General features: G+C 71.5%; 109 protein-coding genes and 1 tRNA gene (2 of these 110 only partly in view). 66 read left to right on the top strand and 44 right to left on the bottom strand.

Annotation, left to right across the window (positions count from 1 at the left end; all coding sequences use genetic code 11):
• Positions 1-1297: the 3' portion of an NAD-dependent succinate-semialdehyde dehydrogenase gene (locus BJ959_RS01900; protein WP_153980970.1), read on the top strand. 74 nt of this gene lie to the left of the window's left edge; the window shows 1297 of its 1371 coding nt (coding positions 75-1371); its start codon lies beyond the left edge, outside the window; it ends in the stop codon at positions 1295-1297.
• Positions 1298-1301: 4 nt separating this feature from the next.
• The gene (locus BJ959_RS01895) at positions 1302-1667 is read left to right on the top strand and encodes a cupin domain-containing protein (RefSeq protein WP_153980971.1); all 366 of its coding nucleotides are present in this window, start codon (positions 1302-1304) and stop codon (positions 1665-1667) included.
• 45 nt (positions 1668-1712) lie between these two features.
• Here the strand turns inward: BJ959_RS01895 and BJ959_RS01890 are convergent, their stop codons facing one another.
• Genes BJ959_RS01890 through BJ959_RS01880 form a run of 3 tightly spaced genes read right to left on the bottom strand, consistent with a single transcriptional unit; the run spans position 1713 to position 4707 of the window.
• Positions 1713-3068, bottom strand: a complete 1356-nt coding sequence (locus tag BJ959_RS01890) for an FAD-binding oxidoreductase (protein WP_153980972.1) — start codon at positions 3066-3068, stop codon at positions 1713-1715.
• Positions 3065-4030: a nucleoside hydrolase gene (locus BJ959_RS01885; protein ID WP_153980973.1), complete on the bottom strand. Its 966-nt coding sequence runs from the start codon at positions 4028-4030 to the stop codon at positions 3065-3067. Before BJ959_RS01885 ends, BJ959_RS01890 begins: the two co-directional genes overlap by 4 nt.
• Positions 4027-4707: a hypothetical protein gene (locus tag BJ959_RS01880; RefSeq protein ID WP_153980974.1), complete on the bottom strand. Its 681-nt coding sequence runs from the start codon at positions 4705-4707 to the stop codon at positions 4027-4029. The genes BJ959_RS01885 and BJ959_RS01880 overlap by 4 nt, the downstream gene beginning before the upstream one ends.
• Before the next feature lie 80 nt (positions 4708-4787).
• On the opposite strand from BJ959_RS01880, the gene BJ959_RS01875 reads away from it, so the two are divergent.
• Positions 4788-5744: an L-lactate dehydrogenase gene (locus tag BJ959_RS01875; protein ID WP_153980975.1), complete on the top strand. Its 957-nt coding sequence runs from the start codon at positions 4788-4790 to the stop codon at positions 5742-5744.
• A gap of 45 nt (positions 5745-5789) precedes the next feature.
• Here BJ959_RS01875 and BJ959_RS01870 read toward each other — a convergent pair whose 3' ends face one another.
• A complete protein-coding gene (locus BJ959_RS01870) occupies positions 5790-6176 on the bottom strand; it encodes an RNA-binding S4 domain-containing protein (RefSeq protein ID WP_153980976.1) in 387 nt (128 codons plus the stop codon).
• Between the two features lie 42 nt (positions 6177-6218).
• On the opposite strand from BJ959_RS01870, the gene BJ959_RS01865 reads away from it, so the two are divergent.
• Positions 6219-6992, top strand: a complete 774-nt coding sequence (locus BJ959_RS01865; protein ID WP_153980977.1) for an SDR family NAD(P)-dependent oxidoreductase — start codon at positions 6219-6221, stop codon at positions 6990-6992.
• Positions 6993-7010: 18 nt separating this feature from the next.
• Here the strand turns inward: BJ959_RS01865 and BJ959_RS01860 are convergent, their stop codons facing one another.
• Both BJ959_RS01860 and BJ959_RS01855 read right to left on the bottom strand, forming a co-directional pair.
• Positions 7011-7463, bottom strand: a complete 453-nt coding sequence (locus tag BJ959_RS01860) for a hypothetical protein (RefSeq protein ID WP_153980978.1) — start codon at positions 7461-7463, stop codon at positions 7011-7013.
• 14 nt (positions 7464-7477) lie between these two features.
• Entirely contained in the window at positions 7478-8311 is an 834-nt protein-coding gene (locus BJ959_RS01855; RefSeq protein ID WP_153980979.1) for a DUF1295 domain-containing protein, read from the bottom strand.
• A gap of 104 nt (positions 8312-8415) precedes the next feature.
• Here BJ959_RS01855 and BJ959_RS01850 point away from each other — a divergent pair, with 104 nt between their 5' ends.
• From BJ959_RS01850 to BJ959_RS01835, 4 genes are all read left to right on the top strand, one after another.
• On the top strand, positions 8416-9030 hold the full coding sequence (locus tag BJ959_RS01850) for a CDP-alcohol phosphatidyltransferase family protein (RefSeq protein ID WP_341799824.1): 615 nt from the start codon (positions 8416-8418) through the stop codon (positions 9028-9030).
• Positions 9023-9490, top strand: coding sequence for an FHA domain-containing protein (locus tag BJ959_RS01845; protein WP_153980980.1), 468 nt, complete (start codon positions 9023-9025; stop codon positions 9488-9490). The genes BJ959_RS01850 and BJ959_RS01845 overlap by 8 nt, the downstream gene beginning before the upstream one ends.
• Positions 9490-10194, top strand: coding sequence for a transcriptional regulator FtsR (gene ftsR / locus BJ959_RS01840; protein ID WP_153980981.1), 705 nt, complete (start codon positions 9490-9492; stop codon positions 10192-10194). Before BJ959_RS01845 ends, ftsR begins: the two co-directional genes overlap by 1 nt.
• Before the next feature lie 117 nt (positions 10195-10311).
• Positions 10312-10857 carry a MerR family transcriptional regulator gene (locus BJ959_RS01835; protein ID WP_153980982.1) on the top strand — a complete coding sequence of 182 codons (546 nt, stop codon included), beginning with the start codon at positions 10312-10314 and terminating at the stop codon, positions 10855-10857.
• Positions 10858-10993: 136 nt separating this feature from the next.
• Here BJ959_RS01835 and BJ959_RS01830 read toward each other — a convergent pair whose 3' ends face one another.
• Entirely contained in the window at positions 10994-11797 is an 804-nt protein-coding gene (locus tag BJ959_RS01830; RefSeq protein WP_153980983.1) for an AAA family ATPase, read from the bottom strand.
• A gap of 113 nt (positions 11798-11910) precedes the next feature.
• Between BJ959_RS01830 and BJ959_RS01825 the strand changes: the two genes are divergently transcribed.
• From BJ959_RS01825 to def, 3 genes are all read left to right on the top strand, one after another.
• Complete coding sequence (locus tag BJ959_RS01825; RefSeq protein ID WP_153980984.1) at positions 11911-15315, top strand: pyruvate carboxylase; 3405 nt, start codon at positions 11911-11913, stop codon at positions 15313-15315.
• 79 nt (positions 15316-15394) lie between these two features.
• Complete coding sequence (locus BJ959_RS01820; RefSeq protein ID WP_153980985.1) at positions 15395-16720, top strand: nucleotide-binding protein; 1326 nt, start codon at positions 15395-15397, stop codon at positions 16718-16720.
• A gap of 7 nt (positions 16721-16727) precedes the next feature.
• Entirely contained in the window at positions 16728-17228 is a 501-nt protein-coding gene (gene def / locus BJ959_RS01815; RefSeq protein WP_153980986.1) for a peptide deformylase, read from the top strand.
• 71 nt (positions 17229-17299) lie between these two features.
• On the opposite strand, the gene BJ959_RS01810 is transcribed toward def, so the two are convergent.
• Positions 17300-19123, bottom strand: coding sequence for an AMP-binding protein (locus tag BJ959_RS01810; protein ID WP_153980987.1), 1824 nt, complete (start codon positions 19121-19123; stop codon positions 17300-17302).
• 99 nt (positions 19124-19222) lie between these two features.
• Here BJ959_RS01810 and BJ959_RS01805 point away from each other — a divergent pair, with 99 nt between their 5' ends.
• The 3 genes from BJ959_RS01805 (at position 19223) to BJ959_RS01795 (ending at position 22381) form a co-directional block, all read left to right on the top strand.
• A complete protein-coding gene (locus BJ959_RS01805) occupies positions 19223-20176 on the top strand; it encodes an ROK family glucokinase (RefSeq protein WP_153980988.1) in 954 nt (317 codons plus the stop codon).
• A 76-nt stretch (positions 20177-20252) separates the two neighbouring features.
• A complete protein-coding gene (locus tag BJ959_RS01800) occupies positions 20253-20942 on the top strand; it encodes a 1-acyl-sn-glycerol-3-phosphate acyltransferase (RefSeq protein WP_153980989.1) in 690 nt (229 codons plus the stop codon).
• 68 nt (positions 20943-21010) lie between these two features.
• Complete coding sequence (locus BJ959_RS01795) at positions 21011-22381, top strand: class II 3-deoxy-7-phosphoheptulonate synthase (protein ID WP_153980990.1); 1371 nt, start codon at positions 21011-21013, stop codon at positions 22379-22381.
• A 39-nt stretch (positions 22382-22420) separates the two neighbouring features.
• Here the strand turns inward: BJ959_RS01795 and pknB are convergent, their stop codons facing one another.
• Both pknB and BJ959_RS01785 read right to left on the bottom strand, forming a co-directional pair.
• Positions 22421-24349 carry a Stk1 family PASTA domain-containing Ser/Thr kinase gene (gene pknB, locus BJ959_RS01790; RefSeq protein ID WP_153980991.1) on the bottom strand — a complete coding sequence of 643 codons (1929 nt, stop codon included), beginning with the start codon at positions 24347-24349 and terminating at the stop codon, positions 22421-22423.
• A gap of 62 nt (positions 24350-24411) precedes the next feature.
• Positions 24412-25851, bottom strand: a complete 1440-nt coding sequence (locus BJ959_RS01785) for a LysM peptidoglycan-binding domain-containing protein (RefSeq protein ID WP_243738785.1) — start codon at positions 25849-25851, stop codon at positions 24412-24414.
• Between the two features lie 169 nt (positions 25852-26020).
• Between BJ959_RS01785 and BJ959_RS01780 the strand changes: the two genes are divergently transcribed.
• A complete protein-coding gene (locus BJ959_RS01780) occupies positions 26021-26359 on the top strand; it encodes an Rv2175c family DNA-binding protein (RefSeq protein WP_341799827.1) in 339 nt (112 codons plus the stop codon).
• Here the strand turns inward: BJ959_RS01780 and BJ959_RS01775 are convergent.
• Entirely contained in the window at positions 26356-27477 is a 1122-nt protein-coding gene (locus BJ959_RS01775) for a polyprenyl synthetase family protein (protein WP_153980993.1), read from the bottom strand. The two genes, BJ959_RS01780 and BJ959_RS01775, sit on opposite strands and share 4 nt — an antisense overlap.
• 78 nt (positions 27478-27555) lie before the next feature.
• Between BJ959_RS01775 and BJ959_RS01770 the strand changes: the two genes are divergently transcribed.
• The 20 genes from BJ959_RS01770 to dnaE all read left to right on the top strand — a co-directional run bounded on the left by BJ959_RS01770 (position 27556) and on the right by dnaE (position 50190).
• Positions 27556-27930: an SCO2097 family morphological protein gene (locus tag BJ959_RS01770; protein WP_153980994.1), complete on the top strand. Its 375-nt coding sequence runs from the start codon at positions 27556-27558 to the stop codon at positions 27928-27930.
• 321 nt (positions 27931-28251) lie between these two features.
• A complete protein-coding gene (mraZ, locus tag BJ959_RS01765; RefSeq protein WP_153980995.1) occupies positions 28252-28683 on the top strand; it encodes a division/cell wall cluster transcriptional repressor MraZ in 432 nt (143 codons plus the stop codon).
• Between the two features lie 104 nt (positions 28684-28787).
• Positions 28788-29741 carry a 16S rRNA (cytosine(1402)-N(4))-methyltransferase RsmH gene (gene rsmH, locus BJ959_RS01760; protein ID WP_153980996.1) on the top strand — a complete coding sequence of 318 codons (954 nt, stop codon included), beginning with the start codon at positions 28788-28790 and terminating at the stop codon, positions 29739-29741.
• A complete protein-coding gene (ftsL, locus tag BJ959_RS01755; RefSeq protein WP_153980997.1) occupies positions 29738-30355 on the top strand; it encodes a cell division protein FtsL in 618 nt (205 codons plus the stop codon). Before rsmH ends, ftsL begins: the two co-directional genes overlap by 4 nt.
• Positions 30356-30377: 22 nt before the next feature.
• The gene (locus BJ959_RS01750) at positions 30378-32153 is read left to right on the top strand and encodes a peptidoglycan D,D-transpeptidase FtsI family protein (RefSeq protein WP_153980998.1); all 1776 of its coding nucleotides are present in this window, start codon (positions 30378-30380) and stop codon (positions 32151-32153) included.
• A gap of 36 nt (positions 32154-32189) precedes the next feature.
• Positions 32190-33725, top strand: a complete 1536-nt coding sequence (locus BJ959_RS01745; protein ID WP_153980999.1) for a UDP-N-acetylmuramyl-tripeptide synthetase — start codon at positions 32190-32192, stop codon at positions 33723-33725.
• Positions 33722-34381: a glutamate ligase domain-containing protein gene (locus BJ959_RS01740; RefSeq protein ID WP_153981000.1), complete on the top strand. Its 660-nt coding sequence runs from the start codon at positions 33722-33724 to the stop codon at positions 34379-34381. Before BJ959_RS01745 ends, BJ959_RS01740 begins: the two co-directional genes overlap by 4 nt.
• A complete protein-coding gene (mraY, locus tag BJ959_RS01735; protein ID WP_153981001.1) occupies positions 34378-35475 on the top strand; it encodes a phospho-N-acetylmuramoyl-pentapeptide-transferase in 1098 nt (365 codons plus the stop codon). Before BJ959_RS01740 ends, mraY begins: the two co-directional genes overlap by 4 nt.
• Positions 35475-37001, top strand: a complete 1527-nt coding sequence (gene murD / locus BJ959_RS01730) for a UDP-N-acetylmuramoyl-L-alanine--D-glutamate ligase (protein ID WP_424960735.1) — start codon at positions 35475-35477, stop codon at positions 36999-37001. Before mraY ends, murD begins: the two co-directional genes overlap by 1 nt.
• Entirely contained in the window at positions 36961-38235 is a 1275-nt protein-coding gene (ftsW, locus tag BJ959_RS01725) for a putative lipid II flippase FtsW (RefSeq protein ID WP_207948961.1), read from the top strand. Before murD ends, ftsW begins: the two co-directional genes overlap by 41 nt.
• Positions 38232-39314, top strand: a complete 1083-nt coding sequence (locus BJ959_RS01720; RefSeq protein ID WP_153981004.1) for a UDP-N-acetylglucosamine--N-acetylmuramyl-(pentapeptide) pyrophosphoryl-undecaprenol N-acetylglucosamine transferase — start codon at positions 38232-38234, stop codon at positions 39312-39314. The genes ftsW and BJ959_RS01720 overlap by 4 nt, the downstream gene beginning before the upstream one ends.
• Positions 39315-39325: 11 nt before the next feature.
• Complete coding sequence (murC, locus tag BJ959_RS01715; RefSeq protein WP_153981005.1) at positions 39326-40789, top strand: UDP-N-acetylmuramate--L-alanine ligase; 1464 nt, start codon at positions 39326-39328, stop codon at positions 40787-40789.
• Between the two features lie 311 nt (positions 40790-41100).
• The gene (locus BJ959_RS01710) at positions 41101-41811 is read left to right on the top strand and encodes a cell division protein FtsQ/DivIB (RefSeq protein ID WP_207948962.1); all 711 of its coding nucleotides are present in this window, start codon (positions 41101-41103) and stop codon (positions 41809-41811) included.
• A 134-nt stretch (positions 41812-41945) separates the two neighbouring features.
• A complete protein-coding gene (gene ftsZ, locus BJ959_RS01705) occupies positions 41946-43106 on the top strand; it encodes a cell division protein FtsZ (protein WP_153981007.1) in 1161 nt (386 codons plus the stop codon).
• Positions 43107-43118: 12 nt separating this feature from the next.
• Positions 43119-43799, top strand: a complete 681-nt coding sequence (locus BJ959_RS01700) for a YggS family pyridoxal phosphate-dependent enzyme (RefSeq protein ID WP_153981008.1) — start codon at positions 43119-43121, stop codon at positions 43797-43799.
• 32 nt (positions 43800-43831) lie between these two features.
• Positions 43832-44287 carry a cell division protein SepF gene (locus BJ959_RS01695; RefSeq protein WP_153981009.1) on the top strand — a complete coding sequence of 152 codons (456 nt, stop codon included), beginning with the start codon at positions 43832-43834 and terminating at the stop codon, positions 44285-44287.
• A 63-nt stretch (positions 44288-44350) separates the two neighbouring features.
• Positions 44351-44647 carry a YggT family protein gene (locus BJ959_RS01690; RefSeq protein WP_341799829.1) on the top strand — a complete coding sequence of 99 codons (297 nt, stop codon included), beginning with the start codon at positions 44351-44353 and terminating at the stop codon, positions 44645-44647.
• A 145-nt stretch (positions 44648-44792) separates the two neighbouring features.
• Entirely contained in the window at positions 44793-45656 is an 864-nt protein-coding gene (locus tag BJ959_RS12770) for a DivIVA domain-containing protein (protein WP_153981234.1), read from the top strand.
• 40 nt (positions 45657-45696) lie between these two features.
• Positions 45697-46620, top strand: coding sequence for an RluA family pseudouridine synthase (locus BJ959_RS01680; RefSeq protein WP_153981010.1), 924 nt, complete (start codon positions 45697-45699; stop codon positions 46618-46620).
• 108 nt (positions 46621-46728) lie between these two features.
• Complete coding sequence (dnaE, locus tag BJ959_RS01675; RefSeq protein WP_153981235.1) at positions 46729-50190, top strand: DNA polymerase III subunit alpha; 3462 nt, start codon at positions 46729-46731, stop codon at positions 50188-50190.
• A gap of 23 nt (positions 50191-50213) precedes the next feature.
• Here dnaE and BJ959_RS01670 read toward each other — a convergent pair whose 3' ends face one another.
• On the bottom strand, positions 50214-50714 hold the full coding sequence (locus BJ959_RS01670; protein ID WP_153981011.1) for a flavin reductase family protein: 501 nt from the start codon (positions 50712-50714) through the stop codon (positions 50214-50216).
• A 68-nt stretch (positions 50715-50782) separates the two neighbouring features.
• Here BJ959_RS01670 and hisD point away from each other — a divergent pair, with 68 nt between their 5' ends.
• The 3 genes from hisD to BJ959_RS01655 are packed head-to-tail and all read left to right on the top strand — an operon-like array spanning position 50783 to position 53667.
• Positions 50783-52087, top strand: coding sequence for a histidinol dehydrogenase (hisD, locus tag BJ959_RS01665; RefSeq protein WP_153981012.1), 1305 nt, complete (start codon positions 50783-50785; stop codon positions 52085-52087).
• 12 nt (positions 52088-52099) lie between these two features.
• Positions 52100-52612 carry a transcriptional regulator NrdR gene (gene nrdR, locus BJ959_RS01660; RefSeq protein ID WP_153981013.1) on the top strand — a complete coding sequence of 171 codons (513 nt, stop codon included), beginning with the start codon at positions 52100-52102 and terminating at the stop codon, positions 52610-52612.
• An 8-nt stretch (positions 52613-52620) separates the two neighbouring features.
• Positions 52621-53667, top strand: a complete 1047-nt coding sequence (locus BJ959_RS01655; RefSeq protein ID WP_153981236.1) for a quinone-dependent dihydroorotate dehydrogenase — start codon at positions 52621-52623, stop codon at positions 53665-53667.
• Between the two features lie 64 nt (positions 53668-53731).
• Here BJ959_RS01655 and BJ959_RS01650 read toward each other — a convergent pair whose 3' ends face one another.
• Positions 53732-54343: a DUF3043 domain-containing protein gene (locus tag BJ959_RS01650; protein WP_183321821.1), complete on the bottom strand. Its 612-nt coding sequence runs from the start codon at positions 54341-54343 to the stop codon at positions 53732-53734.
• A 45-nt stretch (positions 54344-54388) separates the two neighbouring features.
• On the opposite strand from BJ959_RS01650, the gene BJ959_RS01645 reads away from it, so the two are divergent.
• The 7 genes from BJ959_RS01645 to BJ959_RS01615 all read left to right on the top strand — a co-directional run bounded on the left by BJ959_RS01645 (position 54389) and on the right by BJ959_RS01615 (position 60410).
• Positions 54389-55810: a dipeptidase gene (locus tag BJ959_RS01645; protein WP_153981014.1), complete on the top strand. Its 1422-nt coding sequence runs from the start codon at positions 54389-54391 to the stop codon at positions 55808-55810.
• Positions 55811-55874: 64 nt separating this feature from the next.
• Positions 55875-56240, top strand: coding sequence for an iron-sulfur cluster insertion protein ErpA (erpA, locus tag BJ959_RS01640; protein WP_153981015.1), 366 nt, complete (start codon positions 55875-55877; stop codon positions 56238-56240).
• A 158-nt stretch (positions 56241-56398) separates the two neighbouring features.
• A complete protein-coding gene (gene ctaC, locus BJ959_RS01635; RefSeq protein ID WP_153981016.1) occupies positions 56399-57262 on the top strand; it encodes an aa3-type cytochrome oxidase subunit II in 864 nt (287 codons plus the stop codon).
• A gap of 7 nt (positions 57263-57269) precedes the next feature.
• A complete protein-coding gene (gene ctaD / locus BJ959_RS01630; protein WP_153981017.1) occupies positions 57270-58985 on the top strand; it encodes an aa3-type cytochrome oxidase subunit I in 1716 nt (571 codons plus the stop codon).
• 8 nt (positions 58986-58993) lie between these two features.
• Positions 58994-59410: an aa3-type cytochrome oxidase subunit IV gene (ctaF, locus tag BJ959_RS01625; protein ID WP_153981018.1), complete on the top strand. Its 417-nt coding sequence runs from the start codon at positions 58994-58996 to the stop codon at positions 59408-59410.
• Positions 59411-59412: 2 nt separating this feature from the next.
• Positions 59413-59841 (top strand): GNAT family N-acetyltransferase, encoded by a 429-nt coding sequence (locus BJ959_RS01620; RefSeq protein WP_153981019.1) that lies wholly within the window; start codon positions 59413-59415, stop codon positions 59839-59841.
• An 8-nt stretch (positions 59842-59849) separates the two neighbouring features.
• The gene (locus BJ959_RS01615; protein WP_153981020.1) at positions 59850-60410 is read left to right on the top strand and encodes a GNAT family N-acetyltransferase; all 561 of its coding nucleotides are present in this window, start codon (positions 59850-59852) and stop codon (positions 60408-60410) included.
• 157 nt (positions 60411-60567) lie between these two features.
• Here BJ959_RS01615 and qcrB read toward each other — a convergent pair whose 3' ends face one another.
• The 4 genes from qcrB to ctaE are packed head-to-tail and all read right to left on the bottom strand — an operon-like array spanning position 60568 to position 64750.
• Complete coding sequence (gene qcrB / locus BJ959_RS01610; RefSeq protein ID WP_153981238.1) at positions 60568-62133, bottom strand: cytochrome bc1 complex cytochrome b subunit; 1566 nt, start codon at positions 62131-62133, stop codon at positions 60568-60570.
• A gap of 53 nt (positions 62134-62186) precedes the next feature.
• Positions 62187-63266, bottom strand: a complete 1080-nt coding sequence (gene qcrA / locus BJ959_RS01605) for a cytochrome bc1 complex Rieske iron-sulfur subunit (RefSeq protein WP_153981021.1) — start codon at positions 63264-63266, stop codon at positions 62187-62189.
• A gap of 30 nt (positions 63267-63296) precedes the next feature.
• Positions 63297-64094, bottom strand: a complete 798-nt coding sequence (gene qcrC, locus BJ959_RS01600) for a cytochrome bc1 complex diheme cytochrome c subunit (RefSeq protein WP_153981022.1) — start codon at positions 64092-64094, stop codon at positions 63297-63299.
• A 26-nt stretch (positions 64095-64120) separates the two neighbouring features.
• Complete coding sequence (gene ctaE, locus BJ959_RS01595; RefSeq protein ID WP_341799831.1) at positions 64121-64750, bottom strand: aa3-type cytochrome oxidase subunit III; 630 nt, start codon at positions 64748-64750, stop codon at positions 64121-64123.
• A 78-nt stretch (positions 64751-64828) separates the two neighbouring features.
• Here ctaE and trpD point away from each other — a divergent pair, with 78 nt between their 5' ends.
• Positions 64829-65893 (top strand): anthranilate phosphoribosyltransferase, encoded by a 1065-nt coding sequence (gene trpD / locus BJ959_RS01590; RefSeq protein WP_153981024.1) that lies wholly within the window; start codon positions 64829-64831, stop codon positions 65891-65893.
• On the opposite strand, the gene BJ959_RS01585 is transcribed toward trpD, so the two are convergent.
• Complete coding sequence (locus BJ959_RS01585) at positions 65881-66402, bottom strand: Lrp/AsnC family transcriptional regulator (protein ID WP_153981025.1); 522 nt, start codon at positions 66400-66402, stop codon at positions 65881-65883. The two genes, trpD and BJ959_RS01585, sit on opposite strands and share 13 nt — an antisense overlap.
• A 95-nt stretch (positions 66403-66497) precedes the next feature.
• Between BJ959_RS01585 and BJ959_RS01580 the strand changes: the two genes are divergently transcribed.
• Positions 66498-67676, top strand: a complete 1179-nt coding sequence (locus BJ959_RS01580; protein WP_153981026.1) for a trans-sulfuration enzyme family protein — start codon at positions 66498-66500, stop codon at positions 67674-67676.
• Positions 67677-67722: 46 nt separating this feature from the next.
• Here the strand turns inward: BJ959_RS01580 and BJ959_RS01575 are convergent, their stop codons facing one another.
• From BJ959_RS01575 to BJ959_RS01545, 6 genes are all read right to left on the bottom strand, one after another.
• The gene (locus BJ959_RS01575) at positions 67723-68100 is read right to left on the bottom strand and encodes a YchJ family metal-binding protein (protein ID WP_183321819.1); all 378 of its coding nucleotides are present in this window, start codon (positions 68098-68100) and stop codon (positions 67723-67725) included.
• Positions 68101-68107: 7 nt separating this feature from the next.
• Positions 68108-68479 (bottom strand): DUF2200 domain-containing protein, encoded by a 372-nt coding sequence (locus BJ959_RS01570; protein ID WP_183321818.1) that lies wholly within the window; start codon positions 68477-68479, stop codon positions 68108-68110.
• A 381-nt stretch (positions 68480-68860) separates the two neighbouring features.
• Positions 68861-69364 (bottom strand): DUF2087 domain-containing protein, encoded by a 504-nt coding sequence (locus BJ959_RS01560; RefSeq protein WP_165878967.1) that lies wholly within the window; start codon positions 69362-69364, stop codon positions 68861-68863.
• A 154-nt stretch (positions 69365-69518) separates the two neighbouring features.
• Positions 69519-69752, bottom strand: coding sequence for a PLDc N-terminal domain-containing protein (locus tag BJ959_RS01555; RefSeq protein WP_153981029.1), 234 nt, complete (start codon positions 69750-69752; stop codon positions 69519-69521).
• 12 nt (positions 69753-69764) lie between these two features.
• Complete coding sequence (locus tag BJ959_RS01550) at positions 69765-70223, bottom strand: NUDIX domain-containing protein (RefSeq protein ID WP_153981030.1); 459 nt, start codon at positions 70221-70223, stop codon at positions 69765-69767.
• Between the two features lie 18 nt (positions 70224-70241).
• Positions 70242-71024 carry an SDR family oxidoreductase gene (locus tag BJ959_RS01545; protein WP_153981031.1) on the bottom strand — a complete coding sequence of 261 codons (783 nt, stop codon included), beginning with the start codon at positions 71022-71024 and terminating at the stop codon, positions 70242-70244.
• 97 nt (positions 71025-71121) lie between these two features.
• On the opposite strand from BJ959_RS01545, the gene BJ959_RS01540 reads away from it, so the two are divergent.
• The 5 genes from BJ959_RS01540 (at position 71122) to BJ959_RS01520 (ending at position 74778) form a co-directional block, all read left to right on the top strand.
• A complete protein-coding gene (locus tag BJ959_RS01540; protein WP_153981032.1) occupies positions 71122-71604 on the top strand; it encodes an NfeD family protein in 483 nt (160 codons plus the stop codon).
• Positions 71601-72563 carry an SPFH domain-containing protein gene (locus tag BJ959_RS01535; RefSeq protein WP_153981033.1) on the top strand — a complete coding sequence of 321 codons (963 nt, stop codon included), beginning with the start codon at positions 71601-71603 and terminating at the stop codon, positions 72561-72563. The genes BJ959_RS01540 and BJ959_RS01535 overlap by 4 nt, the downstream gene beginning before the upstream one ends.
• Positions 72564-73331, top strand: a complete 768-nt coding sequence (locus BJ959_RS01530; RefSeq protein ID WP_153981034.1) for a glycerophosphodiester phosphodiesterase family protein — start codon at positions 72564-72566, stop codon at positions 73329-73331.
• A 130-nt stretch (positions 73332-73461) separates the two neighbouring features.
• Positions 73462-73830, top strand: coding sequence for an RNA polymerase-binding protein RbpA (locus BJ959_RS01525; RefSeq protein ID WP_153981035.1), 369 nt, complete (start codon positions 73462-73464; stop codon positions 73828-73830).
• A gap of 78 nt (positions 73831-73908) precedes the next feature.
• The gene (locus BJ959_RS01520; protein WP_153981036.1) at positions 73909-74778 is read left to right on the top strand and encodes an alanyl-tRNA editing protein; all 870 of its coding nucleotides are present in this window, start codon (positions 73909-73911) and stop codon (positions 74776-74778) included.
• A gap of 49 nt (positions 74779-74827) precedes the next feature.
• Here the strand turns inward: BJ959_RS01520 and BJ959_RS01515 are convergent, their stop codons facing one another.
• From BJ959_RS01515 to BJ959_RS01470, 10 genes are all read right to left on the bottom strand, one after another.
• Entirely contained in the window at positions 74828-75586 is a 759-nt protein-coding gene (locus BJ959_RS01515) for a glycosyltransferase (protein ID WP_153981037.1), read from the bottom strand.
• The gene (gene lnt / locus BJ959_RS01510) at positions 75583-77178 is read right to left on the bottom strand and encodes an apolipoprotein N-acyltransferase (protein ID WP_153981038.1); all 1596 of its coding nucleotides are present in this window, start codon (positions 77176-77178) and stop codon (positions 75583-75585) included. The genes BJ959_RS01515 and lnt overlap by 4 nt, the downstream gene beginning before the upstream one ends.
• 37 nt (positions 77179-77215) lie before the next feature.
• Complete coding sequence (locus BJ959_RS01505; RefSeq protein ID WP_153981039.1) at positions 77216-79672, bottom strand: DEAD/DEAH box helicase; 2457 nt, start codon at positions 79670-79672, stop codon at positions 77216-77218.
• Positions 79665-80471, bottom strand: a complete 807-nt coding sequence (gene tatC / locus BJ959_RS01500; protein WP_341799832.1) for a twin-arginine translocase subunit TatC — start codon at positions 80469-80471, stop codon at positions 79665-79667. The genes BJ959_RS01505 and tatC overlap by 8 nt, the downstream gene beginning before the upstream one ends.
• 3 nt (positions 80472-80474) lie before the next feature.
• Positions 80475-80696, bottom strand: coding sequence for a twin-arginine translocase TatA/TatE family subunit (locus BJ959_RS01495; RefSeq protein WP_153981040.1), 222 nt, complete (start codon positions 80694-80696; stop codon positions 80475-80477).
• Between the two features lie 91 nt (positions 80697-80787).
• The gene (locus BJ959_RS01490; protein WP_153981041.1) at positions 80788-81765 is read right to left on the bottom strand and encodes a helix-turn-helix transcriptional regulator; all 978 of its coding nucleotides are present in this window, start codon (positions 81763-81765) and stop codon (positions 80788-80790) included.
• On the bottom strand, positions 81758-82765 hold the full coding sequence (locus BJ959_RS01485) for a WYL domain-containing protein (RefSeq protein WP_153981042.1): 1008 nt from the start codon (positions 82763-82765) through the stop codon (positions 81758-81760). Before BJ959_RS01485 ends, BJ959_RS01490 begins: the two co-directional genes overlap by 8 nt.
• A gap of 6 nt (positions 82766-82771) precedes the next feature.
• A complete protein-coding gene (locus BJ959_RS12920; RefSeq protein WP_165878968.1) occupies positions 82772-83767 on the bottom strand; it encodes an FKBP-type peptidyl-prolyl cis-trans isomerase in 996 nt (331 codons plus the stop codon).
• Between the two features lie 5 nt (positions 83768-83772).
• Complete coding sequence (locus tag BJ959_RS01475) at positions 83773-84759, bottom strand: tRNA (adenine-N1)-methyltransferase (RefSeq protein WP_153981044.1); 987 nt, start codon at positions 84757-84759, stop codon at positions 83773-83775.
• A complete protein-coding gene (locus tag BJ959_RS01470) occupies positions 84756-85442 on the bottom strand; it encodes an HAD-IA family hydrolase (protein ID WP_153981045.1) in 687 nt (228 codons plus the stop codon). The genes BJ959_RS01475 and BJ959_RS01470 overlap by 4 nt, the downstream gene beginning before the upstream one ends.
• A 75-nt stretch (positions 85443-85517) precedes the next feature.
• On the opposite strand from BJ959_RS01470, the gene BJ959_RS01465 reads away from it, so the two are divergent.
• Positions 85518-86462, top strand: coding sequence for a PAC2 family protein (locus BJ959_RS01465; protein WP_153981046.1), 945 nt, complete (start codon positions 85518-85520; stop codon positions 86460-86462).
• 294 nt (positions 86463-86756) lie between these two features.
• On the opposite strand, the gene BJ959_RS01460 is transcribed toward BJ959_RS01465, so the two are convergent.
• The 3 genes from BJ959_RS01460 to BJ959_RS01450 all read right to left on the bottom strand — a co-directional run bounded on the left by BJ959_RS01460 (position 86757) and on the right by BJ959_RS01450 (position 89521).
• Positions 86757-87026, bottom strand: a complete 270-nt coding sequence (locus BJ959_RS01460; RefSeq protein ID WP_153981047.1) for a DUF6199 family natural product biosynthesis protein — start codon at positions 87024-87026, stop codon at positions 86757-86759.
• Positions 87027-87277: 251 nt separating this feature from the next.
• Positions 87278-88144, bottom strand: a complete 867-nt coding sequence (locus BJ959_RS01455) for an undecaprenyl-diphosphate phosphatase (protein WP_153981048.1) — start codon at positions 88142-88144, stop codon at positions 87278-87280.
• Between the two features lie 27 nt (positions 88145-88171).
• Positions 88172-89521: a M20/M25/M40 family metallo-hydrolase gene (locus BJ959_RS01450; protein ID WP_153981049.1), complete on the bottom strand. Its 1350-nt coding sequence runs from the start codon at positions 89519-89521 to the stop codon at positions 88172-88174.
• Between the two features lie 90 nt (positions 89522-89611).
• On the opposite strand from BJ959_RS01450, the gene BJ959_RS01445 reads away from it, so the two are divergent.
• A tRNA-Leu gene (locus BJ959_RS01445) sits at positions 89612-89696 on the top strand.
• A gap of 144 nt (positions 89697-89840) precedes the next feature.
• Positions 89841-91532, top strand: coding sequence for a hypothetical protein (locus BJ959_RS01440; protein ID WP_153981050.1), 1692 nt, complete (start codon positions 89841-89843; stop codon positions 91530-91532).
• On the opposite strand, the gene BJ959_RS01435 is transcribed toward BJ959_RS01440, so the two are convergent.
• Positions 91450-91824 carry a DUF2834 domain-containing protein gene (locus BJ959_RS01435; protein ID WP_153981051.1) on the bottom strand — a complete coding sequence of 125 codons (375 nt, stop codon included), beginning with the start codon at positions 91822-91824 and terminating at the stop codon, positions 91450-91452. The genes BJ959_RS01440 and BJ959_RS01435 overlap by 83 nt on opposite strands.
• Between BJ959_RS01435 and BJ959_RS01430 the strand changes: the two genes are divergently transcribed.
• From BJ959_RS01430 to BJ959_RS01400, 7 genes are all read left to right on the top strand, one after another.
• Positions 91813-93108 (top strand): folylpolyglutamate synthase/dihydrofolate synthase family protein, encoded by a 1296-nt coding sequence (locus BJ959_RS01430; protein WP_153981052.1) that lies wholly within the window; start codon positions 91813-91815, stop codon positions 93106-93108. The genes BJ959_RS01435 and BJ959_RS01430 overlap by 12 nt on opposite strands.
• Before the next feature lies 1 nt (position 93109).
• Positions 93110-93931 carry a hypothetical protein gene (locus BJ959_RS01425; RefSeq protein WP_153981053.1) on the top strand — a complete coding sequence of 274 codons (822 nt, stop codon included), beginning with the start codon at positions 93110-93112 and terminating at the stop codon, positions 93929-93931.
• 50 nt (positions 93932-93981) lie between these two features.
• Entirely contained in the window at positions 93982-94581 is a 600-nt protein-coding gene (locus BJ959_RS01420) for an RNA polymerase sigma factor (RefSeq protein ID WP_153981054.1), read from the top strand.
• Positions 94571-95395, top strand: coding sequence for a hypothetical protein (locus tag BJ959_RS01415; protein ID WP_153981055.1), 825 nt, complete (start codon positions 94571-94573; stop codon positions 95393-95395). The genes BJ959_RS01420 and BJ959_RS01415 overlap by 11 nt, the downstream gene beginning before the upstream one ends.
• A gap of 178 nt (positions 95396-95573) precedes the next feature.
• Positions 95574-96422 carry a hypothetical protein gene (locus tag BJ959_RS01410; protein ID WP_183321817.1) on the top strand — a complete coding sequence of 283 codons (849 nt, stop codon included), beginning with the start codon at positions 95574-95576 and terminating at the stop codon, positions 96420-96422.
• Positions 96422-98008, top strand: a complete 1587-nt coding sequence (locus BJ959_RS01405) for a DNA polymerase Y family protein (RefSeq protein WP_153981056.1) — start codon at positions 96422-96424, stop codon at positions 98006-98008. Before BJ959_RS01410 ends, BJ959_RS01405 begins: the two co-directional genes overlap by 1 nt.
• Before the next feature lie 42 nt (positions 98009-98050).
• On the top strand, positions 98051-101617 hold the full coding sequence (locus BJ959_RS01400) for an error-prone DNA polymerase (protein ID WP_153981057.1): 3567 nt from the start codon (positions 98051-98053) through the stop codon (positions 101615-101617).
• A gap of 88 nt (positions 101618-101705) precedes the next feature.
• Here BJ959_RS01400 and BJ959_RS01395 read toward each other — a convergent pair whose 3' ends face one another.
• The 4 genes from BJ959_RS01395 to BJ959_RS01380 all read right to left on the bottom strand — a co-directional run bounded on the left by BJ959_RS01395 (position 101706) and on the right by BJ959_RS01380 (position 106311).
• Positions 101706-102776 (bottom strand): alanine racemase, encoded by a 1071-nt coding sequence (locus BJ959_RS01395; protein ID WP_341799834.1) that lies wholly within the window; start codon positions 102774-102776, stop codon positions 101706-101708.
• A 111-nt stretch (positions 102777-102887) separates the two neighbouring features.
• The gene (locus BJ959_RS01390) at positions 102888-104666 is read right to left on the bottom strand and encodes a DEAD/DEAH box helicase (RefSeq protein WP_341799835.1); all 1779 of its coding nucleotides are present in this window, start codon (positions 104664-104666) and stop codon (positions 102888-102890) included.
• 65 nt (positions 104667-104731) lie between these two features.
• Positions 104732-105976, bottom strand: a complete 1245-nt coding sequence (locus BJ959_RS01385; RefSeq protein ID WP_153981058.1) for a DNA polymerase IV — start codon at positions 105974-105976, stop codon at positions 104732-104734.
• 77 nt (positions 105977-106053) lie between these two features.
• Positions 106054-106311, bottom strand: a complete 258-nt coding sequence (locus BJ959_RS01380; RefSeq protein WP_153981059.1) for a GlsB/YeaQ/YmgE family stress response membrane protein — start codon at positions 106309-106311, stop codon at positions 106054-106056.
• 170 nt (positions 106312-106481) lie between these two features.
• On the opposite strand from BJ959_RS01380, the gene BJ959_RS01375 reads away from it, so the two are divergent.
• Positions 106482-107243, top strand: coding sequence for an SGNH/GDSL hydrolase family protein (locus tag BJ959_RS01375; RefSeq protein WP_153981060.1), 762 nt, complete (start codon positions 106482-106484; stop codon positions 107241-107243).
• An 18-nt stretch (positions 107244-107261) separates the two neighbouring features.
• Here BJ959_RS01375 and BJ959_RS01370 read toward each other — a convergent pair whose 3' ends face one another.
• Positions 107262-108527, bottom strand: coding sequence for a D-alanyl-D-alanine carboxypeptidase family protein (locus BJ959_RS01370; protein WP_165878969.1), 1266 nt, complete (start codon positions 108525-108527; stop codon positions 107262-107264).
• Entirely contained in the window at positions 108524-109546 is a 1023-nt protein-coding gene (locus BJ959_RS01365) for a substrate-binding domain-containing protein (protein WP_153981062.1), read from the bottom strand. Before BJ959_RS01365 ends, BJ959_RS01370 begins: the two co-directional genes overlap by 4 nt.
• Positions 109547-109725: 179 nt before the next feature.
• On the opposite strand from BJ959_RS01365, the gene BJ959_RS01360 reads away from it, so the two are divergent.
• The 3 genes in view from BJ959_RS01360 to BJ959_RS01350 are tightly spaced (each overlapping or abutting the next) and all read left to right on the top strand, a layout consistent with a single transcriptional unit that may run on beyond the window.
• Positions 109726-111765 (top strand): beta-galactosidase, encoded by a 2040-nt coding sequence (locus BJ959_RS01360; RefSeq protein WP_341799836.1) that lies wholly within the window; start codon positions 109726-109728, stop codon positions 111763-111765.
• On the top strand, positions 111755-112651 hold the full coding sequence (locus tag BJ959_RS01355) for a carbohydrate ABC transporter permease (protein WP_153981064.1): 897 nt from the start codon (positions 111755-111757) through the stop codon (positions 112649-112651). Before BJ959_RS01360 ends, BJ959_RS01355 begins: the two co-directional genes overlap by 11 nt.
• A protein-coding gene (locus BJ959_RS01350) for a carbohydrate ABC transporter permease (RefSeq protein WP_165878970.1) crosses the window boundary here: on the top strand, positions 112648-113174 show its 5' portion. It continues 385 nt past the right edge of the window; 527 of the gene's 912 nt are visible here — the first part of the coding sequence; it begins with the start codon at positions 112648-112650; its stop codon lies beyond the right edge, outside the window. Before BJ959_RS01355 ends, BJ959_RS01350 begins: the two co-directional genes overlap by 4 nt.

Raw genomic sequence — 113174 nt, 5'->3', positions numbered from 1 at the left:
GGTCGCCAGCGCGATCGAGGGCGCCTACAACGCCTACCGCGGCTGGTCGCGCTCGACCACGGTCGAGGAGCGCGCCGCTCTCATCACGAAGGTCGCCGAGCTGCACCGCGAGCGCCGCCAGCACCTCGCCGAGATCATCGTTCGCGAGATGGGCAAGCCGATCGAGGCCGCCCTCGGCGAGGTCGACTTCTCGGCCGACATCTACCAGTACTACGCCGACAACGGTCCGGCCCTGCTGAAGGACGAGCCGATCGCGCTCGCGGAGGGCAGCGAGGGCTCGGCGTTCATCCGCAAGAGCCCGATGGGCGTTCTGCTCGGCATCATGCCCTGGAACTTCCCGTACTACCAGGTCGCCCGCTTCGCTGGCCCGAACCTGATCCTCGGCAACACGATCCTGCTCAAGCACGCCGCGCAGTGCCCCGAGTCGGCCGAGGCGATCCACCAGATCTTCGCCGACGCCGGGTTCCCGGTCGGCGCCTACACGAACCTGTTCGCCACGACCGACCAGGTCTCGACGATCATCGCTGACCCGCGGGTCATGGGCGTGTCGCTCACCGGCTCGGAGCGTGCCGGTGCGGCCGTCGCCGAGCAGGCCGGTCGCCACCTGAAGAAGGTCGTGCTCGAGCTCGGCGGAAGCGACCCCTTCATCGTGCTCAGCACCGACGACCTCGACGCGACCGTGCAGATGGCCGTCGATGCCCGCCTCGACAACAGCGGCCAGTCGTGCAACGGCGCCAAGCGCTTCATCGTCATCGACTCGCTGTACGACGCCTTCCTGGAGAAGTTCGCCGCGTCGATGTCGGCGGCCGCGCCGAGCGACCCGATGGTCGAGGGCGCCGTCTACGGCCCGCTCTCGTCGGCCAGCGCGGCCGAGGGCCTCGAGGACCAGGTCAAGCGCGCCGTCGCCGGCGGTGCCGAGATCGTCACCGGAGGCACCCGCGAGGGCACCTTCTTCTCGGCCACCGTGCTGGCCAACGTGAAGCCCGGCAACTCGGCCTACTACGAGGAGTTCTTCGGCCCCGTCGCGCAGGTGTTCAAGGTGCACAACGAGGACGAGGCCGTCGAGCTCGCCAACGACACCCCGTTCGGCCTCGGTTCGTACCTCTTCACAACCGACGAGGAGCAGGCCGCGCGCGTCGCCGACAAGATCGAGGCCGGCATGGTCTACATCAACTGCGTGCTCGCAGACAGCCCCGAGCTGCCCTTCGGCGGCATCAAGCGCTCCGGCTCGGGCCGCGAGCTCGGCACGCTGGGCATCGACGAGTTCGTCAACAAGAAGATGATCCGCATCGCCTAGTCCCATGCCCACCACGGTTCTGCTGCGCAACGCTCCCGAGCACGCCATCGCGGCGTTCGCACCGAAGCCGACAACGCTCACTCCCGGCCAGTCCGAGGGCGTCACCGACGTCTGGGCTGCGCCGGGGGTGAGCCCCGGGCCCGTCGAGGCGGGCATCTGGGAGGCCACCGCGGGGTCGTTCACCGCCACCCGCGACGGCTATCACGAGATCTGCTATCTGGTCAGCGGCCGGGTCACCCTGGTCGAGGACGGCGAGGATCCTCTCGAGCTGCAGGCCGGCGACCTCTTCGTCACCCCCGCCGGCTGGCGCGGCGTGTGGCATGTCCACGAGCCGCTGCGCAAGGTGTTCGTCATCATCCCCACGGCCTGAGCCGCGGGCCCGAGTCGCACGACGCAGCGGCCGGGCCGTTCCCGCTCAGATCGCTCGCCCCGGGCTGAGGATGCCCCGCGGGTCGAAGGCCTCCTTGATGCGCCGCTGCAGTGCCACCTGCTCGTCCCCGAGCTCGGCGGCCAGCCAGCGGCGCTTGAGCGTGCCGACGCCGTGCTCGCCGGTCAGCGTGCCGCCGAGCGCGAGCGCGGCCTCGAACACCTCGCCCGCGGCCTGCCACACCACGTCGGGCACCTCATCACCGGCGTAGACCAGGTTCGGGTGCAGGTTGCCGTCGCCCGCGTGGGCGACCGTCGGGATCGGCATGGAGTACCGTTCGCCGATCGCGCGGATCGCGGCGAACATCTCCGCCAGCCGCGAGCGCGGCACGGCGACGTCCTCGATGAGCACGGGCCCGAGCGCCTCCATGGCCGGATGCATCGCCCGGCGCACGGCGAGCAGCCGCTCGCCCTCCTCCGGGTCGGTGGTCATCGCCGCGTCGCCGCCGTGCGCGGCGATGATCGCGAGGGCGTCCGCGGCCTCCTGCTCGGCGGCCGCTCCGTCGGTCTGCACGAGCAGGTGGGCGCTGCCGGGGGCGCGGTCGGGCATCCCGAGATGCCGCAGGATCGCTGCGAGCGCGACCGGATCGATGATCTCCATGACGGCGGGGCGGATGCGGGCCGCCGTGATCGCCGCCGCCGCGGCCGCGGCCTCCTCCACGCTGGGGAACGTCACCCCGATGGTCGCCACGACGCCGGCGGGAACGGGCGTCAGTGCGAGGGTGGCGCCGACGATGATGCCGAGCGTCCCTTCCGAGCCGATGAGCAGCGCGGTCAGGTCGAGGCCCGTCACTCCCTTGACGGTGCGGTGCCCGGTGCTCAGCAGCGTGCCGTCGGCGAGCACCACGTCGAGCGCGCGCACCGCCTCGCGGGTGACGCCGTACTTCGCGCACAGCAGGCCGCCCGCGTTGGTGGCGATGTTGCCGCCGACGGTCGAGATCTCCCGGCTGGCCGGGTCGGGCGCCCAGCGAAGGCCGCGCGGGGCGAGCTCGCGGTTGAGGGCGCCGTTGAGAACGCCCGGTTCGACGACGGCAAGCTGGTCGGCCTCGTCGATCGACAGGATGCGCGTCATCGCCGCTGTCGAGATCACGAGCTCGCCGGCTCCGGCCATCGCGCCGCCCGACAGCCCGGTGCCTGCGCCGCGCGGCACGACCGGCACGCGGAGCTCGTGCGCGATGCGGAGCGCGGCCTGCACGTGCTCGACGGTGCGCGCCGCGACGAGCGCGAGCGGGGGAGCGGCGGTGCGCTGGCCGGACTTGTCCGAGCGCAGCGCCTCGAGCGCCGCCGGGTCGGTGACGACGGCATCGCCGAGCGCTGCCCGCAGCAGGGCGACGACGTCGGTCATGCGCCGAGGAGCGCCTCGAGGAAGAGGCGGCGGTACGGCTCGGGGTCGGCGTCGAGCACGACGGTCGCCGGCGGCACCGCGCGCGCTGCGCTGATGTCGGCACCCTCCATCGTGCGGAGGTCGACGACGGTCTGGCCGCGCGTCGCGCCGGGGGCGAGGGCCACCTCGACCGGGGCGACGCGCGTCACGAGCGGCGACGAGTCGATCGCGGCGCACACCGCACCCGCATCGCCGATCGCGACCCGGTCGTCGGCGACCCGTTCCTCGGTGGCATCGATGCCGATCAGGTGGGTCAGCAGTGCGCCTGCGAGCCGCGGAGCGGGGTCGTGGGCGGCGCTCAGCGCCTCGACGTCGGCGTGCGTCACGCTTACCCGGTAGAACGGCTCGAGGCCGTACATCAGCACGTCGAGCCCCTCGCCGAGCACGATCGCCGCGGCCTCCGGGTCGTGCCAGACGTTGAACTCGGCCGCCGCGGTGGCATTGCCGGTGCCGACCGCGCCGCCCATCATGACGACGCGGGCGATGCGGTCGCGCACCTCCGGGTGGGTGCGGAGCAGCAGGGCGATGTTCGTGAGCGGCGCCAGGCTGATGAGCGTGATCGGCTCCGCGCTCGCGGTCAGCGTGCGACGCAGCAGCTCGACGGCGTGCACCGCTTCGGGCGTGCGGGCGGACGCCGCCAGACCCAGGTCGGCCAGGCCGTCGGCGCCGTGGATGGCGGCCGCGTGCTGGGGCGCCTCGAGCAGGGGGCGGTGCGCCCCGGCGGCGACCGGGATCGGGGCGGCGCCGGCCGCATCCAGAACCTTCAGCGTGTTCTGCACGACCTGGGCGAGCGGGGCGTTGCCGCCTGTGCAGGTGACGGCCCGCAGGTCGAGCGCGGGATGCCGCGCCGCCAGCAGCAGGGCGAGAGCATCGTCGACGCCCGTGTCGACATCGAGAATCACGGGCTGGGGGGTGGTCGTCATGGACGTTCGACTCCGGGGTTGCGGGTGCGGTCGGTGAGCCAGAACAGCCCGCCGATCATGAGCAGGGTGGCGCCGATCAGCAGACCGGTCGTCGGCGAGGTCTCGACAGAGCGGGCGACCGCGCCGGGCGGCACCGGCGGGCCCGCGAGGCCGACGCGCAGAGCGCCGAGCGCGACCCCGAATCCCACCACGACGAAACCGAGGGCGACTCCGACCAGGGTGACGCCTGCGTCGGTGCCGTTCGCGAGGCGGCGCACCCGCGCACGGGTGAACAGGATGCTCGCGCCGACCACCACGACGAACCCGAGCGTGAACGGCTCCAGCAGGGCCGCGACCGGCGGCTGGGCCAGCGCCGTCGTCCGCAGCGCGAGCGACACGGCCACGGCGACGACCGCCGCCAGTATCACCCAGCGAAAGCGCTGATCGATCGACTGCCAGCGCAGCATCGACAGCAGCACTGCGGCGGCGGCGAACCACAGCACGGGCGCGATGTCGACCAGCAACAGCACGAGCTCGCCCGGCCGCGAGATGACCGCGTCACCGATGCCGAGCTGGTAGGCCAGCGCCATCAGCGCCGTGCTGACGAGCGCGCTGAGCAGCAGCACGCGGGCTACCGAGCCCGACCGCGTGGGCATGCCGCCGACCGGCACGACCGGGGGTGGGGCGTCATCGCTCATGTGCTGATGCTAGGTCACCCGCGCCGTGCGGCGGCGGGGCGCCTGGCGGTTCGGCCCGCTCCTGCACCAGACTTCTGCTCATGACCGTTATTGAGAACTCCCGCCTCGCCATCATCGGCGCCGGCGCCGTCGGCTCGTCGCTCGCCTACGCTGCACTCATCCGCGGCTCCGCCCGCGAGGTAGTGCTGTACGACATCGACGCGCCGCGTGCCGAGGCGGAGGTTCTCGACCTCGCCCACGGCACCCCCTTCACCGGGTCGAGCACCATCACCGGCGGCGCCGACCTCGACCTGGTGGCGGGCTCGAACGTCGTCGTCATCACCGCCGGGGCGAAGCAGCACCCGGGGCAGAGCCGCCTCGATCTCGCCGGGGTCAACGTGGGCATCCTGCGCACGCTCATGCCCCAGCTGGTCGAGCGCGCCCCCAACGCGGTCTACGTGCTCGTGACGAACCCGTGCGACGTGCTCGCCGTCGCCGCGCAGCGCTTCAGCGGCCTGCCGAGCGGACGGGTGTTCTCGAGCGGCACGGTGCTCGACAGCTCCCGGTTGCGATGGCGCCTGGCCGAGCGCCTCGGAGTGTCGGCCACGAGCATCCACGCGATGATCGTCGGCGAGCACGGCGACAGCGAGTTCCCGCTCTGGTCGCAGAGTCGAATCGGGCCGATCCCGATCCGCGAGTGGATCGACGACGCGGGGCAGACCCTGAGCGTCGAGGAGCTCGACCGGATCGCCTACGAAGTGAAGACCGCGGCGTACAAGGTCATCGAGGGCAAGGGCGCGACCAACTACGCGATCGGCCTCTCGGGGGCGCGCATCGTCGAGGCAGTGCTGCGCGATGAGGGAGCGGTGTTGCCGGTCAGCTCGGTGCTCGACGACTACCACGGTGTCAGCGGCGTCGCCCTGTCGGTGCCGAGCGTCGTCGACGCGGGCGGTGTCTCCCGGGTGATCGACGTGCCGTTCTCGGCCGAGGAGGAGCGCGCATTGCACGCCTCGGCGGAGACGATCCGCGCCTCGCTCGCCGCGCTCGACCTGGCGTAGCCCCGGCCCCGGTTCCGCGCCGCGGATGCCCGCCGCGCGCCCGGCTCAGTCGAGCTCGTCCGGCACCCCGTCGCGGCCGCGCAGCCGCTCGATGAGCCGCCGATCGCGCTTGGTCGGCCTCCCGGCCCCGCGCTCGCGCAGCACCGCGGCCGGGCGCTCCTCCCTCGGCGGGGGAGGCGGCGTCAGGTCGTCGTAGTTCGCCGCGGCGAGCGGGGCGCTCGTGCGCTTCGTGATGATGCCGGTGACGATGACGAGCCGCTCGCCCCCGGCGGTGAGAGCCCGCACGTGGTCGCCGACCCGCACCACCTGCGCCGGCTTCGCCGAGGCGCCGTTGACCTTCACGTGCCCGGCTTTGCACGCGGCGGTCGCCGCAGACCGGGTCGGGTAGAGCCGGATCGCCCATGTCCAGGCATCGACCCGCGCGCTCGTCATGGCTCCAGGGTACGAGGCGCGCGACGGGGCTACCGTGGAGCCATGTCCATCGCCCTCATCACCGGCGCAACCGCCGGCATCGGAGCCGAGTTCGCCCGCCAGCTCGCCGCGCGCGGCGACGACCTCGTGATCGTCGCGCGCGACGCCGAGCGGCTCGCGCGCACCGCCGCCGAGCTCCAGCACGCGCACGGCGTGCACGTCGAGGCGCTGTCGGCCGACCTGCTGACCGAGGAGGGGGTCGCCGCCGTCGAGCACCGCCTCGCCGACGAGCACCGCCCGGTCGACCTGCTCATCAACAACGCCGGCTACGGCATCCGGGGCGACGTGCTCACGACGACCCTCGAGGACGAGCTCCACCACCTCGACATCCACGTGACGGTGCCGCTGCGGCTGGCCCACACGGCCCTGCGCGGCATGGTCGCGCGCGGTCGCGGCCGCGTCGTCATGATCTCGAGCGTCGCCGCGTACACCCCGCTCGGCACCTACTCGGCCGCCAAGGCCTGGGGCGTCTCCTTCGCCCGCGGTGCGAGCCTCGTCACCCGCTCGCGCGGGGTGACGGTCACGGCGGTGTGCCCCGGCTTCACCCGCACCGAGTTCCATGACCGGATGCGGGTCTCCACCCGCGGCATCCCCGGGTTCCTCTGGCTCGACGCGCCCCGGCTCGTGCGGCTCGCGCTGCGCGGCATCGACCGCGGCCGCGCCGTCGTCGTGCCCACCCTGCGCTACCGCCTGGTCGTGGGGCTCAGCGGCCTCGTGCCGGATCGCCTGCTCGGGCGGTTCTCGTTCGCCTCGGCATCCCGCCCCGACCAGGCCTGATCGTCAGGCGCTGAATCCTCAGGCGCTGACGGTCTCGCGCAGCGTCGACTTCCACTGCACGAGGCCGCGCACAACCGCGCTCGGGTCGTCGGCGAGACGCTCCATGGCCTCCGCGGGCACGAAGTAGTTGACCGCGACGAAGCCGCGCACCCGCTCGTCGACATCGTCGGCGAGGCGGGCGAGGATGTCGCAGGGCACGTTCTCGTTCTTCGCGATGCAGGCGCGCACACCCGGATCGGGGTCGCGCGACAGCTTCTCGTAGACCTCCACCGGGGCGTGGTATGACAGCGCCGCGCTCTCGCGGATCTTCGGGTTCGGGTCCTCCGCCAGGCGGCGGATGCGCTCGATCTTCGAGCTCGTCACCGCGGGGGAGAGGAACTGGGCGACGGCCTCCGACGAGCCGATCATGCTGGGCGCGCTCTCGGCAAGCTGGCGGCGCTGCGCGGGAGTGTTGAACCGGATGCAGGACATGCGCAGGATGCTAATCAGGCCGCGGGCGCGTCCGCCGCTGCGGCGCGGGGCTCACGGGGAATCCACGGGAACAGCATCGAGGTGCGCCGCTGGTAGTCGGCGTACTCGGGGTACTTGCTGAGAGTGATCGACTCGGTGAACACGGTCGAGCCGATGAACAGCGCGGTCAGCAGCACGGGCCCGACGATCGTCCAGTGCAGGGCGGCGCCGAGGGCGGCCGCGCCCATCGCGTAGAGCACCCACCACTGGGCCTGCTCGAAGAAGAAGTTGGGGTGCCGGCTGTACTTCCACAGCCCGGTCGCCAGGAACCGCTGCTCGGGCGTGCCGCCCGCCGCGATCGTCGCGGCCTTGGCGCGGTGGAAGTCCCACTGCTGCTGGTCGGCCACGAACTCGCCGACGAGGAAGGAGAGGAACACGGCGGCGAGCGCGAGATCGAGCGGACCGACCGGCGTCGCCTGGTTCTGGTAGGCCACGAGCGCCGGCAGGGCGATGAGCAGCAGCAGGGCGTTCTGGAACAGCACGATGAACAGCACGTTGAACACCTGGAACTGCGCGGGGCTCATCCGGGCGCGGAGGATCGGCCAGCGGTAGTCCTCGACCCCGCGGTAGCCGCCCTTGCGCGCGAAGTTGAAGGTGAGCCGCGCGCCCCACAGCAGCACCAGCACGGTCATGATCAGCAGCCGGGGGTCGGTGAACCCGGTCGCGGCCCAGAAGGCGGCCACGTACACGATCGGCACGATCGACCAGATGCGGTCGACCCACGAATGGTCGCCGGTGACGAGCGAGGCGATCCAGGTGAAGAGGCTGACCCCAGCGGCGATGCCGACCACGATGACGACGATGTCCATAGCGACGTAGCGTACGCCGGATGCCCACTGGCGGTCGTGCTCCGCCTCACTAGACTGGGCGCGTGTCGGAGCCCGAGAGAGCCTCAGTCCCTCCGGGGCCCCCCGTGAGCGATCGCATCCTCACGGTGCCGAACGCGCTCAGCGCCCTGCGCATCCTCCTTGTGCCGGTCTTCCTGGTGCTCGTGCTCATCGGCGAGGACGTCGCGGCGCTCATCGTGATCGTGGTGTCGAGCGTCAGCGACTTCCTCGATGGCATCATCGCCCGCCGGTTCGGGCAGATCACGCGGCTCGGCCAGCTGCTCGACCCGGCCGCTGATCGCCTGTTCATCTTCGCCGCCGTGATCGCGCTCGCCGTGCGCGAGGTCGTGCCGTGGTGGATCGTAGCCGTCATCGTCGGCCGCGACGTGCTGCTCGCTGGGCTCGGCATCGTGCTCGCGCGGCACGGCTACGGCCCGCTGCCGGTGCACCACCTGGGCAAGGTCGCCACCTTCGCCCTGTTCTACGCGCTCCCACTCCTCGTGCTCGGCCAGGCCTTCCCGATGCTGCAGCCCTACAGCGATCCCCTCGGCTGGGCGTTCACGCTGTGGGGGGCCTTTCTGTACTGGTGGGCGGGCATCCTGTACGTCCGTCAGACGCGGGCCGTGACCGCGCGAGCGAGGGAGGAGGCCCCGGCGGCATCGGATACGCTGGGCGTCCAGAGGAGGTCGATGGATGACTGACAGCACGCCCGGCACGAGCGACGGCGCCTACCGCCCGCACGAGACGACGGCCCACTTCGGGCCGGAGTTCGCGGCGCAGCTGGCCGCCCTCGAGGCCGGTGTGAGCCCCGAGGAGCAGGAGGTCATCGCCGCCCTGCCGTCCGGTTCCGCGCTGCTGATCGTCCGTCGCGGCCCGAACGCCGGTGCCCGCTTCCTGCTCGACGCCGACGTGACCGTCGCGGGCCGTCATCCGGAGGCCGACATCTTCCTCGACGACGTGACTGTCTCGCGCAAGCACGCCGCCTTCCTGCGGCAGGGGCGGCAGTTCTCCGTCCGCGACCTCGGGTCGCTCAACGGCACGTTCATGGCGGGTGATCGGATCGAGGACACCGTCGTGCTCACCGACGGGTGCGAGGTGCAGGTCGGCAAGTACCACCTCACCTTCTACGCCTCCCGCATCGACCTCGCGCCGGGCGCCTGATGGCGGCGCGGTCATCGGCCGCGGCGGCGCGACCGGTCCCGGCCGTCGGGCTCCTCAGCATCGGGCAGGTGCTGGCCAAGCTGAGTCCGGAGTTCCCCGAGCTGACGCCCTCGAAGCTGCGGTTCCTCGAGGAGCAGCAGCTGGTCTCCCCGACGCGCACGGAGGCGGGCTACCGCAAGTTCTCGGCGGGCGATGTCGAGCGGCTCCGCATCATCCTCACGCTGCAGCGCGAGCACTCGCTGCGGCTCAAGGTCATCAAGCACTACCTCGATGAGCTCGAGGCGGGGCGCACCCCGGCGCTGCTCGCCGATGCCCCGCTCGCCGCCTCCATGCTTGCCACCGACCGCCGCTACACCCGTGCCGAGCTGGTCCGCGAGGCGGGTGCGACCCCGGCCCTGCTGACCGACGCGATCAGCGCCTCGCTCATCGCCGCGGGCGAGACCTTCGGCGACGACGCCCTGCAGGTGCTGCGGGCCCTCGTGGAGCTGCAGCGATCCGGCATCGAGCCGCGCCACCTGCGCGGATTCCGGGCGGCCGCCGAGCGTGAGCTCGGCCTCATCGAGAGCGCCCTGATCCCGGTGGCGCGCCGCAACGATCCGTCGAGCCGTGCGAAGGCCGCCGAGCTCGCGCGCGAGATCGCGGGACAGCTCGAGATCGTGCGGTCGAGCCTGATCCGTTCGGCACTCGGCAGGCTACAGTCGTAGTCGGGCCCGACACGCCGACGTGTTCGAGCGGATGTCTCCTGTCGACGCGGGACGGCTCGCTACTCTGAACGGCGTGGCACCAACTGTCACGTTAACGATGAAGGTTAGGTAGGGGTCATGACCGACGCTGAGCAGCGCGACGAGCGCTACGACCTCGGGCTCCTCTTCACCGACGGTCTGCCCGAGCTCGACGACCAGGCGGGCTACCGCGGGGCCGTCGCCGCACGCGCCGCCGGTATCTCCTACCGCCAGCTCGACTACTGGGCGCGCACCGAGCTCGTCGAGCCCACCGTCCGCGGGGCGGCCGGTTCCGGCACCCAGCGCCTCTACGGCTTCCGCGACATCCTCGTGCTCAAGCTCGTCAAGCGCCTGCTCGACACCGGCATCTCTCTCCAGCAGATCCGCACCGCCGTGAACCAGCTGCGCGAAGCCGGGGTCAACGACCTCGCCCAGACCACGCTCATGAGCGACGGCGCCAGCGTGTACCTGTGCACCAGTGACGATGAGGTCATCGACCTCGTCAGCCGTGGTCAGGGCGTCTTCGGCATCGCCGTCGGCAAGGTCCTCCGCGAGGTGGAGAGCTCGCTCGTCGAGCTCGACTCGACGCCGGCTGCCGACCCGGCTGACGAGCTCGCAGCGCGCCGCGCCTCGCGCGCCTCGTAGCCGGTCGCTACGCGCCCTTCTCGACGCAGGCCTACTGGCCCGCGCTGCGCCTGATGGTACGCAGGCCTACTGGCCCGCGCTGCGCCTGATGGTACGCAGGCCTACTGGCCCGCGCTGCGCCTGATCGTACGCAGGCCTACTGGCCCGCGTACTCGCCCATGCGGGCGGCGCGCATGACGCGCTCGAGCAGCTGATCGAAGTTGCGCGCCATCTCCTGCGCGCTGTCGCCGGGCCACACGTGCAGCGGCTTTGCCGCGCCCTGCGCCTGCTGCAGCGAGGTGCGCTCGGGCAGCTGGGGCGAGAGCACGAGCGGGCCGAACATGTCGCGCAGCTCCTTGATGCGGAACTGGTGCTCGAGCGACTGCACGCGGGCCCGGTTCACGATGATGCCGAGGGGCTGGAGGCGGGGGGAGAGGCCGCGGCGGATCTCCTCGATCGCCCGCAGAGCCCGGTCGGCGGCGGCGACGGAGAAGAGTCCCGGCTCGGTGACGACCACGACGCGGTCACTCGCCGCCCAGGCCGTACGGGTGAGGGCGTTGAGCGAGGGAGCGCAGTCGACGAGGACGAGGTCGTAGTCGGCCTCGACGTGAGCGAGCGCCTCCTCGAGTTTCCAGATCTCGCGGATGCTCGGGTGCGGGCCGTCGAAATTGATGGCGCTCGGGCTCCCGATCAGCACGTCCACCGTGCCCGGTCGCCCGCGGGTCCAGCCGCTCGAGGTGATCGCCTGACGCACCGTGCGCTCTTTCGGACCGGCGAGAACGTCGGCGATCGTGAGGTGCCCGGCGACCTGCACGTCCATCCCCGTCGAGGCATCCGACTGGGGGTCGAGGTCGACCACGAGGGTCCGAAGACCGCGCGAGAACGCGGCCGACGCCAGACCCAGCGTGACCGTCGTCTTGCCCACGCCCCCCTTGAGAGAGCTGATGCTCAGTACGTGCACGAGTACCGACCTTACCTTCACTAGGGTGGAGAAGCGCGCACGCGCACCGACCTCGGCCCGCCACCACCGGAGCCCTGTCGACCCCCACCCGGGCCGATTTCCGAGAGGACACGATGTTTCGGAAGATCCTTGTCGCCAACCGCGGAGAGATTGCGATCCGCGCCTTCCGCGCCGCCTACGAGCTGGGCGCGAAGACCGTCGCGGTGTTCCCCCATGAGGACCGCAACTCGATGCATCGGCTGAAGGCCGACGAGGCCTATCAGATCGGCGAGCCCGGGCATCCGGTGCGCGCGTACCTCGATGTCGACGAGATCATCCGCGTCGCGAAGCTCTCGGGCGCCGACGCGATCTACCCCGGCTACGGCTTCCTGAGCGAGAACCCCGACCTCGCCCAGGCCGCCGCCGACGCGGGCATCGCGTTCATCGGCCCGCCGCGCGCGGTGCTCGAGATGGCGGGCAACAAGGTCACCGCGAAAGAGCGCGCGATCGCGGCGGGGGTTCCCGTGCTGGCCTCGAGCCCGGCGACCACCGACATCGAGGTGCTCCTCGCCGCCGCCGACGAGATCGGCTTCCCTGTCTTCGCGAAGGCCGTGGCGGGCGGTGGCGGTCGCGGCATGCGCCGGGTCGAGCGACGGGAGGACCTCCGCGCCGCGCTCGAGGCTGCGATGCGCGAGGCCGACAGCGCGTTCGGCGACCCCACGATGTTCGTCGAGCAGGCCGTCGTGCGCCCGCGCCACATCGAGGTGCAGATCCTCGCCGACGCCACGGGCGAGACCGTGCACCTGTTCGAGCGCGACTGCTCCGTGCAGCGCCGCCACCAGAAGGTGGTCGAGATCGCGCCCGCGCCGAACCTCGACGACAGCATCCGCCAGGCGATGTACCGGGATGCGGTGGCCTTCGCCCGCTCGATCGGCTACGTCAACGCGGGCACTGTCGAGTTCCTTCTCGACACCGCGGGGGAGCGGGCCGGCAAGCACGTGTTCATCGAGATGAACCCGCGCATCCAGGTCGAGCACACCGTGACCGAGGAGGTCACCGACGTCGACCTCGTGCAGTCGCAGATGCGCATCGCCTACGGGCAGACGCTCGCCGAACTGGGCCTGCGGCAGGAGCAGCTGCACCTGCGCGGTGCCGCCCTGCAGTGCCGTATCACGACCGAGGACCCGGCCGCGGGATTCCGCCCCGACACCGGCAAGATCACGACCTACCGCTCGCCGGGCGGCGCCGGGGTGCGCCTCGACGGTGGCACCGTCGCCGCGGGTGCCCAGGTGAGCCCGCACTTCGACTCGATGCTCGCCAAGATGACGTGCCGCGGCCGAGACTTCCCGGCCGCCGTCGCACGAGCCCGTCGCGGGCTCGCCGAGTTCCGCATCCGCGGCGTCACCACCAACATCGCCTTCCTGCAGGCGGTGCTCGACGACCCGGCGTTCCAGGCCGGCGACCTCAGCACCTCCTTCATCGACGAGCGCCCGGAGCTGGTGCGCACCAACCCGTCGAAGGACCGCGGCACGAAGCTGCTCAGCTGGCTGGCCGACGTGACCGTCAACCAGCCGAACGGTGCCGGGGAGGGCGTCATCGACCCTGCTCTCAAGCTGCCCGCGGTCGATCTTGCGGCGCCTGCGCCGGAAGGCTCGCGGCAGCGCCTGCAGCAGCTCGGCCCGGCCGGATTCGCGGCGGCGCTGCGCGCACAGACCGCACTCGCCGTCACCGACACGACGTTCCGGGATGCCCACCAGTCGCTGCTCGCCACCCGGGTGCGCACGGCCGACCTCGTGCGGGTGATGCCGCACGTCGCCCGCCTGACGCCGGGGCTGCTCAGTGTCGAGGCCTGGGGCGGCGCCACCTACGACGTCGCCCTCCGCTTCCTCGGGGAGGACCCGTGGCAGCGTCTCGCCGCCATGCGAGAGGCCCTGCCCAACGTGGCGATCCAGATGCTGCTGCGCGGGCGCAACACCGTCGGCTACACGCCCTACCCGACCGAGGTCACCGACGCCTTCGTGGCCGAGGCGTCGGCGACGGGCGTGGACATCTTCCGCATCTTCGACGCTCTCAACGACGTCGACCAGATGCGCCCCGCGATCGACGCCGTTCTCGCCACCGGTACCGGCGTCGCCGAGGTCGGCATGTGCTACACCGGAGACCTGCTCGACCCGGCGGAGACCCTGTACACGCTCGACTACTACCTGCGTCTGGCCGAGCAGATGGCGGAGGCGGGCGCGCACATCCTGGCGGTCAAAGATATGGCCGGCCTGCTGCGCGCCGGCGCGGCCGAGAAGCTCGTCGCCGCGCTGCGGGAGCGCTTCGATCTGCCGGTGCACGTGCACACGCACGACACGGCGGGGGGTCAGCTCGCCACCCTGCTGGCTGCCGCGCGCGCCGGTGCCGACGCCGTCGATGCGGCGAGTGCGCCGATGGCCGGCACCACGTCGCAGCCCTCGCTCTCGGCGCTCGTCGCCGCGCTCGAGCACACCGAGCGCGACACCGGGCTGGGCCTTGCGAACGTCGCCGACCTCGAGCCGTACTGGGAGGCCGTGCGTCGCGCCTACGCACCCTTCGAGTCGGGCCTGCCCGGCCCGACCGGTCGTGTCTACACCCATGAGATCCCCGGGGGCCAGCTGTCGAACCTGCGCCAGCAGGCCATCGCGCTCGGGCTCGGCGACCGGTTCGAGCTCATCGAGGACTGGTATGCGGCCGCGAACCGGATCCTGGGTCGTCCGACCAAGGTCACACCCTCCTCGAAGGTCGTCGGCGACCTCGCGCTGCAGATGGCGGCCGCCGGCGCCGACCCCGTTGATTTCGAGGCCAACCCGCAGAACTACGACATCCCTGACTCGGTGATCGGCTTCATGGCCGGTGAGCTGGGCGACCTCCCCGGCGGCTGGCCCGAGCCCTTCCGCTCGAAGGTGCTCGAGGGGCGCACGCCGAAGATCGGCATCACGCCGCTCACTGACGACCAGCGTGCGAAGCTCGCCGGCTCGACGGACGATCGCCGCCTCATGCTCAACCAGCTGCTCTTCCCGCAACCGACGCAGCAGTTCCTCCAGACGCGCGAGCAGTACGGCGATGTCTCCGTTCTCGCCACGCCCGACTACCTGTACGGGCTGCAGCCGGGTGTCGAGCACGTCATCGAGATCGAGCAGGGCGTGAGCCTGCTGGTCGCTCTCGAGGCGATCGGCGAGCCCGACGAGCGGGGTATGCGCAGCGTGATGGCCACGCTGAACGGCCAATTGCGGCCGGTGACGGTGCGCGATCGCGCCATCGCGGTCGACGTCGCCAGCGCCGAGAAGGCCGACCCCGGTCAGCCCGGGCATGTCGCCGCGCCGTTCATGGGCGTCGTGACCCTGCAGGTCGCCGAGGGCGACCGGGTCGCGGTCGGGCAGCCGGTCGCCACGATCGAGGCCATGAAGATGGAGGCCGCGATCACGGCACCGGTCGCGGGCGTCGTGCAGCGGCGTGCGATCCCCGCCACTCAGCAGTGCGAGGCGGGCGACCTGCTCATCGTCATCGCCGCCACCTGAGAGCAGGCCGGGGCCGGAGGACCGGTGTCGGTGCGGACGGTAGACTGAGAAGTCGTCCAGTGCCGAGAAGGGTGCCCCGGTGGTCCAGAAGCGCGTGAAGCCGAGCAGCGAGCCGGCGGCTGTCGTCGACGGCGTCGAGCCGACCTCCGACGAGGGCCTCGCCTCCGCGCTCCCCGCGTCGCTGACGATCGAGGTCGAGCTTCCGGCGCCGGTGCACGAGCAGCCGGAGGACGAGCAGGCCGTTGCGCTCGTCGAGGCCGGGGTCGACCCGGCGGTCGTCGTTGCCCCCGTCGTCACCGGCGAGCCCGGCACGACGGTGATCGAGCTCGACCACGACGACCTGCACGCGGTGGCCGTGACGCCCGAGATCGAACCCGAGGCCGTCGTCGAGGTGCCACCGCTGCCCGTCGCCGAGGGCGTCTACAGTCGTCGCGACATGCTCGACGGCGTCCACCACGGCCCGGAGTCGGCCGCGATGCTGACGGCTGATCGGCTCATCGAGCCGCGTCGCCGGTCGCGCCCTGCCCCGGAGGGTGCCTGGCCCGCGCTGGTCTACGGCGCGACGTTCCATCTGGTGAACCTCGGCGATTCGCGGCGGGTGCGCGAGCGGAAGCAGATCGACGCCCGCATCGCGACGGCGTTCGAGGGCGGCGCTCGCTTCGTGCCTGTCCTCACCCGCAAGGGCGGCGTCGGCAAGACCACGATCACGACGCTGCTGGGCATGGCTCTCGCCTCGGTCCGCGACGACCGGGTCATCGCGATCGACGCCAACCCCGACCGCGGCACGCTCTCCGAGCGGGTCGCCCGTCAGACCCGGGCCACGGTGCGTGACGTCGTGAACCGCGCGGCGAGCATCCAGGGCTTCACCGACTTCTCGACCCTCGTGTCGCGCGACGAGACGCGCCTCGACATCCTCGCCTCGGACACCGACCCGATGCTCTCCGAGGCCTTCGACGAGAACGACTACAACGTGGTCGCCGATCTCGCAGCGCGGTACTACTCGATCGTGCTGACCGACTGCGGTACGGGCATCGTGCACTCGGTGATGCGGGCGACCCTCCAGCGCGCCGACTCCCTGGTGATCGTCTCCGGAGGCAGCGTCGACGAGGCGCGCCTCGCAAGCGAGACCCTCACTTGGCTCGAGGCCAACGGTTATGGTGACCTCGTGCGCGACGCCGTCGTCGCCATCAACACGGCCACCCAGGGCACCAACCTGGTGAAGCTCGAGGAGATCGAGGCGCACTTCGCCTCGCGCGTGCGCGAGATCGTCCGCATCCCGTACGACGAGCAGCTCGCTGCCGGGTCGGTCATCTCGTGGAAGGACCTGCGGCCGCTCACTCGGCAGGCCGCCCGCGAGCTCGCCGCGCTCGTCGCGGAGGGCATGCCCGTGCGCCGCGGGGTCTGACGCCCGCATGACCGTCCGTCCCATCCGCCTCTTCGGCGACCCCGTTCTCCGCAGCCCCGCCGACCCGGTGGAATCCATCGACGACTCCGCTCGGCGCCTCGTCGACGACCTCCTCGACACCGTCCGCGTGCCCGGCCGTGCCGGCGTCGCCGCCCCACAGATCGGCGTCGGCCTGCGCGCTTTCAGCTACAACGTCGACGGGATCGTCGGGTACATCCTGAATCCCCAGCTGGTCGAGGTGCGGGGCGAGGCCGAGCCGGTCGAGGAGGGCTGCCTCAGCGTGCCCGGCTTCGGGTTCCCGCGCCGTCGCTACCCGTGGGCCCGTGTCGTCGGCATCGATCTCGACGGTCGCACCGTCGAGCTGAGCGGCGACGGCCTCATGGCTCAGGCCCTGCAGCACGAGTGCGACCACCTCGAGGGGCGCCTCTACATCGAGGGCCTCGATCCCGAGATCAAGCGCGAGGCGATGCGCGCCGTGCGCCAGGCCGACTGGTTCGCCCGGCCCTGACCGCAACAGCCCCGCACACGACGAGGGCCCCGCGACCGATACTCGGTCACGGGGCCCTCGTCGTGGGTGCCCTACTGCAGCGAGATGCCCTGGGTCTCGGGGGCGCCGCGGTACATGCCCTCGATCACATCGGCGAAGTCGGCGGTGATGACATGACGCTTGATGCTCATCTTGGGCGTCAGGTGTCCGCTCGACTCGGTGAACTCGGTGGCCAGCACGGTGAACTTGCGGATCGACTCGGCTCGTGACACCCGGCTGTTGGCCCCGTCGATAGCGCGCTGGATCTCCGCGAGCACCTTCGGGTGCTGCGCAGCCTCCAGGAGCGACATCTGCGGGTCGAGCTCGTTGTTGTTGAGCCACACCGGCAGCATCTCGGTGTCGAGGGTGACCAGGGCCGAGACGAAGGGCTTCTGGTCGCCGACGACGACGACCTGGCCGACGATCGGGTTCGCGCGGATCGGGTCCTCGAGCGCCGCCGGAGCGACGTTCTTGCCGCCGGCGGTGACGATGATTTCCTTCTTGCGGCCGGTGATGGTGAGGTAGCCCTCGTCATCGAGCGAGCCAATGTCGCCGGTGCGGAACCACTCGCCCTCCATGACTTCCGCGGTCGCCTCCGGCTTCTTCCAGTAGCCCGCGAAGACGTTGATGCCGCGCACGAGGATCTCGCCGTCCTCGGCGATCTTCACCCCCACACCCGGCAGGGCCGGGCCGGTGGTGCCGATCTTAAAGCGGCTCACCAGGTTCACCGTCGCCGGGGCGGTCGTCTCGGTCAGACCGTAGCCCTCGAGGATCCGGATGCCGAGGGCGCGGAAGAAGTGGCCGAGGCGCAGTCCGAGCGGGGCCGACCCCGAGACGGCGTAGACGACGCGGCCGCCCATGGCGGTCTTGAGCTTCGAGTACACCAGCTTGTCGAAGAGGGTGAACTTCAGCTTCAGGCCGAGCGGCACGGTGCCCGCATCCAGGGCCTTCGAGTACGCGACGGCGGTGTCGGCAGCGGCGCGGAAGATCTTGCCCTTGCCACCCGCCTCGGCCTTCTGCTCGGCCGAGTTGTAGACCTTCTCGAACACGCGCGGCACGGCCAGGAGGAACGTCGGCTTGAACGAGCCGAGCGCCGGCAGCAGCTGCTTGGTGTCGGCCTGGTGGCCCACCTTGACGCCGGCGTGCACGCCGAGGATCGAGATGAAGCGCGCGAACACGTGCGCGGTGGTGATGAAGAGCAGGGTCGAGGTGCCGGGCGCGACGACCTCCTTCATGGCGACCGCCGCGTTGCGGGCGAGCTCGACGAAGTTCGAGTGGGTCAGGATGCAGCCCTTGGGGGTGCCGGTCGAGCCGGAGGTGTAGATCAGGGTGGCGAGGTCGCTGCCCTTCGCCGCGGAACGGCGGGCCTCGAGCTCCTCGTCGGAGATGCCCGTGCCCGTCGAGGCGAGCTTCTCGAGGTCGCCCAGGTGCATCTGCCACACGTGGCCGATGCTCGGCACCTCGCTCGCGATCTCGTCGTAGCGCGCGAAGTGCTCCGGGGTCTCCACGATCATGTGGTGGGCCTCGGAGTCTTCGAGGATGTACTGAATCTGCGCCGGCGCGCTCGTCTCGTAGATCGGAACGAGGGCGGCCCCGGCGAACCACGCGGCGAAGTCGACCAGGGTCCACTCGTACCGCGTCTTGCAGATGAAGCCGATCTTCTCGCCGGGCTTCACGCCCGCGGCCATGAAGCCCTTGGCGAGCGCGACCACCTGCCGGTGGAACTCCGCCGTGCTGACGTCCGACCAGCCGCCGTCGGCGGTGGGGAGCGCGAACAGCGGCTCGTTGGGGGTGAGCCGCACCCGGTCGATCAGCAGATCGGTGGCGTTCGCCTCCGGGTCGGGCGTCACGACAGCCGGGACGAAGAACTCTTTCACGGCAACTCCTTTGATACCGGGGGCGGATGTTCGCTCCCACTCTAACCCGGTGCGCGGTCGACCGACGCGGGCGAGAAGCCCTCACTAGACTCGACACTCGTGCACTCCATCGGAATCGACATCGGCGGTACGAAGATCGCCGGAGCCCTGGTCTCGGACGACGGCGCCATCCTCGCCGAGCGCCGCGAGCCGACCCCGGCCGGCGACCCTTCGGCCATCACCGACCTCGTCGTGCGGATGATCGAGGAGCTCCGCGACGGTCAGGAGGTCATCGCCGCCGGCGTCGCGGCCGCTGGCTTCATCGACGCCGCGCAGTCGACGGTGTACTACGCGCCGAACATCAACTGGCGCAACGAGCCGTTCCGCGACCGGCTGCGCGAGCGCCTGGACCTCGACATCACGATCGACAACGACGCGAACGCTGCCGGATGGGCGGAGTTCCGGTTCGGGGCGGGGCGCGAGGCCCACGACATGACGATGCTGACGATCGGCACGGGCGTCGGCGGTGCGATCGTCGTCGGCGACCGCCTGCTGCGCGGGGGCTTCGGCACCGCCGGCGAGCTCGGGCACCTGCGGGTGGTCCCCGACGGGCTGCCCTGCGGCTGCGGCGCGCGCGGCTGCATCGAGCAGTACGGCTCGGGGCGCGCCCTGCTGCGCATGGCCAACGAGATCGCCGATGCGGGCGGCATCGGTCTGCAGCTGGCACAGGCGCGCGAACGCGCCGGCGGCCTCACCGGCGACATCCTGGCCGACTTCCTGCGTGAGGGGGACGCCGGCGCCCTGCACGCGCTGCGGCAGCTCGGCACCTGGCTGGGCCAGGCCTGCGCGAGCCTCAGCGCGGTGCTCGACCCCGAGATCTTCGTCTTCGGCGGGGGGGTCTCGGTCGCCGGCGACCTGCTCATCGACCCGGTGCGCGAGGCGTACCTCGCCAACCTTCCGGCGCGCGGCTATCACCCGGAGCCCCGCTTCGTCGTGGCCGAGCTCGTCAACGACGCCGGCGTAGTCGGCGCGGCCGACCTGGCCCGCATCCATGCCCTCGGCGTCTCCGGGTAGCGGTCTTGCGATCGCATCCCCGCCGTCACGCACGAGGGGTTAGGCTGATGCGCGCTGTTGAGGAAGGGAGCCAGGGGTGTTCTACTGGCTGATGAAGAACCTGGTGATCGGTCCGATCCTGCTCACCGCGTTCCGCCCCTGGGTGCGCGGAATCGAGAACGTCCCGCGCTCGGGAGCGGTCATCCTGGCCAGCAATCACCTCTCGTTCACCGACTCGGTGTTCCTGCCGCTCGTGCTCGACCGGCGCGTCGTGTTCCTGGCGAAGAGCGACTACTTCACCGGGCGCGGCATCAAGGGCTGGCTGATCCGCATGTTCTTCGAGGCGAGCGGCCAGCTGCCGATCGACCGCTCCGGCGGGAAGGCGAGCGAGGCCTCCCTCAACACGGGCCTGAAGGTGCTCGCCGAGGGCTACGCGCTCGGCATCTACCCCGAGGGCACCCGCAGCCCCGACGGCGTCATGTACCGCGGCCGGACGGGTGTGGCCCGCATGATCCTCGAGTCGGGGGTGCCGGTCGTGCCGGTCGCGATGATCGACACCGAGAAGGTCATGCCGATCGGGTCGAAGATGCCGAAGGTGGTGCGTCCCGGCGTGATCTTCGGCGAGCCGCTCGACTTCTCTCGTTTCCAGGGCATGGAGGGCGACCGCTTCGTGCTGCGGTCGATCACCGACGAGATCATGTACGAGCTCGGGCGCCTCAGCGGTCAGGAGTACCGCGACGTCTACGCGACCACGGTGAAGGACAAGCGCCCCGCCAACGCCCGGTAGGCTGGAAAACCGGGCCGTCCGCGCGCCCGCACCGCCCTTTTCCACCACCAGTTGTGAGGAATCCCCCCGTGGTCGACCCCTTCGAGCCTGTCGTGCATGCTGACCCCGCCGTCATCGCCGGGCTCGACAACTGGCGCACGCTGCCGATCAAGCAGCAGCCCGAGTGGCCCGACCGGGCCGCCGTGGCCGCCGCTTCCGCCGAGCTCGCCACCCTGCCGCCGCTCGTCTTCGCGGGCGAGGTCGACATGCTGCGTGACCGCCTGGCGCGCGCGGCCCGGGGCGAGGCCTTCCTGCTGCAGGGCGGCGACTGCGCCGAGACCTTCGCCGGTGCCACGGCCGACCAGATCCGCAACCGGGTGAAGACGATCCTCCAGATGGCGGTCGTGCTCACCTACGGGGCCTCCATGCCCGTCATCAAGATGGGCCGCATGGCGGGTCAGTTCGCCAAGCCGCGCTCGAGCGACACCGAGACCCGGGGCGACGTCACCCTGCCCGCCTACCGCGGTGACATCGTCAACGGCTACGACTTCACGCCCGAGTCGCGCCAGGCCGACCCCGCGCGACTCGTGAAGGGCTACCACACGAGCGCCTCGACGCTGAACCTCATCCGCGCGTTCACCCAGGGTGGCTTCGCCGACCTGCGCATGGTGCACAGCTGGAACAAGGGCTTCGCCGCGAACCCCGCCAACCAGCGCTACGAGGGCCTGGCGAAGGAGATCGACCGCGCGGTGAAGTTCATGGAGGCCGCGGGCGCCGACTTCGACGAGCTGAAGCGCGTCGAGTTCTACTCCAGCCACGAGGGCCTCCTCATGGACTACGAACGCCCGATGACGCGCATCGACTCGCGCACAGGCACCCCGTACAACACCAGCGCCCACTTTCTCTGGATCGGGGAGCGCACGCGCGAGCTTGACGGTGCGCATGTCGACTTCTTCAAGCGCATCCGCAACCCCATCGGCGTGAAGCTCGGCCCGTCGACGACGCCCGAGACCATGGAGCGCCTCATCGACGTGCTCGATCCCGAGCGCGAGCCCGGGCGCCTCACCTTCATCACGCGCATGGGCGCTGGCATGATCCGGGATGCCCTCCCGCCGCTCCTCGAGGCGGTCAAGGGTCTCGACGCCAACCCGCTGTGGGTCACCGACCCCATGCACGGGAACGGCCTCACCACGCCCACCGGCTACAAGACGCGTCGCTTCGACGACGTCGTCGATGAGGTCAAGGGCTTCTTCGAGGCGCACCGCGCGGCGGGCACCCACCCGGGCGGCATCCACGTCGAGCTCACCGGCGACGACGTCACCGAGTGCCTCGGCGGCTCGGAGCAGATCGACGAGGAGACGCTGGCGACCCGCTACGAGTCGCTCTGCGACCCGCGTCTGAACCACATGCAGTCGCTCGAGCTCGCCTTCCTCGTGGCCGAGGAGCTCGGGCGCAGCTGAGCGGCGGTCCCGCATCCGTCGCCATGGGGCGGCGGGCGCTCAGTACTGCGCGATGACCGTGACGCGGGAGTTGCGCAGCACGCGCTCGCCCGCGGCCGGGTCGGTGGCCTGCACCGGTGCGAGCGGCGAGTCGCGCAGCCCCGGCGGCACGTTGGTGTCGAGCGCGACCTCGAAGCCGGCCTGCTCGAGAATCGCGATCGCCTCCTCGATCGAACGTCCGACGACGTTCGGCACGTCGACCAGGTCGGGCCCGCGCGAGACGATGATGGTGAGCGTCGCGCCGGGGCGCACGGGGCCGTCGCCGGTGCGCTCGACGCGCAGCACATCGCCCTGGGGCACCTCGTTGTCGAACGCCGACTCGCCGCCGACGATGCCGGTCAGCCCCCTCGCGGTGAGGGCGGCCTGCGTCGCCTCCACGGTGAGCCCGCGCACCTCGGGAATCCTGCCGACCGAGACGATCAGCCGCACCTCAGTGCCCTTGAACGAGTCGGCGCCCGCATCGAGCGCGGCCTCGTCGACATCCACGACGGCGATGACTGAGCCCTCCGGCACGTCGGCATCGAACTGGGGGATGCTCTCGCCGAGCTCGAACCCGGCGCCGACCAGTGCGGCGCGGGCGTCGGCCTCGGGCTGCCCGATTACGTCGGGAACGGTCGTCGGCTCCGGGCCGAGCGAGACGATGAGGGTGACCACGGTGTCGCGGTCCACGACCTCGCCGGCCGGCGGGTCGGTGGCCGCGATGCGCCCGGCCTCGACCTCGAGATCGTAGGCCTCGCCGAGCTGCTCGTCGACGGTCGCGCCCTGCTCCTCGAGCACGAGGCGGGCGGCCTCCGGCGTGGCTCCTCGGACGTCGGCGATGGTGACCCGCGCGCCGGGTCCGGCGCCGAACCACCAGCCGATGCCGGCGGCGAGACCGGCCAGAGCCAGCACCGCCGCGAAGAGGATCCACCCCCGCCGACGATTGGCGGGGCCGCGCCGCGCGAGCTCCGCGGTCGCGCTCGGGCCGCTGTCGGTGCCGGAAGACCCGCGTGTGCCCAGCACCTGGGTCTCGTCGGTCGCCGGGGTCACCGTGATCGGGCTGGTGAGGAGCAGCGTGCGCTGCGTCGCCGCGGCGGGCAGCGCGGTCTGCAGCGCGCGACCGGTCTCGGTGACCTGGTCGAGCAGCGCCCGCGCGTCGGCCGGGCGGTCCTGCGGGTCGCGCGCGGTCGCCCAGAGCACCAGCTCGTCCCACTCCGCGGGAACACGGGGGTTCAAGCTGCTCGGGGCCGGCACCGAATCGTTCGCGTGCTGGTAGGCGATCTGCATGGGCTGCTCGCCCTTGTACGGCTGCTCACCCGTGAGCATCTCGAACATCATGATGCCGACCGCGTAGATGTCGCTGCGCGTGTCGGCCACACCGCGCGTGACGAGCTCGGGGGAGAGGTAGGCGATCGTGCCGAGCAGCGCCTTGCCGGTCGCCGTGTTCGCGCTGGCGGCCCGCGCGAGGCCGAAGTCGCCGATCTTGATGCGGCCGTCATCGGCCAGCAGCACGTTCTCGGGCTTGAGGTCGCGATGCACGATTCCCGCCTTGTGGGCGGCGGCGAGACCGGCGAGCACGGCCTCGGCGATGTCCATGGTCTGCTCGGGGGTGAGCGCCCCGTACTCCTGGAGCAGTTCGCGCAGCGTGATGCCCGGCAGGTACTCCATGACGAGGTAGGCCGATTCGGCATCCTGGCCCTGATCGAAGACATTGACGACGTTCGGATGCGCCAGCCGGGCCGCGGAGCGCGCCTCCTGGATGAAGCGCTCCTTGAACTGGCTGTCATCGGCCAGATGCCCGTGCATGATCTTCACGGCGACCAGGCGGTCGAGCCTCTGATCGGTGGCGAGGTAGACGGTCGCCATCCCCCCGCGGGCGATGCGCGAGCGGACCTGGTACCGACCGTCGATGAGACGGCCGATGAGGGGATCGGTCGTCGCGCTGCTCACCCGCTCAGTCTAGGTCGCGGGGCGGCGTCGACCCTGGAGCCACGCGCGGTGCCGACTGCGACTCAGGTGAGCTCGTCGTACCAGGCCCAGGCGCTCGTCTCCCACTTGGCGTACGCGTCGGGGTAGGCCGAGATCTGCACGGCCTGCGCCGCACGCGTGAGCGTCATGCTCTGCCAGCCGGGGATGTCGAGCAGGCCGCGGGTGTAGCCGGAACGACCGACGTAGAACAGCCGGGCCGCGTGGCTCGGGATCTGCAGGTCCGCGGCGGTTCCCCAGCCGGAGCTCGGGCGCTGCTGGAAGAGGCCCACCGAGTCGCGGTCGCCCCACGAGAGGTTGCGCAGCGACGACTCCTGCATGGCGGTCGCGAGCGCGATCACGATGCCGTAGGTGGGAACGCCCAGCTCGCGGCCGACCCGCACGATCGTCGCTGCGTGCGTGCGCATCTCGGCCGTGAGCGGCGTGACGGTGCCGCCGCTCGGGGGGCGCGGGGTGCTCGGCGTTCCCGGCGTCGACGGCACGGTCGGGCGGTTCACCACGGGGGGAGCGGCCACCGGAGGGGGCGCGGCGGGCAGCACGGGGCGCTTGGCCACGGTCATGTCGGCGACCGCCGCGGCGAGTTCGGTGCCGCCCGCGTCGCCCGCGGCGGCCTGCTCCGCGATCGGGGCTGAGGCGGCGACGCGCGCGGATGAGGTCTCGACGGGCACGTCGGCAGCGGCGCCGACGATCGGAGCGGGCGCGGGGGCCGGTGCCGGCACGCGCCCCGGCACCACGATCGACTGGCCGGGGTAGACGATGCTCGTCCAGGTCAAGCCGTTGGCGTCGAGGATCGCCTGGGTCGTCACCCCGAACCGGGCGGCGAGTGACGAGAGGGTGTCGCCCTTCACGATCGTGTACACCCCGCCCACGGTCGTCGGCGTCGGCAATCCGGTCGCCTTCACCGGGGCCGACGTCAGACGGAGGACCTGGCCGGGGAAGATCGGTGCCGACCAGGAGAGGCCGTTGAGCGCGAGCACGGCGGCCGTCGGCAGCCCGAAGGACTGCGCGATGGAGCTGACCGTGTCGCCGGGGGCGACCGTGTAGACGGCGGGGGCAGTCGTGGCCGCGGCCGTGCGGGTCGCGAGGGCTCCAGGGATGATGGCCGCGCCGAGCCCGCTGACCACCGAGCGCATGTTCACAGGCTCGGGCGCATGCTGCGGGCGGGGGGAGTGCGGCTTGCGCGGTGATGCCGCGTCGGCGGGGGTGGCGACCCCGACACCGAGCGCGATGGCCCCGGTGAGCACGATGGGCATGGTGGAGAAGGCGGCGGTCCGCAGCCGCGGCGAGCGCGCCGGCAGGGCGGGTCGGGAAGCGCGCTCCGGGTTCGGCGGCGCGCTCGGGGCGGTGCGCGGCGAGAGGCCGGCGAGCACGGCTCGGGCGCGCGGGTCGATGTGCTGCTCGATGCCCGGCTCGGTGCCCGGCTCGCAGGACGGCGCGGTGCTCCCGGCATGCCTCGGATCGCTCATGCGCGAAACCTCCCCTGCCCCCGTGGGCGCACTGCGGCGCGATGGCCCCCCGGCCACTGTTTCACAGTACTACGCAAGTGAAGAGAAGTGGAAGATGTGGTTTCCGTTCACATGTTCGTAACATTCGACTCGTCGGGCGACGGGGGGCAGAGCATGGCACTCTGGTGACGTGGCTTCCGAATCCGCTCGCTGGTTGACCGTCCCCGATCTCGTCGAGATCCTGAACCTCAGCCCCGGACGGGTGCATCGACTGCTCGAGGAGCGGCAGCTCCTGGCCGTGCGCCGTGACCGGGTGCTCGTCGTGCCGGAGGAGTTCCTGCTCGACGGCGCGCCTGTCAAGGATCTGCGCGGCACCCTGACGCTCCTGGCCGACGACGGTTTCAGCGACGACGAGGCGATGGACTGGATGCTGACGCCGAACGAGATGCTCGGCGCGTCGCCGATCGCGGCGCTGCGATCGGGCCGCAAGGCCGAGGTCCGACGCGTCGCCCAGGCGCTCGCCTTCTAGGTCGCGCGGCGCGTCACCAGATCGCTGAGCCCGATCAGCTCGGCGCGCGCGGCGCGGCTCACGGGAGCATCCTCGAGCGCGTGGAGCGCCTCCTGCACGGAGCGCTCGATGATCCGCTCGGTCGTCTCCACGGCGCCGCTGTCGCGGATCGTCGCCTGCAGCGTCGCGATCTGGTGATCGGTGAGGTCGGGTTCGCCCAGCAGCTCATCGATGAGGGCCACGGCGCCGGCGGGCAGTGCGGCGCGGGCCAGCGCGATGATCACCGTGCGCTTGCCCTCACGCAGGTCGTCACCGGCAGGCTTGCCGGTGACCGAGGGATCGCCGAAGATGCCGAGCAGGTCGTCGCGCAGCTGGAAGGCGACGCCGAGGGGCAGGCCGAAGGCGCGGAGCGCGGCCACCTGCTCGAGCGTTCCGCCGGCCATCACACCGCCGAGGGCGAGCGGAGCCTCGATCGAGTACTTGGCCGACTTGAAGGTCACGACGCGGTGCGCGCGGGGCAGCAGCTCGGCCTCGGGGGAGTCGCGCCAGGCCACCTCCTCGAGAATGTCGAGGTACTGGCCGACCGTCACCTCGGTGCGCATCGTCTGGAACTCGGCACGGGCCGCGCGCGCGCTGCGCGGATCGCCGAGGCGCGCGAGTCCGACGTCGAGCAGCTCGTCGCTCCAGCCCAGCAGGAGGTCGCCGAGGAGCAGCGCCGTCGCCGTGCCGTAGGTGCGGGGGCTGCCGGTCCACTCATGGCTGGCGTGGTCGGCCTCGAACCGGCGGTGCGCCGCCGGCATGCCGCGGCGCGTGTCGGAGTTGTCCATGATGTCGTCGTGCACGAGGGCGGCGGCGTGGAACAGCTCGAGCGCCGCGGCGGCCTCGATGACGCTCGGCAGATCGCTGTGGGTGTCGAGCTCGGCGAGGAGGTCGTCCGGTCGGACGGTGCCGGCGACCGCGTGCCAGCCCCAGTAGCAGAAGAGGGCGCGGAATCGCTTGCCGCCGCCGAGCAGGTCGCGGCTCGCATCCATGAACACCGAGAGCTCGGGGGCGATCTGCTCCAGCTGGGTCGCACGCTCCTCGAGGAAGCGCTCCAGCCGGGCGTTGACTAGGTCGACTAACCGGGTTCTCTCAGGCACTCGCCTAGCCTATCCAGCGCGGCGAGCCTAGAATGTGGGGGGAGGGGGCTTCCCCTCCTAGTCGTCGAAGGGGTCATCATGCCGCTGTCTGAGCACGAGCAGCGCCTCCTGGAGGAGATGGAGCGCAATCTCTACCAGAACGACGCCGATTTCGTCGCCACCGTCGCCGGCCGCCGAGGCAAGCCGAACTACCGGCTCATCGTGATCGGCGCGCTGCTCGCCGTGGCCGGTGTTGCCGCGCTGGTCGCGGGCGTCATCGTGCGGCAGCCGATCGTCGGCGTCGTGGGCTTCGGCCTCATGCTCGGCGGCGTGCTCATGGTGCTCTCGCCCGGTCGCGGTGCGGCCGAGCCGGCCGCCGCCGGCCGTTCGGGTTCCGCCCGTGCTCCGCGATCGTCGTGGATGCAGACCATGAACGAGCGCTGGGAGCGTCGCCAGGACGAGCGCGGCGAGTAGCCCTCCACGTTCCTCCACGTCAGGGGTCGGCCTTCGGGCCGGCCCCTTTTTCTGTGCCCTCATCCCGGTGCCCCGAGCGGGCGGTTCACGGGGCGTTTCGCTGCGGAGTAGGCCTTTCCCTCCACCGGGCCTCCCGTCGCGCTCCCTTTCCCTCCACCTCGATCTCCCCTGTATTTCCGCGGCTCTGTGGGGAGCATCCGGCGTGACAACAGTGAAGTCCAGGCATAAACTCCTCGAAGTGCTTCCATTTGTGGAGGATAGTGGAGTAAAGTGGAGGGCATCACCTGATCTCGGGCCGGAGATGAGAGGGGGGCCAGGACGATGCTTCTCGGCACGTACACCCCCAAGCTCGACGACAAGGGGCGGATCATCCTCCCGGCCAAGTTCCGGGCCGAGCTCGCTGGCGGTGTCGTCCTCACTCGCGGCCAGGAGCACTGCATCTACGTCTTCAGTGCCGCGACCTTCCTGCAGCAGCTCGAGAAGCTGCGCTCCGCACCGCTGACGAGCAAGCAGGGTCGCGAGTTCCAGCGCTTTTTCCTCTCCGGCGCGAGCGAGCAGGAGCCCGACTCGCAGCACCGCGTGACCATCCCGCAGGTGCTGCGCGACTACGCCGGCCTCGACCGCGAGCTCACGGTCATCGGTGCGGGCGACCGTGCCGAGATCTGGGCCACCGAGGCCTGGAACACCTACTACGCCGAGCGCGAGGAGGCCTTCGCCGCCACGGAGGAGGAGGTGATTCCCGGACTCTTCTGACCGCGGGGGCCTGACTCCCAGCCGTGACCCGCCCTGGCGCACCTTCCCCGGTGCCAGGTCGCACGGATGGGGATCAGGGCCCCGCGAGCAGGACCGACATCACCATGACGACCACCCCCGTGCACATCCCCGTCATGCTCGAGCGCACCCTCGAGCTCCTTGCCCCGGCTCTCGACGTGCCGGGTTCCGTTCTCGTCGACGCCACCCTCGGCCTGGGGGGCCACGCCGAGGCCGCGCTCGAGCGCCACCCCGGCCTCCACCTCGTCGGCCTCGACCGCGACACCGACGCGCTGGCCCGCGCCGGCGAGCGGCTCGCCCCGTTCGGCGATCGTGTCGACCTCGTCCACACCGTCTACAGCGGCATCCGGGATGCTCTCGCCGGGCTCGGCATCGACCAGGTCACCGCGGTGCTCTTCGATCTGGGCGTCTCGTCGATGCAGCTCGACGAGGCCGAGCGCGGCTTCGCCTACGCGCAGGACGCGCCGCTCGACATGCGCATGGACCGCACGACGGGCATCACGGCGGCCACTGTGCTGGCGGAGTACTCCGAAGCCGAGCTGCGCCGGATCTTCTACGCCTACGGCGAGGAGAAGCTGGCGCCGCGCTACGCGCGCCGTATCGTCGAGGCCCGCGTCGAGCATCCCCTCGAGCGCTCGTCGCAGCTGGTCGAGCTGATCGCCCAGGCGACGCCGCGCGCCGTGCAGCGGGCCGGCCACCCGGCCAAGCGCGTCTTCCAGGCGCTGCGGATCGAGGTGAACGGCGAGCTCGCCGCCCTCGAGGCAGCGCTGCCCGCGGCGCTCGACGCTCTCGCCGTCGGCGGGCGCATCGTGGTGCTCGCCTACCAGTCGCTCGAGGACCGCATCGTGAAGCACGAGCTCGCCTCCCGCACCCGATCGACGGCACCGGCCGGTCTGCCGATGGAGCTGCCCGAGCACAGCCCCGAGTTCCGTCTGCTGGTGCGCGGCGCCGAGCTCGCCGACGAGGCCGAGCGCGCCCGCAACCCGCGCGCGATCCCGGTGCGCCTGCGCGCCGCCGAGCGACTGAAGGAGGCCGCATGAGCGCCGTCCCGGCCTCCAGCCTGACCGCACCGGGCCGCGGCCTGCCGCGTCGCGAGTCGCCCGCCCGCCCGCCGCTCGAGGTGGTGCCCACGCGGCAGCAGCGTCGCGCCCGTCCGCGCGCCGTCTACGCGGTCGCCACGATCGCGGGCGTGTTCGCGATCCTTCTCGCGCAGCTGATGCTGAGCATCGTGCTCTCCGATGGCGCGTACCGCATCACGGCGCTCGAGGGGCAGCGGGCCGAGCTCGACCGCACCGCGCAGATCCTCACCGAGGACCTCAACGTCTACGACTCCGCTCAGTACGTGGCGGCCAATGCCGAGTCCCTCGGCATGGTGGTCAGCACCGTGAGCCCCGCATTCCTCCTCCTCTCCGATGGCACCGTCCAGGGTTCCCCGAGGCCGGCGGGGGCCGGCAGCGGGGTCTTGGACGGCAGGGGCGATCTCGTCGGCAATGTGCTGCTGACCGACGTGCCCCTCGTGACCCCGACGGCGACGGGGGGTGCATCGGCGGCGGCTCTGAGCGCGCCTCCGACGCCGTCGTCGTCGGGGTCGCTACCGTCGACCGCGGGCGAGCTGGCCTCGACCGGGGCGCTGCCCTCGCCCGTGACGCGCTGATCGGTGGGGAGGACGGAACCGCATGGTGACCGCTGACCGCCGCACGCGTCGTCGACTGGCAGCCTGGATGCTCGTCATCGCGATCGTCCTCAGCAGCTTCGTCGTGCGTCTGGTCGACATCCAGGTTGTGCGTGCGGCCGAGCTGGCCGATGAGGCCGAGGCGCGCCGGTCGATCCCGATCACCATCTCGGGTGCGCGCGGCGACATCGTGGACGCCTCCGGGGTCGTGCTCGCCGACTCGGTGTTCCGCTACGACATCACCGTCTCGCCGCGCTTCGTGCAGGACTTCCGCCGCACTGATGAGTCGACGGGGGAGCGGGTGACCGTCACCGTTGACCAGGCCCTCGCCTCCGTCGCCCAGATCGTCGAGGGCGATCCGGTGGCGATGCTCATGGAGATCCGTGCGCAGCTGGCCGAGAACCCGCAGGACGACCACGCCTACCTGGCGCGCCGTGTCACGCCCGAGCAGCTCGAGGCGGTGCGCGACCTCGGCATCCCGTGGGTGTATGACGAGCGCATCCCGGCGCGCACCTACCCGAACGGCCAGATCGCGGGCAATCTGGTCGGCTTCCTCGGCACCGATGGCCCGCAGACCGGCCTCGAGTTCCGGCTCAACGACTGCCTAAAGGCGACCGACGGCTCGGCCACCTTCGAGCGCGGCGCCGACGGCGTACGCCTCCCCGGCACGACGGTCGTCAGCCAGGAGGCCGTCGACGGGGGCACGCTGCACCTCACGATCGATGCCGACGTGCAGTGGTTCGCGCAGCAGGCGATCGCTGAGCAGGGCTCCGCGATCGGCGCCGAATGGGCCACCGCGGTGGTCGTCAGCGTCGACGACGGCCACATCATCGCCGCGGCCGACTGGCCGACCGTCGACCCCAACGACGTCAACGGAACCGACCCCGACAACCTCGGCTCGCGCGTGTTCACGTGGCCGTACGAGCCGGGGTCGGTCATCAAGGCCGCCACGTTCGCCGGTCTGCTCGACTCGGGGGCCGCGACGCTCGGCGACCGCATCATCGCGCCGCAGCGCTACCCGACGATCGACGGCTTCGTGATCGTCGACGCGGTCGACACCGGCGACACCCGCTACACGGTCGCGGGTGCGCTGATGAACTCGTCCAACACGGGAACCTCCGTGCTGAGCGAGCGCATGAGCTACCAGCAGCGCCACGACTACCTCGCGGCCTTCGGCCTGGGCTCTCCGACCGCCGTCGACTTCCTCGGCGAGGAGCCGGGCCGTCTGCCCGACCCGCAGACCGTCGACAAGCACAACGCGATCGTGCAGCTGTTCGGCCAGGGAATGCTGGCCACCAGCGCCCAGGTCGCGGGCCTCTACCAGACGCTCGCCAACGATGGCGTGCGCGAGCCCCTGACCCTCGTGACCGGCTGCACGCACGACGACGGCACTGTCACCGATGCGCCCCCCACCGAGGGCACGCGCGTGGTGAGCGAACGCGCCGCCCGGGGCATCACGAGCGTGCTCGAGCAGGTCGCGACCCGCAGCTACCTGTCGTCGCTCCTGACGATCCCCGGCTACCGCGTGGCCGCCAAGACGGGCACGGCCGAGGTCTTCGAGAACGGCCGGTACGGCTCGAACCGCATCGTCACCGTCGCCGGCTACGCGCCCGCCGACGACCCCCAGTACGTCGTGGTCGTGACCTACGGCAAGCCCACTACGATGAAGGTGTCGGCCGCCGCGGCGCCGACGTTCCGGTCGATCATGACGCAGGTCCTCAAGACCTTCCGGGTGCCGCCCTCGCGCGGCTCGGCGCCCGACATCGCCCTCACCTGGTGAGGCGATCGACCCTGACAGAGCAAGAGTGAGGTCGCCGTGTCCCGCATCCCGCCCGTCCTGAGGCCCGAGCATCCGGCACCTCGTCCTCTCGTCGACCTGCTGGCCACGGTGCCGGCAGCGGTGCACGGTGCCCTCGACGACATCGCCGTCACGGGCGTCACCCTCTCGACGGCCGACCTGCACCCGGGCGATCTCTTCGTCGGCGTGCGCGGTGAGCACCGGCACGGCGCCGAGTTCGCCGCCGACGCTGTCGCGAAGGGCGCGGTGGCCGTGATGACCGACGCCGCCGGGCTGGCGGCCGCCCAGAGCGCGGGGGTTCCCGTGCTCGTCGTGGAGAACCCGCGCGGGGTGCTCGGCGCCGTCTCCGCCTGGGTCTACCGCACCCTCGAGGAGCGCCCGCTGCTGTTCGGGGTCACCGGCACGAACGGAAAGACCTCCACCGCTTACCTGCTCGACCAGATGCTGCGGCAGCTCGGCATGGTGGCGGGCCTCAGCTCGACCGCCGAGCGGCGCATCGCCGACGAGCGCGTCGTCAGCCGCCTCACGACGCCCGAGGCCACCGAGATGCACGCCTTGCTGGCCCGCATGCGCGAGGCCGGCGTGCAGGCGGTCGCCGTCGAGGTGAGCGCGCAGGCTCTCAGCCGCCACCGCGTCGACGGCATCCCCTTCGACGCCGTCGGCTTCACCAATCTCACGCACGACCACCTCGACGACTACGCCGACATGGAGGAGTACTACCGCGCCAAGCTGCCGCTGTTCTTCCCCGAGCACGGCCGGCGCGGTGTGGTCTCTCTCGACTCGGAGTACGGCCCGCGCGTCATGGCCGACGCGCGGATCCCCGTGGTGTCGATCACCTCGCGCCCCGAGGTCGAGGCCGACTGGCGGGTGACCGTCACGCACGAGGATCCGTTCCGCACCGACTTCACGCTGAGCGGCCCCGACGGGGTCGAGCTGCGGTCCAGCATCCCGATCATCGGCCACCACATGGCGGCCAACGCGGGCCTCGCGATCGTCCTCCTCCTCGAGGCAGGCGTTCCGCTCGATCAGGTGCGGGATGCGGTGCACGAGCGCCCCATCGCGGCCTACCTGCCCGGCCGCACCGAGCGGGTCTCCGGCGACCGCGGCCCGAGCGTCTTCGTCGACTTCGGCCACAGCCCCGATGCCTTCGAGAACACTCTCGCGGCGGTGCGGCGCCTCACGACCGGTCGCACGATCATGGTGTTCGGTGCCGACGGCGACCGCGACACGACGAAGCGCCACGACATGGCTCGAGTCGCGGCCGAGGGCTGCGACATCCTCGTCATCACCGACCACCACCCGCGCTTCGAGGACCCGGCGTCGATTCGCGCCACCCTGCTCGAGGGGGCGGCGCTCGCGACGAACACGCCGGAGATCCACGAGGTCAGTCCGCCCGAGCAGGCGATCCGGGTCGCGGTGAACCTCGCGCGCGAGGGCGACTCGATCCTCTGGGCCGGCCCGGGGCACCAGGACTACCGGGATATCCGCGGCGTGCGCACCCCCTACTCGGCTCGCGATGAGGCCCGCGCTGCCCTGCGCGAGGCGGGCTGGTGAGCCCCGAGCCGCCCGTCGTCCGCATCGACGACGTGCGTCACCGTTCCACCGGCAGCGTCGCGATGCTGAGCATCGACGGCACCGCTCACGAACTCGCGCTCGCGGTGCTGGGCGATGCCGCGGTCGAGCGCGCGGTGGGCATCCTGACCGCAGCGCTGGCCGCGGGCGACGGCCTCGAGATCGCCCTCGCCGCCGCGGCGGCGCTCGAGCCCGAGCCGGGCCGGCTGGCGCTGCGGCGCGCTGCCTCGGGCGCTCTGCTGATCGACGATGCCGCGGCGGCGACTCCGGTCGAGGCGCGGGCCGCACTCCGCGTGCTCGCCGACATCGCCCGCGACCGCCGCCGCTCGTTCGCGGTCATGGGAGAGCTCGACACGTCCGCCGCCGACTGGTTCGACGAGCACGATGCCCTCGGCCGCATCGTCGTTCGCCTCGATGTGTCGCAGCTGATCGTCATCGGGCACGGTGCCCGCCACCTGCACAATGCGGCCGGGCTCGAGGGCTCGTGGGATGGCGAGTCGGTGCTCGTCGACACTCCCGACGACGCATACGATGTGCTCCGTGCGCGACTCGACCCCGAGGACGTGGTGCTGGTGACCGCCGGCGCCCGAACCGCTCTCGGCGACCTCGTCGACCGCCTCGTGGCGGGTGACGCATGATCGCGCTCCTCCTTGCCGGCGCCTTCTCGCTGGGCTTCACGCTCTTCCTGACCCCGGTCTTCATCCGGCTGTTCAAGGCGCTCGAGTGGGGCCAGTTCATCCGCGATGACGGCCCGCAGTCGCACCACACGAAGCGCGGCACACCGACCATGGGCGGCATCGTCTTCATCCTCGGGGCCGTGCTCGGCTACTTCTTCGGCCACCTGGTGACCGGTGAGCGGGTCACCGTCAGCGCCCTCCTCGTGCTGCTGCTCATGGTGGGCCTCGGCATCGTCGGCTTCATCGACGACTTCACCAAGACCCGCAAGCAGCGCAGCCTCGGGCTCGGCGGCTGGGCGAAGATCGCCGGCCAGGCGGTCGTCGCGACCGTGTTCGCGGTGCTCGCCCTGTCGTTCCCCGACGAGGATGGCATGACCCCCGCCTCGACCGCGATCTCGGCGGTGCGCGACATCCACTGGCTCGACCTGGCCGTCTTCGGCTCGATCGGCGCGGTCATCGCCTTCGCCATCTGGGTGAACGTGATCGTGGTGAGCACCTCGAACGCGGTCAATGTGGCCGATGGCCTCGACGGCCTGGCCACGGGCGCCTCGATCCTCTCGGTCTCGGCGTATATCTTCATCGCGTTCTGGCAGTTCAACCAGGCCTGCGGCAGCGAGGCCCTCGACCCCGGCAACGCCTACCGCTGCTACGAGGTGCGCGACTCGCTCGACCTCGCGATCGTTGCGGCCGCGATCGCGGCCGGCCTCATCGGCTTCCTCTGGTGGAACACCTCGCCCGCCCAGATCTTCATGGGCGACACCGGCTCGCTCGCCATCGGCGGCGCGCTCGCGGCCCTGGCGATCCTCACCCGTACCGAACTGCTGCTGGTGCTCATCGGCGGCCTGTTCCTCATCGTCACCGGCTCGGTGATCGTGCAGCGCGCCTATTTCAAGATCACGAAGGGCAAGCGCATCTTCCTGATGAGCCCGCTGCACCACCACTTCGAGCTCAAGGGCTGGGCCGAGGTCACGGTCGTCGTGCGGTTCTGGCTGATCGGCGGCTTCTTCGTCGCGGTGGGCGTCGGGCTGTTCTACCTCGAATGGGTCAGCCAGTAGTGGCTGCGCGCCTCGACGACCTGACGAGCTGGCACGCCGACTGGACGGGCCTGCGCGTGCTCGTGCTCGGCCTGGGCGTGACCGGCTTCGCCGTCGCCGACACGCTCGCCGAGCTGGGCTGCGCCGTGCGGGTCGCGGCGCATCGGCCCGACCCCGACCGCGCCCGCATCCTTCCGGTCATCGGGGTCGAGCTGCTCGAGCTCGCCGCGTCCGACGAGGTTCCCGCGGGCTTCGCCGAGCACGAGCCCGAGCTGGTCGTCGTCTCCCCGGGCTTCCTTCCGGAGCATCCGCACATCGTCTGGGCGCGCGAGCGCGGCCTCGCGGTCTGGAGTGACATCGAGCTCGCCTGGCGCGTCCGCGACAAGGTGGTGCCGCCCGCTGACTGGGTGCTCGTCACCGGCACGAACGGCAAGACGACGACGACCCAGCTGACCGCCACGATGCTGCAGGAGGACGGCCGTCGGGTCGCGCCCTGCGGCAACATCGGCATTCCCGTGCTCGACGCCGTGCGCGACCCTGCCGGGTTCGACGTGCTGGTGGTCGAGATCTCCAGTTTCCAGCTGCACTGGCTGCCGACGAGCGGTCCGGGTGCTCCGCTTCCGGCCGCCAGCGTGTGCCTGAACCTCGCCGAGGACCACTACGACTGGCACGGCAGCGCGGAGGCCTACGCGGCGGCGAAGGCGAAGGTCTACGAGAACACCCGGATCGCCTGCGTCTACAACCGCGACGACGCGGCGACGATCCGCATGGTCGAGAACGCCGAGGTGCAGGAGGGCTGCCGCGCCATCGGCTTCGGCACCGACACCCCCGGCATGAGCGATGTCGGCGTCGTCGACGACCTGCTCGTCGATCGTGCCTTCCTCGACGACCGACGCACGTCCGCCCTCGAGCTGGCGCAGCTCTCCGACGTCGCCGCGGCCGGTCTCGCGACTCCGCACGGGCTCGCCAACAGTCTCGCGGCCGCGGCCCTCGCTCGCGCGCTCGGCGCGGCGCCGGCGTCGGTGCGGGATGCCCTCCGCCGGTTCCGCGTCGACCACCACCGCACCGAGCTCATCACCGTGGTCGACGAGATCGCCTGGGTCGACGACTCGAAGGCGACGAACCCGCACGCGGCCGCCTCGGCCCTCCGCGCCTACCGCTCGGTGGTCTGGATCGTCGGCGGACTGCTCAAGGGCGTCGACCTCGCCCCGCTCATCGTGGAGCACCGCGACCGGCTGCGGGCCGCCGTCCTCATCGGTGTCGATCGTTCCGCGGTGCGCGCGGCGTTCGAACGACACGCGCCGACGGTGCCGCTGTTCGAGGTCGAGCACGACGACACTGGTCAGGTGATGCCGACCGCGGTCCGCCTGGCTGCCCGGGCTGCCCAGGGAGGCGACACGGTGCTTCTGGCTCCGGCCGCGGCATCCATGGACCAGTTCGTCGACTATGCCGACCGCGGGCGCCGGTTCGCCAAGGCCGTGCGGAATCACACAGAGGGGGAGGCCCATGACGACGGTCCGCCCACCGCTGGGTCGACCGGGGTCTGAGCCCGGCGCGCCGGAGCCCGGCCGCGGCGCCGCTCCCGCGGTGGTGGCCGTGCGGCGCCTGTTCGGGGTCACCGACGCCGACGCGATGATCGTCGTCGGCACCGTAGTCTTCCTGGTGCTCTTCGGCCTGGTCATGGTGCTCTCGTCGTCGGCGGTCATCTCGGCTCAGGCGAACGAGGGCGACTTCTTCGCCGTGTTCCTCCGCCAGGGGCTGTTCGCCCTGGCGGGCATCCCCCTCATGCTCGTCGTCTCGCGCATCTCCCCGCGCTTCTGGCGCAAGCACGCGCGGCACGCGGTCATGCTCGGTCTCGCGCTGCAGGTGCTCGTCTTCACCGGCCTCGGCTACGACTACGGCGGCAACCGCAACTGGATCACCCTGTTCGGCTTCTCCGCGCAGCCCTCGGAATTCCTGAAGCTGGCCCTCGCGGTGTGGCTTGCCACGGTGCTGGCCGACCGCGCGAACGCGTTCCCCGACCTCAGGAGCGTGGTGATCCCGGCGCTCCCCGTCTCGGGCGTCGCGATCATCATGGTGCTCGCGGGACAGGACCTCGGCACGGCCTCGATCATGATCGCGATCGTGCTCGCCGCCCTGTTCTTCGCCGGGGCCCCGCTGCGCTGGCTGGGCGGCATGGTCGCGGTGCTCGCCGTCGGCGCGGTTCTGTTCGCGACGAGCTCCGCCTCGCGCTCGAGCCGGATCAGCGTCTGGCTCAACGGCTGCGCGCCGGAGGACTACGAGTACACCTGCTGGCAGTCGGTGCACGCGCTCTGGGCGCTCGGCTCCGGCGGCCTCTTCGGCGTGGGTCTCGGCAACTCGGCCACCAAGTGGCGCTGGCTGCCGCACGCGGAGAACGACTTCATCTTCGCGATCATCGGCGAGGAGCTCGGGCTGATCGGTGCCGTCGTGGTGCTGGCGCTGTTCGCGGTGCTCGCCGTCGCGCTCATGCGCATGGTCCGCCGCCACGTCGACCCCTTCGCGCGCATCGCGACCGGCGCGATCATGGTCTGGATCGTCGGTCAGGCCTTCGTCAACATCGCGGTGGTGCTCGGCATGCTGCCGGTGTTCGGCGTTCCGCTGCCCTTCATCTCCGCGGGCGGGTCGGCCCTGCTGGCCTCGCTGCTCGCGATCGGGGTGGTCGTGTCGCTCTCGCGCGAGCTGCCCGAACCGCGCCTCCGCCCCGCGATGCCGACCGCGCCGCCCGTCGCGCCCCGCGCCCCGCGGAGGCCCGCGCGATGACGACCGCCCTGCTCGCCGGCGGGGGGACCGCCGGCCACGTGAACCCCCTGCTCGCGCTCGCCGACCACTGGCGATCGGTCGAGCCGGATGCCCGCCTCCTGGTGCTCGGAACCGCCGAGGGGCTCGAGGCGCGCCTCGTCCCCGCCCGGGGCTACGAGCTGCTGACCGTGCCGCGGGTGCCGTTCCCGCGTCGGCCGGACCGCGCGGCTCTGAGCTTCCCGCGCCGCTTCCGTGCGGCGGTCGCCCGCACCCGCGCGATCATCCGCGAGCACGGCGTGGAGGTGGTGGTCGGCTTCGGCGGCTACGCCGCGGCGCCCGCCTACGTTGCCGCGCACCGCGAAGGCGTGCCGATCGTCGCGCACGAGGCGAACGCGAAGCCGGGCATCGCGAACAGGCTCGCCGTGCTGCTCGGCGGCACCGCCGCTGCCACGTTCTCGGGCACGCCGCTGCGCGGTGCCCGGGTCGTCGGTATGCCGCTCCGGCGGGAGATCACGCAGCTCGACCGGCCCGCGCTGCGGCCGGAGGCCCGGCGAGAGCTCGCGCTCGACCCCGATCGGCCGCTGCTGCTCGTCACCGGCGGCTCCACCGGAGCCCAGCGCCTCAACGAGACGATGACGGCGTCGGCGGCCCGGCTGGTCGGCGCTGGGTGGCAGGTGCTGCACCTGACCGGCACCGGTCGCGGCGGCGACGACCCCGGGCTCGTGGGCTATCGAACGATGGCCTACTGCGACCGCATGGACCTCGCCTTCGCCGCCGCCGATCTCGTGCTCTGCCGCGCCGGCGCCGCGACAGTGAGCGAGCTCGCCGCGCTCGGCCTGCCCGCCGTGCTCGTGCCCTACGCCGCCGGCAACGGCGAGCAGCGGCTGAACGCCCGCGAGCTGGTGGCGGCGGGCGGTGCGATCCTCCTTCCCGACGACCAACTGACGCCCGACTGGGTGGCGGCGAGCCTCGTGCCGCTGCTCGAGCGGCGCGACGAGATCGCCCGGATGGCGGCGGCAGCGGCATCCGTCGGCCATCGCGACGGCGCCGAGGCCCTGCTCGCCGTGGTGCGGGAGTCGCTCGCGAAGCGGGCCGCCTAGGCTGGGCGACGATGATCAAGCCCGACCCGACCCTGATCCTGCCCGACACCCTCGGGCGCCTGCACTTCGTCGGCATCGGCGGCAGCGGCATGAGCGGCATCGCCCGCATGTTCCACGCCCGCGGCCATCGCGTGACCGGCAGCGACCGCTCCGACTCGGCGACGGTGCAGGCGATGCGCGACCTCGGCATCAGCGTGAGCATCGGGCACGATGCGGCCCACGTGGGCGACGCGGATGCCCTCGTGGTCACCGGCGCCCTCTGGCAGGACAACCCGGAGTACCAGGAGGCCCTGCGGCGCGGCCTGCCCGTGCTGCATCGCGCCCAGGCCCTCGCGTGGCTCGTCCGCGGAGAGCGCCTGGTCGCGGTCGCCGGCGCGCACGGCAAGTCGACCTCGACCGGGATGCTCGTCACGGCCCTGCGCGCACTCGACCGCGACCCGTCCTTCGTGAACGGCGCGGTGATCCAGGGAGCGGGCACGAGTGCCGACTGGGGCTCGGGGGATCTCTTCGCGGTGGAGGCCGACGAATCCGACGGCTCCTTCCTGCTCTACGACGTCGCAATCGCGCTCGTCACGAACATCGACACCGATCACCTCGACCACTACGGGGACGAGGGCTCGCTCGAGGCCGCCTTCGACACCTTCGTGGCGGGGGCCCGTGAGCTCGTGGTGCTCTCGGCCGATGACCCCGCGACCCGACGGGTGGGCGAGCGCCTGCGTGCGGCCCGCGCGGAGCATGCCGGCTCGGTGGCCGCGGCCGCGATCCGCACCTTCGGCGAGGCTGCCGACGCCGATGTGCGGCTGCTGGCGATCAGCGCGGAGGGCCCGGTGCGTTACCGGGTCGCCGTGGCGGGGGAGGAGCTCGAGGGCGAGCTGGCCGTGCCCGGCCGTCACAACGCGGTCAACGCCGCGGGGGTGATCGCTGTGCTCACCGGCCTCGGCATCGCGGCCCGCGATGCGGTGCGCGCGCTCGACGGCTTCGCCGGCACCCAGCGCCGTTTCGAGTCGCACGGGCTCGCCGACGGGGTGCGCCTGTACGACGACTACGCGCACCATCCGACGGAGGTCGCCGCGGCCCTGCAGACCGCCCGCTCGGTGGCGGGGGAGGGTCGCGTCATCGCGATCCACCAGCCCCACCTGTTCAGCCGCACCCAGGCGATGGCGGGCGAGTTCGCGGCCGTCTACGAGTCCGCCGCCGACCATACGGTCGTGCTCGATGTCTACGGCGCGCGCGAGGACCCGATCCCCGGGGTCACGGGCGCGCTCGTCGTGGAGCGCTTCGTCGACCCCGAGCGCGTCGACTACCGGCCCGACTGGCAGGAGGCGGCCGAGCGCATCGCCGAGATCGCCCGCCCGGGCGACATCGTCATGACGCTCAGCTGCGGCGACGTCTACCGGATCCTCCCGCAGGTGCGGGCGGCGCTCGAGGCCCGTGCCCCGGAGGCCGGGGAGGCCCAGGAGATCGGGCAGCGATGAAGCGGCCGGAGGGTTTCGGCGGGTCATCGCCCCCGAGCGCTCCCGCTCGGGGTGCGGCGTCGCCCTCCCCGACGCCCGGCGCCTCGCGGACGGATGCGCCGCAGCGGAAGCCGAAACCGAACCCACAGGCCGCGCCGAACCCTGTGCGGCAGCCCGCCCCGCGTACTGCGCCGCAGCCTCGCTCCACGCTGGCCCGCCCGGCTGCCTCCCGCACCGTCGGCTCCCGCACCGCCGCGGATCGCGCGGCCGCGGAGGCGCGTGCCGCGGAGCAGGCCGCCGCCCGCGCTCGGCGCCGGGAGGAGCGTGCCGAGGTGCGTCGCTTCACGCGGCGCTCGCGCCGCCGCCGGCAGGTGGTCGCCGCCGCGGTGGCGACGAGCCTCCTCCTCGTCGGGGGTGTGGCGGTCGTGACGCTCTCGCCGCTGATGGCGCTCGACACGGTGCAGGTCATCGGAACGGAGCGGCTCGACGCGGCCGAGGTCGCCGGCTCGCTCGACGGCCACCTCGGCACGCCCTTGGCGCTGCTCGACGAGACGGGCATCCGTGACGATCTGGCGGCGTTTCCGCTGATCCGCTCGTACACGACCGAGGTGGTGCCGCCGCACACCCTCGTCGTCCGCGTGATCGAGCGGGTGCCGATCGCGGTCGTCGAGCGTGGCGCCGTCGTCGAGCTCGTCGACGCCGCGGGCGTCGTCGTGGAGCGCGTCCCCGAGCGCCCGGAGGGCATCCCGCTCATCGCGCCCGCGAGCGCCGACGTCGACTCGCTCGCCTTCGAGAGCGTCGCCGCGGTGCTGACGGCGCTCCCCGCGGACCTGCGGGCGCGGGTCGACGTGATCACCGCATCCACGCGCGACGATGTGGCGTTCTCCATGACCGGCGCGGGGCACCGTGTGGTGTGGGGCAGCGCCGAGCGCTCGGCGCTCAAGGCCCGTGTGCTGGCCGCGGCGATCGAGACGACCGACCAGTCACGAGCGTGGGAGTACGACGTGTCGGCGCCCGAGACCCTCGTCGTCCGTCGTCTCTAGGCGCGCCATTTCGCGACACGCCCGCAACCTCGCCGAGGGGGAGCAGGGCGACCCCTACCGTCGTCTCAGCACTACATACTGAGCATAACTTTATCCTTCAACGTGAAGGTTAAGGTTCAGCGGAAGGCCCGGACGTGACCTCGAACCACAACTATGTCGCCGTGATCAAGGTCGTCGGCATCGGCGGCGGCGGCGTGAACGCCGTCAACCGGATGATCGAGCTGGGCCTGCGGGGCGTCGAGTTCATCGCCATCAACACCGACGCGCAGGCGCTGCTCATGAGCGACGCCGACGTGAAGCTCGACGTCGGCCGGGAGCTGACCCGCGGCCTCGGCGCCGGCGCCGACCCCGAGGTCGGGCGCCGTGCCGCCGAGGACCACGCCGAGGAGATCGAGGAGGCCCTCGCCGGGGCCGACATGGTCTTCGTCACGGCGGGCGAGGGCGGCGGCACGGGCACCGGTGGAGCGCCGGTCGTGGCCCGCATCGCGAAGTCGATCGGGGCGCTCACCATCGGTGTCGTGACCAAGCCGTTCGGCTTCGAGGGCAAGCGCCGCCAGGCGCAGGCCGACGCGGGCGTGGCCGCGCTCAAGAACGAGGTCGACACCCTCATCGTGGTGCCCAACGACCGCCTGCTCGAGATCAGCGACCGCGGCATCTCGATGCTCGAGGCCTTCTCGACCGCCGACCAGGTTCTGCTCGCCGGCGTGCAGGGCATCACCGACCTCATCACGACTCCCGGGCTCATCAATCTCGATTTCGCCGACGTCAAGAGCGTCATGCAGGGCGCGGGTTCGGCGCTCATGGGAATCGGTTCGGCCCGGGGTGCCGACCGCGCCATCAAGGCCGCCGAGCTCGCCGTCGCGAGCCCGCTTCTCGAGGCGAGCATCGACGGCGCGCACGGCGTGCTGCTGTCGATCCAGGGCGGCTCGAACCTCGGCATCTTCGAGATCAACGACGCCGCGAAGCTCGTGCAGGAGGCCGTGCACCCCGAGGCCAACATCATCTTCGGCGCGGTCATCGACGACACTCTCGGCGACGAGGTGCGCGTGACGGTGATCGCCGCGGGCTTCGATGGCGGCGAGCCCACTGTCGTGCACCGTGACCGACGCTCGAGCTTCCAGCCGGCCGAGGCCGCCGCGGCGATGGGCGTGACGCTTCCGGGTGCGGCCGAGCGCGAGCTCGCCGAGCGCTCGTGGGCCGACGATGCCGGGCTGGCGGCGACCGCCCCGATCGACCCGCTCGAGGACGTCGTCGAGGACGACGACGATCTCGACATCCCCGACTTCCTGCGCTGAGGCGGTGCGTCCGTGGCTCCGGATGCTCAGCTCGCCGACCGGCTCGCCCGGGTCGAGTCGGGAATCGTCGACGCGTGCCGCGCCGCGGGCCGCGACCGCTCCGAGGTCACCCTCATCGTCGTGACGAAGTTCCACCCGGCCGACCTGATCCGCGACCTCGCGGAGCTCGGGGTGCGCGACGTCGGCGAGAACCGTCACCAGGATGCCGCGCCGAAGGCGGCCGAACTCGCCGACCTGCCCCTGACCTGGCACTTCGTCGGCCAGCTGCAGTCGAACAAGGCGCGGGCCGTCGCCCAGTACGCGCGGGTCATCCACTCCGTCGACCGCCCGTCGCTCGTCACGGCGCTGGCCCGCACCGACGTGCCCCTCGACGTGTTCCTCGAGGTCAACCTCACCGATGATCCCGGCCGGGGCGGCGTCGCGCCCGAGCAGCTGCTGCCGCTCGCCGAGACGGTGCTCGAGCATCCGTCGCTGACGCTTCGCGGCGTCATGTCGGTCGCCCCGCTGGGGGAGGAGCCCCGTGCCGCCTTCGCCCGGCTCCGCGGGCACGCCGAGCGCGTGCGCACGGTCGCACCGGAGGCGACCCAGCTCTCGGCGGGGATGTCGGGCGACTACGCGGAGGCCATCGCCGAGGGCGCGACACACCTCCGCATCGGTACGGCAATCACGGGTGAACGCCCTCCGCGGCCTTAATCTGGGCACGCCCCGACGGTAAGGACGTTGATATGAGCAATCCGCTCCGCAAGACCATGGTGTACCTCGGCCTCGCCGACGAAGAGGTCGAGTACGAGCAGACGCCGCACGCGACCGCTCCCGCTCCGACCGCCGCCGCGCCTCAGCGTGCCGCCGTGACCCCGCTGCGCCGTGCCGCCGCGCGTCCCGCGCCGGTCGGCGAGCTCAACGAGATCCTCACCGTCCACCCGCGCGCCTACCGCGACGCGACGCAGATCGCCGAGGCGTTCCGCGAGGGCATCCCGGTGATCATGAACGTCTCGCAGATGAGCGAGAGCGAGGCACGCCGCCTGGTCGACTTCGCCTCCGGACTGACCGCGGGGCTCCACGGCCGCATCGAGCGCGTCACCGTCAAGGTCTTCCTGCTCTCGCCCGCGCACGTCGCCACGACCGGTGACGCCGCCGAGCTCGAGCCCGACGTCGACGCCGGCTTCCTCCCGCGCGACTGATCCCCGACTGAGGTGCACCGCCGCTCGCGGCGCTCTGCCAGCGCGACCTGAGAGACTTCTTCCGTGCCGCTCGTGTTCTCCGTCATCCTGACGGTCATCTACATCGCCCTGCTGATCGTGTTCATCGCGATGTGGGTGCGGTTCGTCTTCGACTGGGTTCAGGTGCTGAACCCGGCGTTCCGGCCCCGCGGGCCGGTCGTGCTGCTCGCGGAGGCGAGCTACACGATCACCGATCCGCCGATCAAGGCCGTCCGCCGTGTCATCCCACCGCTACAGCTCGGCGCCGTGCGGCTGGACCTCGCCTGGACCATCGTGCTCATCGTGTTGCTCATCCTGATGTCGCTCACGAGCGGCCGCTGAACGGGCCCGACCCCCGGCGCACGCTTGGCTCCGTCCTCTGCCCAGCCTGTACGCTGGCAGGCGCAGATGTGACGCATGTGACTTGGTGTTGCTAGCGTTACCCCATCGTTATTCCATCGCTCCAGAAAGTCTCGAGGTGACGCGCATGGCCCTCACGCCCGAAGATGTCGTCAACAAGCGCTTCCAGTCGACCAAGTTCCGCGAGGGCTACGACCAGGACGAGGTCGACGACTTCCTCGACGAGATCGTGGTCGAGCTCCGGCGTCTCAACCAGGAGAACGACGAGCTGCGCCAGCGCCTCGTGGCTGCGGACGCTCGCATGGCCGAGCTGCAGCGCGGTGCCGCCGCGGCCCCCGCGGCCCCGGTCGAGCCCGCTCCGGCTTTCGCCGCGGCCGCGCCGGCCCCAGTCGTCCCGGCACCCATGCCCGAGCCAGCCGTCGCGCCGATGATGGCGGGCGGTGCCGAGCCGAGCACCGACACGAACAATCTCCTACAGCTCGCCCGCCGCCTCCACGAGGAGCACGTGCGCGAGGGCCAGGCCAAGAAGGAGGCCCTCATCGCCGAGGGCCAGGCCGAGGCCGCGCGCATCGTCGCCGAGGCGACCACCGCGCAGCAGGGGCAGCTCCAGGCTCTCGAGCAGGAGCGTGTCGCGCTGCAGCAGCGGGTCGACGAGCTCCGCACCTTCGAGCGCGAGTACCGCCAGCAGCTGCGCACCTACATCCAGGGCCAACTCGCCGAGCTCGACGGCTCAGCGCAGCCCGCCGCGCCCGCGCCCGCCGAGGCCCCCTCGTGGGGCTCGCCGGCGGTCGGCTCGGCCCCGAGCCAGCCCGTGGCGGCGGAGCCCGCGGTCACGGCGTCGGCTCCGGCCGGTGCGGAGCCGTACCCCGGCTCGGCCCCGTCGTTCCCCGGTGCTGCGCCCGCCTACCCGGCGCAGTCGGCGCCCGCGCCGACGAGCTACCCCGCTCCGCAGACCCCGCCTCCCGGGCAGTTCCCGGGCTACGGCTCCTGATCGATACCCGGCCCCGGCCGGTCAGCAGAGGAGCGCGACGGTGACCGAGTCGCGCTCCTTTCCTGTTCCTCCTGGCCGTGCGGGCGAGCGCGTCGACGTCGCGCTCGCCGCGCTGCTCGGCTTCTCGCGCTCGCAGGCGGCCGAGATCGCCGATGCCGGGGGTGTGACGGTCGACGGGCGGACGGTCGGCAAGTCCGACCGCGTCGCCGCGGAGGCGTGGCTCGAGGTCACCTGGGAGCCTCGTCGCCCGATCAGCATCGAGCCGATCCCGGTCGCCGACCTCCGCATCATCCACGACGATGACGACCTCGTCGTCGTGGACAAGCCCGTCGGCGTCGCCGCCCATCCGTCGCTCGGCTGGGAGGGCCCGACGGTCATCGGAGCCCTGGCGGCGGCCGGCTTCCGCATCGCGACCTCCGGTCCACCGGAGCGGGCCGGGATCGTGCACCGGCTCGACGCCGGCACGAGCGGTCTCATGGTCGTGGCGAAGTCCGAGCACGCCTATCGTGAGCTCAAGCGGCAGTTCCACGACCGCGAGGTGCAGAAGATCTATCACGCGGTGGTGCAGGGGCACCCCGACCCGCTCTCCGGCACGATCGACGCACCCATCGGCCGGCATCCCGGCAGTGCCTGGAAATTCGCCGTCGTCGCCGATGGCAAGCCCTCCGTGACGCACTACGACACCCTGGAGGCGTTCCCTGCCGCCTCCCTGCTCGAGATCCACCTCGAGACCGGTCGCACGCATCAGATCCGCGTCCACATGGCCGCGCAGCGGCACCCCTGCGTGGGCGATGCGATGTACGGCGCCGATCCGCGCCTGAGCGCGCGTCTCGGCCTCGAGCGGCAGTGGCTGCACGCCATGCGGCTCGCCTTCCGACATCCGTCGACCGGCGAATGGGGCGCGCACGAATCGGTGTACCCGGCCGATCTGCAGCACGCGCTCGACGTGCTCCGCGCGGCCTGAGACCGCCCCCCGGCGACCTAGACTGGGGGCCCAGACCGTTTCCCCGGAGGTGCCGTGACCACTCGAGCCGACTCGTTCGTCCACCTTCACGTGCACAGCGAGTACTCGATGCTGGACGGCGCCGCGCGGGTGAAACCCCTGATCAGCGAGGCGATCGCGCAAGGAATGCCCGCGATCGCGGTCACTGACCACGGCAGCATGTTCGGGGCCTTCGACTTCTGGAAGACCGCCACCGAGGCCGGCATAAAGCCCATCATCGGCATCGAGGCTTATCTCACCCCGGGAACCCACCGCACCGACAAGACCCGCGTGAAGTGGGGGGTCGGCGGCGAGGACGACGTCTCGGGATCGGGCGCGTACACGCACCTCACGATGCTCGCCGCGAGCACCGAGGGCATGCACAACCTGTTCCGGCTGTCGTCGCTCGCTTCGATCGAGGGCTACTACTTCAAGCCGCGGATGGACCGCGAGCTGCTCTCGCGCTACGCGACCGGCATCATCGCCACGACTGGCTGCGTGAGCGGCGAGGTGCAGACCCGGCTGCGGCTCGGCGACTACGAAAAGGCGCGCGAGGCCGCTGCCGAGTTCCGCGACATCTTCGGTGCCGAGAACTACTTCGTCGAGATCATGGATCACGGGCTGCCGATCGAGCGCCGCACGATGACCGAGCTGATCCGCCTCGCCAAGGACCTCGGGCTGCCCCTTGTCGCGACCAACGACCTGCACTACACGCACGCCGCCGACGCGGGCTCCCACGCGGCCCTGTTGTGCGTGCAGTCGGGGTCGACCCTCGACGACCCAAACCGCTTCAAGTTCGACTCGGACGAGTTCTACCTGAAGACCCCGGCCCAGATGCGCGAGCTGTTCCGCGACTATCCGGAGGCCTGCGACAACACCCTCCTCATCGCGGAGCGGGCCGACGTCGCCTTCAACACGAACGCCAACTACATGCCGCGGTACCCCGTGCCCGAGGGGGAGACCGAGGACAGCTGGTTCATCAAGGAGGTCGAGCGCGGCCTCGCGGCGCGGTATCCGGGCGGGGTGCCGGATGCGGTGCGCGAGCGCGCCGAGTACGAGATCGGCGTCATCACGCAGATGGGCTTCTCGGGGTACTTCCTCGTCGTCGCCGACTTCATCAACTGGTCGAAGAACAACGGCATCCGCGTCGGTCCGGGTCGCGGATCGGGCGCCGGGTCGATGGCGGCCTACGCGATGCGCATCACCGACCTCGACCCGCTCGAGCACGGCCTCATCTTCGAGCGCTTCCTCAACCCCGACCGCGTCTCGATGCCCGACTTCGACGTCGACTTCGACGACCGCCGCCGCGGCGAGGTGATCCGCTACGTCACCGAGAAGTACGGCGACGAGCGGGTGGCCCAGATCGTCACCTACGGAACGATCAAGGCGAAGCAGGCGCTCAAGGACAGCTCGCGCGTGCTCGGCTTCCCGTTCGGGATGGGGGAGAAGCTCACCAAGGCGATGCCGCCGGCCGTGATGGGCAAGGACATGCCGCTCTCGGGCATCCTCGACCCCACCGACAAGCGCTACAAGGAGGCCGCGGACTTCCGCGCCATCATCGAGGTCGACGCCGAGGCGCGTCGGGTGTTCGACACAGCCCTCGGTCTGGAGAACCTCAAGCGCCAGTGGGGCGTGCACGCGGCCGGCGTGATCATGTCGAGCGAGCCGCTCATCGACATCATCCCGATCATGAAGCGCGAGCAGGACGGCCAGATCGTCACGCAGTTCGACTATCCGGCCTCCGAGGCCCTCGGCCTCGTCAAGATGGACTTCCTCGGCCTGCGCAACCTCACGATCATCGATGACGCGCTCGACAACATCGAGTCCAACCGCGGTGTCCGGCTCGTGCTCGAAGACCTGACGCTCGACGACCCGGCCGCCTACGAGCTCATGGCGCGCGGCGACACCCTCGGGGTCTTCCAGCTCGACGGCGGGCCGATGCGCTCGCTGCTGCGCATGATGAAGCCCGACAACTTCGAGGACATCTCGGCGGTGCTCGCGCTCTACCGCCCCGGCCCGATGGGTGCCGATTCGCACACGAACTACGCGCTGCGCAAGAACGGCCGTCAGGAGATCACGCCCATCCACCCCGAGCTTGCCGAGCCGCTCAAGGAGGTTCTGGGCGGCACCTACGGCCTGATCGTGTATCAGGAGCAGGTGATGGAGATCGCCCAGAAGCTCGCGGGCTATACGCTCGCCCAAGCCGACCTGCTGCGCCGCGCCATGGGCAAGAAGAAGAAGGAGGAGCTGGACAAGCAGCTCGAGAACTTCACCGCGGGCATGGTCGCGAACGGCTACTCGGTCGACGCGGTGAACACCCTCTGGGAGATCCTCGTCCCGTTCTCCGACTACGCCTTCAACAAGGCGCACTCCGCCGCCTACGGCGTCGTCTCGTACTGGACGGCGTACCTGAAGGCGCACTACCCGGCCGAGTACATGGCCGCGCTGCTGACGAGCGTCGGCGACTCGAAGGACAAGATGGCGGTCTACCTCAACGAATGCCGCCGGATGGGTATCACGGTGCTGCCGCCCGATGTCAACGAGTCGATCGGCTTCTTCGCCGCCGTCGGCGACGACATCCGCTTCGGCCTGGGCGCCGTGCGCAACGTCGGGTTCTCGGTCGTCGAGCACATCCGGGCCGCTCGCGAAGAGAAGGGCCGCTTCACCGGATTCCACGACTTCCTGAAGAAGGTGCCGGCGCCGGTCGTGAACAAGCGCACCATCGAGTCGCTCATCAAGGCGGGGGCCTTCGACTCGCTCGGGGCGACGCGCCGCGCACTCATGGAGATCCACGAGAGCGCCGTCGAGGCCGCGGTGAAGGAGAAGCGTGCCGAGGAGGTCGGCGACATCGGCTTCGACTTCGACAGCCTGTTCGACGAGCCCGAGCAGAGCACCGATCACATCCCCGACCGTCCGGAGTGGACGAAGAAGGACAAGCTCGCCTTCGAGCGCGAGATGCTCGGCCTCTACGTCTCCGACCACCCGCTGGCGGGCCTCGAGCGCGCCCTCGCGCAGCACGCCGGCACGAGCATCGCCGAGCTCAACGACAATCCGCCGGCCGACGGCGAGCAGGTCACCGTGGCCGGTCTCATCACGAGCGTGCAGCACCGGGTGGCACGCCAGTCGGGCAACCCCTACGGCATGATCACGCTCGAGGACTTCGGCGGCGAGCTCACGATCATGTTCCTCGGCAAGACCTACCTCGAGTTCGGGTCGAAGCTGGCCGCCGACAGCATCGTCGTCGTGCGCGGACGGGTCAACCACCGCGACGACGGCATCACGCTGCAGGCGATGACCCTGCAGCAGCCCGACTTCGGTGTGACGACCGAGACCGGACCGCTGACGCTGACGGTGCGCGAGCAGAGAGCGACGGTCGAGGTCGTCAGCGAACTGGATGCGGTGCTCGCGCGGCACCGCGGCTCGACCGAGGTCCGGCTCCGGCTGGTGCGCGATGACACCGCTCGCCTCTTCGAGCTGCCGCACCGCGTCGAGCCCTCGGCCGGGTTCTTCGGCGAGGTGAAGAGTCTGCTCGGCCCGCGCGCACTCACGTAGGGGCGGAGGGGTCGAGTGTTCCGCTAGAGGTGCTCGCCCAGAGCGCGGAAGGCCCGCTCGTGGTAGAGCAGCGGCTCGTCGGGGTCGCCGAGGGCGCCCTCCTCGATCCGCACCGCGATCATCGCGTTGTCCGCGACCGACGTGCGCGCGACGATCGTGCCCACCATCCAGGCGGTGACGCCCTTCAGGAGGGGCAGGCCGAAGGGCCCCGGCTCCCAGTGGTCGCCGTCGAAGCGCTTCGCGTTGTCGCCGGCCATGATCTTCGCGACCGCGAGGTCGTCCAGACCGAGCATGTGGATGGCGACACGGTCGGTGCCCTCGATCGCCGGCCACGAGCTGGCCGTGCGCGCCATGTTGAACGTCGCCATCGGCGGAGTCGCCGCGAGCGAGGCGAGCGAGGTCGCCGTGAAGCCGACCGGCCGACCGTCGGGCGTGAGCGCAGTGATCACCGCGACCCCCGCGGCATGGCGGCGGAAGGCCTGGGCGAAGGCGTCGAAACCGGTGGCGTCGGGAGCGGTGGTCATCACGATCAATGCAACCGCATCGACGCCCGGGTATTCCCGAGGCTGGCCGCGGATAGGCTGATTCCGCCATGATGCGTACCCTCGATCTCCGCGGCCGCTCCCTGACCACTGCCGAGCTGCTCGCCGTCGTGCCGCGCGCCGCGAGCGACGTCGGCTCCGCCGTCGACGCCGTCGATGCGCTGATCGCCGAGGTGCGGCAGCGCGGCACCGCCGCCCTGCTCGACCAGGCGGAGCGCTTCGACCGGGTGCGCCCGACGAGCATCCGCGTGCCCGCCGCGCAGCTCCGCGCGGCGGAGGAGGCGCTCGAGCCGGCCGTGCGGGCCGCGCTCGAGGAAGCCATCGACCGGGTGCGCCGCACCACTGCCGCGCAGGTGCCCGACGAGCGCGTCACCGAGGTGGCGCCCGGGGCCCGCATCCGCCAGCGCTGGCAGCCGGTCGACCGGGTCGGCCTCTACGTGCCCGGCGGCAAGGCCGTCTACCCCTCGAGCGTCGTCATGAACGTCGTCGCCGCCCAGGTTGCGGGCGTGCGCTCGATCGCCCTCGTCTCGCCGCCGCAGGCGGCGCACGGCGGCTCGGTGCACCCGACCATCCTCGGCGCGGCGAGCCTGCTCGGTGTCGACGAGGTGTACGCGATGGGCGGCGCGGGAGCGGTCGGTGCCCTCGCCTACGGCGTCGCCGACCTCGGCCTCGAGCCCGTGCAGGTCATCACCGGACCGGGCAACCTCTACGTCGCCACCGCGAAGCGGGCCGTGAAGGGCGTCGTCGGCATCGACAGCGAGGCCGGGCCCACCGAGATCCTCGTCATCGCCGACCGCACCGCGCGCGCCGACTACGTCGTGGCCGACCTCATCAGCCAGGCCGAGCACGACGAGCTGGCCGGCAGCGTGCTCGTCACCGACGCGCCCGAGCTGGCCGCCGCGGTCGCGGCGGCGCTGCCTGCGGCCGTCGCCGCGACCCGGCACCGTGAGCGCGTCGAGGCGGCCCTGGGGGGCCCGCAGTCGGCGATCGTGCTCGTCGACGACCTCGAGCAGGCGGCCCGGTTCAGCGACGTCTACGGCCCGGAGCACCTCGAGGTTCAGGTCGCCGACCCGCAGGCCCTGATCCCGCGGCTGAGCAGTGCGGGCGCGATCTTCGTCGGCGACCACACGCCCGTGAGCCTCGGCGACTACCTCGCGGGCTCGAACCACGTTCTTCCCACCGGCGGGCAGGCGCGCTTCGCGGCGGGGCTCGGCGCGTACACGTTCCTGCGGCCGCAGCAGATCATCGAGTACGACCGGGATGCTCTCGCCCAGGTGGCCGCCCACGTCGGCGCCCTCAGCGATGCCGAGCAGCTGCCGGCGCACGGCGACGCCGTGCGCGCCCGGTTCCTCTAGGCTGGGCGCACCATGCACTGCCCCTTCTGCCGGTACCCCGACAGCCGCGTGATCGACTCGCGGACGAGCGACGACGGCCTCGCGATCCGCCGCCGCCGGCAGTGCCCCGAGTGCGGTCGCCGCTTCAGCACGACCGAGACGGCGAGCCTCATGGTGATCAAGCGCAGCGGCGTCGTCGAGCCGTTCTCGCGCGAGAAGATCGTCGCCGGGGTGCGCAAAGCCTGCCAGGGCCGCCCCGTGACCGATGCCGACCTCGCGCAGCTCGCCCAGCGCGTCGAGGAGAACCTGCGCGCGACCGGCGCCTCGCAGCTCGACGCGAACGACATCGGCCTCGCGATCCTGCCCGAGCTGCGCGAGCTCGACGAGGTCGCCTACCTGCGTTTCGCGAGCGTCTACCAGGCCTTCGAGAACCTCGACGACTTCGAGGTGGCCATCGCCCAGCTGCGCCGCGATCACGCCGGCGCGGCCGCGGGTGCGGGCGAGCTCGCCGAGGGCCCCGCCGGGGCGTCCGCAGCCGCGGAGTGACCCCGACGGTGTACGAGCTGCTCTTCCGCACGGTGCTGCGGCGCATGGACCCGGAGCGGGCGCACCACCTCGCGGTCGCCGTGATCCGGGCGATCCCCGCCCTCGGGCTCACCGGTCTCGTGCGCCGGTTCACCCGGCCCGATCCCGCTCTCACCGTCGACGCCCTCGGGCTGCGGTTCGAGTCGCCGTTCGGGATGGCCGCCGGGTTCGACAAGGATGCGCGCAGCATCCGGGGCCTCTGGGCTCTCGGCTTCGGCCACGTCGAGATCGGCACCGTCACCGCGATCGCGCAGGACGGCAATCCGAGGCCGCGCCTGTTCCGCCTCGTCGATGACCGCGCGGTCATCAACCGCATGGGCTTCAACAACGGGGGAGCGGCCGCCGCGGCCGAGCGGGTCGCGCGCCAGCGCCAGCACCGCCATCGCCCGATCATCGGGGCGAACATCGGCAAGAGCCGCGTCGTCGCGGTCGAGGATGCGGTGGCCGACTACCGCGTCTCCGCCCGGCTGCTCGCACCCGTCGCCGACTACCTTGCCGTGAACGTCAGCTCGCCCAACACCCCCGGCCTGCGCGGCCTGCAGGACGAGGCCCTGCTGCGGCCCCTCCTCGTTGCGGTGCTGGAGGAGGCCGACGGCACGCCGGTACTCGTGAAGATCGCGCCCGACCTCGACGACGAGGCGATCGACGCCGTCTGCGCGCTCGCGGTCGAGCTCGGGCTCGCCGGCATCATCGCGACGAACACGACGATCGGCCGCGACGGGCTGGTCACCGCCCCGGCCGTCGTCGCGGCGGCCGGGGCCGGGGGGCTCAGCGGCGCCCCGCTCGCCGAGCGCTCCCTCGCCGTGCTGCGCCGCGTGCGTGCCGCCGTTCCCGCCGACCTCTGCGTGATCGCCGTCGGCGGCATCGACACGGCGGAGGACGCCGCGGCACGCCTGGAGGCCGGCGCGACGCTCGTGCAGGGCTACACGGCGTTCCTCTACCGCGGCCCCGCCTGGGCGCGCCAGGTGACGCGCGGTCTGGCCGCGATCGATCGCCGCGGTGCCGCGTCGCACTGACCGGGCGGGCACTGACCGGTCGGGCACTGACCGGTCGGGCGCTGACCGGTCGCGGTGACCCGGGCTAGTCCGGGAACTGCCCGCGCTTGACCTGCGGCTTCGGCAGGCGCAGGGCGCGCAGCTGGAGCGAGCGCATCGCCGCGTACCAGCGCACCTTCTCGACCTTGTCGGCCCCGTGCTTCTGGATGAGCTTGCGGCGGACGATGAAGCCCAGCAGCGTCGAGTCGAGCACGGCGACGAGGAAGAAGGCCCAGAGCGCGAGGATCGAGATGGTCTGCGCCTCGACGGAGGGGATGAACGTCAGGATGATCACGACGAACATCACCGGGATCAGGAACTCCCCGATGCTGATGCGCGCGTCGACGTAATCGCGCACCCACTTCTTCTGCGGACCCTTGTCGCGCAGCGGCAGGTACTTCTCCTCGCCGTTGGCCATGCCGATCCGCGCGCGCTCGCGCGCGGCGTTGACCTTCTCGCGGTGCTCGCGGGCGGCCTGCTTGCGGTCGTTCGGCACGAGGGGGCGCTTGCGCGCAGCCTCGCGCTCCTTGCGGGTCGGCGTGGGGCGCCCCTTCCCGATCGCCTCGGCGGCGGCGATGGCGTCGGCGGTCGCCTGGTCGGCGGCGCTCGTCGGCGCGGCGCCCGGTGAGGCGGTGTTGGCGTTGTCGCGGGGGGCCACGGCGGCACGTCCTTCCCAGTCAGTCAGAGGCTTAAGATTACCGGCATGACGCTCGACGGCAGCCCCGCATCCGCCTGGTCGACCCCGGAGACGGAGGAGGCGCTGCGCAGCAGCGTTCAGGGCGGCATGCCGCGCGCGATCGCCGAGCTCAGCGAGCTCGTGCGCATCCCCTCGGTGTCGTGGGACGGCTTCGACCCCGGAGCTGTCCGGGCGTCCGCCGATCGCACGGCCGCGCTGCTGACCGACCTCGGCGTGTTCGACGAGGTGCTCGTCGATCGGGCGCCCGGTCCGGACGGCGCCCTCGGCCAGCCGGCGGTGCTCGCGCGCCGCGCGCCGCGCAACGGCCGCCCGACCGTGCTGCTGTACGCCCACCACGACGTGCAGCCTCCGGGGGAGGACACGGCCTGGAGCTCACCGCCCTTCGAGCCCACCCTGCGCGGCGACCGCCTCTACGCCCGCGGCGTCGCCGACGACAAGGCCGGTGTCATCGCGCACGTCGCCGCCATTCGCGCGGTCGTCGAGGCTCTCGGCGAGCTCGACCTCGGCATCGCCGTCTTCATCGAGGGTGAGGAGGAGTTCGGCTCCCGCTCCTTCGGCGCCCTCCTCGAGCGCCACCGCGCGCTGCTCGCGGCCGACGTCATCGTCGTCGCCGACTCCGACAACTGGAGCACGACGACGCCTTCGCTGACGGTCGGCCTGCGCGGCAACGCCACCTTCACCCTCACCGTCTCGACCCTTGCGCACGCCTCGCACTCCGGCATGCTCGGCGGTGCGGTTCCGGATGCGATGCTCGCGGCGATCCGTCTGCTCGCCACCCTGCACGACGCCGACGGGTCCGTCGCGGTCGAGGGTCTGACGAGCCACGAGCAGCCCGTGCCGAGCATCCCGGAGCAGCGTCTGCGCGACGAGGCCGGCCTGCTCGACGGCGTCACCCCGATCGGCCGCGGTGAGCTGCTGCACCGCATCTGGGCGCAGCCCGCGATCACCGTCACGGGCATCGATGCGCCCAGCGTGCAGAACGCCTCCAACACCCTCTCGCCCTCCGTGCGGGTCAAGATCAGCGTGCGCATCGCCCCGGGCCAGCGGGCCGCCGACGCGTTCGCCGCGGTCGAGCGGCACCTGCGCGCCCACGCGCCCTTCGGTGCGCATCTCGCGTTCGACGCGATCGACCTCGGTGAGCCCTTCCTCGTGGATGCGCGCGGCTGGGCGGTCGACGAGGCCCTCGCGGCCATGCGCGACGCCTGGGGCGAGGAGCCGGTGCAGGCCGGCGTCGGCGGCTCGATCCCGTTCATCGCCCAGCTCGCCGAGGTGTTCCCCGAGGCCCAGGTGCTCGTCACGGGGGTGGAGGACCCGCACACCCGTGCCCACAGCCCCGACGAGTCGCTGCACCTCGGCGTGCTGCACCGCGCCATCCTCACCGAGGCGCTGCTGCTCGCGCGGCTCGATGCGCGCGGGGGAGCTGCCTAGGTTCCGCTCGCCCGCAGGAGCCCGGCGTACACTGCTGGAAGACCACGATCCGCAAGGAGTCACCATGACCGACACCGCTCTCACCCCGTCGACGAGCGAGGCCACCCACGGCGTCGCACTCACCGAGGCCGCCGCCGCCAAGGTGAAGTCGTTGCTCGAGCAGGAGGGTCGCGATGACCTGCGCCTGCGCCTCGCCGTGCAGCCCGGCGGCTGCTCGGGCCTGATCTACCAGCTGTACTTCGACGAGCGCGTCCTCGACGGCGATGCGCTGCGCGACTTCGACGGCGTCGAGGTCGTGGTCGACAAGATGAGCGTGCCCTACCTGGAGGGGGCCTCGATCGACTTCGAGGACAGCATCCAGAAGCAGGGCTTCACGATCGACAACCCGAACGCGCAGGGAAGCTGCGCCTGCGGCGACAGCTTCCACTGACGTTTCGCACCGCACCCGCGATGAGCGGGGGAGCGCCGGTCGGCGCGCCCCCGCTCATCGGCGTTTTGGGAGACGTTTCGGAGCGTCGTGGGGCGGTCGCGGCTCTGCCGGTGACGTAGACTGACGATGTTCCCCGCTCACCCCACGAGAGGTCTCCGGTGCGCTCCAACCGACGCCTTCGCTTGACCGCGATCCCGCTCGCCCTGATCACCACTGTCGCCCTCGCCGGGTGCACGACGCAGATGCAGCTGGGCTGGCTCCCGACCGAGCCCGGCACCACCAACCAGGTCGACCGGGTCATCGGGCTCTGGGTCACCTCCTGGATCGTTCTGCTGGTCGTCGGCGTGATCACGTGGGGCCTCATCATCTGGGCCGCGATCGTCTACCGCCGCCGCAAGGGCCAGACCGGTCTGCCGGTGCAGCTGCGCTACAACATGCCCATCGAGGTGTTCTACACGGTCGTGCCGCTGATCCTCGTGCTCGGCTTCTTCGCGTTCACCGCGCGCGACCAGCAGGAGATCGAGGCGCCCCTCGCCGACCCCGACGTCACCATCGAGGTCTACGGCAAGCGCTGGGCCTGGGACTTCAACTACGTCACCGACGGCGTCTACTACCAGGGCATCCAGGCTCAGGAGACCGGCCCCAACAACACGATCGACGCCAGCACGCTTCCGACCCTCTACCTTCCCGTGGGCAAGAAGGTCGAGATCCTCATCGAGTCGCGCGACGTCATCCACTCCTTCTGGATCGTCGACTTTCTCTACAAGAAGGACATGATCCCGGCGAAGACCAACTACTGGTACTTCATCCCGGAGAAGGAGGGCACGTACGCCGGCAAGTGTGCCGAGCTGTGCGGCGAGTACCACTCGCTCATGCTCTTCAACGTCGAGGTCGTCTCGCAGGCGGAGTACGACGCCTACATCGAGTCGCTGCGTGCCGAGGGCAACGTCGGCCGCCTCGGTCCTGAGTTCAACACGAACACGAACCTGCCGGGCACCACCGGCGCGAGCGAAGAGGAGTAAGCGGCTCATGACGACGACCGCACCTCGTCCGAACGTCTCCGGCCCTGCGCCGGAGCCCGTCGCCCCGACGGTCCGCCGCAAGGGCAACGTCTTCGTCGGGTGGCTGACCACCACCGACCACAAGACGATCGGGTACATGTACCTCATCACGTCGTTCGTCTACTTCCTCATCGGCGGCGTGATGGCGCTCGTCATCCGCGCGCAGCTCTTTGCCCCGGGCCTCGAGATCGTCGCGACGAAAGAGCAGTACAACCAGCTCTTCACGATGCACGGCACGATCATGCTGCTCATGTTCGCGACGCCCCTCTTCGCCGGCTTCGCCAATGTGCTCATGCCCTTGCAGATCGGTGCGCCCGACGTCGCGTTCCCGCGGCTCAACGCCTTCGCCTACTGGCTGTACTCGTTCGGCTCGCTCATCGCGGTCGCCGGCTTCCTCACTCCGCAGGGCGCCGCCTCGTTCGGCTGGTTCGGCTATGCGCCTCTCTCGAGTCAGACCTTCACACCAGGGCTCGGCGGCAATATGTGGGTCTTCGGGCTCACGCTGAGCGGCTTCGGCACCATTCTCGGCGCCGTCAACTTCATCACGACCATCATCACGATGCGCGCGCCCGGCATGACGATGTGGCGCATGCCGATCTTCACGTGGAACACGCTCGTGACCTCGTTGCTCGTGCTCATGGCCTTCCCGGTGCTCGCCGCCGCACTCTTCGCTCTGGGCTCTGACCGAATGTTTGGTTCGCAAATCTTCGCAGCGGAGACGGGAGGTGCGATTCTTTGGCAGCACCTGTTCTGGTTCTTCGGCCACCCCGAGGTGTACATCCTGGCGCTGCCGTTCTTCGGCATCGTGTCGGAGATCATCCCGGTGTTCAGCCGCAAGCCGATCTTCGGCTACAAGACCCTCGTCTACGCGACGATCGCCATCGCGGCCCTGTCGATTACCGTGTGGGCCCACCACATGTACGTCACCGGCTCGGTGCTGCTGCCGTTCTTCGCCCTGATGACGATGCTGATCGCGGTGCCCACGGGCGTGAAGATCTTCAACTGGATCGGCACGATGTGGCGCGGCTCGGTGACGTTCGAGACGCCGATGGTGTTCACCCTGGGCTTCCTCATCACCTTCGTCTTCGGTGGTCTGACGGGCGTCATCCTGGCCTCGCCGCCGCTCGACTTCGCGGTCTCCGACTCGTACTTCGTCGTCGCGCACTTCCACTACGTGGTGTTCGGCACGGTCGTGTTCGCGATGTTCGCCGGCTTCTACTTCTGGTGGCCGAAGTGGACGGGCAAGATGCTCAACGAGCGTCTCGGCATGATCCACTTCTGGACGCTCTTCATCGGCTTCCACGCGACCTTCCTCGTGCAGCACTGGCTCGGTGTGGTCGGCATGCCCCGTCGCTACGCGACCTACCTGGTGGAGGACGGATTCACCTGGATGAACCAGCTGTCGACCTTCGGATCGATCCTGCTCGCGGCGTCGATGATCCCGTTCCTTCTGAACGTCTACATCACGGCGCGTCGCGCGCCCAAGGTCACGGTGAACGACCCGTGGGGGTACGGCCGCTCGCTCGAGTGGGCGACCTCGTGCCCGCCCCCTCGTCACAACTTCACCTCGATCCCGCGCATCCGCTCGGAGTCGCCCGCGTTCGACCTCAACCACCCCGAGGCGAGCCTGCCGCTCGGCGTCACCGCCGGTGCCGATGCGCGCGCCGATGAGACCGCGAAGTAGGCCCGCTGATGAAGACCAACATCAACCTCTTCTGGGTTCTCGCCGCGTTCTTCACCCTGCTGGCAGCGGTGTACGTGGTGTGGGAGATCCTCGCGGTCGGTCGTGTCGAGTGGGTCGGTGCGGTGGCGATCGCCCTCTGCGCCGTGCTCTCCGTGTTCATCGCGTTCTACCTCCGGCTCGTCTACCGCAACCAGGGTGGCGAGCTCGCGGAGGACCGCCTCGATGCCGATATCGACGACGGGGAGGCCGAGCAGGGCTTCTTCTCGCCGTGGAGCTGGTGGCCGGTCGCCCTCGCGGGCGCCGCGGCCATCGCGTTCCTCGGCCTGTCGATCTCGTTCTGGATCGTCGCCTACGCCGTCCCGCTCGTGCTAGTCGCCATCGTCGGCTGGGTCTACGAGTACTACCGCGGCAATTTCGGTCGCTGAGCATGACGCTCGTCCGGCGCGCACGCGCGGAGGATGCGGATGCCGTCTTCGAGCTGGTCCGCCAGCTCGGGGCGGCGTTCGTGCCTGTCCGGAGCATCTTCGATGAGACCTTCGCGGAGATCGTGGGCGGTGACGATCAGCACGTGCAGGTCATCGTGGCCGAAGACGACCAGGGTGTCGTACGCGGTTACGCCCTCACCACGATCGCCCGGCTGCTGTCGACCAACGGCCCCTCTGCCCAGCTGCAGGAGATCGCGGTCGACGAGGAGGCCCGCGGGCTCGCCCTCGGCACGGCCCTCGTGCGTGAGGTGGAGGCGGAGTGCATCCGTCGCGGCGTTCGCCAGCTGACGGTCGCTGCGCGCCGCGCCGGCGGCTTCTACGACCGCCTCGGCTACTCCCAGAACGCCGAGCACATGCGCCGGGTGTTCTGACCCGGGCAATGGGCCTCCTTCTCCGCACCGAGCGGCTCGAGATCTCTCCGCTGGCGGAGGCCGATCTGGAGGCGTTCGTCGCGTACCGCCGAGACCCCGACGTGGCGCGGTATCAGTCGTGGACCCCGGACTACACGCAGACGGATGCGCGTTCCCTGCTCGCCGCCCAACCAAGCACGACGCTCCCGGTCCCGGGAGACTGGGTCCAGCTCGCGCTGCACCCCGTCGGCCTGTCACAGGGGATGACGCTCATCGGCGATGTCGCCATCGGCACCGATCCGGTCCAGCCCGACACGTACGAGCTGGGGGTGACCCTGGCTCCGGCCCATCACGGGCAGGACTTCGCGCGGGAGGCTCTTGCGGCGATTCTGGAGGCGCTCTTCGCCGCTCACGGCGCCCATCGCATCGTCATGCAGGGCGATGCTCGGAATGAGGCGGTTCTGCGCCTCCTGCGGCGTCTGGGGCTCCGCCACGAGGGCGCGGTGCTCGAGGGGGACTGGTTCAAGGGGGAGTGGACCACCCTCGAACGTTTCGCGCTTCTGCGCCGCGAGTGGCAGGAGCGACGCTAGTCGGATCCTGCGCCCGCGCCGCGACGTGCCTCGCCCCTGCGGTCCCGCGCTGCCGAACGTCAGAACGCCTCGCCGCGGACCCCGCGGTCCGCCGTGCCGCTCTCATGACGACGGGCCCGCCTCCCGGAGGAGAGCGGGCCCGTCGTGCCGCGGTCGGCTAGTGCTTCTGCGCCTCGATCTCGTTCTGAGTGACGGGCGCGATGCGGTCCTCGAAGAACCAGCGCGAGAGGCCGGCGCGCACGCGCTGGCTCACGGTGATCTTGCCGTCGTCGTTCGGCCGGATCATCAGCGGCTGGTACTCGTCGAAGCTCACCAGGCGCCAGCGCTCGAAGTCGTCGAGCTGCTCGTGCACCTCGATGTACTCGCCACCGGGCAGTCGGACCACGCGGCCCGACTCGAAACCGTGCAGGGCGATCTCGCGATCCTTCCGCTGCAGCGCGAGGCAGACGCGCTTGGTGATGAAGAACGCGATGAACGGGCCGACGACCGTCGCGAACTGCAGAGCGTGGATCACACCCTCGATCGACAGGCGGAAGTGCGTGGCGATGAGGTCGGAGCTCGCCGCCGCCCACAGGGCCGCGTAGAACGTCACACCCGCCGCGCCGATCGCGGTGCGCACCGGGGCGTTGCGCGGCCGCTCGGCGATGTGGTGCTCGCGCTTGTCGCCTGTCACCCAGGCCTCGAAGAACGGGTACAGCGCGACCGCGGCGAGGAAGACCAGCAAACCGACGAGCGGGATCAGCACGCCGAACGGCCAGGTGTAGCCGAGCGGGTCGACCCAGTCGAGGTTCGGCGGGATCAGGCGCAGAGCGCCATCCGCGAAGCCGATGTACCAGTCGGGCTGCGTACCGGCCGACACCGGCGACGGGTCGTACGGGCCGTAGTTCCAGATCGGGTTGATCGTGAAGAACGAGGCGATCAGCACGATGGTGCCGAAGACCAGGAAGAAGAAGCCGCCGGCCTTCGCCGCGAACGCGGGGAGAACCGGAGCGCCCACGACGTTGTCGTTCGTGCGCCCGGGGGCCGCGAACTGCGTGTGCTTGTTGACGATCAGCAGCACCATGTGGATGCCGATGAGCGCGATCGTGATCGCCGGCAGCAGCATGATGTGCAGCACGTAGAGGCGCGGGATGATGTCGGTGCCGGGGAACTCGTCACCGAACAGCAGGTAGGAGATCCAGGCGCCAGCCACCGGCACGGCCTTGATCATGCCGTCGATGATGCGCAGACCGTTGCCCGAGAGCAGGTCGTCCGGCAGCGAGTACCCCGTGAAGCCGAGGGCCATCGCCATGACGAAGAGCAGGAAGCCGATCACCCAGTTGAACTCGCGGGGCTTGCGGAACGCGCCGGTGAAGAACACCCGGAGCATGTGCAGGCCGATCGCCGCAACGAACAGCAGGGCCGCCCAGTGGTGCACCTGCCGCATGAGCAGACCACCGCGGATCTCGAACGAGATGTCGAGGGCCGAGTGGTACGCCACCGACATGGGGATGCCCTGCAGAGGCACGTACGAGCCCTCGTACTCGACCTCGGTCATGGAGGGGTCGAAGAAGAAGGTCAGGAAAGTGCCGCTCAGCAGGATGACGATGAAGCTGTAGAGCGCGACCTCGCCCAGCATGAACGACCAGTGGTCGGGGAAGATCTTGCGCCCCAGCGCCTTGACGGCGGTCGACGCGCTCGTGCGCTCGTCGACGTAGTTGGCCGCCCAGCTGGTGAACCGCATGCCGCGCCCGGGCGCGGTCTCGGTCGCCGCAGCAGGCGGGGTCGTGGTGGTACTCACAGTGCACGCTCCCAGAAGCTCGGACCCACAGGTTCGGTGAAGTCGCTCTGCGCGACGAGGTAACCCTCTTCATCCACAGTGATCGGGAGCTGGGGGAGGGGACGGGCCGCCGGGCCGAAGATGACGGCGGAGTGGTTCGCGACGTCGAACTGCGACTGGTGGCACGGGCACAGCAGGTGGTGAGTCTGCTGCTCGTACAGCGCGACGGGGCACCCGACGTGCGTACAGATCTTGGAGTAGGCGACGATGCCGTCGTAGGACCAGCCGGCGCGGTCCTCGCGCTCGTTCAGCTCATCGATCGGCAGGCGCATGAGGAGGACGGCCGCCTTGGCCTTCTCCTCGAGACGGTGCGACTCGAGCTCCGCGAGACCCTCCGGGATCACGTGGAAGGCGGAGCCGATGGTCACCTCCGACGCCTTGATGGGGGTTCCCGACGGGTCGCGGGTCAGACGGACACCGGTGTCCCACATCGTGTGCTTAAGCAGCGCCACCGGGTCCTCCGCCGGCGCCAGGTCGCGGAAGAGCGCGATCGCCGGGATGGGCGTCGCAACGACGGCGCCGATGAGGGAGTTGCGCACGAGAGTGCGGCGGGTGAAGCCCGACTCGGCGTTCGCCTCGCGGAAGATCTCGACGGCCCGCTCGCGCGACTCGTCGGAGCCGCGGGTGGGGTGGCGCTCCTCGACCTGCTCGTGGCCGTGCATAAGGGCCTTCGACCAGTGCACCGCTCCGATGCCGATACCGAGCAGGCCGAGAGTGATGCCCACCCCGATCAGCATGTTGTTCAGCCGGATCGAGCCAGGGTCCTGGTCATCGATGGGGAACAGGATGTAGGCGACCACGGCCAGCACGCTGCCGATGACCGACAGGAAGAAGAGCAGGCTGATCGTGCGCTCGGCGTGCTTTGCCTTCTTCGGGTCGAGGTCGGTGACGCGCAGGCGCTCCGGCGGGAAACCGGGGTTCGGGATGCGGTCTGCCCGGACCACGGCCACCGCGGGCGGCGGGGCGGAGTGATCCTGCTGCGGGGCGACAGCCTTGCCAGCGGTCTCGCTGCTCGTGCCGTCGTGTGCCTCAGCCAATGGTGTTCCTTTCCTCGAGGTCGTTCAGGCCTAGTTGGACTTCGCGGTGAGCCAGATCGTGACGCCGATCAGGGCTCCGAGACCGAAGATCCAGATGAAGAGGCCCTCCGACACGGGGCCCAGCGAACCGAGGTCCCACCCGCCGACCGAGGGGTTCTCCTCGACGTACAGCAGGTAGGTGATGATGTCGTTCTTCTCCTCGGGCGTGAGGTTGAGGTCGCTGAAGACGGGCATGTTCTGCGGGCCGGTCACCATCGCACCGTAGATGTGCACCGGGTCGACGCCCGCGAGGCCGGGAGCCCACTTGCCCTCGGTCAGTGCGCCACCGGCACCGGCGACGTTGTGGCACATGGCGCAGTTGATGCGGAAGAGCTCCGCGCCATTGGCGGCGTCGCCGTCACCGGCGATGTAGCGGTCGGCAGGAACGGCGGGGCCGGGGGCGAGCTCGGCGACCCACGCGCCCATGGCGTCGATCTGCTCCTGGGTGAACTGCACGGGCTTCTTCTCGGCCTGCGGGCCCGACGCCGCCATCGGCATGCGACCGGTGCCCACCTGGAAGTCGACGGCGAGCGCGCCCGCGCCGATCAGGGTCGGGCCGGCCGCGGTGCCCTGGGCCTGGAGGCCGTGGCAGCTGGCGCAGTTCGCGGCGAAGAGCTTGCCGCCCTCCTCGACCAGCTCGGCGCTGGCGGCACGGGTCTCGGCCGTCGCGGTGGTCGTGGCGAGCGCGTAGGCGCCGCCCGTCGCGAGGAGGCCGACGACGAGCAGAGCGGTGGTCGCGAGCGGGTGCCGGCGACCGACGCGGCGAGCGGATGCGGAGGAGGTAGCCATGGTGCGGTGCGTCTCGATTCTGCGGTTCATTGGAGGACGTAGATGACGAGGAACAGACCGATCCAGACCACGTCAACGAAGTGCCAGTAATAGGAGACCACGATCGCGCTGGTCGCGTCGCGGTGGGTGAAGGTCTTCACGGCATACGCGCGGCCGATCACCAGCAGGAAGGCGATCAGGCCGCCCGTGACGTGGAGGCCGTGGAACCCGGTGGTGAGGTAGAACGCCGATCCGAACGCGTCGGAGTCGAGGCGGACGGCCTCGCTGACGAGGATCGAGTACTCGTACGACTGCCCGGCGATGAAGATCGCGCCGAGCGCGTAGGTCAGGAAGAACCACTCGACCATGCCCCACTGCGTCGGCTTCCAGCCGGTGCGTCGCACCTGCAGCCGCTCGGCTGCGAACACGCCGAACTGGCAGGTGACCGACGACAGCACGAGGATCGTGGTGATCGTCAGGGCGAACGGCACGTTGAACTTCTCGGTGCCGGCCTCCCAGAGCTGCGGGGAGGTCGACCGCAGGGTGAAGTAGATGGCGAACAGGCCGGCGAAGAACATCACCTCGCTTCCCAGCCAGACGATCGTGCCGACGGCGACGACGTTGGGTCGGTTGATCGTGGGTGCGCTGAGCGAGCTCGAAAGCGAGGTACTGGTCACCCGTTCATTATGACCGATGAAACTGATGGTTCGAGCCCGGCGACACCCCCGTTTCGGGCGGGAAAGTAGCATCACAGCATGACGACTCCACCTTCCTGGCCCCGCATCCTCACCCGAATGCTCGATGGCGACGATCTCTCGATCGCCGAGGCGACCTGGGCGATGGAGCAGGTGGTCTCGGGGGAGGCGACGGAGGCCCAGCTGGGCGGCTTCCTGGTCGCACTCCGGGCCAAGGGCGAGACGGTCGACGAGATCGTCGGCTTCCGTGATGCGGCGCTGCGGCATGCCCGCGCGATCGAGATCCCGGCCATGGTGCTCGACATCGTCGGCACCGGGGGAGACCCGTATGGAGCGGTCGTCAACGTCTCGTCGATCGCGTCGATCGTGGTCGCGGCGGCGGGTGTACCGGTGGCGAAGCACGGCAACCGCGCGGCGAGCTCGTCCTCGGGCGCGTCCGATGTGCTGCAGCACCTCGGGGTGGAGATCGACCTGGAGCCGGAGAGCGTGGCGACGGTCTTCGGCGAGGTCGGTCTCACCTACCTCAACGCGGCGGTCTTCCACCCTGGCTTCCGGCACGCGGGCCCGCCCCGGCGTCAGCTGGGCATCGCGACGGTGTTCAACATCCTCGGCCCGCTCTGCAACCCCGCCCGCCCCGAGGCCTCGGCCGTCGGGGTCGCGAGTCTCGACCGGGTGCCCCTCGTCGTGGGCGTCTTCCGTACGCGCGGCGCGACGGCGCTCGTCTACCGCGGCGATGACGGCATCGACAAGATCACGACCACCGGTCACAGCCACATCTGGGAGGTCTCGCGCGGATTCGTGACCGAGCACGACCTGGACCCGCGCGAACTGGGCATTCGCACCGCGCAGATCGAGGAGATCCTGGGCTCGACGCCCGATCACAACGCGAGTCTCGCCCGCGCGGTGCTCGGTGGCGAGCCGGGGCCGGTGCGCGACATCGTGCTGCTGAACGCTGCCGCCGGTCTCGTGTCGTTCCGGCTGGCGGAGGACCCGGACCAGATCCGCCGGCCGCTGCTCGAGCGCCTCGCCGAGCAGCTGACCGTTGCCGAGACGACGATCGACTCGGGCGCCGCCGCGGCGAAGCTCGAGCAGTGGGCGGCGGCGACCGCGCGCTACGCCGGCTGACCGGCGGCGACGAGACCCGGGCCGGGGATCACCTCGAACACCAGTTGCGTCTCGACGTGCCGCACATGCGGCTGCGTCGTGAGGTGGTCGAGCACGAGCTCGCGCAGCGCGGCGGCCGTCGGCACGGCCACGTGCAGCAGGTAGTCGTCAGCACCCGCGACGTGGAACGCCGTCAGGACGTTCGGCAGGGTGCGCACGCCCCGCTCGAACCCGTGCACCTGCTCGCGGCCGTGCGTGCCCAGCCGAACGGTGATGAGCGCCTGCAGGCTGAGGCCGAGGGCGGCCGGGTCGATGTCGGCGCGGAAGGCGCGGATCACTCCGCGCTCGCGGAGCGACCGGAGCCGCTGGGTGCAGGTCGACTCCGCGATGCCCGCGCGCTCGGCGAGCGCCGCATTGGTCAGGCGACCGTTGCGCTCGAGCTCGGCGAGCAGGGCGAGGTCGGTGCCGTCGAGGCGCGCGGCGTCGAGGGATGCGGGGTGCGCGTTCTGCGTCGTGCTCGAGTCGGACATCCCGAAAGCATGAAGGAGACGCGCTAGAAGCGTCAAGCAGCGCGGATTCTTCGTCTATTGCCCTTTTCCGCCGCAGTCTGCGCCACCATGGCTGCATGCTCAGCGACGACGCCTTCGAGACGCGCGCCGTGCACGCGGGGCGCGGTGACCTCGCGGCGCTCGGTGTCCACGCTCTGCCGATCGACCTCTCGACCACGAATCCGCTGCCCGACATCGAGGTCGGCGGAGGCTCGTACGAGTCCATCGCCACCGGAGGGCATCCCACCGAGGGCGGAAACGTCTACGCCCGGCTCTGGAACCCGACCGTGGCCCGGTTCGAGCAGGCCCTCGCCGAGCTGGAGGGCGCCGAGGAGGCCGTCGCATTCGGCACCGGGATGGCGGCGGTCAGTGCGGTGCTGCTCGCGGCGATGAACCGGGGGAGGGGCCGTCACGTCGTGGCCGTGCGCCCGCTGTACGGCGGCACCGACCACCTGCTCGCCTCGAGGCTGCTCGGCACGGAGACGACCTACTGCGCGCCCGACGAGGTCGCCGGGGCGGTGCGCTCCGACACCTGCCTGGTCGTCATGGAGTCGCCCTGCAACCCCACGCTCGAGCTCATCGACATCGCCGCCGTGGTCGCGGCGGCCGGCGACGCGCCGGTCATGGTCGACAACACCTTCGCCACCCCGGTGCTCCAGAACCCGCTCGCGCACGGCGCGGCCCTCGCGCTGCACAGTGCCACCAAGTACATCGGCGGTCACGGCGACGCCATGGGAGGAGTCGTGGCCGGCAGCAGCGAGTGGGCAACGGCCATCCGTCCCGTGCGGGCCATCACGGGCGGGCTGCTGCACCCGCTCGGCGCGTATCTGCTGCACCGCGGCCTGCCGACCCTCGCTCTGCGGGTGCGCGCTCAGCAGGCGACGGCGGGGGAGCTCGCATCGCTGCTGGCCGAGCACTCTGCTGTCGCGCGGGTGCACTACCCGGGCCTGCCGGGGAGCGACCCGCACGGGCTGCTCGGCATGCAGCTGCGCGGACCCGGCGCCATGCTCACTGTCGAGCTCGCGGGCGGGTACGCCGCGGCAGAGCGCTTCATCGGCGCGCTGCGGCTCTTCACGCACGCCGTGTCGCTCGGGGGAGTCGACTCGCTGGTGCAGCATCCCGCATCGCTCACGCACCGCCCGGTGGCGCCGGATGCCCGCCCCGGCGCCGGCGTCGTGCGAATGTCGATCGGCCTGGAGGCCGTGCAGGACCTCCGCCGCGACCTGCACAACGCGCTCGAGGCCGCGCAGCGCTAGCCGGGGCCCGGCGGCCGGCGGCCGGCGGCCGGCGGCCGGCGAGCGGCTAGCTCAGGCTCGCCGCATCGAGGTAGAACCAGCGTCCGCCCTCGCGCACGAACCGGCTGCGCTCACGCTGCGACCCGCGGTCGTCGGGCGAGCGCCAGTAGGCCTGGAACTCGACCGCGCCGCGCCTGTCGAGCGGCCCGCCGGCCGACCGGTCGAGGATGTCGAGGCGGTACCAGCGCACCACGGGGTCGAGCTCGAGCGTCGCCGGACGCGTCGACGGGTGCCAGGTGGCGAGCAGGTAGTCGGCATCGCCGACCGTGAAGGCGCTGAAGCGTGAGCGCATCAGCTGCTCGGCCGTCGGGGCGATCGCGGCCCCGCGGTGCAGGGGCTCGCAGCACTCGGCGAAGGGCAGGCCGCTCAGGCAGGGGCAGCGCACGGTGCCCTCAGGCCGCCGGCGCGCGCAGGATCTTCTCCATGGCCTTGCCTTTGGCCAGTTCGTCGACGAGTTTGTCGAGGTAGCGCACGCGCTGCATGAGCGGCTCCTCGATCTCCTCGACGCGCACGCCGCAGATGACCCCGGTGATGAGGCTCGCGTTCGGGTGAAGGTGGGCGGCGTCGAAGAACTCGGCGAACGTCGTCTGTGCGGCGATGTGCTGCGCGATGGCCGCGTCATCGAAGCCCGTCAGCCACTGGATGACCGCGTCGAGCTCGGCGCGCGTCCGGCCCTTCTTCTCGACCTTCGTCACGTAGAGCGGATACACGGTCGCGAAGGGCATGCGTGCGACGCGGTCGAGGGTGGCGGGTGGGGTGGCCATGGTGGCATGGTAGCCCCGTGCTGGACAGGCGAGGAGGGAGGGACCGCCGATGAAGTACGTGCTGAATGTCATCGACAATGAATCCGGCTCAGGTTCAGTCGACGAGATGGCGGCGATCGACGCCTTCAACGCGCGGCTGCAGAGCGCCGGCCAGCTGATCATGGCGGAGGGTCTGGCGTCACCCCGGGTATCCGCCGTCATCGACAACCGCGGGGGAGCGGGGTCGTCACGCCGGGCCCGCTGCAACACGCCGAGCAGTACGTGTCGGGATTCTGGATCATCGAGGCGCCTGACCGGGATGCGGCGCTCGCGCTCGCGGCCGAGGGGTCGCGTGCCTGCAACCGCGTGGTCGAGCTGCGGCCGTTCTACGGGGGCTAGCGCTCAGCGATCGGTGCGACGGTACGTGCTGCCGTCGGCCGCGCGATCGAGCAGCCCGGCGTCGACCAGGTAGCGGCGCATCGTGACCGGGTCGTCGCTGAGGTCGGCGAGCCGCTCGGTGACCGTGCGCTCGTCGATCACCTCGTCGATGTCGGGTGCTGCCCGGTCGAGCAGGTAGCGCAGCACCAGCTCGCGGTCGGCAGCTCGTGACGGGTAGTGGTCGAGTCGACCATCCACGATGAATCGGTGGAGCCCGGTCGGTCGTTCCACAGGAACGGCGGCGAGGATCTCAGCGAAGCGCTCCGCGCGGAGAACGGGCGCGTCGTCGCGGGTGATCAGCCCGGCCTCGAACAACTGCTGCAGTACTCGGGAGCGGCGCTTCGGCGCGAGCGACTCGAGCGCGGGAGCGGCGTCGCGCTCGGCAAGCAGCAGGCCGAGCACGCGACGAGCGTCTGGGTTGGCGAGTGCGGCGATGACACCGCGCCACGCATTCACGTCGGTAGTCACGGTAGTGACGATAGGTCGGCGGCCGAGAGAACTCCATGACGAGGGAGGGGTCGACGAAGAGTTGTGACGCCCATCGGTCGGCCCCGCATCCGTTCATTCTGACATAATGCAGATTATCGGATACGCGACGCAGACGGAGTGTCGCCGCTCGCCGTCAGCCTGCCGCACTCGGCGGGGCGTACCGGTCGCGGCCGAAGAAGAACCAGATCAAGGGCCCGAAGAACTGGGCGAAGATGACGATCGCGTACCAGCCGACCGCCTCGAGGCCGCTCATCTGCGACGAGCGTCGCGAGATCGACACCAGTGCGGCGACCCAGAAGACCGCCAGGCCACCGATTCCGATCGTCCACAGCAGAATGCCCAGAATCGAGAATCCGTCGATCGCCATGTCGAGAGTCTGTCAGAGAGCGGCCGCTGTGACGCGCATCAGCCGCGGCAGATCGTACGGCTCGAAGGGTTCGCCCAGACGCAGCAGCTCGTCGGCCGTGAACCAGCCGTGGCGGGTCATGTCGACATGCTCCGACTCGGTCCAGTTCGTCGACACCGGATCGAAGCGCTCGCACGGCACCAGGTAGTACTCGGCGTGGCCCTGGTCGTGGTCGGCCTCGTCCCAGGCGACATCGAAGTCGAGGCTCCAGATCGGCTCGCCAACGGTGTCGACGACGAGCCCGGTCTCCTCGAACAGTTCGCGGATCGCCGCCTGCTCGTGGGTCTCCCCCGGGTCGACTCCCCCGCCGGGGGTGATCCAGCGGGCGAAACGCGTCGAGTCGGGTGCGGCCGTGAAGAACAGCAGGGCCGCCCCGGTCGCATCCATGAGAACGATCCGGGATGTCCGCCGCAGGCCCGGCGTCGGGGCCACTGCCCTACTCCCCCGCGCCTAGGAGCCCGACGTCGCCGGGTACTCGGTGAAGTACGACACGTCGCCCACGAGCCGCGTGTTGTCGGCGGGAACCGGGTCGACGGCGGCCTGGGCGACCTCGGCGGCGAACTCGCTCACGTTGTAGAGCTTGCCGGCGGCCTCCTTGCGGGCATCGATGGCACCGGGAGCGGCGCGCTCGAGCAGGGTCGCCGTGATGGTGCCCTCGATCATGTCGCCGGAGACCACGGTGAACCCGATGCCCTTCGCCTCGAGGGTCGGGATGAGGTCGCGGAGGGCATCCTCGCCGGCCCGCTTCGAGAGAGCGACGGGCTCGTACTCGGGCATCGTCGGCACGGTGCGGATGAAGTGGGCCTGGTGGCTGGTGACGAACACGATGCGCGAGCCCTCGTGCAGCAGCGGCAGCGCCTTCGTCAGCACGTTCACCTGGGCGTCGCGGTTGAGCCGCAGCGCGTAGTCCTCGCCCATGCCGGCCTCCATGCCGCCGGAGGCATTGAGCACGAGGATGTCGAGGGCGCCGAAGCGCTCGCGCACAGCATCCATCATCGATTCGACGGAAGCGGGGTCGGTGAGGTCGGCGCCGATCGCGAGACCCTGCGTGCCGTTCGCCTCGAGCTCGGCGAGCAGCTTCTCAGCCCGCGGCGCCTTCGAGCGGTAGTTGATGACGACGTTCGCGCCGGCGGCGGCGAAGTAGCGCACGGTGTCGGCGCCGATGCCGCGGGAGGAGCCGGTGACGAGGGCGGTCTTGCCGGCGAGCGAGCCGGGCTGCAGGGGGCTGTTCACGACTCCCGACCCTACCGCGGATGCCCGCCGTGTCGGGCGCCCGGGGGCGTCGGGGGCCGGTGATAGCGTGAGCATCAGTCGACCCAGGAAGGCGCCGATGCCCGACCTCACCCAGTACCTCTGGATCATCTGGCTGGTCTTCGTGCTCGTGTGCGTGATCATCGAGCTGCTGACGCTCGAGTTCACCTTCCTCATGATCGGCGCCGGCAGCCTCATCGGCGGTCTCGGCGTGAACCTCGCCGGCGGCCCGTGGTGGCTGCAGATCGGCGCGGCGGCCATCGTCTCGGCCCTGCTGCTGTTCACGATCAGGCCGCTGCTGCTGAAGACGCTGCGGCGCGGCGCCGATGAGCGCGGCGCGCGCACCAACGTCGACGCCCTGCAGGGCATGCAGGGGCGCGTGACAGCCGATTTCTCCGGCGACACCGGCTACGTGCGGCTCGCCAACGGCGAGACCTGGACGGCCAGGCTCGCCCCCGAGCATGAGACCACCACCCTGCGCGAGGGCGATCGCGTCGTCGTCACGCGCATCGACGGAGCGACCGCCGAGGTCGCCCCGCATGAGAGGAGCACCACGTCGTGATCAGCCTCACCGACTTCGTCGGGCAAGTCTTCACGGTCGGCCTGCTGGTCGTCCTCGGCATCTTCGTCGTCGTCGTCATCCTGCGCTCGATCCGCATCGTGCCGCAGGCGTACGCCGGCGTCGTCGAGCGCCTCGGGCGCTACCACAAGACCCTCCAGCCGGGCCTCAACCTCCTCGTGCCCTTCATCGATCGGCTGCGGCCGCTCGTCGACATGCGCGAGCAGGTCGTGTCGTTCCCGCCGCAGCCCGTGATCACCGAGGACAACCTCGTCGTCTCGATCGACACGGTCGTCTACTTCCAGGTGACGGATGCCCGTGCCGCGACCTACGAGATCGCGAACTACCTCGCCGCCGTCGAGCAGCTCACCGTCACGACGCTGCGCAACGTCGTGGGTGGCCTCAACCTCGAGGAGGCGCTGACGAGCCGCGACAACATCAACGGCCAGCTGCGCGTCGTGCTCGACGAGGCGACGGGCAAGTGGGGCATCCGCGTCAACCGCGTGGAGCTCAAGGCCATCGACCCGCCTGCAAGCATCCAGGACTCGATGGAGAAGCAGATGCGCGCCGAGCGCGACCGCCGCGCGGCGATCCTCACCGCGGAGGGCACCAAGCAGTCGCAGATCCTCGAGGCGGAGGGGCGACGCCAGGCCGAGATCCTCAAGGCCGAGGGCGACGCGAAGGCGCAGGTGCTGCGCGCGCAGGCTGAGGCTGAGGCGATCCAGACCGTCTTCGACGCCATTCACAAGGGCGACCCCGACTCGAAGCTGCTCGCCTACCAGTACCTGCAGACGCTGCCGAAGCTCGCCGAGGGCGCCTCGAACAAGATGTGGATCATCCCGAGCGAGCTCACCGAGGCGCTCAAGGGCATCACGAACGGCTTCGGGCTCGGGCCCTCCGCCGGTCGTGCGCCCGGCGGCGAGTCGCGCACCGAGCCGATCGTGCCGGGGGCGACCTCCTAGGTGCGGTCGGAGGCGGCTGAGGCGTACTTCTCCCCCGCGCTCCCCCGCGTGCTCGCGCACCGGGGGCTCGCGGTCGACGCGCCCGAGAACACCCTCCTGGCCTTCGCGCACGCGCTCGCGATCGGGGTCGAGCATCTCGAGACCGACGTGCATGCGAGCCGCGATGGCGTCGCGGTGATCGCCCACGACGCCGACCTCGATCGCGTCGCGGGCATCCCGGGGCGGGTCGGTGAGCTCACGGCGGCCGAGCTCGCGCAGGTGCCGCTCGGTGAGGGGCAGGGTTTCCCCACGCTCGCCGAGGCGCTCGAGGCCTTCCCGGAGGCGCGCTTCAACATCGACCTCAAGAGCGCGGAGGCGGTCGCGCCCGCGGTCGACGCGGTGCGGCAGCTGCGTGCCGAGCATCGCGTGCTGCTGACGTCGTTCAGCGAACGGCGGCGCGCCGCGGCCCTGCGCCTGCTGCCGGAGGTCGCGACGAGCGCCTCGGCGCCGCGGTTCGCCGCGGCCCTGCTCGCCGCGCGCCTCGGCGCCGTGCCGCTCGTGCGCGCGGCCCTCGCGGGCGTGCACGCGGTGCAGATGCCCGAGCGCGCGCTCGGCGGCGAGACGACCGCTCCCCGCGTGCTGCGGGCCTTCCGCGCCGCGGGCGTCGAGGTGCACGTCTGGACGGTCAACGATCCCGCGACGATGGGCACGCTGCTCGACCGCGGCGTCGACGGCATCGTCACCGACCGCGCGGATCTCGCGCTCGAGGTGCTGCGCTCCCGCACCTAGCGATTCTGTACCCCGGTGACGTGAATCGGGGGACACTGGCAAAGGTCTGGGAAAGCCGCTCTCGCACTCGCCGACGCGGGCGGAAAGGTCTATACCTTTTCATGGAAACGCGACGCGGAAGGGGTGCATCATGGCCGATCGAACGCTCCGGGGCATGCGCCTCGGCTCGCAGAGCATGCAGAGCGAAGAGGGTGTCGAGTTCGCCTCCCGGCAGCGTGCGCAGTACCGCACGAGCGACGGCGAGACCTTCGAGGTCGTCTTCGCCGCCGACGCGGAACTGCCCGAGACGTGGGAGTCGCCGAAGTCGGGCCGCGAGGGCGTGCTGCTCTCGCCCGACGGCACTCCCGTCGACATCGAGCAGGGTGAGGTCAAGGCCGCGCGCACCCACTGGGACATGCTGCTCGAGCGCCGCACCATCGCCGAGCTGGAAGAGCTGCTCGAGGAGCGCCTGCAGCTGCTGCGCCAGCGCCGCGGCACCGACGAGCGCCTCGGCGCGTAACGCTCCCCGCGCATTCAACTCCCCCGGCCGCGGCTCTCGCCCGTGCCCCCACGTGACGAGCGCCTAGGCTCGAGGATCATGGCGCTCCCCCAGCACGACACCCTCGTCAGCTACCCCGACGGCGCGATCGCCTCCACCGGCACCGTCGTGCACGTCGAACTCCTCGTGGACGGCCGTTCGGCCGTCATCCTCGACCGCACGGCGCTGCACCCCGTCGATACCGCGTGGCCCGACCAGCCGGCCGACCGCGGAGAGCTGCGCCTGGCCGACCGCGCGCTGCCCGTCGTCGACGCCGTCATGGGCGGCGTGCACGACGGCGCGCTGCTGCTCGGGCGCGACCTGCCGGTGCGCACCGGCACCGAGGGGTGGGTCTTCGTCGTCGCCCACGTCATCGAGGGCGAGCCGCCCGGCGAGGGCGAGGTCGTCGAGGTCGTCGTCGACGCCGAGCTGCGTGCGGCGCTGTGTGCGGGGCACACGGCCTGCCACCTCGCCTCGCTCGCGCTCGACGGCGCGCTCGCCGACGCCTGGACGAAGGATGCCCCGCGCGACGCGCTCGGGCATCCGGCGTTCGACCAGCTCGCGATCGTGACCTCGCGCATCCACGAGCACGGTTCGATCGACACCTACCGCATCGGCAAGTCGCTGCGTCGGAAGGGCTTCGCGCCCGCGGCGCTCGACGCGCTCGCGGCGGTCGAGGAGCGCGCGAACGTCGCGCTCGCGACCTGGGTCGCCGCGGGCGGCGCGGTACGCATCGAACGCGACGACGAGGTGATCACGGCACGCCGGACCTGGGTGTGCGCGCTGCCCGAGGGCGAGGTGCGCATACCCTGCGGCGGCACCCACGTCGATGACCTTGCCGTGTTCGCGAGCCTGAAGGTCGCGCTCGAGCGGTGCGAGGTCGAGGGCGGGCTCGAGCTCGTCATGACGACGACGGCGACGATGCGCTGACCGCGCGCCGCACGCGACTCGACGCGGCGGCGCTCCGACGCGGCGGCGCTCAGACGCGCGACGTCGACGGCAGCGGTTCGTGGCCGAGTCGCGCGCTCATGCCCCACGCGGTGACGCGCCACAGCGCCTCGGCGACGATGCCGGCGTGCATCTTCGAGCGGCCCGTGGCGCGCTCGACGAAGGCGATCGGGTGCTCCAGGATGCGGCCGCCCGCCCGCTCGAGCCGCCAGGCGAGCTCGACCTGGAAGCAGTAGCCGTGCGACGACACGACCGAGCCGTCGAGGCCCGCGAGCACGGCGGCGCGGTAGACGCGGAATCCGGCCGTGAGGTCCTGCACGCGCGAGCGCAGCATCCACCGGGCGTAGGCGTTGCCGCTGCGCGAGATCGCGCGCCGCAGCCACGGCCAGTTCACGACCGCGCCGCCCGGCACCCAGCGCGAGCCGATGACCAGGTCAGCGCCCTCGCGCTCGGCGAGCGCGAGCATCGCCGGCAGCTCGGCGGGGTCGTGCGAGCCGTCGGCGTCGATCTCGACGACGAAGCGGTAGCCGCGCTCGAGCGCGATCGCGAAGCCCGCGAGGTAGGCGGCGCCGAGGCCCGCCTTGCCCGGGCGGTGCAGCACGCTCACCCCCGGGTCGGCGGCGGCGAGCTCGTCGGCGATCGCGCCGGTGCCGTCGGGGGAGGCGTCATCGACGACGAGCACGTCGGCGTCGGGCACGGCGACGCGAATGCGCGCGAGAACGCCGCGGATGCTCTCGGCCTCGTTGTACGTCGGCAGCACGACGAGCGCGCTCGCGCCGGTCGCGCTCACGCTCGCCGCCCCCGCGTGCCGCGCACCGCGAGGCCGGCGAGCAGGAGGGCCGAGGCGCCGAGCAGGCAGACGAACCACTCGAGGGTGCGGCCGAGGGCGTGCGCGGGCGTGATGACGTCGCTCAGCGGCACTTCCTGCACCATGACGCCCGGCTCGAAGCGGGGCAGCTCGTCGATCGTCGACCCGTCGGGCGCGATGATCGCGCTCGAGCCGACCGTCGAGGCCTGCACGACGCTGCGCCCCGACTCGATGGCACGCAGGCGGGCGATCGAGAGCTGCTGCAGGGCCTGGTCGGTGCGCCCGAAGTCGGCGTTGTTCGTCGGCGCGAAGAGCACCGTCGCGCCCTCGTCGATCATGCGCGCGAGGAGGTCGTCGTCGACGATGTCGTAGCAGATCGCGACGCCCGCGATCACTCCGTCGAGCTCGAGCACGGTGTCGCGCTGGCCGATCGAGTAGTCGCGCGGCACGAGGTCGAAGAGATCGGGGGCGAGCGGGTAGAAGAACTCGCGCTCGGGCAGGTACTCGGCGAACGGCACGGGATGGATCTTGTCGTACTGGTCGACCGCGCCCTCGCCCTCCCGCCACAGCAGCACCGAGTTGAACGTCTCGTCGCCGTCGGCGGTGATCGTGCCGACCACGACCGGCGCGCCCAGTCGGGTCGACACCGAGTCGAGCGCCGCTGCCGCGTAGTCGGATCGCAGCGGGTCGAGGTCGGAGCTGTTCTCGGGCCACACCACGACGTCGAGCGGCTCGTCGAGCTCGTAGAGCGGCAGCGTCGCGTCGAGGTGGTCCTGCAGGATGTCGCCCGGCTCGTACTGCGCGAACAGCCCCGTCTGGGAGTTGCCCTGCACCGCGCCCACGCGCACGGTGCCGCTCGTGACCGTCGGGAACGCCGGCCAGACGAGCATCGTCGCCGCGAGGCCCGAGACGAGCACGGCGCGCGACGCGACGGGCGTGCGCCGCTCGATCGCGACGGCCGCGAGCACCGCAGCGAGGAGGGCCAGGAGGAAGCTGAGCCCGGACATGCCGATCCACGCGGCCCAGTGCGCGAGCGGGCCCTCCGACTGCGAGATCGCGAGCCTCCCCCACGCGAAGCCGCCCCACGGCCACACGTTCGAGATGCCCTCGCGCGCCGTCCACAGCCCCGCGATCGCGACGGGGGTGAGCAGCAGGCGGCCGGCGACGCCGGGGAAGGCCACGGGCATCCACCGCCAGGCGAGCGCGATCGGCACGGCGCCGAGCGCGACGAAGAAGACCTGCGCGAGCGTCAGCGCGAGCCACGGCACGATGCCGAGGTACACCGTCAGCCACTCGATGAGCACGCCGTAGAAGGTGAAGCCGGCGACCGCACCGACGAGCAGGGCGCCGCCGATCGAGCGGCCGCGCAGGCTCCACAGCACGAGCGCGGTGCCGACGATCGTCAGCGGCCACCAGCCGCGGTCGGGGAACCCGAGATCCATCGTCCAGCCGCCGAGGGCGGCGGCGAGCAGGGCGACGCCGAGTCGCGGCCCGGCCGGGGCGGGCGCGGCGAGCGCGAGCGGCGGGGCGGCGAGTGACGGTCCGGCCTCGCGCGGGCGGGTGGGAGCATCCATCACGGTTCGATCCTAGAGGGCGCGAACGGGCGGATGCTCACGCCACCGAGCTGTAGGCGACGATGCCGCGGCGCACCGCGTCGAGGGCTCGGCGCGCCGTGCGCCCCACCGGCCCGTCGGCGACGAGCGACATCTGGTCGAGGAGGTCGATCGTCTGCTTGCACCAGCGCACGAAGTCGCCCGCGGCGAGGCCGGACTCGCGCAGCACGACCTCGAGGCTCTTGCCGCTCGCCCACTGGTGCATGGGCAGCGCGAGCGTCGTCGCGAGCGGGTCGGAGCCGGGCAGGCGGTGCTCGCGCTCCAGGTCGTCGAGCTCGGCCCACAGCAGCTGGGTGCGCTCGAGCGCGATGCGGAACGGGCCGCGCGGCAGGGCGTACTCGGGGGCCTGCCCGTCATCGCGCCGGGCCTCGAACACGATCGCGCACGCCATCGCGGCGAGGGCGGGGGCGTCGAGGTCGTTCCAGTAGCCGCGGCGCAGGCTCTCGGCCACGAGCAGGTCGCGCTCGCCGTAGATGCGCCGCAGCGCGCGGCCGTCGGCGGTGAGGCCCGTGCGACCGTGCTCGTCCTTCTCGAGGTAGCCGAGCTCGCCGAGCACCTCGGTGACGCGGTCGAAGACCTGCGCGACGGCGCCCGTGCGACCGCGGATCTGCCGGCTCACCTTGTCGCTCTCGCGCTTGAGACGCCACCAGCGCTCGGCCCAGCGGGCGTGCGCCTCGCGGTCGGCGCAGCCGTGGCAGGGGTGCTTGCGCATGCGCCGCCGCACGCCCTCGATCTGCCGCTGCCGACGATCGCGCTCGGCGCGACCGCCCTGCTCGCCCACCCGGGCGCGCTCGCGCTCGAGGTCGCTGAGCTCGCGGCGCAGCGCCGAGTACTCTGTGAAGTCGCCGAGGTGGCACTGCATGCTGCGGGCGTAGCCCTCGAGCGACTCCTGCTGCTTGCGCACGGTGCGGGCGAGGTCGACGACGGCGCGGTCGGCCTGGAACTGCGCGAACGAGCTCTCCAGGATCTCGCGCGTGCGCTGGCGCCCGAACTGCTCGATGAGGTTGACGGCCATGTTGTACGTGGGCCGGAAGCTCGAGTTCAGCGGGTACGTGCGGCGGGAGGCGAGGCTCGCGACGGCCTGCGGGTCGAGCCCGCCCGTCCACTGGATGACGGCGTGGCCCTCGACGTCGATGCCGCGGCGGCCGGCGCGGCCGGTGAGCTGCGTGTACTCCCCCGGCGTGATCGGCACGCGCGCCTCGCCGTTGAACTTCTCCAGCTTCTCGAGCACGACCGTGCGCGCGGGCATGTTGATGCCGAGCGCGAGCGTCTCGGTCGCGAAGACGACCTTGAGCAGCTTCCGCTGGAAGAGCTCCTCGACGACCTCCTTGAAGGCCGGCAGCAGCCCCGCGTGGTGCGCGGCGACGCCGCGCTGCAGGCCGTCGAGCCACTCCCAGTAGCCGAGCACGGCGAGGTCGTCGTCGCGCAGCGTGCGGCAGCGCTCCTCGACGATCTGGCGGATCTCCTCGCGCTCCCACGACTCAGTGAGTTTGATGCCCGAGCGCAGCAGCTGGCGCACCGCGCCGTCGCAGCCGGCGCGGGAGAAGATGAAGAAGATCGCCGGCAGCAGGTTGCGCTGCGCGAGCAGCATCGCCACCTCGGCGCGCTCCAGGCGGCCGTCGCCGCCCGGCCGCTTCTCCCACCGCCGAGGGTGGTGCTGGCGGCCGCGGTGCGGCGTGTGCCCGCCCGCGCGGGCGAGCTGCACGAGCTCGGGGTTGACACGGTTCGTCGCCGCCTGCCCGCTGGAGTCGAAGAGATCGACGAGCTTCGAGCGCACGAGCACATGCTGCTCGAGCGGCACCGGTCGGGTCTCGCTGACGATCACGTCGGTGTCGCCGCGCACGGCCTGCAGCCAGTCGCCGAACTCCTCGGCGTTCGACACGGTCGCGCTGAGCGAGATCAGGCGCACCGGCAGCGGCAGGTGGATGATCACTTCCTCCCACACGGCACCGCGGAAGCGGTCGGCGAGGTAGTGCACCTCGTCCATGACGACGTACTGCAGGTCGGTGAGCAGCGCCGAGTCGGCGTAGAGCATGTTGCGCAGCACCTCGGTCGTCATGACGACGATGCGCGCGGTCGCGTTGATGTTGGTGTCGCCCGTGAGCAGGCCGACCTCGCTCGGCCCGTACTGGGCGACGAGCTCGTTGTACTTCTGGTTGCTGAGCGCCTTCATCGGCGCCGTGTAGAAGATCTTCGCCCGCGGGTCGAACATCGCCAGGAAGACGGCGAACTCGGCCACGATCGTCTTGCCGGCACCGGTGGGCGCCGCCACCAGCACGCTGCGACCCTGCTCGAGCGCCGCGCAGGCCGCCTGCTGGAAAGGGTCGAGCTCGATGCTCAGCGTGTCGCGGAAGGCCCGGAGGCGGGGCAGCCTCTGCAGCGCGCGCTGCGCGGCGTAGCGCTCGGCCGGGCTGGGGCCCGCATCCGCCCCGCTGCGACCCGCCGCGTCAGTCATCGACGCGGATGCCGTACTCGGCGTTCATCGCCGCCTCGCGCTTGGCGACCCGCTTGTCGTGCAGTACCGCGACGGCGGCGGCGGCGAAGTACAGGCCGATCATCGGGATCGCGAGCAGCACCATCGACAGCACATCGGCGGCGGGCGTCGCGATCGCGGTGAAGGTCGCGACCCCGAGGATCGCCCAGCGCCACGCCTTCAGGATGCCCTCCCCGGTGATGACGCGCGCGAAGTTGAGTGCGACGAGAACGACCGGGAAGAGGAACCCGAGGCCGATCGCGAGGATGAACTTGATCGCGAAGTCGAGGTAGATGCGCGCACTGAGCAGGGTGGCCGACTCGCCGAATGCGAAGCTTGTCAGCAGGATCACGATGTTCGGGAAGACGAACCAGGCGGCGAGGGTGCCCCCGATGAAGAGCGGCACCGCCGCGGCGAGGAATCCGATGGCGAAGCGCTTCTCGCGCTGATGCAGGGCGGGCACGATGAACGCCCACAACTGGTAGAGCCAGATCGGCGACGAGGCGACGACGCCGACGAGGAACATGATGAGCAGGCGCGTATCGAACGCCTCCCCGATGGTCGTGTAGGCGAGCGTCGCGTCGCGGTCCTGCGCCTCGGCGACCGCGAGAACGGGAGCGCTCAGCGCGGCCCAGACGTAGTCGACGGCCCACCACGCGGGGATCGAGAAGAGCACGATCGCCAGCGCCGCGATCGAGATGCGCTTGCGCAACTCGACCAGGTGCTGCCCGAGGGTCATGCGGCCCTCGGGATTCCGGGGCCGCGGGGCGCGGCCGGCCACGGGCTACTTCGAGGTGGAGGAGTCGGTGCCCTCGGCCGTGGGCGCGGGGTCGGCGGCCGACTCGGCGGGAGCGTCGCCATCCTTGCTGGCCTTGATCTCCTTCTTGAAGATCGTCATCGACTGGCCGAGGCTGCGCGCGAGCTGCGGGAGCTTCGGCGCGGCGAACAGGAGGATCACCACGAGGAGCAGGATGAGGCCGGTCCAGCCTCCGAGATTCGCGGGCATCGATCGTCCTTCCGTCAACGGATCCGGTGGGGAGAGTCTAGCGGGCGGCGATTCGAGTCTCCTGCGCCCCGCGCGCGGTTCTCAGGCTCCCCTAGGCCGGGTCGGCGCCCTGCGCGGCGATCGCGGCGCGCGCCCAGTCGAGCACCGCGCTTCGTGCGCTGGGCGGGCCGAGGATCTCGACCGCACCGGCGACCCGCGCGGCGACGCGCCCGAGGATGCCGGGGTGCGCGATGCGGAGCGACACGATCGCACGGTCGCCCTCGATGCGCACCGGGTCGTCGGCGCCGCGGTAGTCGGCGAGCAGCGGCAGCGCGGTCACCGGCAGCGCGAGCTCGACCAGCTCGTCGTCGGCGTCACCCTGGAACAGGGCATCGTCGGCCGTCTCCGAGATGTGGCTCTCGGCGCTGCCGAGAACGTCGACGCTCGCGACACGGTCGAGCAGGAAGGTGCGCTCGGCGTCGCGGGTGAGGCACCAGCCGCGGAGGTACCAGGCGTCGTCGACGCCCTCGACCCGGATCGGGTCGACCTCGCGCACCTGGCGCTCGCCGCGGGTCGTGACGTAGTCGATGCGCACGCGCCGACCGGCCGCGACCGCGTCGACGAGGATGCCGTGGATACCGGGCTGCGCCCCCGGCCGCACCGCGAGGGCCGCGGGCGCGTCGGTCGCCCCGCGCGCCAGCTTGGCCATCAGTTCGAGGATGTCGACTCGCGCTGCGAACGCGGGCAGCGCCGCGACCCGCTGCAGGCCCGCCAGCAGGGCAGCGGCCTCCCTGGCAGAGAAGCGGGGGCGCTCCTCCATCGGTGCCGCGCGGAACCGGATGATGTCGCGCTCCTCGAAGTTGTCCCAGTCGATGTCGAAGAGCGTCTCGTGCGTGTAGGTGCCGTCGGCGCCGGGCGTTCCGCTCATGGCGATGAGCGTCACGGCCTTGCGCATCTGCTCGGGGGTGGTGCCGAAGTGCTCGGCGGCCTCGGCGACCGTCACCCGCACCTGGTCGATGAGGTACGGCACGAGCGAGAGCAGGAATGCGAGCTTGTCGGGGGCGCCCAGCGCCGCTGCGCGCTCAGCCATGGGCGGCCACCACCCTCTGCCAGCGGGTGAGCACCGCATCGCGGAGCGCCGGCGGCTCGAGCACGACCACGTCGGCGCCGAAGGCGGCGAGCTCGTCAGCCAGGATGTCGAGGTCGGTGGTGCGCACGACGAGAGCGGCGTCGCCGCCCTGCTCCCCCGCGGTCTCCTCCGTTCCCGCACGGTTGCGCAGCACCACGTCGGCCTCGCTGCCGGGGCGCGGCCGAACGCGGGCGGTCGTCGCCCGCCACAGGCGGGCCAGCTCGTCCAGCACGCGCGGCGCGACCGTCGGATCGGTGCGCCGGCTGACGGGGCTCTTCAGGGTCGTGACCGGGCCGACGATGCGGCGCAGCAGGAAGGTGCGCGGAGCATCCACCCCGTCATCGTGCCCGTGGAGGTGCCAGCGACCCTCGTGGTAGACGAGCGCGAGCGGCGACACGAGGCGCTCCTCAGCCACCGCGACACCCGGCTTCAGGTACGGGAACGTGACCTGGAGGCCGCGATCGATCGCCGCCTGGAGGGGCTCGTGGGCGTCATCCCGAGTGCGGATGCGCGGGGCGACGCCGATGACCGTGTCGTCGATGCGCACGCCGAGGCCCTGCAGCTTCGTCAGCGCACGCCGCGTGTCGGCCGAGAGCGAGCCCTCGCGCCAGACCTGGCCGGCCAGGCGCAGCAGCGCGTACTCCTCCGGGGTGAAGGTGATGTCGTCGGGCAGCTGGTAGCGGTCGGGCGGGATGCGGTACCGCTGCAGCTTCGTGTCGCCCTCGGCCCCCGGCGCGTCGATGGTCTCGAGCGGCACACCCAGGTCGCGCAGCTCCTCCTTGTCGCGCTCGAACTGGCGCTCGAGGTTCGAGCGGTCGGCCTGCGACGCGTACCGGTGCGCGTAGCCGGTGACGGTCGACAGGATCTCGGACTTGGTCAGCCCCTGCTCGGTCGCGAGCAGCGCCAGCACGAGGCTGAACAGGCGCTCCTCGACGGGGACCTTGCGCGGCGGTGCCGCCACGGTGGGTTAGCCCTCGACCCCGAGGATGTCGACGACGAACACCATCGTCGAGCCGTCGGGGATCGTCGCCGGCGCCTGGCCGGCCGGGTAGCCGAGCTCGGGCGGGATCACCACGATCACCTGCGAGCCCACGGTCTTGCCGACCAGCCCCTGGGCGAGGCCCGGGACGATGCCGGCCGGGTCATCCTCGAAGCTCGCGATCGGGAAGGTCGCGGGCGCCCCGCGCTCCCAGCTCGAGTCGAAGACGGTGCGGGTCGACCAGAGCAGGCCGGTGTAGTGGAGAACGGCGCGGTCGCCCTCCTCCAGAGCGGCACCCTGGCCGAGCACGAGCGTGTGCGCGCGGAGCTCGGTGGGCGGCTCCTCGTTGGGGATCGTCACGCCGGGGACGCCGTCGGGCGTGGTCACGACCGCGGGGATTCCCGAGGCGCCGAGCTGCGGGATGCCCGTCGCCCGGCCCAGGTAGGCGGCCTGCACGTCGACCACCAGGACGACAGCGTCGTTGTTGCCGAGGCCCAGCGAGGGGTCGAGCGTGTCGGGCCCGAAGACGTCGGTGATCGTGCCCGTCACCGCGATGCGCGAGCCGACCTGAGCGCACTGCACCGCCTCGGCCAGCAGGTCGAGCTCGGCGCCGGCCGTGCGCCGCAGCGGCGCCTCCGCCGGGTCGTAGGAGCTCGCCGTGATCAGCTCGCCGTTCTCGCCGTTGAACAGGCTGACCTGGAAGTCGACGATCTGCCCGCGGGCGATCGGGTCGCCCTCGCCGGCGTCGATCACGGCCTGCTGGGCGCCGTCGGTCTCCAGCGGGGTCGGGAAGTCGACATCCGGCTCCGAGCCGAACGCGCCGCTGGCCTCGACGTACCCGGCCGAGGTGCCGGTCGGCACCACGGGAGTGCAGGCTCCCGTGGTGCCGACCGGCGCGGTGCAGGCGGCGAGCGTGCCGACGAGAGCCGTCGACAGCAGGAGAGCAGAGGCGGTGCGCACGGAGCGTCGGGGGGTCGCGTTCACGTCCCTCAGCCTAACGTGCGGCGCGCCGACTTCTCGGCCAGCGACTGCGCCTCGCGGGCCGCCTTCCGCAGCCGCTTCGCGCTCGCCATGCGGTCGCCGACCGCGCCCGGCGTCCACAGCTCGACGTCCTCGTCGCCGTACTCGGTCTTCGAGCCGCGCTTCGCCTTGATGAACCGTCCCGCGCCGTCGGCCAGCCGTCGCGCGATGAGCAGGAAGCCGGTGTGCGCGACCATGCGGTGGTCGGGGCGCACCGACAGGCCGTCGACGTTCCACCCCCGCACCATGGTCTCGGTCGACAGCGGCTCGGTGAACGTCTCCGTCAGACGGATGGCCTCCGCCACCCGCGACAGCTGCGTGGCCGTGGCGACGTACACGAGCAGCACTCCCCCGGGCGTGAGCGCCTCGGCCACCGCGTCGAGGCACTCCCAGGGCGCGAGCATGTCGAGCACGGCGCGGTCGGCGGTGCCGGCGGGCACGATCTCGGGCAGCGCATCCTGCAGATCACCGAGCGTGATCGTCCAGTTCTCGGGCCGCGCGCCGACGTAGGCGCTGACGTTGCCTTCGGCGATCTGCGCGAACTCCTCGCGGCGCTCGAACGAGAACAGGTGGCCGGTCTCGCCGATCGCGCGCAGCAGCCACATGCTGAGCGCCCCCGAGCCGACGCCGGCCTCGATCACGCGCGCGCCGGGGAAGATGTCGGCCTGGGCGAGGATCTGCGCGGCATCCTTCGGGTAGATGATCGCCGCGCCGCGGGGCATCGACATGACGAAGTCGGTCAGCAGCGGGCGCAGCGCGAGGTAGGCGACACCCTGCGAGTTCTCGATCACGCTGCCGTCGGGCAGGCCGATGATCGATGCGTGCTCGAGCACGCCGCGGTGGCTGTGGAAGGCCTTGCCCGGCTCGAGGGTGATCGTGTTCAGCCGGCCCTTCGGGTCGGTCAGCTGCACCTGGTCGCCCTCGACGAAGGGGCCGGACTGGCGTCGACGGGTCATGGTGATGCTCCTGTGGCTCGGTGGTGGTGGCGCTCGAGCGCGGCGCCCAGATCGGCGACCGTGCGGCCCGCGAGGGTCGGCCAGAGCTCGTGCGTCGGCCCCTCCGGCAGCGCCAGATGCAGTGGCACCCCGATCGCCGCGGCGCCCGAGGCGATCGCCGAGGTGAGCCCGAACTGGCTGTCCTCGATCGCGACGCAGTCGGCGATGCTCACGCCGAGGCGCTCGGCGGCGAGCAGGTAGGGCTGCGGGTGCGGCTTGGGGTGCTCGACGTCGTCACCCGCGATGACGACCGCGAACGCGCCGTGGCCGACGGCCTCCGCGATCTGCAGCGCCATGCGCCGGATCGACATGGTCACGAGGCCGATGGGGATGCCCGCATCCCGAAGCTGCGCGATCAGCTCTCGGGCTCCGGGCCGCCAGGGCAGCTCGTCGGCCACCTGCTCCATGACCCGGTCGGTGAGGGCCTCGATGATCGCGTCGATGCCGAGCGCGACCCCGGCGTCCTGCAGGATGCGCGCCGACTGCGCCAGCCCCGAGCCGACCAGCTGCATGCCCTGCTCGCGGCTCCAGGTGCCGCCGTGGGCGGTGACGAGCTCGTGCTCGGCGACCATCCAGTACGGCTCGGTGTCGACGATCGTGCCATCCATGTCCCAGAGAACGGCGGCGGGGGTCGGAGCGGTCACGACGAGCGAGTCTAGTTGCGTTCTATCCTGGGGCGACCCCGCGCACCGAACCGGCGGGGTCGGAGGGGTGACCGGGTGACGACGAGCGATCTGTTCCGCGACGGGCGGCTGCTGGTGGTCGCCTTCGAGGGCTGGAACGACGCCGGCGAGGCCGCGAGCGGCGCCGTGCGCGCCCTCAAGGACGTGCTCGATGTCGAACCGATCGCCGACATCGACCCGGAGGACTACTACGACTTCCAGCTGATCCGCCCGCATGTGGAGTTCGACGAGGAGGGTCGGCGCCGGCTGCGCTGGCCGGGGGTCACGCTGTACGGCCCGGTCGGCGATGACGGGATGCCCCGCTCGGGCGCGCTCGAGCCCGAGCTCGACGCCGCGCGGGCGGCGGCCGCCGGCCTCGACGTCTCCGGCGCCAACCACGAGAACATCTACTTGCTGCTCGGGGCAGAGCCCTCGCGCGGCTGGCGCACCTTCGCGACCGAGACGATCGACCAGGCGCTCGCCGCCGACATCACCGGCGTGATCCTGCTCGGCGCGCTGCTCGCCGACGTGCCTCACTCGCGCCCCATCGCCGTGCACGTGTCGAGCGAGAACCCGCAGGTGCGTGAGGAACTCGACGTCGAGCGCAGCAGTTACGAGGGGCCCGTGGGCATCCTCAGCGTGATCGCGGCGATGGCCGAGGAGGTCGGGATCCCGACGATCTCGCTGTGGGCATCCGTGCCCCACTACGTGCACAACGCGCCCTCGCCCAAGGCGACGCTCGCCCTGCTCGACAAGCTCGAGGAGCTCGTCGACGTCGTCATCCCTCGCGGCGACCTGCTCGACGAGGCGCGCGAGTGGGAGGAGGGCATCGACGCCCTCGCCGCCGACGACGACGAGATGCGCTCGTACATCGACCAGCTCGAGCGCGCCCGCGACGCGGTCGAGGCCCCGGAGGCGAGCGGCGAGGCGATCGCGCAGGAGTTCGAGCGCTACCTGCGCAAGCGCGACGACGAGCCGGGTGAGGGGCCCGGCGCCGGCTGAGGCTTGCCGACGCGTCCCGGCCGCGGCTCGGTGTCGCGCCACCCCGGTACTTCGCGGCGCACCTCGGCGTGTCGCCCGAGCTGCGCGGCGTGTCGCGCCGACTAGCCAACGTGAGCGACACCCGACGCCGATTCGTCGAGTGCTGATCTCCACAACTCAGGAGTTGAGACTTGGCGCCGGCCGCGACACGCCGGTAGAGCATCCGAAAGCCGTATCGGGAGTCGCCGTCTCCTGAATTGTGGACAAGAGGCCGGGATGCTCGCAGCGCGCCGAACGCCTACCGACCAGCTCGCGCTAACCGGTCGGAGTCAGCAGCGGCTGGACGGTCAGGTAGAAAACCATGAAGAGGCCGATGCCGAGAGCGATTCCGCCCCCGATTCGAGCCTGCAAGACCTGAGATGGGGCGAGCGCTCGCTCTTCGTTCTTGTGCTGTCCGAAGGCCCGAAAGAGGGAAGCGTTGAACCTGGTGACCGATCGCGGAGAGATCAAGGAGACGAGGCCGAGTGCGATGAAGACGATCGTCACAAGCCACACGAGGTAGAGGGGCGCCACCAGGTCACTCACGAGCCACTCCTCACTTTCGCGGTACCTCAGTATGGGGGGCGCGTCGAAACCAGGCAGGCTTCGCCGGACTTGAGCGCGACTCTCGTGGCGTTGTCGGCACCGGCGCCGATCCCCACAACTCAGGAGTCGCGTGACTCCACGGTCCGCGACACGCCGGTGGAGCATCCTGAAGCCGCATCGGCGCGCGCCATCTCCTGAATTGTGGAGATGCGCGGATGATCGCGCGGGGTCGCCCGCGAGCGCAAGTCGCGCTACAGCGGGTCGAGCACGCCGGTCGAGAGCAGCACGAGCAGAGTGCCGCCGAGCAGCAGCCGGTAGATCACGAAGGGCAGGAACGAGCGCTTCGAGATGTAGGCCATGAGTCCGGCGATGACGGCGAGACCGACGCCGAAGGCGACGACCGTCGCCGCCGCGATCTCGACCCAGCCGAACGGGCTCGAGCCGGGCTCGCGGATCGCCGTGACGAGCTCGTAGAGGCCGCTACCGAACACCGCGGGAATCGCGAGCAGGAAGGCGTAGCGCGCCGCGGCCGGGCGGGTATAGCCGAGAGCGAGCCCCATGGTCGTCGTCGCTCCCGAGCGCGAGACCCCCGGGATCAGCGCGAGCATCTGCGCGAGCCCGTACGCGAGGCCGTGCGGGTACGTCAGGTCGGTCAGCTCGCGCGTGCGGCGACCGAGCCAGTCGGCGAGGCCGAGCAGCACGCCGAAGACGATGAGCACGATGGCGACGAGCCAGAGCGAGCGGAAGGTGTCCCGGATGTACTCCTGCGCGAGGTAGCCGACGATGACGATCGGCAGCGTGCCGATGATGATGAGCCATCCCATGCGCACGTCGGGGTCGTTGCGCGGCACGCCCCGCTCACCGCCTGCGGCGTGCGAGCCCGACCGCGGCCCGAACGACCGCAACCACTTGCCGATGATCCGGGTGATGTCCTTCCAGAAGTAGAGCAGCACCGCGAGCTCGGTGCCGAGCTGCGTGATGGCGGTGAACGTCGCCCCCGGGTCGGTGGCGCTCGGCAGGAACTCCCCCGCGATGCGCAGGTGCGCGCTCGATGAGATCGGCAGGAACTCGGTGAGGCCCTGGATGAGGCCGAGGATGATCGCGTCGAGCAGGTTCATGGGGCGGGGTTCTCCTGTGCGGCGATCTCAGTAGCGGGTGAGCAGATCGGTGAGGGCACGATGGCCGAAGTCGAGGGCCGCGAGCGGCACGCGCTCGTCGACCCCGTGGAACATCGCCGGGAAGTCGAGCTCGGGGGTCAGCTGCAGCGGCGCGAAGCCGTAGCCGGTGATGCCGAGCAGGCTGAGCGCCTTGTTGTCGGTGCCGCCGCTCAGCAGGTAGGGCAGCACGTCAGCCTCCGGGTCGTGGTGGCGCAGCGTGTCAACCATGGCCTCGACGAGGTCGCCGGCGAAGGGGTTCTCCAGCCCGACATCCTGATGCATGACGACGACCTCGATGTCGTCGCCCACGAGCTCGCGCACCTCGGCGAGCACCGCGTCCTCCTCCCCCGGCAGGGTGCGGATGTCGATGAGCGCCTCGGCCCGGTCGGGGATCACATTGTGCTTGTAGCCCGCCTGCAGCAGCGTCGGATTGCTCGTCGTTCGGATCGTCGCGGTGAGGAAGCCCGCCGCGGTGCCCGAGCGCAGCAGCAGCTCGTCGGGCCCGAGCTGCTCGGGGTCGACGTCGAGGATGCGCGCGAGCTCGGCCAGCAGTTGTCGTGTCGTGGCGGTGAGGTGCAGCGGCCACTGACGGCGGCCGAGCGCCGCCACCGCCTCGGCAAGCTTCGTGACGGCGTTGTTCGTGATCACCCGCGAGCCGTGGGCTGCCGTGCCCCGGGCGACGAGCTTGATCCAGACCAGGGCCTTCTCGCCGGTCTGCAGCAGGTACGCGCGGCGGCCGTCAACGTCGACCGAGTAGCCGCCGACCTCGCTGATCGCCTCCGTCGCGCCGGCGAACAGCTGCGGATGCTCGGTGACCAGGTGGTGCGAGCCGTAGACCCCGCCGTTCTCCTCATCCGAGAAGAACGCGATGACGAGATCGCGGTTCGGCCCGCCGCTCTCGATGACCTCCCGCAGCGCGGTCAGCATCATCGCGTCCATGTCCTTCATGTCGACCGCACCGCGGCCCCACAGCATGCCGTCGCGCACGACCCCGCCGAAAGGGTCGACGCTCCAGTTCTCCGGGTCGGCAGGCACGACGTCGAGGTGGCCGTGCACGACGAGCGCCGGGCGCTCGCCGCGAGATCGATCGACGTGATGCTCGTACCGCCCCGCGACACGCGCGACGACGCTCGTGCGCCCCGGGGCGGCGTCGATCAGCACCGGGTCGAGCCCGAGGGCCCGCAGCTCGGCCTCGACGTACCCGGCGGCCTCGGTCTCGCCGTTGCTGCGGCCCTCGCCGTAGTTCGTCGTGTCGAACCGGATCAGGTCGCGGGCGATGCGGGCGGTGCGGCTGAGGGTCGCGCCGTCGGGGTGCTCGCGCTCCGCATCCTGGGCCATGTCGTCCACGCTACCGGGCGCGGCAGGCGCGTTCTCATTCGTGCTAATGTCGTCTCCGGTCGCGCCGCCTCGGCGCTCGCGACCAGACCAGCGCGGGTGGCGGAATTGGCAGACGCGCTAGCTTGAGGTGCTAGTGCCCGTATAGGGCGTGGGGGTTCAAGTCCCCCCTCGCGCACGCTGGTCGGAATGGCCCCGGAGAATCTCCGGGGCCATTCCGCGTTGTCCCTCCGAGAGGCAGCGGTCGGAGACCCTCGACGCGCCCTCTGAATCCGTGACTTTCGGCCCTTCCGGCCCGCGGGGGCGTGGCTAGGGTGAGGCCATGAGGATCCGTGTTCTCGACCTGTCCGAGCTGTTCGGGCGGACGGTGCACCTCCGCTCGCCCGACTTCCTCGGTCCTTCCCGCTGGGCCCAGTTCGAGGCCGTGCGTGAGACCTGGGCCGAGCTCGCGCGCCTCGCCGAAGGGGATCCGGTCGTGGGCGATGAGGCGGAGACCGTCTTCGGCGGTGCCATCGTGCTTCTCACCCCGACCCGCACCCGGATCGGTCTCGACGAGTCGATCATCGTCGACGGCCGGCACCGACTGGTCGCCTGGCAGCTCATCATCGATGCCGCCCGGCGGGCCATGGCCGATCAGGGGGCGACCATGGTCGCCCGCACTCTGGAGGAGCTGCTCGAGAACCCCGCCAGTGCGGTGGCTGACGAGGAGCACCGCCACGTCGTGCTGCCGAGCCGGGAGGATCGACAGGAGTTCATCGACCGCCTCACCCTCGACGCGCGTCTCCTGCAGCCCGGGCATCTCGGGTCCTCCGGCATCACGGCCGCCCACGCCTGGCTGCTCGATGCCGCCCGCAGCTGGTTGGCGAGTGGCGACGCCATGGATCGCGCCCAGCGGCTCGCCCGTGTGATCCAGCACCGCTTGCGCGTCATCGTCATCGAGGCGCGTCCGGTCGACAACCCCCTGCGCATCGCGCGCCAGCTGGCCGAGGGCGGCACGGCCGTGACGTCGGTCGACATCATCGGCCAGACCCTTCTCGACGCTCTCGCGTTGCCGGAGGACGCCTCCGGGCGCGCCTACCAGGCGTTCTTGGCCCCGTTCGCCGACCCCTGGTGGGCCGAGCCGGCCGGAGGGCGGCCGGGCACCGAATCTCGTCTCGAGCAGCTCGCGCGCGCCTGGGTGATGGCGCGCACACTCCGGGTGGTGACCGGCAGCGAGCTCGCCCCCGCGTTCCACCGGTACCTGCACCTCAGCACCGCTCAGCCTCTCGACCTGATGGGTCGCCTTCGTACGGAGGGCGGTCTGGTCCGCGAGCTGGCCGAGGCCGGTCGCGATCCGGCGCGCGCCGAGGACGTCCGCGCGCGCTTCCTCGACCGGATGAGCGTGCTCGGGTGCGCGGAGGGCATCGCCGTGCTGCTCTGGCTCGAGGCCGATGAGCGCCGTGCGTTGCCCGAGGAGGAGAAGCTCGCTGTGCTCGCCCTGCTCGAGAGCTGGGTTGTCCGTCGCGTCCTCACCGGGCTGCCGGTCTCCGGAGCCGGGACCGGGTGGCAGACCATCTTCAGCAACCTCGCCCAGGGCCCTGCGGTCGATCTGGTCGGTCGCATCCTTCGTGCGCGGGTCGATGACGAGGCGCACTACTGGCCGTCGGATGACGACCTGCGGCTCGTCCTCCCGGCCCGCCCGATCGCGCTCGAGCTGCCGGAGAGCGTCGCCCGCGTGCTGATGGAGGGCCTCACGGAAGCGGGCGTCGGGGCGGGGTCCGTGCAGCGCGGCGCCGCGCGGGTGGTGCTGCTGCATGCCGAGCCCAGCGGCGACGACGCGGTCGCCCCGATGCTCCGATTCGTGCTGGGCAACCTGACCCTGAGCGAGGCCCCGGTCGTCGATCCGGATGGCGACGTCTCGCAGCGCACGGCCGCGCTCATCGAGCGCGTGATCAGGCTGTGGCCGTCTCCGCCGCCGACGCTGCCCGGCGCTGCAGCTCCCGCTCGCGGTTGGCCAGGAACAGCGGGAACGTGAACGCGATCGCGGTGAGGCCCGAGAACACGATGTAGGCCCAGAGGTGGCGCATGCCCAGGCGGCGCCCCTCGATGACGATGAAGGCGCACCCGGCGACTGCCATGATGAGCAGGTCCATCGTGAGCGAGCTGACCGCCGGGCCGCTACCGAACCAGTCACCGAAGAAGTCGGTGCGCTCGATGATGGCGATGACGTTGTAGGTCCAGGTGCCGATGAGGCCGGCGATCGCGAGGATGAGGAACACGATGGCGCGGCTGTTCCAGTGCTGGAGGAGGCTCGAGTGACGGGTCATGACGCCATTGTGCCGGTGCCTGCTGACCTCGACGACCTCGAATCCCGCACGGCCTTCCGCGAGTGGTCCGCGCGGCCGGAGGGTCAGCGCGCCGACCCCCGCCGGTTCGGGATGCTCTGCGCGGCGCTCGGCCTCGACCCCGAGCACCTCGGTTCCGCGGCCGGAGCGTCGCCCGCCCTCGGCATCGTGGGGTCGAAAGGCAAGGGAACCACGGTCGCGTACGCCTCCGCCTTGCTGGTCGAGACCGGGCTGCGGGTCGGCACTGTCTTCAGCCCGGGGCTCGTGACCAACCGCGACCGGTTGCGGGTCGACGGTGCGGTGCTGCCCGTCAGCGACTACGCGGCGCTTCTCGAGCGGGTGGATGCCGCGCTGCGAACCCTGCCGCAGCCGACGGAGGGCTACCTCGGACCGAGCGGGTTCTTCCTCGCCGCCGGGCTCGCCCACTTCGCGGCGGTCGGCTGCGAAGCGCTCGTGCTGGAGGCGGGCATCGGCGGTCGTCGCGACGATCTGGGCCGCGTCGGGCTGACGGGCCTCGCGATGGCCCAGGTGTTCCTCGAGCACACCGACCTGCTGGGTGACACGATCGCCGCGATCGCTGGCGACAAGGTCGGCGCGGCGCGCCCCGGCGCCCGATTCATCACCCACCTCGCGCAGAGCGAGGAGGCCGAGGCGGTCATCCGCGCCCATGCCGAGGCGATCGGTGCCGAGCGGATCCGTGTCGACGAAGCGGTGCGCGCCGACTATGCCGACGCGGTCGGGCCCGGCCTCGGCGGGATGAATGCCGCCCACGGCATGCACGCCGCGCGCCGCCTCCTCGCCGAGCTCGGCCGTCCCGACGCCAGCCCCGCGCAGGTGCGGGCAGCCGCGGCTCGGGTGCACTACCCCGGGCGGCTCTCCCGGCACCAACTCGAGGGGCCGGGCGCCCCCTCGACCGTCTTCGTCGACTCGGCGATCAGCCGCGACGGCTTCGAGAACGCCCTCGCCCACGTCGCGCGCGAGACGGGCGCTTTCCCGCCTCTGACGCTCGTGTCGGTGCCGCGCACGAAAGACTTGGACGGCTTCCGCGCGGTCGCCGCCGGGCTGTCGGGCCGCGTCGTGTTCGTCGCGCTCGAGCGGGTGCACCTGCACTACCCCGAGCGCGCCGAGTGGCCGGGCGAGTGGGCGACGGCTGCCGAGCTGCCCGCTCTGTTGCGCGCGGCGCCGGTGGTGCTCGCGATCGGCACGGCCAGCTTCTCGGCCGACGTGCTGCGGCAGCTCGGGGTCGACACGGATCGGGTGCTCTGACATGCCGACCGCACCGTTCGGGCTGCTGCTCGATGTCGACGGCCCCATCGCGAGCCCGATCGCCCGCCGCATCGCGATCGACACGATCACGCGCGACCTGCTGACCCTCGCGGCAGCGGGCATCCCGATCGCCTTCATCACCGGCCGCAGCGATGCCTTCATGCGCGAGCAGGTCGTGGCGCCTCTCGTGGCCAGCGGGCTGGATGCGGGGGCGCACGTCTTCGGCGTCTTCGAGAAGGGCGGCTGCTGGGCGCCGGTGACCCCGCACGGGCTCGGCCCGCTCGAGATCGACACCGTCGTCGCCGTGCCGGATGCGGTGCGCACGGCCGTCGAGGGACTCGCCCGCGAGCGGTATGCCGACACGATGTTCGTCGACGAGGGCAAGCACGTCATGATCTCGATCGAGCAGAGCACTGACGTCCCGTCGGCGGTGTACCAGCAGGCCCAGCGGCACTTCGATGCCGACGTGGATGCCCTGCTCGTGTCGCTCGCGGCCGGCCCCGGCTTCCGCCGCGACTCGACGATCATCTCGACCGACGTCGAATCGGTGCTGCTCGACAAGGACCGCGGGGCGGCTCGGGCCCTCGACTGGTTCGCCGCGCGGGGCGTCACGGCCGAGCGCTGGTGGTCAGCCGGCGACTCGCGGTCGGACTACCGGATGGCCGATGAGGTGCACCGGCGGGGCATCCCGGTCGCGCACCTCGACGTGCGCCCCGGTGACGGCATGCTCGACCGGCCGTACCACGTGGTCGTCGAGGGCGATCTCGTGCACGATGCCGCGGGCGCGGCCTTCCTGCGGCGGCGGGTGACCGAGCTCGGCTGACGGTCTCGGCGGGAGGGGAACCGTTCGGGCGATGCCGGACACTACAGGGTATGAGCATCCCTCCGGCCGACAGTGCCTGCGTCGAACGTGAGCGTGACGACGTCGACTGGGCGTTGGCCCAGCACGGCGTCGGCGAGGCCTTCGGCCGCGTCTTCGACCGGCACCGCGATCGCGTGCAGCGGCACGTGCTGCGGCTCGTACCTGTTCCCGCTGACGCCGATGACGCCGTCGCGATCACCTTCCTGGAGGCGTGGCGCCGCCGGACGGATGCTCGCCTCGTCGACGGCTCGCTGCTGCCCTGGCTGCTCGTCACCGCCACGCGGGTCACCCAGAACCTCACCCGCAGTGCTCGCCGCCATCGGGCTCTGCTGGCCAAGCTGCCGCCCGGCGAGCCCGTGGCCGACCACGCCGACCGCCATGATGACGGGCCGGCGAGCGCGGCGCTGCGCGAGCTCTCGCTCGCCGATCGCCAGGTCGTGACGCTCTGCGTGCTCGAGGGCCTCAGCGACCGCGAGGCCGCTGATGTTCTCGCCCTGCCCGTGGGCACCGTGAAATCCCGCCTCTCCCGGGCGAAGCGCCGCCTCGCCGACCGACTCTCGCCCCCCGCCGCACCGCTCACTCGATTGGACGAAGCCGCTCATGACGCCTGACACCGACCCCCGCATCCCCTCGCGTACTGACGCGCTGCGCGCCGAGCTCGTCGCCCAGGCGGCCGAATCGGCGCCCCGGGCCCCCGCGGTAACGACAGGCCGCGTTGCGGTCGCCGCCGTGCTCGCCTTCGCACTGGCGGGGGCGACCACCGGCGGCGCCGTCGCGGCGACCGGGATGCTCACGCCGACCTCGACCGTCGAGCTCTCGATGGAGGAGCTGCGCCTGATCTCGTTCCCCGGCGCAGAGATGCTCGGGGCTCCCCTGGTGGTCACCGGCTCGGGTGAGACGGTCGTTCAGCTCGATGATCGTCCCGCGGAGGCCACGGGTCTCGCCCTGCGGGTGCAGTGCCTCGACGTCGGGCGGTACGACATCGTGATCAATGACGTGCCCGAGAGCTGGGTGCAGTGCGACACGGCCAGCGAGGGCGTGCAGAGCGCCGGGGGCTTCAGTCAGCTGTTCGACCTGAGCTTCGACCTGAGCGGCGATGGCCCGCAGTCGGTCTCGGTTCGCGGGCAGGGCGCCGATCGGTACGTCGTCTGGGTGTCGTGGGCTGTGTTGCCCGAACCGGTCGAGGCATCGGCGGCGCAACGCGATGCTCTCGCCGACGGTGTCGTCACGCGCGAGGAGTACCTCGCGGGCCTTGATCGCTACGTCGCCTGCATGGAGGCGAGCGGCTGGTCGGTCGCCGTGATCGACCGCGAGGCTGACGTCGTCGACTACCGCATCGAGGCGATCTCCGGCGATGACGACGCGCGCTGCTACGCCGCTGAGTTCATGGAGCTCGACATGGGCTGGCAGCTCTCGCGCGAGTGAGTCTGGCCGGGCGCGCTCGCTCTGCGGTCCGGCCCGGTCGTTGTCTGCCCTTCCAGAACTGCGGATGCACGTGATGCTGATTCACGAGCATCCGCAGTTCTGGAAGGGCTTCGGCATCATCACGTGCCCCTCACGACACGCCGGGCGAATGTCGGTGCAAGTTGCCATATTCGAACGTATGTTCGATCATGGAGAGGTGCCCGCCCTCGCGCTCTCCCCCGTCGTCGACCCCGCTGTCGACCTCGCTGTCGGCGCTGGTGGTGGTGCGGATGTCGGTGCTGGCGCGGGTGCTGCGCGGGGCGCGGCCCGGGTGCGCGCGGTCGAGACCGTGCACGAGCTGCAGGCCCGCATCGACGCGCTGCAGCGCACGCGGCTCGACACGCGGCTCATGCCCACGCACGAGGCCATCGCCGACCTGCTGCCCGGCGGCGGCCTGCGCGAGGGCGCCGTCTACGCCCTCAGCCCCTCGAGCGCCCTCGTCATGGCGCTGCTCGTCGGGCCCTCGCAGGCCGGCTCGTGGTGCGCCGTCATCGGCATGCCCGAGTTCGGGGTCGAGGCGGCCGAGGGCATGGGCATCGATCTCGATCGGCTCGTGCTCGTGCCGCACCCCGGCGATGCCTGGCTGACCGTCGCCGCGGCCATCGCCGACGCGATCGGGGTGGTCGTCGTGCGGCCCGGCCGTGCGGCGAGCGATGCCGCCGTGGCGAAGCTCGCCGGTCGGCTGCGCGAGCGCGGCGCCACCCTGCTCGTGCTCGGCCCCTGGCCCCAGGCCGAGGCCATGATCAGCGTCACTGAGAGCCGCTGGTCCGGGCTCGGTGACGGGCACGGGCTGCTGAGCGAGCGCGAGGTCACCCTCACCGTCACCACCAAGCAGGCCGGCCGCCCTCGCAGCGGGCGGCTGCTGCTGCCCGACGCCGAGCTGGGCATCCGTCGCCTCGATCGGGGTGCTGCCGCTGACCGGGCAGCCGAGCGGGCTCGCGAGCGCTGGCAGGGGGTCGAACCCGACGCCGCGAGGCGCGTGGGCTGATGCAGCGCACCCTCGTGCTCTGGCTGCCCGACTGGCCCGTCACCGGGGCGGTGCGCGAGGGGCTGGCCCCGTCAGGGGCGGCCCTGGCCGTCATCAGCGCCAACCGTGTCATCGCCTGCTCATCTGCTGCCCGTGCAGAAGGGGTGCGTGCCGGGCAGCGCCGGCGCGAAGCCCAATCGCTCTGCCCGGCTCTGCAGATCGTGCCGTTCGACGAGGGCCGCGATCAGCGTCTGTTCTCTCCCCTCATCGACATCGTCGAAGGGCTCGTCGCCGGGGTGCAGGTCGTGCTGCCGGGGCTGATCGCCCTCGCCGCCCGCGGCCCCGCCCGGTACTACGGCGGCGAGAAGGCCGCCGCGCTCGCGCTACGGGGCGCCCTCGCGGCCGAGGCCGACGACGTGCGCATCGGCATCGCCGACGGGCCCTTCGCCGCTGAACTCGCGGCGCGCACGGCGAGCACCTCAGACGGTGAGCGCGGGCTGCGCATCGTGCCGGCGGGAGCATCCGGGCCGTTCCTCGCGCCCTTCGCGGTCAGCACGCTCGGCGACCCCGGCCTCGCCACGCTGCTCGGCCGGCTCGGGGTGCGCACGCTCGGCGACTTCGCCGCCCTGCCCGCCGCCGCCGTGCGCGACCGCTTCGGGGCCGCGGGCGCTCACCGTCACGCGCTCGCGGGCGCCGCCGACGCGACCCCGCTCGTGCCGCGCACTCCCCCGCCCGACCTCGAACGGGTGCTCGAGCTCGAGCCGCCCCTCGACCGCGTCGACCAGGTCGCCTTCGCCGTCCGGCAGCTCGCCGACGAGCTCGTCGAGGCGCTCACCGCGCGGCTGCTCGTCGCGACCGCCATCCGCATCGTCGTGCGCGACGAGCACGGCATCGAGAGCGACCGCGCCTGGCTGCACCCGCGCTCGTTCCGCGCGAGCGAGATCGTCGACCGCGTGCGGTGGCAGCTCAGCGGTGAGACGCGCACGATGGGCGCCCGCGATTCTCGTGCACAGGCCGACGCCGACCGCGGGCCCGGGCTGCGAGCGGCCGTGACGCGCGTGCGCATCGCGCCCGAGAGCGTCGACGATCTCGCCCACCACGAGCCGGGGCTCTGGGGCGGACCGCCCGACGAGCGCGTGCACCACGCACTCTCGCGCGTGCAGAGCCTGCTCGGCCACGAGGCCGTTCTCACCCCGCGCCGCATCGGCGGGCGCACGCTCGCCGACCGTGCCCTGCTCGTGCCCTGGGGCGATCGCGCGGCCGGCACGCGGCCCCTCGAGCGACCGTGGCCCGGGGCGCTGCCGCAGCCGGCGCCGAGCACCGTATTCCCGACGAGGCATCCGGTGAGCGTCGTGGACGGAGAAGGTGCCGCGATCGGCATCGATGAGCGGATGCGCCTGTCGGCCGCGCCCGCCGCCTTCGCCCCCGGCGCGGGTGGGGCGCCGCGGCCCATCCGCTCGTGGGCGGGGCCGTGGCCGCTCGACGAGCAGTGGTGGAGCATCCGTCGTCGCCGCCTGCACCGCCTGCAGGTCGTCGACGCCGCGGGCATCGCTTGGCTGCTCGTGCTCGAGGGCGGCAACTGGTGGGCGGAGGCGCGCTATGACTGAGCACCGATGCCGCGCGGGCGGCGCTGAGGGCGGGCGGCACTGATGGCCGGCTGGCACAACCCGCCCATTCCGTGGAGCGAGTTCGAGCGCACCCTGCGGGAGGGGCAGCGCCCCGGCTCGAGCCCGCCGCTCGGCGGCGACGCGGGCGACTCGCCCGCCTGGTCGCAGAAGCGTGCGCCCTACCGCCCCGCCGCGCTCGAGCGGCCCGACCCCGAGACGGTCGTGCCCTACGCCGAGCTGCACGCGCACTCGTCGTTCAGCTTCCTCGACGGCGCCTCGAGCCCGGAGGAGCTGCTCGAGGAGGCCGCCCGGCTCGGCCTGCACGGTCTCGCCCTCACCGACCACGACGGCTTCTATGGCGTCGTGCGCATGGCCGAGGCGGCCGAGCCCTATGGCCTGACGACCGTGTTCGGCGCCGAGCTGTCGCTCGACCTCACCGGGCCGCAGCAGGGTGTCGCCGACCCGGAGGGCACGCACCTGCTCGTTCTCGCCCGCGGCCAGGAGGGCTACCACCGGCTGGCCGGCGCGATCACCCAGGCGCAGCTCGCCGGGGCCGAGAAGGGTCGCCCGGTGTACGACCTCGATGTGCTCGCCGAGCACGCCGGGCGGGGCGGCGACGCGACCGCGGGCGATCACTGGCTGGTCTTGACCGGCTGCCGCAAGGGCGCGGTGCGGTCGGCGCTGGAGGGGCGGCTGTTCCGGCAAGAACAGGCGCTGCGGCGCGGCCCCGAGGGTGCGGTGACGGATGGCGTCGCCCGCGCGCGGCCGACGCGCGCGCGCATCGCCGCGGCGGCCGCCGAGCTCGACGCGCTGGTCGACCGGTTCGGAGCATCCAATGTCTGCGTCGAGCTGTTCGATCACGGCCGCCCGCTCGATACCGTGCACAACGACGTGCTCGCCGCGCTGGCCGCCGAGCGCGGCCTGCCGACGGTCGCGACGGGGGCCGTGCACTACGCCACTCCGGCGCGGTACCCGCTCGCGACCGCGTTCGCCTCCCTGCGCGCCCGCCGCAGCCTCGACGACATGGAGGGCTGGCTTCCCGCGGCGGGCACGGCGCACCTGCGCAGCGGTGCCGAGATGCAGCGGCTGTTCGCCCGGTACCCGGGGGCGGTCGCGCGCAGCGTCGAGCTGGCCGATGCGCTCGGCTTCAGCCTGCGGCAGGCCAAGCCGCGGCTGCCCCGGCAGGAGGTGCCGCCCGGCCACACGCCGATGAGCTGGCTGCGCGAGCTGGTCTGGCGGGCGGTGCCGCAGAAGTACCCCGACGCGGACGACGCGGTGCGCGCCCGCATCGCGCGCGAGCTCGACGTCATCGAGGCCAAAGACTTCCCCGGCTACTTCCTGATCGTGCACGACATCGTGCAGTTCGCCCGCTCCCGGGGCATCCTCTGCCAGGGCCGGGGGTCGGCCGCGAACTCGGCCGTGTGCTACCTGCTCGACATCACGGCGGTCGACTCGATCGGCTACACGCTGCCCTTCGAACGGTTTCTCTCGGCGCTGCGCGACGAAGAGCCGGATATCGACGTCGACTTCGACGCCGACCGGCGCGAGGAGGTCATCCAGTACGTCTACGAACGCTACGGCCGCCGCAACGCGGCCCAGGTGGCGAACGTCATCACCTACCGCCCGAAGAACGCCGTGCGCGACATGGCGCGGGCGCTCGGCTACTCGACGGGCCAGCAGGATGCCTGGTCGCGCCAGGTCGAGCGGTGGGGCGCGGTGCTCTCGAGCGACGACCACGACATCCCCGAACCGGTCGTGGCGCTCGCGCAGCAGGTGCTCACCTACCCGCGGCATCTGGGCATCCACTCGGGCGGCATGGTGCTCACCGACCGGCCGGTCGGCGAGATCGTGCCGATCGAGCACGCGCGCATGGAGAAGCGCACGGTGCTGCAGTGGGACAAGGACGACTGCGCCTGGATGGGTCTCGTGAAGTTCGATCTGCTCGGGCTCGGCATGCTCGCCGCCCTGCAGCACGCCTTCGACCTCGCCGACGAGCATCTCGGCGAGCGGTGGGAGCTCGCGACCCTGCCGAAGGAGGAGCAGGCGACCTACGACATGCTCTGCCGCGCCGACTCGATCGGCGTCTTCCAGGTCGAGAGCCGTGCCCAGATGGGACTGCTGCCGCGCCTGCAGCCGCGGAAGTTCTACGACCTCGTCGTGCAGATCGCGCTCGTGCGGCCCGGGCCGATCCAGGGCGGGGCCGTGCACCCCTTCGTGCGCCGCAAGCTCGGCCGCGAGCCGATCACCTACGACCACCCGAAGCTCGTCGAGCCGCTCGAGCGCACGCTCGGCGTCCCGATCTTCCAGGAGCAGCTCATGCAGGTCGCGATGGCGGTCGGCGGCTGCACGGGCGACGACGCCGACCTGCTGCGCCGCGCCATGGGAAGCAAGCGCGGCCTCGAGCGCATCGAGTCGCTGCGCGAGACTCTCTACGCGGGCATGGCGAGCAACGGCATCACCGGGCAGCTCGCCGATGAGATCTACGGCCGCATCCAGGCCTTCGCGAACTTCGGCTTCGCCGAGAGCCACTCGATCAGCTTCGCACTGCTCGTCTACGCGAGCTCGTGGATCAAGCTGCACTACCCGGGCGTCTTCCTTGCCGCGCTGCTGCGCGCCCAGCCGATGGGCTTCTACTCCCCCGCCACCCTGACGGCCGACGCCGAGCGGCACGGCGTCGAGGTGCGCACCCCGTGCATCCTGCGCTCGGGGGTGGATGCGGGGCTCGAGCGCCTCGACCTGGTGGTCTCCTCGCCCGTCGAGCCGCTGCCGACGGATGCTCGCCGCGCGCACCCCACGGGCCTCGAGCAGTGCCTCCATCGCCACCAGCCGCCCGTGCCCGCGTTCGACCCTGACTCGACCGACGGCGACCTCGACGACTGCGCCCGCCACCGGCGCGACAGTGCGCTCGCCGTGCGGCAGGGGCTCGCGGGCGTGACGGGAATCGGCCGCGCGGTCGCCGAGCGCATCGTCGCCGAGCGCGACCGCGGCGGGCCGTACCGCGACCTCACCGAGCTGGTCTACCGCACGGGGCTCACGGCCGCGCAGGTCGAGGCGCTCGCCACGGCGGGAGCCTTCGACGTGCTCGGGCTCTCGCGCCGCGAGGTGCTGTGGGCGGCGGGGGCCGCGGCGCAGGCGCGCCCCGAGTATCTGCCGGGCGTGGTGACGGCCGTGCAGCCGCCGCTGTTCACGCCGCTCGACGACTACGAGCTGATGGTGGCGAACCTCGTGTCGACGGGCATGGCACCGGGCGATCATCCGGTGCGGTTCGTGCGCGAGGCCCTGCGCGAGCGCGGCGTCCTGAGTGCGCGCGACCTGCGCCGCGCCGAGCCGGGGCGCCGCGTCGAGGTCGCGGGTGTCGTCACCCACCGGCAGCGGCCCGCGACGGCGAGCGGCCTGACCTTCCTCAACCTGGAGGACGAGACGGGGCTCGTCAACGTCATCTGCTCGGTCGGGCTGTGGGGCCGCTACCGCCGCACGGTGCGCGAGAGCCGCGCCCTCATCGTGCGCGGCACGCTCGAGCGCTCGCCCGAGGGGGTCGTCACCATCGTCGCCGACCGGGTCGAGCAGCTGCCGCTTCGGGTCACGATGCCGAGCCGCGACTTCCGGTGACCGCTCCGATCCCGGCCAGATCTGGCGCACACGGGCGCCTCAGCGCTCGGCATCCACCGGTGAGCGGGGAATCTGTGGCCCTTCTCGACTAGGTGTTGCGGCCGCGCGCGGCCACCACCCACACGCTCGTCTCGGCCCCCCTGCGCTCGACCACGAGCTCGTCGACCAGGTTGATCGCCGTGCAGACATGGTTGGGGGCGATGCGCACCCGCTCGCCGAGCGCGGGCAGAGCTGCGTTCGCGGGCCAGACGATGGTCGCGTGGTGCTCCGAGAGCGCGACGACGCGGGCGCCGGGCTGCGCGGGCAGCCGCCCGTGCCCGCTCGCGTACGCCGGGCGGTCGGGCGAGAGGATCTTGCTGCCCGCATCCACGACCACCCGATCGCCGCGCAGGCTGACGACGGTGGCGACCGCGGTCAGGGCGATGCGGCCGTGGCCGACGGTGCCGAGCTCCCATTGCTGGGCGTCGTAGAACGCGTACACACCCGGCCGCAGCTCGGTCAGCACGTCGCCGCGGCTCGCTCCCGCGCTCGGGGTCGACCCGCCGCTGACGACCGGGCACGGGATGCCCACGCCGAGCAGCGCGTCGCGCGCGACCCGCAGCGCCGCCTGCTCGTCGGCCGCGGCGCGATCGGCCGCGTCGGAGTCGTAGGAGTGCCCGGGGAAGGTGAAGACGCCGTCGACGGCGAGACCCTGCTCGAGCGCGGCGGCGGCCACCTCGGCCGCCCGTGCAGGCTCGATGCCCGAGCGGTGGTGCCCGCTGTCGACCTCGACCATCACGGCGAGCGGCACGGGATGCCCGTCACCGGCCGCGGCGCGCGCGAGCATCCCGATCGCGGCCACCGAGTCGGCACCGACGCGCAGCCGCACGCGCCCGGCCAGGTCGTGCAGTCGCTGGGCGCGGGGGCCTTCCGCCCACACCGGGTAGGCGATGAACAGGTCGTCGAACCCCGCGTCGGCGAAGACCTCGGCCTCGCCGACGGTCGCGACGGTCAGCCCGACTGCACCGTGGGCGAGCTGGCGGCGCGCGATCTCGGGCGTCTTGTGGGTCTTGGCGTGCGGGCGCAGGGCGAGCCCGTGCTGCCGGGCGTGTTCGGCCATGGCGACGAGGTTGGCCTCGAGCAGCTGCTCGTCGACGGCGAGGTAGGGGGTATCGCGCACGCCCCCATCATCGCGCCCGCGAACTGCGAACGGTGCCAGATCTGGGCCAAACGGGCGCTCAGCACCGTCGGTAGCGCCCGTTTGCGCCAGATCTGGCAGAGGTCGGGGAGGTCAGGCGCTGTGCAGCTTGCGCCGCAGCAGGTCGATGCGCGCCTGCAGCTGGGCGACAGTCGCCTGGTTGACGGCGGGGCCGCCGCACAGGCGGCGCAGCTCGGCGTGGATGTGCCCGTGCGGCTGGCCGGTGAGTTTGGCGCGCAGCCCGACGAGGCTGTTGAGCAGCGCCCGCTGCTCCTTGAGCGAGCGGTAGAGCGGCTGCGGCGCGGTGGCAGCCACCGCGGATGGTCGCTCGGCCGCGCGCCGTTGCTGGCGCTGGTGGCGGGCCTTGAGCACCTCGCGCACCTGGTCTGGCTCGAGGATTCCGGGTAGGCCGAGGAAGTCGAGCTCCTCGAGGCTGCCGACCGGCGAGAGCAGTCCGAACTCGTCGCCGTCGTAGAGCACCTTGTCGAAGGTTGCGCTCGACTCGAGCGCGAGGTAGGCGAACTCGGTGAGCTCCTCCTCGCTCGCCTTCTCCTCCCGCTCGGCGGCCGTGAGCAGCGAGTCCTCGAGCAGCTCGTCGCCGACCCGGTCGAGGGCGTGGTCGCGCTCGCGCTCGAGCTCTCCGGCCAGCCGCTGGATGACCGGAACGCTCGGGATGAAGATCGAGGCCGTCTCGCCGCGGCGTCGGGCCCGTACGAAGCGCCCGACGGCCTGGGCGAAGAACAGCGGGGTCGAGGCGCTCGTCGCATACACGCCGACGGCGAGCCGCGGCACGTCGACTCCTTCGCTGACCATGCGGACGGCGACCAGCCAGCGGGCGTCGGACTCGGCGAACTCCGCGATGCGCTCGGAGGCGCCCGCCTCGTCGCTGAGCACGACGACCGGTTCCTCCCCCGCGATGTCGGCGAGCAGCTGGGCGTAGGCGCGAGCGGTCGACTGGTCGGTGGCGATGACGAGGCCCCCCGCATCCGGGATCGCATGCCGCACCTCGGTGAGCCGCGTGTCGGCGGCGCGCAGCACGCCGCTCATCCACTCGCCGCCGGGGTCGAGTGCGGTGCGCCACGCCTGCGCGGTGATGTCGGCGGTGTCGTCCTGCCCGAGCACGGCCTCCATCTCCTCCCCGGTCGACGTGCGCCAGCGCATCCGGCCGGCGTACGACAGAAACAGCACCGGGCGCACGACGCCGTCCTCCAGGGCGCGCCCGTAGCCGTAGCTGTAGTCGGTCCGCGAGACGCGCACGCCGTCGCCCTCGTCGACGTAGCTGACGAACGGGATCGGCGCGGTGTCGCTGCGGAACGGCGTGCCCGAGAGCGACAGCCGCCGGGTCGCGCCCGAGTAGGCGTCGCGCAGCGCCTCGCCCCAGCTGAGGGCATCGCCGCCGTGGTGCACCTCGTCGAGGATCACGAGGGTGCTGGCCTGCTCGACGAGCGTGCGGTGCACGAAGGGCTGCATGGCGACCTGCGCGTACGTCACCGCGGCACCGTGGAAGGCGCGCCCGATGACGCGACCCGCGTTGCGGAAGGCGGGGTCGAGGCGGATGCCCACGCGGTGCGCCGCGTCGGCCCACTGCCGCTTGAGGTGCTCGGTGGGGGCGACCACGATGACGCGCTCGACGGTGCGGCGGGCGAGCAGCTCGGCGGCGAGCCGCAGTGCGAACGTCGTCTTGCCGGCCCCGGGCGTCGCGGCGGCGAGGAAGTCGCGCGGCTCGGTCTCGAAGTAGCGATCGAGGGCCTCGGCCTGCCACGCGCGCAGACGGTCGGCGGTGCCGCGGGCTGCGCGCTCGGGGTAGGCCGGTGACAGGTGCTCCGCGGCGAAGGTGCCCACGTGGGGAGCGCGGCGGAAGGACGGGCTCACGAGACCTCGATGCTAGTCGAGACGACCGACAGCCCCGGGCACGGCTCGCGCCGCCGGAACGGCGATCAGCCCTCCGGCACGCTCCCCCGCCGGGGCGCGCTGTCGCGCAGCAGGGAGGCCCGCCGCACCGCTCCGCGCCCGAACTTCTCCGCCACCGCGTCGATGGTTGTCTCGGCCTCGCGCCACGGCTCGTCGTCGTCCCACAGCCCGCGCGCGACGGTTCCGGTCGGCAGCAGTCCGGAGGCGCGCACGCCGATGAGCCGCAGCCCGCGCCCGGCCGCGGGCGAGGACGCGGAGAGGGCGCGCGCCTCGGTCGCGATGCGCTGGGCCACGTCGGTCGGCTCGGCCAGGGTCTGCGCCCGGGTGATGGTCTCGAAGTCGCCGAACCGCAGCTTCACGGCGACAGTGCGGGCCACCCAGCCACCGCGCCGCAGTCGCTCGGCGACGCGGTCGGCGAGCCGCAGCAGTTCGCGGTCGATCGCGGAGGGATCGGTGAGGTCGCGCTCGAAGGTCACCTCGTGACCGATGGTCTTCTCCCGCCGCTCGGGCGTGACGACCCGGGGGTCGCGGCCGTGCGCGAGCTCGTGCAGGTGCCGCGCGCTGGCGGGGCCGAGGGCGCGCTCGAGGGCGTCGAGCGGAGCATCCGCGACGTCACCGATCGTGCGAAGCCCGAGCCGTTCGAGTCGGGCGGCCGCGGCGGCGCCAACCCCCCATAGCGCGGTGATCGGCTGCGGGTGCAGAAACGCCAGCGTCTCCGCGGCGGGCACGACGAGCAGCCCGTCGGGCTTGGCGCGCCCGGAGGCGAGCTTCGCGACGAACTTCGTGGCGGCGGCCCCCACCGAGGCGACGAGCCCCGTCTCCCGCTGAATCCGCGACCGCAGAGCCGTCGCGATGGCGAAGGGCGGGCCGAACAGTCCGACTGCGCCCCGCACGTCGAGGAAAGCCTCGTCGATGCTCAACGGCTCGACCAGGGGCGTCACATCGCCGAGGATCCGCATGACGTGCGCCGACGCCTCCTGATACCGCTCGTAGTGGGGTTCGAGCACGACCGCCTGCGGGCAACGCCGCAGCGCGACCGCCATCGGCATGGCCGAGTTGACCCCGTACTGCCGGGCCTCGTAGGTCGCCGCCGTGACGACCGAGCGTGCTCCACGATGTCCGACGATGACCGGACGGCCGCGCAGCTCGGGCCGAGCGAGCAACTCGACGGAGGCGAAGAAGGCATCCATGTCGAGGTGCAGGATGCTCGCCGAGGTGTCGTCGGTCGGTTCGACCGTGACGACCCGACCGCTGCCGTCCTGCTTGCTCATGACGAACGCCCCACGCGAGCATCCTTCCATCGCGATGCGACAGTGGCCTGCTGCGCGTGGGGCGTTCGCCGAAGCGACTAGCGCTTGCGGGAGACGAGCCCCCAGAGAAGAAGCACGAGGAGCGAGCCGCCGATGGCCAGCAGCCAGGTGCCGATGCTGAAGAAGTCGTTCACCGATCCGAGCCCGAGGAGCGAGCCGAGCCAGCCGCCGAGCAAAGCGCCGACGACGCCGATGAGAAGCGTGACGAGCCAGCCGCCCTTCTGCGCGCCGGGCATGATCGCTCGCGCGATGGCCCCGGCGATCAGGCCGAGAAGCAAGAATCCGAGAAAGCCCATGGGTTTCTCCTTTCGTTGTGGCGAGCATCCGGTCGATGCGCTGCCGTTGTGCGAACGCCTCTGTGGAAGTGTTCAGCGTCAGTCAATCAGATGTCCCCCGTTTGGGGGTCATTTCCGCACGGCTGACTCCCAGGCTTCTGGAGGGCGGAGCGATCTGCCAGGGTAGGAGCATGGCTCAGCTGCACCCCTGGTCGCGGTACGTCGCGATCGGTGACTCCTTCACGGAGGGCATCGGCGACCCGGAGCCGCAGAGCCCGGGCGGCCACCGCGGCTGGGCCGACCGCGTCGCCGAAGTTCTCGCCGAGCGCACCGACGACTTCGCCTACGCGAACCTCGCGATCCGCGGTCGCCTCCTCCAGCAGATCGCCGACGAGCAGGTGGATGCGGCGCTCGCGCTGCGCCCGGACCTCATCACGATCTCGGGCGGCGGCAACGACATCATCCGCCCCGGAACGGACCCGGACCGGGTCGCGGAGCTGTTCGACGACACGATCCGCCGACTGCGCAGCGACGGAGCCACGGTCGTCATGTTCAACGGGCCCGACATCGGCATGACGCCCGTGCTCCGGCGCGTGCGCGGCAAGGTCGCAATCTACAACGAGAACCTGCGCGCGGTCGCGGCACGTCACGACGCGATCGTCGCCGACATGTGGGCGCTGCGGCAGCTGCAGGATCCCCAGATGTGGGCGCCCGATCGCCTGCATTTCTCGCCACTCGGGCATCACACGATCGCGATCGCCGTGCTGCAGGCCCTCGGCGTCGACCACGATCTCGAGCCCCTGCACCCTGAGCCGCTGCCCGAGCGCTCCTGGCGCGCCGCGCGCGTCGACGACATCGGGTGGGCGCGCGAGTACCTCGTGCCCTGGGTGGTGCGGCGCATCCGGCACCAGTCGTCGGGCGACACGGTCAAGCCGAAGCGACCCACGATCTAGCTGGGGCGCGGCGGGCGCCTACCGTGTGCCGGTCGGCGGCAGGATGCCGCCGTCGCGCAGCGGCTGCAGCAGGCGCCAGTCGAGCGGCGGCGGGTCGATGCCTCCGACGATCTCGACGGCGAGGCGCTCTGTGCGCCCACCCCACCGCATCACGGCCGTCACCTCCCGATCGAGTCGCTCGTCGTCGGCGCCGGTCAGGGTGGGTGCGCTCACCGCGAGGCGCGATCGCACAGCGCCCCAGACCTGATCGGTGACCGTGACCCGGCTGCGCACCTCGACGGTGTCTCCCCACGGCGCCTGGTAGCTCGCGAGCAGTTCGCCCTCCTCGATGAGGGTCACGGTGCGCAGATCGTCGGCCGCCGTCGTCATCAGGGTCTGCACGGCCGTCGCCACGGCCGCCTGGTCGGGCTGGCCGAGCACGACGCCGACGACGGGCACCGGCTCCGCATCCGAAGCATCGGTCGGCAGCACGCCCGAGAACAGGAGGTTGGCGCCGACCGCGGGGCCGAGCGTGCCGGTCTTCAGCCCGGTGATGCCCGCGGTGCCGAGGGCGCGGTTCGTGTTCTCGAACACCCCCACCCCGTCGACGGCGAGGCGCGGCATGGCGGCTGCCGCGGCGACCACCGGGTTCGTCGCGGCGATGCGGGCGAGCGCCAGCAGGTCGCGCGGGGTGGCGCGGTTGTCGAGCGAGAAGCCGGTGGCGTCGGCGATCGTGATGCGCTCGAGTCCGACCCGATCGAGCCACTCGCGAGCCGCCCGGCGGTAGTCGTCGATCGAGCCGAACGCCCAGATCGCCAGCGTGTCGGCGTAGTTGTTGGCCGAGCGCACGATCATCAGCTCGATGATCTGGCGCTGCGTCAGCACGGCCCCGACCGGCACGGGCGCGAACGAGCCGCCCATGGCGATGTACGACTGCGCCAGGCGGGCGTCGGCCGCCGTGAGAGTAATGCCGGGGCCCTCGGCGTCGCCGTCGATGGGGCGGGCGTCGAGCACCACGAGCGCGGTCACCAGCTTGGTGATCGAGGCGAGCACGCGCGGCTCATCGAGGTTGCGCGCGGCGAGAACCTGATCGCCCTCCGCGAGCGCGATCGCGGCGGCACCGGTCGGCAGCGTCACCGTGCCGGGCGGGGTCTCGACCACGTCGTACGCGGGGATGACGGGGCTCAGGATCGGCACCGGGGCGAGCACGGCCAGCACCGCGTAGCTGCCGAGCGCGAGCGCCGTGACGAGCGACACCACCGTGCCGATGAGGCGGACGCGGGCGCGTCGAGGGGTCGAGCTCACGCCGAATCTCGCCAGACGACCTCGGTCGCGAGGAGGGCGCCGTCGGCGGGGCGGCCACCGGAGCGCACCTGGTCGAGCACGAGCTCGGCGGCGCGCGCTCCGAGCTGCCCGGCCGGCTGGCGCACCGTGGAGAGCGCGGGCTGCGCCCGGAGCGCCCACGTGCTGTCGTCGAAGCCGACGACGCCGATGTCGGCCGGCACGCGTCGGCCGGCGCCGCGCAACGCCTCGAGCGCTCCCGCCGCGACCGCGTCGGAGGCGGCGAACACGCCGTCGATGTCGGGTGCCGCGCGCAGCAGCTCGGCCATTCCGGCGACGCCGGCCGCGTAGGTGTAGAAGGGCTGCCGAGAGACGAGGGTGTCGTCGAACGACGCACCGAGGGCATCCCGGAAGCCGGCGAGTCGATCACGGCCCGAGTCGCGGTCAAGACCGGCGGCGATCATGCCGACGCGTCGGCGCCCCGTCGCGACGAGCCGCTCGGTGATCCGCCGCGCCGCACCCCGGTTGTCGATGCCCACCCAGGGCAGCTGGGACTGGTTATCGGGCCGACCGATCATTACGGCGGGAAGCCGCAGGTCGGCGATCGCTTGCGAGATCGGATCTCCTTCGCGGGCCGAGACGATGATGGCGCCGTCGACGAACCCGCCGCCGAGGTAGCCGGTGACGCGCTGGGAGTCCCGATCGTCATCGATCAGCAGGGACACCAGCTGGTAGTCGGCGGCCGAGAGAGCGGCGTTGGCCCCGAGGAGGATCGCGCCGATGTTGGGGTCGTCGATGAACACGGAGTCGGGCTCGTGCACGATGAGGGCGATCGCGCCGGAGGACTGTGTGGCGAGGTTGCGGGCGGCCGTGTTGCGCACGTAGCCGACCTTCGCGATGGCCGCCTCGATCGCTTCGCGGGCCGCGGCCGAGACGTAGGGCTCCCCGTTGAGGACGCGCGAGACGGTTCCCCGCGAGACGCCGGCCTCGGCCGCGACGTCGAAGATGGTCGCGCGCTTGTGGCGGGGTGTGGGAGCGGTCACGGGGTCAGTGTATCGGCGGCCCCGGAGGCGGGATGGTTGACATCGTGCGAGCGCCGTGTCTAGTCTGTGAGCGCTCACAGAAAACCTCCTCCGCGAGCACTGGTCATCGACCTGTGCACGCTCACAGAGGGGGCGCTCGGAGCGACAACGATGTTGACCCGCGCCCGGAAGGACGGCCTGTGACCACTCCCCTGACCCTCAGCGCCGAGCAACCGCTCGTGCCGGGCTGGGAGACGCGCGCGATCACCCTCGGGTGCGACTACAACCCCGAGCAGTGGGACGAGTCCGTCTGGGTCGAGGACATCCGCCTGATGCGCGAACTCGGCGTCGACCTCGTCGCCGTCAACATCTTCGGCTGGGCGCAGTTGCAGCCGCAGCCCGGTCCCTTCGACTTCAGCCGGCTCGACCGCATCATCGCGATGCTCCACGAGGCGGGCATCCGCGTGAACCTCGGAACGGGCACGTCGTCGCCGCCGCCGTGGATGGCGCGCATCCACCCCGAGACCCTTCCCCAGTTCGCCGACGGCACCCTCGCCTGGCCGGGCGGTCGTCAGGCCTGGTGCCCGAGCTCGCCGGTGTTCCGCCAGAAGGCGCTCGAGCTCGTCACCGCGATGGCCGAGCGCTACGGCGAGCACCCGGCGCTCGCGCTGTGGCACGTCTCGAACGAGCTCGGTTGCCACAACGCGCTGTGCTACTGCGACGCCTCGGCGGTCGCCTTCCGCGGCTGGCTCCGTCAGCGCTACGGCACCCTCGACGCGCTCAACGCCGCGTGGGGCACCGCCTTCTGGAGCCAGCGCTACGGCACCTGGGAGGACATCCTGCCGCCGCGCGCCACCCGCTCGGCCGGCAACCCGGCCCACCTGCTCGACTTCAAGCGCTTCTCCTCCGACGCGTTGCTCGACTACTACCGCGCCGAGGAGTCGGTTCTCCGCGCCCGCTCGTCGGCCCCGATCACCACCAACCTGATGGTCACGGCGCACATCCAGACCCAGGACTACTGGAGCTGGGCGCCTGCGCTCGACCTGATCGCCAATGATCACTACCTCGACCACCGTCTGGCCGACCCGCTGGCCGAGCTCGCCTTCAGCGCCGACCTCACGCGCGGCCTCGCTGGCGGTGCTCCGTGGATGCTCATGGAGACCTCCACGAGCGCCGTCAGCTGGCAGCCGGTCAACCATGCCAAGCGCGAGGGCGAGCTGCTGCGCACCGCCCTCGGCCACGTCGCCCGCGGCGCCGACTCGATCTGCTTCTTCCAGTGGCGCGCCTCGCGCAGCGGCGCCGAGAAGTTCCACTCCGCGCTGCTGCCGCACAGCGGCACGGCCGGCACCGGCTGGGCGCAGAGCGTCGAGCTCTCGAGCGTGCTCGACCGGCTCTCCCCCGTCGTCGGCAGCCGGGTCGAGGCCCGTGCCGCGATGGTCTTCTCCTGGAACGCCTGGTGGGCGGCCGAGGGCGACGCCCAGCCGAGCCGTCTCCTGCAGTACCTGCCCGCAGCGCACCGCTACCACCGTGCGCTTCGGGCGCTGGGGGTCACCGTCGACATGGTTGCGCCCGAGGCCGACCTCAGCGACTACGACCTCGTGGTCGTGCCGACGCTGTACACACTGACGGATGCCGCTGCCGAGCGCATCGCCGCGGCCACGGCCGCGGGCGCGACCGTGCTCGTCACCCCGTTCAGCGGCATCGTCGACGAGCACGACGCGATCCGCCCGGGCGGATACCCGGGGGCCTTCCGCGAGCTGCTCGGCGTCGTCGTCGACGAGTTCCGTCCGCTCGCGGCGGACGCTGCGGTGCACCTTGGCTCCGGCCGGCGCGGCACCATCTGGAGCGAGCAGCTGCGCGTGCTCGATGCCGAGGTGCGCGACGTGTTCGCCGACGGCCCGGCCTCCGCATCCGCCGCCCTCACCCGCCGCGCCGTCGGGGCCGGCACGGCCTGGTACACGGCCGCCGTGCTCGACGACGACGGAGTGCGGGCGCTGCTGCGTGAGCTGTGCACTGAGGCGGGCATCGACGTGCTCGAGGTCGGTGACGATGTCGACGTCGTGACGCGGGTCTCGGCCGCCGGCCGGTTCCAGTTCGTGATCAACCACCGCGACGCGCCGGTCACGGTGCCCGTCGCGGGGCTCGACCTGGTGTCGGGTGAGCAGACCATCGGTGCGACGACCGTCCCTGCAGGCGGCGTCCGCGTCATCCACGTCGGAAGGAGCGATCATGGCCGTTGACAACGCCGTCAGGCCGTCGCGCGCGGTCCGGCATCGGGGAGCCCTCGCGGTCTTCCTCGTGCCGTTCGCCGTGCTGTTCACGCTGTTCTATCTCGTCCCGATCCTGTACGCGGTCTACCAGTCGCTGCTGACGGTCGAGCGCGAGGGCACCTTCGGACCGGCCGTGCAGGTCTTCGGCGGCCTCACCCAGTACATCCAGGTCTTCCAGAACGAGCCGTTCTGGGCCTCGATCGGGCGCGTGCTGCTGTTCGGGGTCGTGCAGGTGCCGATCATGCTCGGGCTCGCGCTGATCCTGGCCCTGCTGCTCGACTCGCCCCTCGTGCGCGGCACGAAGTTCTTCCGCCTGGCGTTCTTCGCGCCGTATGCGGTGCCCGCGGTCATCGCCGCGATCATGTGGGGCTTCCTGTACTCGCCGAACCTGTCGCCGTTCACCGCGGTGACCTCGAACGTCGATCTCCTCTCGGCGGAGACGGTGCTCTGGTCGATCGCCAACGTGGTCACCTGGGTCTACGTGGGCTACAACATGCTCATCATCTACTCGGCGCTCCTGTCGATCCCCCAGGAGATCTACGAGGCCGCTCGCCTCGACGGGGCCGGGCAGTTCCGCATCGCGTGGGCGATCAAGATCCCGCTCGTGGTGCCGGCCCTTGTGCTGACCGGCATCTTCTCGATCATCGGCACGCTGCAGCTGCTCGCCGAGCCGCAGGTCTTCCAGAGCTTCTCCTCGGCGGTGACGAGCACGTTCACGCCGAACCTGACGATCTACTCGACCGCGTCGATTCCGAACATCAGCCTCGCGGCGGCCATGTCGGTGGTGCTCGCGCTGGCGACGTTCATCCTCTCGTTCACCGTGCTCAAGCTCACCCAGCGGAGGGCCACGTCATGACCGTTACGACCGAGACTCGGGCCCTGCGCACGCAGGGAGCCCGCGTGAAGCCCTCCCGTGACGGCGGCATCCGCGAGAGCGCGATCTCCCGCGCGGTCGCGATGGCCGTCATGATCGTCGCCACGCTGTACTTCCTGACGCCGCTGTGGTGGCTGTTCGTGGCGTCGACGAAGACGCGGCAGGAGTTCACGACCACCAACCCGCTGTGGTTCTCCGACTTCGCCCTCTTCGACAACATCGCCGCGCTCATCCAGTACCGCGATGGCGTCTTCCTGCAGTGGCTTGCGAACAGCGCGCTCTACGCCGGCGTGGGTGCGGCCCTGGCGACACTCATCGCCGCGATGGCCGGCTACGCGATCGCGAAGTACTCCTTCCGCGGCCGCGAGACCTTCTTCAACGTCATCCTCGGGGGCATCCTGGTGCCGGCGACGGCGCTCGCGCTCCCGCTGTTCCTGCTGTTCAGCCAGGCGGGCGCGACGAACACCATCTGGGCCGTGCTGCTGCCCAGCCTGGTGAGCCCCTT

Source organism: Microcella frigidaquae, assembly GCF_014200395.1.
Taxonomy (GTDB): domain Bacteria; phylum Actinomycetota; class Actinomycetes; order Actinomycetales; family Microbacteriaceae; genus Microcella; species Microcella frigidaquae.
This window is presented reverse-complemented; position numbering and strand designations above follow the sequence as displayed.

Bases quoted from the DNA above. Each gene is read 5' to 3' on its own strand.
- BJ959_RS01490 (WP_153981041.1), bottom strand. From the start codon at position 81,765: ATGGCTGAGCGCGCAGCGGCGCTGGGCGCCCCCGACAAGCTCGCATTC.
- lnt (WP_153981038.1), bottom strand. From the start codon at position 77,178: ATGGATGCTCCCACCCGCCCGCGCGAGGCCGGACCGTCACTCGCCGCC.
- BJ959_RS01495 (WP_153981040.1), bottom strand. From the start codon at position 80,696: ATGCCCGCGAATCTCGGAGGCTGGACCGGCCTCATCCTGCTCCTCGTG.
- BJ959_RS01645 (WP_153981014.1), top strand. From the start codon at position 54,389: ATGACGCTCGACGGCAGCCCCGCATCCGCCTGGTCGACCCCGGAGACG.
- hisD (WP_153981012.1), top strand. From the start codon at position 50,783: ATGATGCGTACCCTCGATCTCCGCGGCCGCTCCCTGACCACTGCCGAG.
- BJ959_RS01580 (WP_153981026.1), top strand. From the start codon at position 66,498: ATGCTCAGCGACGACGCCTTCGAGACGCGCGCCGTGCACGCGGGGCGC.
- BJ959_RS01525 (WP_153981035.1), top strand. From the start codon at position 73,462: ATGGCCGATCGAACGCTCCGGGGCATGCGCCTCGGCTCGCAGAGCATG.
- nrdR (WP_153981013.1), top strand. From the start codon at position 52,100: ATGCACTGCCCCTTCTGCCGGTACCCCGACAGCCGCGTGATCGACTCG.
- ctaD (WP_153981017.1), top strand. From the start codon at position 57,270: ATGACGACGACCGCACCTCGTCCGAACGTCTCCGGCCCTGCGCCGGAG.
- BJ959_RS01405 (WP_153981056.1), top strand. From the start codon at position 96,422: ATGCAGCGCACCCTCGTGCTCTGGCTGCCCGACTGGCCCGTCACCGGG.
- BJ959_RS01720 (WP_153981004.1), top strand. From the start codon at position 38,232: ATGACGACCGCCCTGCTCGCCGGCGGGGGGACCGCCGGCCACGTGAAC.
- BJ959_RS01555 (WP_153981029.1), bottom strand. From the start codon at position 69,752: ATGGCGATCGACGGATTCTCGATTCTGGGCATTCTGCTGTGGACGATC.
- BJ959_RS01435 (WP_153981051.1), bottom strand. From the start codon at position 91,824: ATGACCCGTCACTCGAGCCTCCTCCAGCACTGGAACAGCCGCGCCATC.
- qcrC (WP_153981022.1), bottom strand. From the start codon at position 64,094: ATGGCTACCTCCTCCGCATCCGCTCGCCGCGTCGGTCGCCGGCACCCG.
- ftsW (WP_207948961.1), top strand. From the start codon at position 36,961: ATGACGACGGTCCGCCCACCGCTGGGTCGACCGGGGTCTGAGCCCGGC.
- BJ959_RS01415 (WP_153981055.1), top strand. From the start codon at position 94,571: ATGACGCCTGACACCGACCCCCGCATCCCCTCGCGTACTGACGCGCTG.
- BJ959_RS01895 (WP_153980971.1), top strand. From the start codon at position 1,302: ATGCCCACCACGGTTCTGCTGCGCAACGCTCCCGAGCACGCCATCGCG.
- BJ959_RS12770 (WP_153981234.1), top strand. From the start codon at position 44,793: ATGGCCCTCACGCCCGAAGATGTCGTCAACAAGCGCTTCCAGTCGACC.
- BJ959_RS01425 (WP_153981053.1), top strand. From the start codon at position 93,110: ATGCCGACCGCACCGTTCGGGCTGCTGCTCGATGTCGACGGCCCCATC.
- BJ959_RS01355 (WP_153981064.1), top strand. From the start codon at position 111,755: ATGGCCGTTGACAACGCCGTCAGGCCGTCGCGCGCGGTCCGGCATCGG.
- def (WP_153980986.1), top strand. From the start codon at position 16,728: ATGACCGTCCGTCCCATCCGCCTCTTCGGCGACCCCGTTCTCCGCAGC.
- BJ959_RS01890 (WP_153980972.1), bottom strand. From the start codon at position 3,068: ATGACCGACGTCGTCGCCCTGCTGCGGGCAGCGCTCGGCGATGCCGTC.
- BJ959_RS01410 (WP_183321817.1), top strand. From the start codon at position 95,574: ATGTTCGATCATGGAGAGGTGCCCGCCCTCGCGCTCTCCCCCGTCGTC.
- BJ959_RS01400 (WP_153981057.1), top strand. From the start codon at position 98,051: ATGGCCGGCTGGCACAACCCGCCCATTCCGTGGAGCGAGTTCGAGCGC.
- BJ959_RS01885 (WP_153980973.1), bottom strand. From the start codon at position 4,030: ATGACGACCACCCCCCAGCCCGTGATTCTCGATGTCGACACGGGCGTC.
- ftsR (WP_153980981.1), top strand. From the start codon at position 9,490: ATGGCGGCGCGGTCATCGGCCGCGGCGGCGCGACCGGTCCCGGCCGTC.
- BJ959_RS01695 (WP_153981009.1), top strand. From the start codon at position 43,832: ATGAGCAATCCGCTCCGCAAGACCATGGTGTACCTCGGCCTCGCCGAC.
- BJ959_RS01835 (WP_153980982.1), top strand. From the start codon at position 10,312: ATGACCGACGCTGAGCAGCGCGACGAGCGCTACGACCTCGGGCTCCTC.
- BJ959_RS01420 (WP_153981054.1), top strand. From the start codon at position 93,982: ATGAGCATCCCTCCGGCCGACAGTGCCTGCGTCGAACGTGAGCGTGAC.
- BJ959_RS01505 (WP_153981039.1), bottom strand. From the start codon at position 79,672: ATGACTGACGCGGCGGGTCGCAGCGGGGCGGATGCGGGCCCCAGCCCG.
- BJ959_RS01455 (WP_153981048.1), bottom strand. From the start codon at position 88,144: ATGAACCTGCTCGACGCGATCATCCTCGGCCTCATCCAGGGCCTCACC.
- BJ959_RS01585 (WP_153981025.1), bottom strand. From the start codon at position 66,402: ATGTCCGACTCGAGCACGACGCAGAACGCGCACCCCGCATCCCTCGAC.
- dnaE (WP_153981235.1), top strand. From the start codon at position 46,729: ATGCTGGACGGCGCCGCGCGGGTGAAACCCCTGATCAGCGAGGCGATC.
- BJ959_RS01450 (WP_153981049.1), bottom strand. From the start codon at position 89,521: ATGGCCCAGGATGCGGAGCGCGAGCACCCCGACGGCGCGACCCTCAGC.
- mraZ (WP_153980995.1), top strand. From the start codon at position 28,252: ATGCTTCTCGGCACGTACACCCCCAAGCTCGACGACAAGGGGCGGATC.
- mraY (WP_153981001.1), top strand. From the start codon at position 34,378: ATGATCGCGCTCCTCCTTGCCGGCGCCTTCTCGCTGGGCTTCACGCTC.
- qcrB (WP_153981238.1), bottom strand. From the start codon at position 62,133: ATGCGGTTCACCAGCTGGGCGGCCAACTACGTCGACGAGCGCACGAGC.
- BJ959_RS01440 (WP_153981050.1), top strand. From the start codon at position 89,841: ATGAGGATCCGTGTTCTCGACCTGTCCGAGCTGTTCGGGCGGACGGTG.
- BJ959_RS01570 (WP_183321818.1), bottom strand. From the start codon at position 68,479: ATGGCCACCCCACCCGCCACCCTCGACCGCGTCGCACGCATGCCCTTC.
- BJ959_RS01385 (WP_153981058.1), bottom strand. From the start codon at position 105,976: ATGAGCAAGCAGGACGGCAGCGGTCGGGTCGTCACGGTCGAACCGACC.
- rsmH (WP_153980996.1), top strand. From the start codon at position 28,788: ATGACGACCACCCCCGTGCACATCCCCGTCATGCTCGAGCGCACCCTC.
- BJ959_RS01880 (WP_153980974.1), bottom strand. From the start codon at position 4,707: ATGAGCGATGACGCCCCACCCCCGGTCGTGCCGGTCGGCGGCATGCCC.
- murC (WP_153981005.1), top strand. From the start codon at position 39,326: ATGATCAAGCCCGACCCGACCCTGATCCTGCCCGACACCCTCGGGCGC.
- BJ959_RS01670 (WP_153981011.1), bottom strand. From the start codon at position 50,714: ATGACCACCGCTCCCGACGCCACCGGTTTCGACGCCTTCGCCCAGGCC.
- BJ959_RS01750 (WP_153980998.1), top strand. From the start codon at position 30,378: ATGGTGACCGCTGACCGCCGCACGCGTCGTCGACTGGCAGCCTGGATG.
- BJ959_RS01540 (WP_153981032.1), top strand. From the start codon at position 71,122: ATGCCCGACCTCACCCAGTACCTCTGGATCATCTGGCTGGTCTTCGTG.
- BJ959_RS01615 (WP_153981020.1), top strand. From the start codon at position 59,850: ATGGGCCTCCTTCTCCGCACCGAGCGGCTCGAGATCTCTCCGCTGGCG.
- BJ959_RS01825 (WP_153980984.1), top strand. From the start codon at position 11,911: ATGTTTCGGAAGATCCTTGTCGCCAACCGCGGAGAGATTGCGATCCGC.
- BJ959_RS01845 (WP_153980980.1), top strand. From the start codon at position 9,023: ATGACTGACAGCACGCCCGGCACGAGCGACGGCGCCTACCGCCCGCAC.
- ftsL (WP_153980997.1), top strand. From the start codon at position 29,738: ATGAGCGCCGTCCCGGCCTCCAGCCTGACCGCACCGGGCCGCGGCCTG.
- BJ959_RS01380 (WP_153981059.1), bottom strand. From the start codon at position 106,311: ATGGGCTTTCTCGGATTCTTGCTTCTCGGCCTGATCGCCGGGGCCATC.
- ctaF (WP_153981018.1), top strand. From the start codon at position 58,994: ATGAAGACCAACATCAACCTCTTCTGGGTTCTCGCCGCGTTCTTCACC.
- BJ959_RS01860 (WP_153980978.1), bottom strand. From the start codon at position 7,463: ATGTCCTGCATCCGGTTCAACACTCCCGCGCAGCGCCGCCAGCTTGCC.
- BJ959_RS01770 (WP_153980994.1), top strand. From the start codon at position 27,556: ATGCCGCTGTCTGAGCACGAGCAGCGCCTCCTGGAGGAGATGGAGCGC.
- erpA (WP_153981015.1), top strand. From the start codon at position 55,875: ATGACCGACACCGCTCTCACCCCGTCGACGAGCGAGGCCACCCACGGC.
- BJ959_RS01865 (WP_153980977.1), top strand. From the start codon at position 6,219: ATGTCCATCGCCCTCATCACCGGCGCAACCGCCGGCATCGGAGCCGAG.
- BJ959_RS01520 (WP_153981036.1), top strand. From the start codon at position 73,909: ATGGCGCTCCCCCAGCACGACACCCTCGTCAGCTACCCCGACGGCGCG.
- BJ959_RS01620 (WP_153981019.1), top strand. From the start codon at position 59,413: ATGACGCTCGTCCGGCGCGCACGCGCGGAGGATGCGGATGCCGTCTTC.
- BJ959_RS01855 (WP_153980979.1), bottom strand. From the start codon at position 8,311: ATGGACATCGTCGTCATCGTGGTCGGCATCGCCGCTGGGGTCAGCCTC.
- BJ959_RS01870 (WP_153980976.1), bottom strand. From the start codon at position 6,176: ATGACGAGCGCGCGGGTCGATGCCTGGACATGGGCGATCCGGCTCTAC.
- BJ959_RS01375 (WP_153981060.1), top strand. From the start codon at position 106,482: ATGGCTCAGCTGCACCCCTGGTCGCGGTACGTCGCGATCGGTGACTCC.
- BJ959_RS01475 (WP_153981044.1), bottom strand. From the start codon at position 84,759: ATGACCCGTCGACGCCAGTCCGGCCCCTTCGTCGAGGGCGACCAGGTG.
- trpD (WP_153981024.1), top strand. From the start codon at position 64,829: ATGACGACTCCACCTTCCTGGCCCCGCATCCTCACCCGAATGCTCGAT.
- BJ959_RS01875 (WP_153980975.1), top strand. From the start codon at position 4,788: ATGACCGTTATTGAGAACTCCCGCCTCGCCATCATCGGCGCCGGCGCC.
- BJ959_RS01785 (WP_243738785.1), bottom strand. From the start codon at position 25,851: ATGAGCGATCCGAGGCATGCCGGGAGCACCGCGCCGTCCTGCGAGCCG.